This is a genomic window from Bordetella genomosp. 5 (assembly GCF_002261475.1).
Lineage (GTDB): Bacteria > Pseudomonadota > Gammaproteobacteria > Burkholderiales > Burkholderiaceae_B > Bordetella.
Window position 1 is genome coordinate 1 of the sequence record NZ_NEVN01000010.1, and the last position, 115,343, is coordinate 115,343.

91 protein-coding genes and 1 riboswitch (1 of these 92 running past the window's edge) are annotated in these 115,343 nt (G+C 67.7%); of the genes, 36 read left to right on the forward strand and 55 right to left on the reverse strand.

Annotated features, from left to right (window positions below):
• The 3 genes from CEK29_RS18655 to CEK29_RS18665 all read right to left on the reverse strand — a co-directional run.
• A partial coding sequence (locus CEK29_RS18655; protein WP_094858956.1) for an isochorismatase family protein occupies window positions 1-446 on the reverse strand: 446 nt, incomplete at its 3' end.
• A gap of 174 nt (window positions 447-620) precedes the next feature.
• Complete coding sequence (locus tag CEK29_RS18660) at window positions 621-935, reverse strand: Txe/YoeB family addiction module toxin (protein ID WP_255176200.1); 315 nt, start codon at window positions 933-935, stop codon at window positions 621-623.
• Window positions 886-1,185: a type II toxin-antitoxin system Phd/YefM family antitoxin gene (locus tag CEK29_RS18665; RefSeq protein WP_094858957.1), complete on the reverse strand. Its 300-nt coding sequence runs from the start codon at window positions 1,183-1,185 to the stop codon at window positions 886-888. Before CEK29_RS18665 ends, CEK29_RS18660 begins: the two co-directional genes overlap by 50 nt.
• A gap of 290 nt (window positions 1,186-1,475) precedes the next feature.
• Here CEK29_RS18665 and CEK29_RS18670 point away from each other — a divergent pair, with 290 nt between their 5' ends.
• Window positions 1,476-1,952 (forward strand): hypothetical protein, encoded by a 477-nt coding sequence (locus CEK29_RS18670; RefSeq protein WP_094801586.1) that lies wholly within the window; start codon window positions 1,476-1,478, stop codon window positions 1,950-1,952.
• Between the two features lie 118 nt (window positions 1,953-2,070).
• On the opposite strand, the gene CEK29_RS18675 is transcribed toward CEK29_RS18670, so the two are convergent.
• Genes CEK29_RS18675 through CEK29_RS18695 form a run of 5 tightly spaced genes read right to left on the reverse strand, consistent with a single transcriptional unit; the run spans window position 2,071 to window position 6,586 of the window.
• Window positions 2,071-2,928: an isocitrate lyase/PEP mutase family protein gene (locus tag CEK29_RS18675; RefSeq protein WP_094858958.1), complete on the reverse strand. Its 858-nt coding sequence runs from the start codon at window positions 2,926-2,928 to the stop codon at window positions 2,071-2,073.
• On the reverse strand, window positions 2,928-3,449 hold the full coding sequence (locus CEK29_RS18680) for a LeuD/DmdB family oxidoreductase small subunit (protein WP_094858959.1): 522 nt from the start codon (window positions 3,447-3,449) through the stop codon (window positions 2,928-2,930). Before CEK29_RS18680 ends, CEK29_RS18675 begins: the two co-directional genes overlap by 1 nt.
• Window positions 3,446-4,717, reverse strand: coding sequence for a 3-isopropylmalate dehydratase large subunit (locus tag CEK29_RS18685; protein WP_094858960.1), 1,272 nt, complete (start codon window positions 4,715-4,717; stop codon window positions 3,446-3,448). The genes CEK29_RS18680 and CEK29_RS18685 overlap by 4 nt, the downstream gene beginning before the upstream one ends.
• 21 nt (window positions 4,718-4,738) lie before the next feature.
• Window positions 4,739-5,593, reverse strand: a complete 855-nt coding sequence (locus CEK29_RS18690) for a GntR family transcriptional regulator (RefSeq protein WP_094801578.1) — start codon at window positions 5,591-5,593, stop codon at window positions 4,739-4,741.
• A 33-nt stretch (window positions 5,594-5,626) separates the two neighbouring features.
• A complete protein-coding gene (locus CEK29_RS18695) occupies window positions 5,627-6,586 on the reverse strand; it encodes a tripartite tricarboxylate transporter substrate binding protein (protein ID WP_255176201.1) in 960 nt (319 codons plus the stop codon).
• 416 nt (window positions 6,587-7,002) lie between these two features.
• On the opposite strand from CEK29_RS18695, the gene CEK29_RS18700 reads away from it, so the two are divergent.
• On the forward strand, window positions 7,003-8,724 hold the full coding sequence (locus CEK29_RS18700) for a retron Ec67 family RNA-directed DNA polymerase/endonuclease (RefSeq protein ID WP_094858961.1): 1,722 nt from the start codon (window positions 7,003-7,005) through the stop codon (window positions 8,722-8,724).
• Window positions 8,725-8,811: 87 nt separating this feature from the next.
• Here the strand turns inward: CEK29_RS18700 and CEK29_RS18705 are convergent, their stop codons facing one another.
• From CEK29_RS18705 to CEK29_RS18720, 4 genes are all read right to left on the reverse strand, one after another.
• Window positions 8,812-9,789, reverse strand: coding sequence for a Bug family tripartite tricarboxylate transporter substrate binding protein (locus CEK29_RS18705; RefSeq protein ID WP_094858962.1), 978 nt, complete (start codon window positions 9,787-9,789; stop codon window positions 8,812-8,814).
• A gap of 217 nt (window positions 9,790-10,006) precedes the next feature.
• Window positions 10,007-10,771: an SDR family oxidoreductase gene (locus CEK29_RS18710; RefSeq protein ID WP_094858963.1), complete on the reverse strand. Its 765-nt coding sequence runs from the start codon at window positions 10,769-10,771 to the stop codon at window positions 10,007-10,009.
• Between the two features lie 54 nt (window positions 10,772-10,825).
• Window positions 10,826-11,530, reverse strand: a complete 705-nt coding sequence (locus CEK29_RS18715) for a fumarylacetoacetate hydrolase family protein (RefSeq protein ID WP_094858964.1) — start codon at window positions 11,528-11,530, stop codon at window positions 10,826-10,828.
• 10 nt (window positions 11,531-11,540) lie between these two features.
• A complete protein-coding gene (locus CEK29_RS18720; protein ID WP_094859071.1) occupies window positions 11,541-12,494 on the reverse strand; it encodes a 2-hydroxyacid dehydrogenase in 954 nt (317 codons plus the stop codon).
• 140 nt (window positions 12,495-12,634) lie between these two features.
• Here CEK29_RS18720 and CEK29_RS18725 point away from each other — a divergent pair, with 140 nt between their 5' ends.
• Window positions 12,635-13,795 (forward strand): citrate/2-methylcitrate synthase, encoded by a 1,161-nt coding sequence (locus CEK29_RS18725; protein ID WP_094801571.1) that lies wholly within the window; start codon window positions 12,635-12,637, stop codon window positions 13,793-13,795.
• 213 nt (window positions 13,796-14,008) lie between these two features.
• A complete protein-coding gene (locus CEK29_RS18730) occupies window positions 14,009-14,992 on the forward strand; it encodes a LysR substrate-binding domain-containing protein (protein WP_094801569.1) in 984 nt (327 codons plus the stop codon).
• Window positions 14,993-15,007: 15 nt separating this feature from the next.
• On the opposite strand, the gene CEK29_RS18735 is transcribed toward CEK29_RS18730, so the two are convergent.
• The 3 genes from CEK29_RS18735 to CEK29_RS18745 all read right to left on the reverse strand — a co-directional run bounded on the left by CEK29_RS18735 (window position 15,008) and on the right by CEK29_RS18745 (window position 20,269).
• A complete protein-coding gene (locus CEK29_RS18735) occupies window positions 15,008-16,420 on the reverse strand; it encodes an MFS transporter (protein WP_094801567.1) in 1,413 nt (470 codons plus the stop codon).
• 71 nt (window positions 16,421-16,491) lie between these two features.
• On the reverse strand, window positions 16,492-18,156 hold the full coding sequence (locus CEK29_RS18740; protein WP_094858965.1) for a hydantoinase B/oxoprolinase family protein: 1,665 nt from the start codon (window positions 18,154-18,156) through the stop codon (window positions 16,492-16,494).
• Between the two features lies 1 nt (window position 18,157).
• Complete coding sequence (locus CEK29_RS18745) at window positions 18,158-20,269, reverse strand: hydantoinase/oxoprolinase family protein (RefSeq protein WP_094858966.1); 2,112 nt, start codon at window positions 20,267-20,269, stop codon at window positions 18,158-18,160.
• A gap of 312 nt (window positions 20,270-20,581) precedes the next feature.
• On the opposite strand from CEK29_RS18745, the gene CEK29_RS18750 reads away from it, so the two are divergent.
• From CEK29_RS18750 to CEK29_RS18760, 3 genes are all read left to right on the forward strand, one after another.
• On the forward strand, window positions 20,582-21,109 hold the full coding sequence (locus CEK29_RS18750; protein ID WP_094801561.1) for a sigma-70 family RNA polymerase sigma factor: 528 nt from the start codon (window positions 20,582-20,584) through the stop codon (window positions 21,107-21,109).
• 17 nt (window positions 21,110-21,126) lie between these two features.
• Window positions 21,127-22,146: a FecR family protein gene (locus tag CEK29_RS18755; protein ID WP_094858967.1), complete on the forward strand. Its 1,020-nt coding sequence runs from the start codon at window positions 21,127-21,129 to the stop codon at window positions 22,144-22,146.
• Window positions 22,147-22,275: 129 nt separating this feature from the next.
• Complete coding sequence (locus tag CEK29_RS18760; RefSeq protein ID WP_094858968.1) at window positions 22,276-24,666, forward strand: TonB-dependent siderophore receptor; 2,391 nt, start codon at window positions 22,276-22,278, stop codon at window positions 24,664-24,666.
• Window positions 24,667-24,789: 123 nt separating this feature from the next.
• Here CEK29_RS18760 and CEK29_RS18765 read toward each other — a convergent pair whose 3' ends face one another.
• The 4 genes from CEK29_RS18765 to CEK29_RS18780 form a co-directional block, all read right to left on the reverse strand.
• Window positions 24,790-25,044: a hypothetical protein gene (locus CEK29_RS18765; RefSeq protein ID WP_141217940.1), complete on the reverse strand. Its 255-nt coding sequence runs from the start codon at window positions 25,042-25,044 to the stop codon at window positions 24,790-24,792.
• Between the two features lie 213 nt (window positions 25,045-25,257).
• Window positions 25,258-25,464, reverse strand: a complete 207-nt coding sequence (locus CEK29_RS18770) for a hypothetical protein (RefSeq protein ID WP_094801553.1) — start codon at window positions 25,462-25,464, stop codon at window positions 25,258-25,260.
• Between the two features lie 11 nt (window positions 25,465-25,475).
• The gene (locus tag CEK29_RS18775) at window positions 25,476-26,468 is read right to left on the reverse strand and encodes an SDR family oxidoreductase (protein WP_094858969.1); all 993 of its coding nucleotides are present in this window, start codon (window positions 26,466-26,468) and stop codon (window positions 25,476-25,478) included.
• 205 nt (window positions 26,469-26,673) lie between these two features.
• Window positions 26,674-27,519: a symmetrical bis(5'-nucleosyl)-tetraphosphatase gene (locus CEK29_RS18780; protein ID WP_094858970.1), complete on the reverse strand. Its 846-nt coding sequence runs from the start codon at window positions 27,517-27,519 to the stop codon at window positions 26,674-26,676.
• 358 nt (window positions 27,520-27,877) lie between these two features.
• On the opposite strand from CEK29_RS18780, the gene CEK29_RS18785 reads away from it, so the two are divergent.
• A complete protein-coding gene (locus CEK29_RS18785; protein ID WP_217903888.1) occupies window positions 27,878-29,947 on the forward strand; it encodes a TonB-dependent siderophore receptor in 2,070 nt (689 codons plus the stop codon).
• 60 nt (window positions 29,948-30,007) lie between these two features.
• On the opposite strand, the gene CEK29_RS18790 is transcribed toward CEK29_RS18785, so the two are convergent.
• A complete protein-coding gene (locus tag CEK29_RS18790; protein WP_094801546.1) occupies window positions 30,008-31,177 on the reverse strand; it encodes a zinc-dependent alcohol dehydrogenase in 1,170 nt (389 codons plus the stop codon).
• A gap of 178 nt (window positions 31,178-31,355) precedes the next feature.
• A complete protein-coding gene (locus CEK29_RS18795) occupies window positions 31,356-31,664 on the reverse strand; it encodes a hypothetical protein (RefSeq protein WP_094858972.1) in 309 nt (102 codons plus the stop codon).
• Window positions 31,665-31,883: 219 nt separating this feature from the next.
• Between CEK29_RS18795 and CEK29_RS18800 the strand changes: the two genes are divergently transcribed.
• From CEK29_RS18800 to CEK29_RS18815, 4 genes are all read left to right on the forward strand, one after another.
• The gene (locus CEK29_RS18800) at window positions 31,884-32,477 is read left to right on the forward strand and encodes a biliverdin-producing heme oxygenase (protein WP_094858973.1); all 594 of its coding nucleotides are present in this window, start codon (window positions 31,884-31,886) and stop codon (window positions 32,475-32,477) included.
• A gap of 161 nt (window positions 32,478-32,638) precedes the next feature.
• The gene (locus CEK29_RS18805) at window positions 32,639-33,871 is read left to right on the forward strand and encodes a putative DNA modification/repair radical SAM protein (protein WP_094858974.1); all 1,233 of its coding nucleotides are present in this window, start codon (window positions 32,639-32,641) and stop codon (window positions 33,869-33,871) included.
• The gene (locus CEK29_RS18810; RefSeq protein WP_094858975.1) at window positions 33,868-35,403 is read left to right on the forward strand and encodes a UdgX family uracil-DNA binding protein; all 1,536 of its coding nucleotides are present in this window, start codon (window positions 33,868-33,870) and stop codon (window positions 35,401-35,403) included. The genes CEK29_RS18805 and CEK29_RS18810 overlap by 4 nt, the downstream gene beginning before the upstream one ends.
• A 99-nt stretch (window positions 35,404-35,502) precedes the next feature.
• A complete protein-coding gene (locus CEK29_RS18815; RefSeq protein ID WP_094858976.1) occupies window positions 35,503-37,032 on the forward strand; it encodes an SLC13 family permease in 1,530 nt (509 codons plus the stop codon).
• A 98-nt stretch (window positions 37,033-37,130) separates the two neighbouring features.
• Here the strand turns inward: CEK29_RS18815 and phnE (CEK29_RS18820) are convergent, their stop codons facing one another.
• From phnE (CEK29_RS18820) to phnD, 4 genes are read right to left on the reverse strand one after another with little or no spacing between them, the layout of a single operon-like run.
• Window positions 37,131-37,934: a phosphonate ABC transporter, permease protein PhnE gene (gene phnE, locus CEK29_RS18820; protein ID WP_249279106.1), complete on the reverse strand. Its 804-nt coding sequence runs from the start codon at window positions 37,932-37,934 to the stop codon at window positions 37,131-37,133.
• Complete coding sequence (phnE, locus tag CEK29_RS18825) at window positions 37,931-38,725, reverse strand: phosphonate ABC transporter, permease protein PhnE (protein ID WP_094801534.1); 795 nt, start codon at window positions 38,723-38,725, stop codon at window positions 37,931-37,933. The genes phnE (CEK29_RS18820) and phnE (CEK29_RS18825) overlap by 4 nt, the downstream gene beginning before the upstream one ends.
• Entirely contained in the window at window positions 38,722-39,600 is an 879-nt protein-coding gene (gene phnC, locus CEK29_RS18830) for a phosphonate ABC transporter ATP-binding protein (protein ID WP_217903889.1), read from the reverse strand. The genes phnE (CEK29_RS18825) and phnC overlap by 4 nt, the downstream gene beginning before the upstream one ends.
• Complete coding sequence (gene phnD / locus CEK29_RS18835; protein WP_094858977.1) at window positions 39,597-40,568, reverse strand: phosphate/phosphite/phosphonate ABC transporter substrate-binding protein; 972 nt, start codon at window positions 40,566-40,568, stop codon at window positions 39,597-39,599. The genes phnC and phnD overlap by 4 nt, the downstream gene beginning before the upstream one ends.
• A gap of 103 nt (window positions 40,569-40,671) precedes the next feature.
• Between phnD and CEK29_RS18840 the strand changes: the two genes are divergently transcribed.
• The 3 genes from CEK29_RS18840 to CEK29_RS18850 all read left to right on the forward strand — a co-directional run bounded on the left by CEK29_RS18840 (window position 40,672) and on the right by CEK29_RS18850 (window position 43,145).
• Window positions 40,672-41,436, forward strand: a complete 765-nt coding sequence (locus CEK29_RS18840; RefSeq protein ID WP_094858978.1) for a hypothetical protein — start codon at window positions 40,672-40,674, stop codon at window positions 41,434-41,436.
• A gap of 144 nt (window positions 41,437-41,580) precedes the next feature.
• Window positions 41,581-42,780 carry an MFS transporter gene (locus tag CEK29_RS18845; protein ID WP_094801529.1) on the forward strand — a complete coding sequence of 400 codons (1,200 nt, stop codon included), beginning with the start codon at window positions 41,581-41,583 and terminating at the stop codon, window positions 42,778-42,780.
• A 101-nt stretch (window positions 42,781-42,881) separates the two neighbouring features.
• A complete protein-coding gene (locus CEK29_RS18850) occupies window positions 42,882-43,145 on the forward strand; it encodes a hypothetical protein (protein ID WP_094801515.1) in 264 nt (87 codons plus the stop codon).
• 12 nt (window positions 43,146-43,157) lie between these two features.
• Here the strand turns inward: CEK29_RS18850 and CEK29_RS18855 are convergent, their stop codons facing one another.
• The gene (locus CEK29_RS18855; protein ID WP_255176202.1) at window positions 43,158-43,910 is read right to left on the reverse strand and encodes a GntR family transcriptional regulator; all 753 of its coding nucleotides are present in this window, start codon (window positions 43,908-43,910) and stop codon (window positions 43,158-43,160) included.
• A gap of 107 nt (window positions 43,911-44,017) precedes the next feature.
• On the opposite strand from CEK29_RS18855, the gene CEK29_RS18860 reads away from it, so the two are divergent.
• The 3 genes from CEK29_RS18860 to CEK29_RS18870 are packed head-to-tail and all read left to right on the forward strand — an operon-like array spanning window position 44,018 to window position 47,931.
• A complete protein-coding gene (locus CEK29_RS18860) occupies window positions 44,018-45,379 on the forward strand; it encodes a class-II fumarase/aspartase family protein (RefSeq protein WP_094858980.1) in 1,362 nt (453 codons plus the stop codon).
• 44 nt (window positions 45,380-45,423) lie between these two features.
• On the forward strand, window positions 45,424-46,404 hold the full coding sequence (locus CEK29_RS18865; RefSeq protein ID WP_094858981.1) for a Bug family tripartite tricarboxylate transporter substrate binding protein: 981 nt from the start codon (window positions 45,424-45,426) through the stop codon (window positions 46,402-46,404).
• A gap of 9 nt (window positions 46,405-46,413) precedes the next feature.
• The gene (locus tag CEK29_RS18870) at window positions 46,414-47,931 is read left to right on the forward strand and encodes a fumarate hydratase (protein ID WP_094858982.1); all 1,518 of its coding nucleotides are present in this window, start codon (window positions 46,414-46,416) and stop codon (window positions 47,929-47,931) included.
• Window positions 47,932-48,043: 112 nt separating this feature from the next.
• Here CEK29_RS18870 and CEK29_RS18875 read toward each other — a convergent pair whose 3' ends face one another.
• From CEK29_RS18875 to CEK29_RS18900, 6 genes are read right to left on the reverse strand one after another with little or no spacing between them, the layout of a single operon-like run.
• The gene (locus CEK29_RS18875) at window positions 48,044-48,823 is read right to left on the reverse strand and encodes a 3-oxoacyl-ACP reductase (RefSeq protein ID WP_094858983.1); all 780 of its coding nucleotides are present in this window, start codon (window positions 48,821-48,823) and stop codon (window positions 48,044-48,046) included.
• Between the two features lies 1 nt (window position 48,824).
• A complete protein-coding gene (locus CEK29_RS18880) occupies window positions 48,825-49,865 on the reverse strand; it encodes an ABC transporter substrate-binding protein (protein ID WP_255176203.1) in 1,041 nt (346 codons plus the stop codon).
• Entirely contained in the window at window positions 49,862-50,641 is a 780-nt protein-coding gene (locus tag CEK29_RS18885; RefSeq protein WP_094858985.1) for an ABC transporter permease, read from the reverse strand. The genes CEK29_RS18880 and CEK29_RS18885 overlap by 4 nt, the downstream gene beginning before the upstream one ends.
• The gene (locus CEK29_RS18890) at window positions 50,638-51,414 is read right to left on the reverse strand and encodes an ABC transporter ATP-binding protein (RefSeq protein ID WP_094858986.1); all 777 of its coding nucleotides are present in this window, start codon (window positions 51,412-51,414) and stop codon (window positions 50,638-50,640) included. The genes CEK29_RS18885 and CEK29_RS18890 overlap by 4 nt, the downstream gene beginning before the upstream one ends.
• On the reverse strand, window positions 51,404-52,867 hold the full coding sequence (locus CEK29_RS18895; RefSeq protein WP_094858987.1) for an acyl-CoA reductase: 1,464 nt from the start codon (window positions 52,865-52,867) through the stop codon (window positions 51,404-51,406). The genes CEK29_RS18890 and CEK29_RS18895 overlap by 11 nt, the downstream gene beginning before the upstream one ends.
• Window positions 52,864-53,946 (reverse strand): LuxE/PaaK family acyltransferase, encoded by a 1,083-nt coding sequence (locus CEK29_RS18900; protein WP_094858988.1) that lies wholly within the window; start codon window positions 53,944-53,946, stop codon window positions 52,864-52,866. Before CEK29_RS18900 ends, CEK29_RS18895 begins: the two co-directional genes overlap by 4 nt.
• A 62-nt stretch (window positions 53,947-54,008) precedes the next feature.
• A riboswitch (TPP riboswitch) is annotated at window positions 54,009-54,100 on the reverse strand.
• A 188-nt stretch (window positions 54,101-54,288) separates the two neighbouring features.
• On the opposite strand from CEK29_RS18900, the gene CEK29_RS18905 reads away from it, so the two are divergent.
• Entirely contained in the window at window positions 54,289-55,173 is an 885-nt protein-coding gene (locus tag CEK29_RS18905; RefSeq protein WP_094801500.1) for a formate/nitrite transporter family protein, read from the forward strand.
• A gap of 108 nt (window positions 55,174-55,281) precedes the next feature.
• Here CEK29_RS18905 and CEK29_RS18910 read toward each other — a convergent pair whose 3' ends face one another.
• On the reverse strand, window positions 55,282-57,387 hold the full coding sequence (locus tag CEK29_RS18910) for a DUF4344 domain-containing metallopeptidase (protein ID WP_094801499.1): 2,106 nt from the start codon (window positions 57,385-57,387) through the stop codon (window positions 55,282-55,284).
• A gap of 379 nt (window positions 57,388-57,766) precedes the next feature.
• Between CEK29_RS18910 and CEK29_RS18915 the strand changes: the two genes are divergently transcribed.
• Window positions 57,767-59,206 carry a GAD-like domain-containing protein gene (locus CEK29_RS18915; protein WP_094858989.1) on the forward strand — a complete coding sequence of 480 codons (1,440 nt, stop codon included), beginning with the start codon at window positions 57,767-57,769 and terminating at the stop codon, window positions 59,204-59,206.
• Window positions 59,207-59,256: 50 nt separating this feature from the next.
• Here the strand turns inward: CEK29_RS18915 and CEK29_RS18920 are convergent, their stop codons facing one another.
• The 13 genes from CEK29_RS18920 to CEK29_RS18980 all read right to left on the reverse strand — a co-directional run bounded on the left by CEK29_RS18920 (window position 59,257) and on the right by CEK29_RS18980 (window position 78,054).
• Window positions 59,257-60,906 carry a methyl-accepting chemotaxis protein gene (locus CEK29_RS18920; protein ID WP_170948507.1) on the reverse strand — a complete coding sequence of 550 codons (1,650 nt, stop codon included), beginning with the start codon at window positions 60,904-60,906 and terminating at the stop codon, window positions 59,257-59,259.
• Window positions 60,907-61,159: 253 nt separating this feature from the next.
• On the reverse strand, window positions 61,160-61,762 hold the full coding sequence (locus tag CEK29_RS18925) for a hypothetical protein (RefSeq protein ID WP_094858990.1): 603 nt from the start codon (window positions 61,760-61,762) through the stop codon (window positions 61,160-61,162).
• 12 nt (window positions 61,763-61,774) lie between these two features.
• A complete protein-coding gene (locus CEK29_RS18930; protein ID WP_094801492.1) occupies window positions 61,775-64,948 on the reverse strand; it encodes a T6SS effector BTH_I2691 family protein in 3,174 nt (1,057 codons plus the stop codon).
• Window positions 64,945-65,871 (reverse strand): hypothetical protein, encoded by a 927-nt coding sequence (locus tag CEK29_RS18935; RefSeq protein ID WP_255176204.1) that lies wholly within the window; start codon window positions 65,869-65,871, stop codon window positions 64,945-64,947. Before CEK29_RS18935 ends, CEK29_RS18930 begins: the two co-directional genes overlap by 4 nt.
• Entirely contained in the window at window positions 65,868-68,549 is a 2,682-nt protein-coding gene (locus CEK29_RS18940) for a type VI secretion system Vgr family protein (protein ID WP_094858991.1), read from the reverse strand. The genes CEK29_RS18935 and CEK29_RS18940 overlap by 4 nt, the downstream gene beginning before the upstream one ends.
• 17 nt (window positions 68,550-68,566) lie before the next feature.
• Entirely contained in the window at window positions 68,567-71,260 is a 2,694-nt protein-coding gene (gene tssH / locus CEK29_RS18945; RefSeq protein ID WP_094858992.1) for a type VI secretion system ATPase TssH, read from the reverse strand.
• A 19-nt stretch (window positions 71,261-71,279) separates the two neighbouring features.
• Complete coding sequence (gene tssG / locus CEK29_RS18950; protein WP_432759242.1) at window positions 71,280-72,371, reverse strand: type VI secretion system baseplate subunit TssG; 1,092 nt, start codon at window positions 72,369-72,371, stop codon at window positions 71,280-71,282.
• Window positions 72,335-74,173, reverse strand: coding sequence for a type VI secretion system baseplate subunit TssF (tssF, locus tag CEK29_RS18955; protein WP_094801484.1), 1,839 nt, complete (start codon window positions 74,171-74,173; stop codon window positions 72,335-72,337). Before tssF ends, tssG begins: the two co-directional genes overlap by 37 nt.
• Window positions 74,174-74,223: 50 nt before the next feature.
• Window positions 74,224-74,709 carry a type VI secretion system baseplate subunit TssE gene (tssE, locus tag CEK29_RS18960; RefSeq protein ID WP_094801482.1) on the reverse strand — a complete coding sequence of 162 codons (486 nt, stop codon included), beginning with the start codon at window positions 74,707-74,709 and terminating at the stop codon, window positions 74,224-74,226.
• 66 nt (window positions 74,710-74,775) lie between these two features.
• Window positions 74,776-75,279 carry an Hcp family type VI secretion system effector gene (locus tag CEK29_RS18965; protein WP_094801480.1) on the reverse strand — a complete coding sequence of 168 codons (504 nt, stop codon included), beginning with the start codon at window positions 75,277-75,279 and terminating at the stop codon, window positions 74,776-74,778.
• Window positions 75,280-75,323: 44 nt separating this feature from the next.
• Window positions 75,324-76,814, reverse strand: a complete 1,491-nt coding sequence (gene tssC / locus CEK29_RS18970) for a type VI secretion system contractile sheath large subunit (RefSeq protein ID WP_094801478.1) — start codon at window positions 76,812-76,814, stop codon at window positions 75,324-75,326.
• Window positions 76,807-77,322 (reverse strand): type VI secretion system contractile sheath small subunit, encoded by a 516-nt coding sequence (tssB, locus tag CEK29_RS18975; RefSeq protein ID WP_094801476.1) that lies wholly within the window; start codon window positions 77,320-77,322, stop codon window positions 76,807-76,809. Before tssB ends, tssC begins: the two co-directional genes overlap by 8 nt.
• A gap of 66 nt (window positions 77,323-77,388) precedes the next feature.
• On the reverse strand, window positions 77,389-78,054 hold the full coding sequence (locus CEK29_RS18980; RefSeq protein ID WP_094858993.1) for a tetratricopeptide repeat protein: 666 nt from the start codon (window positions 78,052-78,054) through the stop codon (window positions 77,389-77,391).
• Window positions 78,055-78,255: 201 nt separating this feature from the next.
• Here CEK29_RS18980 and tssJ point away from each other — a divergent pair, with 201 nt between their 5' ends.
• The 5 genes from tssJ to CEK29_RS19005 all read left to right on the forward strand — a co-directional run bounded on the left by tssJ (window position 78,256) and on the right by CEK29_RS19005 (window position 90,223).
• Entirely contained in the window at window positions 78,256-78,873 is a 618-nt protein-coding gene (gene tssJ / locus CEK29_RS18985) for a type VI secretion system lipoprotein TssJ (RefSeq protein WP_094858994.1), read from the forward strand.
• 73 nt (window positions 78,874-78,946) lie between these two features.
• A complete protein-coding gene (gene tssK, locus CEK29_RS18990; RefSeq protein ID WP_094801470.1) occupies window positions 78,947-80,293 on the forward strand; it encodes a type VI secretion system baseplate subunit TssK in 1,347 nt (448 codons plus the stop codon).
• A 39-nt stretch (window positions 80,294-80,332) separates the two neighbouring features.
• On the forward strand, window positions 80,333-81,115 hold the full coding sequence (gene icmH / locus CEK29_RS18995) for a type IVB secretion system protein IcmH/DotU (RefSeq protein ID WP_094801468.1): 783 nt from the start codon (window positions 80,333-80,335) through the stop codon (window positions 81,113-81,115).
• Between the two features lie 93 nt (window positions 81,116-81,208).
• The gene (gene tssI, locus CEK29_RS19000; RefSeq protein ID WP_094858995.1) at window positions 81,209-89,719 is read left to right on the forward strand and encodes a type VI secretion system tip protein TssI/VgrG; all 8,511 of its coding nucleotides are present in this window, start codon (window positions 81,209-81,211) and stop codon (window positions 89,717-89,719) included.
• 15 nt (window positions 89,720-89,734) lie between these two features.
• On the forward strand, window positions 89,735-90,223 hold the full coding sequence (locus tag CEK29_RS19005) for a hypothetical protein (RefSeq protein ID WP_094801464.1): 489 nt from the start codon (window positions 89,735-89,737) through the stop codon (window positions 90,221-90,223).
• 100 nt (window positions 90,224-90,323) lie between these two features.
• Here CEK29_RS19005 and CEK29_RS19010 read toward each other — a convergent pair whose 3' ends face one another.
• The 6 genes from CEK29_RS19010 to CEK29_RS23960 all read right to left on the reverse strand — a co-directional run bounded on the left by CEK29_RS19010 (window position 90,324) and on the right by CEK29_RS23960 (window position 99,238).
• Window positions 90,324-92,633 carry a phospholipase effector Tle1 domain-containing protein gene (locus CEK29_RS19010; protein ID WP_094858996.1) on the reverse strand — a complete coding sequence of 770 codons (2,310 nt, stop codon included), beginning with the start codon at window positions 92,631-92,633 and terminating at the stop codon, window positions 90,324-90,326.
• Window positions 92,626-93,444, reverse strand: a complete 819-nt coding sequence (locus CEK29_RS19015; protein ID WP_255176205.1) for a DUF3304 domain-containing protein — start codon at window positions 93,442-93,444, stop codon at window positions 92,626-92,628. The genes CEK29_RS19010 and CEK29_RS19015 overlap by 8 nt, the downstream gene beginning before the upstream one ends.
• 33 nt (window positions 93,445-93,477) lie before the next feature.
• Window positions 93,478-94,257 (reverse strand): DUF3304 domain-containing protein, encoded by a 780-nt coding sequence (locus tag CEK29_RS19020; RefSeq protein ID WP_094858998.1) that lies wholly within the window; start codon window positions 94,255-94,257, stop codon window positions 93,478-93,480.
• Window positions 94,258-94,328: 71 nt separating this feature from the next.
• Complete coding sequence (locus tag CEK29_RS19025; protein WP_094858999.1) at window positions 94,329-95,324, reverse strand: DUF4123 domain-containing protein; 996 nt, start codon at window positions 95,322-95,324, stop codon at window positions 94,329-94,331.
• A gap of 11 nt (window positions 95,325-95,335) precedes the next feature.
• Window positions 95,336-98,191: a type VI secretion system Vgr family protein gene (locus CEK29_RS19030; RefSeq protein WP_094859000.1), complete on the reverse strand. Its 2,856-nt coding sequence runs from the start codon at window positions 98,189-98,191 to the stop codon at window positions 95,336-95,338.
• Between the two features lie 48 nt (window positions 98,192-98,239).
• On the reverse strand, window positions 98,240-99,238 hold the full coding sequence (locus CEK29_RS23960) for a hypothetical protein (RefSeq protein ID WP_094859001.1): 999 nt from the start codon (window positions 99,236-99,238) through the stop codon (window positions 98,240-98,242).
• Window positions 99,239-99,475: 237 nt separating this feature from the next.
• Here CEK29_RS23960 and CEK29_RS19040 point away from each other — a divergent pair, with 237 nt between their 5' ends.
• The 5 genes from CEK29_RS19040 to CEK29_RS19060 all read left to right on the forward strand — a co-directional run bounded on the left by CEK29_RS19040 (window position 99,476) and on the right by CEK29_RS19060 (window position 107,366).
• Entirely contained in the window at window positions 99,476-100,327 is an 852-nt protein-coding gene (locus tag CEK29_RS19040) for a M15 family metallopeptidase (RefSeq protein ID WP_094801450.1), read from the forward strand.
• A gap of 37 nt (window positions 100,328-100,364) precedes the next feature.
• The gene (locus CEK29_RS19045; protein WP_094859002.1) at window positions 100,365-101,762 is read left to right on the forward strand and encodes a hypothetical protein; all 1,398 of its coding nucleotides are present in this window, start codon (window positions 100,365-100,367) and stop codon (window positions 101,760-101,762) included.
• A 61-nt stretch (window positions 101,763-101,823) separates the two neighbouring features.
• Window positions 101,824-105,588 (forward strand): type VI secretion system membrane subunit TssM, encoded by a 3,765-nt coding sequence (tssM, locus tag CEK29_RS19050; RefSeq protein WP_249279109.1) that lies wholly within the window; start codon window positions 101,824-101,826, stop codon window positions 105,586-105,588.
• Complete coding sequence (tagF, locus tag CEK29_RS19055) at window positions 105,585-106,568, forward strand: type VI secretion system-associated protein TagF (protein ID WP_094801447.1); 984 nt, start codon at window positions 105,585-105,587, stop codon at window positions 106,566-106,568. Before tssM ends, tagF begins: the two co-directional genes overlap by 4 nt.
• 3 nt (window positions 106,569-106,571) lie before the next feature.
• On the forward strand, window positions 106,572-107,366 hold the full coding sequence (locus CEK29_RS19060) for an OmpA family protein (protein ID WP_094801445.1): 795 nt from the start codon (window positions 106,572-106,574) through the stop codon (window positions 107,364-107,366).
• A gap of 33 nt (window positions 107,367-107,399) precedes the next feature.
• On the opposite strand, the gene tssA is transcribed toward CEK29_RS19060, so the two are convergent.
• Window positions 107,400-108,533, reverse strand: a complete 1,134-nt coding sequence (gene tssA / locus CEK29_RS19065) for a type VI secretion system protein TssA (RefSeq protein ID WP_094801443.1) — start codon at window positions 108,531-108,533, stop codon at window positions 107,400-107,402.
• A gap of 159 nt (window positions 108,534-108,692) precedes the next feature.
• Between tssA and CEK29_RS19070 the strand changes: the two genes are divergently transcribed.
• The 3 genes from CEK29_RS19070 (at window position 108,693) to CEK29_RS19080 (ending at window position 109,882) form a co-directional block, all read left to right on the forward strand.
• Window positions 108,693-108,947, forward strand: a complete 255-nt coding sequence (locus CEK29_RS19070; protein ID WP_094801441.1) for a hypothetical protein — start codon at window positions 108,693-108,695, stop codon at window positions 108,945-108,947.
• A gap of 19 nt (window positions 108,948-108,966) precedes the next feature.
• Window positions 108,967-109,239, forward strand: a complete 273-nt coding sequence (locus tag CEK29_RS19075) for a PAAR domain-containing protein (protein WP_094801439.1) — start codon at window positions 108,967-108,969, stop codon at window positions 109,237-109,239.
• A gap of 220 nt (window positions 109,240-109,459) precedes the next feature.
• Window positions 109,460-109,882: a hypothetical protein gene (locus CEK29_RS19080; protein ID WP_094859003.1), complete on the forward strand. Its 423-nt coding sequence runs from the start codon at window positions 109,460-109,462 to the stop codon at window positions 109,880-109,882.
• A gap of 40 nt (window positions 109,883-109,922) precedes the next feature.
• Here CEK29_RS19080 and CEK29_RS19085 read toward each other — a convergent pair whose 3' ends face one another.
• A complete protein-coding gene (locus CEK29_RS19085; protein WP_094859004.1) occupies window positions 109,923-111,566 on the reverse strand; it encodes a 2-isopropylmalate synthase in 1,644 nt (547 codons plus the stop codon).
• A 229-nt stretch (window positions 111,567-111,795) separates the two neighbouring features.
• Between CEK29_RS19085 and CEK29_RS19090 the strand changes: the two genes are divergently transcribed.
• Together CEK29_RS19090 and CEK29_RS19095 are read left to right on the forward strand one after the other, a co-directional pair.
• A complete protein-coding gene (locus CEK29_RS19090; protein ID WP_094801433.1) occupies window positions 111,796-112,587 on the forward strand; it encodes an AraC family transcriptional regulator in 792 nt (263 codons plus the stop codon).
• Between the two features lie 55 nt (window positions 112,588-112,642).
• Window positions 112,643-113,179 carry a YcxB family protein gene (locus CEK29_RS19095; protein WP_094859005.1) on the forward strand — a complete coding sequence of 179 codons (537 nt, stop codon included), beginning with the start codon at window positions 112,643-112,645 and terminating at the stop codon, window positions 113,177-113,179.
• Window positions 113,180-113,248: 69 nt separating this feature from the next.
• Here CEK29_RS19095 and CEK29_RS19100 read toward each other — a convergent pair whose 3' ends face one another.
• Entirely contained in the window at window positions 113,249-114,853 is a 1,605-nt protein-coding gene (locus CEK29_RS19100; RefSeq protein WP_094859006.1) for an MFS transporter, read from the reverse strand.
• 426 nt (window positions 114,854-115,279) lie between these two features.
• On the opposite strand from CEK29_RS19100, the gene CEK29_RS19105 reads away from it, so the two are divergent.
• Window positions 115,280-115,343 carry the start of a hypothetical protein gene (locus CEK29_RS19105; protein ID WP_141218360.1) on the forward strand. The gene runs 1,712 nt beyond the window's last position, so only the first 64 of its 1,776 coding nucleotides appear in the window; it begins with the start codon at window positions 115,280-115,282; its stop codon lies beyond the right edge, outside the window.

Genomic DNA, 115,343 nt, shown 5'->3' on the forward strand with positions numbered 1-115,343 from the left:
TCGCGGCTGATTTCGTTGAAGGTGCCCGAGGCATCGGTCACGACGAACACTTCGAAGTCTTCGGCCAGGGCCGACAGCGCCGGGAAGGCCACGCACACTTCGGTCACGACACCGGCGATGATCAGCTGCTTCTTGCCGGTGGCCTTCACGGCCTTCACGAAGTCTTCGTTGTCCCAGGCGTTGATCTGGCCGGGGCGGGCGATGTAGGGCGCGTCGGGGAACTGGTCCTTGAGCTCTTGCACCAGCGGGCCGTTGGGGCCTTGCTCGAAGCTGGTGGTCAGGATGGTGGGCAGGTTGAAGTACTTGGCCAGGTCGGCCAGCGCCAGCACGTTGTTTTTGAATTGGTCGGGCTGGAAGTCACGCACCAGCGACAGCAGGCCTGCCTGGTGATCCACCAGCAGCACGGCGGCGTTGTTCTTGTCGAGCTTGGCGTAGGGCTTGGTCATGTCTGTTCTCCGGTTCGGTTGAGGGGCGCGGGGTTGAGTGGGGCGCCGTTTGCAGGTCTGCGTCGTTGCGTCGCTGCCATGAACAGAACTTTAAAGAACAGGACGAAAGCCCGGTAGATGGTGAAAATTCGCTTCAGTGTTCTATTTTAAGAACGATTAGGCCGAGTGCGAGGATCAAGGCGCCTGGTAGTGGTAGCAGCACTGCAGCACGATGATCCGGCCATCCTGCACGGTGTAGACGAGGCGATCCGTTTTGTTGATGCGGCGCGACCAGAAGCCGGTCAGGTCACCGCGCAGCGGTTCGGGTTTGCCAGTGCCCCGCAACGGATCGCGCGAGATCTCGCGGATCAGCGTATTGATTGCGCGCACAACCTGTACGTCGTGCGCGTACCAATGGCAGTAGTCTTCCCAGGCTTGGGAGGTCCAGGCCACCATCACGTCATCGCTTGCGGCGGCCTTGTTTCGCGCCTTTTTGCGTTGCTGGTTCATCGCCCAACAGACCTCGTTCGAGGGTCTTGCCAGACTTGTACTCGGCGAGCGAGCGGCGCAAGCGCTCGGCGTTCGCCGGAGACCCCAGGAGGTGCAGAGTCTCCTGCATGCTGTTGTAGTCGTCCAGGGAGAGCAGGACAACGTGATCACCCCGCTGACGCGTGATGATCGTGGGTTCGTGGTCGGTGCACACCGCGTCGAGCGTCTGCTTGAAGCTGGCTCGCGCCTCGCTGAAGGTGAGAACGTTCATGATCAGCTCCTGTTGGGCCCCGGGGTCGCGCAGATGCACCGCGCCTGCTTGCGCCGCGACTGTGCAGCTTGGCGACCGGCTCCGCGCGCTACGCGTCGGCGGCCGTAGCGAACATAGTACGAAAACCGGTACAAGCGCCGCAACGGGGGATTCGGGCGCCGCGCCTCGCCTGTAGTGCTGCCCCCGAAGGCTCCCTCCTGGCGATACCGGCGCCCTGCCCCACGCCGTTTGGCGAATCCGGCAGCGCGCGCGAGAATTCGGCTTTCCCATTCCCTGCTCTCCCCACGGACATGCCGCTGCAACCGCCCGAGCCTTACCTGCCCCGACGCATCGCCCCGCTGGGCCTGTGGAAAGATGAAACACGCACGCTCAAGGCGTACGCCATCCAGCGCGATCCGGACGCTGCCGTGCCGATGCTCGCAGACGAGGTCGCCACGGCCGCCTGCGCGGCCTCGCTGAACGTGCTGCGCGAGCAGGCCGGCCCACGCGATCACGATCTGGGCTACGCCATCGTGCACGTGGGCGAAGAGGCCGTGTGGCTGCTGGTGGACTGGTGGATCTCGGGCGGCATCGTGTGCCAGCGCATGCTGTCGGCGCCGCTGGCCCGGCCCACGCAGTTCGAACCGGTCACCGCGCCCGCGCTCGCCTGCGTCTGGGAACTCGCGGTGATCGCACACGAACGCGACGCCTGGGTGCGTCACATGCTGCGCGACGCGCCGATGGCGTCGGGCTATCTGAACGATGTTCTGGAGACGGGGCGGTACTGACGCGATCGCTCAGTCGTGTTCCGCCATCTCGCGCTCCGCAGCGCGCTCTCAACGCCGATTTCGAGTCAGGTAGCTCGACTGCCCCCGGCTCGCTGCCGCGAGTTTAAGCGCTCCTTGCTCATTCGTACTTCTTTCCCACCGCCAGCAGCTCGGGCGTGCCGATCACGTCGTTGAGGCCGTCGAAGTCCAGCATGCGGTCGCGCCACGGGTTGGTGGTGCCGTGCTGGCGCAGGCTGCCGTAGTAGCCCTGCAGCATGTGCGCCACGGCGCGTGACGTGCCGCCCGGGAAAATCACGATGCGAAAGCCGCGCTCGGCCAGCGCCTGCGCGCTTTCCACGGGGGTCTGGCCACCTTCGACCATGTTGGCCAGCAGGGGCACGCGGTGCGCGAAGCGTGCGCAGGCGGTGTCGAGCTGTTCTTCGGTCCGCAGCGCTTCGACGAAGATCGCGTCGACACCGCATTCGAGGTAGCGCTCGGCACGTTCGAGGGCGGCATCCAGCCCTTCGACGGCCAGCGCATCGGTGCGCGCCAGGATCAAGGTGTTGTCGCGGGCATCGAGCGCCGCGCGCAGCTTGCCGCACATCTCGGCCACCGGCACGACCGTCTTGCCGGCCAGATGGCCGCAGCGCTTCGGAAAGCCCTGGTCCTCGATCTGGATCATCGCCGCGCCTGCACGCTCGAAGCCGCGCACGGTGCGCTGCACATTGAGCGCGTTGCCAAAGCCCGTGTCGCCATCCACGATGACCGGCACGCTCACGCGCTCGGTGATGCGCGCCAGGGTGTCGGCCACCTCGGAGTAGGTCGTCAGGCCGACATCGGAGCGGCCCAGACGCGAGTAGGCGATCGATGCGCCCGACAGATACAGCGCCTCGAATCCCGCCTGCTCCGCGATCAACGCGGACAGCGCGTCATAGACGCCAGGGGCCAGCACGCTCTGCCCGGCGTCGAGCCGGGACTTCAACAACGATACGGTCATCATGCCCTCAAGGGATGGCGCGCCAGGCTGCCTTCGGCGAGCCGGCGCTGCAATAGGTTCATCAAGCCGCCGGCACGCACCATGTCGAGCAGAAAGCCCGGCACCTCGGCGCACGGCAGCGCGTCGCCATTGGCCCGCAGCACGCGCCGGCCCGGCAGGTCGAGCGTGACGGACTCGCCCTCTTCGATCTCGGTGGCGCGCTCGCAGGTCACGAGCAGCAGGCCCACATTGAACGCGTTGCGGAAATACAGACCATTGAAATTCGGCGCGATCACCGCCGCCACGCCCAGATGGACCAGGGCCGCGGCGGCCTGCTCGCGCGAGGAGCCGATGCCGAAATTGCGGCCCGCGACCAGCACGTCGCCCGGCGCCACGCCCGCCGCGAACTCCGGGCGCACGCCCTGCAGGCAATGGCGCGCGATCTCGTCGATGCCGAATTTCATGTAGGCGCCGGGCGCCAACTGGTCGGTGTCGACATCGTCGCCCACGCGCCAGGCACGGTGTGATGGGTCGTGCGTCATGCCAGCACCTCGCGCGGATCGGTGATGCGGGCGGTCAGGGCCGCGGCCGCCACGGAATACGGCGACGCGAGAAACACCCGCGCCGTCTCGGCGCCCATGCGCCCCTTGAAGTTGCGGGCCGTGGTCGACATGACGTTGGCGCCCTCGGGGATCGAGCCGCCATAGCCCGAACAGGCTCCGCAGGAATTCGGCAGTACCTGGGCGCCGGCCTGCACCAGCACATCCATCACGCCCTCTTCCTGCGCCCGCTGCTGATCGCGCGCGCTGGCCGGGGCCACCATGAGGCTCACGCCCGCGGCCACGCGGCGGCCGCGCAGCACCTCAGCGGCGGCACGCAGGTCTTCGAGCTTGGCACCGGTACACGCGCCGATATAGGCGGCCTGGATCGGCGTGGCGGGGTAGTCGCCCACCGGCGCGGCGTTGGCCGGGCTGTGCGGTGCGGCCACTTGCGGCGCCAGCGCGCCGGCGTCGAACACGTGACGCTCGAGCGGCGCACCGGCGTCGGTCTGCCACCGCGCCACGTCGATCTCGAGTGCGCCCGGCACACCCGCGGCATGCAGATAATCCAGCGTGACCTGGTCGGGCGCGATCAGCCCGACCTGCGAGCCCAGTTCGGCCGACATGTTCGACAGCGTCATGCGCTCCTGCATCGACAGCGCGCGCACGGCCTCGCCACAGAACTCCACGGCCTGATAGCGGCCGCCGTTCATGCCGAAGCGGCCGATCATGGCGAGCGCCATGTCCTTGGCCGTCACGCCGTGCGCCAGACGGCCGTTCCATTGCATGGCGAGCGTCTGCGGCACCTGCACCCAGATCTCGCCGCTCACCACCACGCCCAGCATCTCGGTGCTGCCCACGCCGAACATATACGCGCCGAACGCGCCGCCGGTGGGCGAATGCGAATCGCCGCCCACGCAGAACATGCCGGGCCGGATATGGCCGTGTTCGGGCACCACCACATGACAGATGCCGACGGAGTCGTACACATGCGGCAGCGCCTGCTCGCGCGCCCAATCGCGTGCGATGCGCACGATGCGGCGCGACTCGTCGTCCGCCTCGGGCACATAGTGGTCCATCACGAGCACCACCTTGTCGCGGTCCCACAGGCCCGTGCCCAGCGACTCGAGCATGGGCTTGAGCCGGCGCGGACCACTGGAATCATGGAACATCGCCAGGTCGACCTGGCAGGTAATGATCTCGCCCACTGACACCGCGTCGCGGCCGCTCGCCGCGGCCAGCAGCTTCTGGGCCAGGGTTGATTCAGGCATGGTTTGCCTCTCTCTGTTTTGTCAGGACCGCGCCGTGCGCGTCGCGGCCTTCGCCGTGCGCGGCCGGGCAGACGCGCGCGAGGGCAAGGGCACCGCGCCCGGCGCGCTCACGCCGGCGGGCAGCCAGTTGGGCTCGCCCTGCGTCTCGTGTGCCTGCATGTCCATCCGGTATTCGTAGCGATCGGGGCGGTAACGAGCGAGCAGCCACTCCACCGGCCGGCCCGCGTCGTCGCGCACCAGGCGCCGCAGCGTCAGCAGCGCCGAGCCCACCGGCACCTCGAGCGCCGCCGCCAGCTGCGGATCGGCCAGCTCGGCCGAAATCGATTGCTCCGCGCGCGCCACGCGCACGCCCAGTTCGCGGAAGATCGCAAGCAGCGGCCGGCTGTTCAGGTCGGCCTTGCGGATACGCGCGCCGATATCGCCGGGAACGTAGGTCTCGAGGTGCGAGAACGGCACACCCTCGTAGCTGCGCACCCGCACCGAATGCTGCACCGATGCGCCCGGCGCGAGCTCCATCGCGGCGGCCACCGCCGCGGGCGCCGGCATCACCGCCAGCGACACCAGCTTCACCTGGGTCTGCATGCCCATGTTCGACAGGTGTTGCATCAGTGCGTCCATGCCCGCCCCGGCCTGCGGCGCGTCGACCCAGCCCTTGCGGTCGGCGGCGAAGGTGCCCCGGCCCTGGCGGCGCTCGATGAGGCCATCGGCCTCGAGCGCATCCAGCGAACGGCGGATCGTCAGGCGCGACACACCGTATTCCGCCGCCAGCGCGTTCTCGCCCGGCATCGGCGCCTCGCCCGCGAATCCGCCGCCCGCCAATCGTTGCTTGAGCAACAGATAGACCTGGTGATAGAGGGGAAGCGGATTCTTGGACAAGGGTGTACTCCGGATAGGGCGGACCGACGCCGTTCAGTCGATGGTCGCGCCGGTGAACTTGACGATTTCAGCGTAACGCGCGATGTCTTGGCGCACGAAGGCGTCGAGCTCTTCGGGCGTGCTGCTCACCGCCGTGGCGGCTTCGCCTTCGAGCAGCTTGCGGAACTCGGGCGTGTCGACGGCCTTGCGCGCGGCGGCGTTCAGGCTCTTCACCGTGTCGGGCGAGAGGCCCGCCGGGCCGAACATCGCGAACCATGCATTGGACTCGAAACCCTTGATCGTGTCACCGATGGGCGGCACGTTGGGGAATTGCGCCAGCGCCTTGGGGCTCGTGACGCCCAGCGGCTTGAGCGCACCGGTCTTCATGTGCGGCAGTGCGTTGAGCGAGCTCGCGATCATCATGTCGACCTGACCACCCAGCAGATCGGTGATGGCGGGCGCCGTGCCCTTGTACGGCACATTCAGGATGTCCAGACCGGCCATCATCTTCATGCGCTCGCCGGCCATATGCAGCGACGAGCCCAGCGCGCCGATCGCCATCGTGTACTTGCCGGGATGCGCCTTCACTTCCTTCACGAACGACGGCATGTCGTTCGCAGGGAAATCCTTGCGCGTCACCAGCACGCTCGGCACGTTGGCGAGCATGCTGATCGGCTTGAAGTCCTTGACCGGATCGAACGGCAGATTGCGGTAGAGCGAGGCGTTGATCGAGAAGCTGGTGAACGTGACGAGCAGCGTGTTGCCGTCGGACTTGGCCTTCGCCACGTAGTCGGCGGCGATGTTGCCACCGGCACCGGGGCGGTTTTCGATCAGCACCGTGCGCTTGAGCTCCTTCGCCATGTGCTGCCCGATGCTGCGGGCCACCGTGTCGGTCGTGCCGCCCGGCGGCGCGCCGACGACGAGCCGGATCGGCGCTTCCTGCGCGGCGGCGGGCAACGCGAAGGCGGCGGCGATCACGCAGCCGGATATGAGGTGACGCAGGGGATGGGGCACGGGTTGTCTCCTGATATGTTGTATTGATGTGAATACAAGTGTACTCAGAAGCAGAGAAGCGTTGCAAGGGCCCTACACGCCCTGCCTTTGAAAAAATGGTCTATAGGCGTTAGGGCTTAACAGTCCGGTGTAACGCTCACGGCAGAGCGCCATAATTACCCCCGCGAGCGATTACCCCCGCGAGCGATATTCATACTCCCAGTGGTCCCGAATCAAGTCAGTAAGTTGCATTTTGACACGTGTTTTGTTACCCTAGTAATGGGCCTACAGACAGATTTTTTGCCATCGTTTCGTGGCACGTGACACCAAAGGCAGGTGCATTGCTACTATCCATGTGCCTGCCACAGTAAATCCATGAGTAAAATGGAATGTTCTCAGCATTCGCATAGGAGTGTCTGTAGGCCCCCCTACAATTTATGACGCCCATTCAGGCACTACAGCGTGCAACGACGCTACACGACTTGGCAACGATCTTAAGCTTCCAGCCTAAGACCTTGTCCTACTTGTTATACGTCGCTAGTGACACGCAAAAATATAGGTCGTTCGAACTGCCAAAGAAGACCGGGGGCACTCGGACCATTAGCGCTCCAACTGACAAGTTAAAACGCCTTCAGTCCAACCTGGCGGACCTCTTGCAGCGTTGCCTAGACGACCTAAAAATTTCTGCCGAATACAGCGATAGCGCCTCGCATGGATTCCAGCGGGGAAAAAGTATAATAAGCAACGCCGCTCAGCACCGAGCTAAACGCTATGTATTCAACATAGACATCGCCAATTTTTTCGGAGCGATTAATTTCGGCCGAATACGCGGTTTCTTGATCAAAGACACTCGATTCGCGCTTCATCCTACTATAGCTACAATAATCGCCCAAATAGCATGCCGCGAGAATTCGCTTCCGCAAGGAAGTCCCTGCTCACCCATAATCGCGAACCTGGTGGGCAACATCCTCGATCGGCGATTGATAGCTTTAGCTGCAAAATATGGTTGCACCTACACTCGCTACGCAGACGACCTGACATTTTCTACAAATAAAAAAGTTTTTCCGCCGCGCATTGCCTCTCGAACGACGGATCACACGTGGGCAGCTGGCGAAGAGCTACTAGCGGTCCTACAGGCGTCTCGCTTCTCCCCGAACCCGCAGAAGACGAGAATGCAATACAAGACGTCTCGGCAGGAGGTGACCGGCCTGATCGCAAACAAGAAAGTAAACGTCCGAAGCGACTATCGGAAGCGCGTAAGAGCGATGGTTCATCGCCTGTTTAGCACCGGCAGCTTTAACCTGCCCGAAAATCCGACGCCAGGGGCAGGGCGTACGCGCGATGCTGAGCCCGGGACACTCAATCAACTGCATGGCATGCTCAGCTTTATAGATAGCGTCGATCAATACAACATTCAGCGAAGCAAATTAAAGCTCGACCAGCTGTCACAGAAAGAAAAGACCTACAGAAAATTTTTACTCTACAAGGACTTCTACCTAGCGGAGCAAGCGATAATTCTTTGCGAGGGCAAAACAGACAATATCTACCTCCGAAATGCAATAAAAGGACTTCCTAACGACTTTCCGCTTCTGGGATCAAATGACTCACCCGATCAGTTCAAAATAAACGTTCGATTCTATCGGTACGCGGAATCTTCCACTGGTCGAATCCTCGGACTCAGCGGCGGAACCGGCGATTTTCCAAACTTTATCAACGCCTACTTAACCGCCCTGGCCCAGTTTCCAGCATTAAAGATACGGCATCCGGTCATTATATTGATCGACAATGATTCCGGGGCTAGACCGCTGTACAGCTCTCTTGCGCAAAGGCTACACCGCAAGATAGATCCGCGCGAGTCGTTCATACACGTGGAAAGCAATCTGTATGTGGTGGCCACTCCGATCATTGAACCAGCAAGTGAATCAATGATCGAAGATTTCTTCGACGAGACTACGAAAAAACTCGTTGTCAAGAACCGTCATTTCGATCCGAGAGACGATGCCGATCAGAGATACTTCTATGGAAAGAATACTTTTGCCACAGAGGTCGTAGAGCGCTTCTCCGACTCAATCGACTTCTCCGGATTCTCAGAGCTGCTTTGTCGGATAGAGATGGCAATTCGACACTTTCACAGCGCTCACAGTCCTGCAAACTCTTGAACAACAGGGGCGAGGGACGGTCGGCCTCGACTTGAATGATTAGAACGTCCTCGCATTTACCGGAGATGGGAAACTAACCCCGCTCTCTCAATCCGCCTTGATCCCCGCCTCCTTCACGACCTTGCCCCACTTCTGCAGATCTGACGCGATCAGGGCCTTGTAGTCGTCCGGAGTGCCGCCCTGAACCTCGATGCCGGCGGCTTCGAGTTTGGCGCGCACGTCGGGCTGTTTGAGGGCGGCGTTGATGGCGGTATTGAGCTTGGCCACGATTTCCTTGGGCGTGCCGGCCGGGGCGAGGAAGCCGCCGTTGGTGTTGGCGTTGTAGCCCTTGAAGCCTTGCTCTTCGGCGGTGGGCACATCGGGCAGGGCCTTGGCGCGATGCGAGGTGGAGACGGCGAGCGCGCGGACGTTGCCGGAGCGGACCTGTTCCTGGATGGCGCTCAAGGTGTCGATGTAGAGCGCGGTGCGGCCGGCCAAGAGGTCGGGATGCGCGGCGGACGAGCCCTTGTACGGCACCAGCAGCATCGGCGCGCCGCTCACCATCTTGAACATTTCCGCGGCCATTTCCTGGGCGCTGCCGCGACCGGAGGTGGCGAGCTTGGCCTCGTCGGGGTTGGCCTTCAGCCACGCGACGAACTCGGGCAGCGTCTTGGCCGGGATCTTCGGATAGACGGCAAAGACCAGCGGGATCTCGTGGGTGTAGACAATCGGCTCGAAGCTCTTCTGCGGATCCCAGCCCAGATTCTTGAAGAGGTACTTGTTGATGTTGTGGCTGCCGCCCACGATGCCGATGGTGTAGCCGTCGGGCTTGGCATTGGCGAGCAGTTCGGTGCCGAGATTGTTGGACGCGCCCGGGCGGTTGTCCACGATCACGGGCTGGCCCAGCGACGCGGTGAGCTTTTCGCCGACGACGCGTGCGATCAGGTCGATGCCACCGCCCGGCGGCGCGGGCACGATGATCTTGACGGGATGATTCGGATAAGCGGCCTGCGCGAACGCGTGGCTGGGCGCGAGGGTCCAGGCGGCGGCGACGGCGAGGGTCTGGATAAGCGTGTTCAGTTTCATGCATGTCTCCGTTGGGGAGGCCGGCTCCTGCGCCGACTCTTGTGGATACCGTCAGCCACCAGGGCCACGGGTTGTGAGGTCCGCCGGCGCGGGTTGCGGCCGGCGGCGTGTATCGCTGCCACATCGCGGCGCCGCGTCGCTCTCGGCGCGGTGCCGTACTGCCTACGACTTCACTTCAATCCCTGATGCACGGCCGGCGTGCAGCCCTGCGACCGCGTCAGCCGCGGCCCACGAACGGCATCCCGCTCGCCATGACCGTCATCGTCAATACATTGGCGTCCAGCGGCAGGCTGGCCATGTAGCGGACCGCGCTGGCGACGTGCTTCGCGTCCATCATGGGTTCGGCCGCGACGGTGCCGTTGGCCTGCAACACGCCACGCGTCATGCGCTCGGACAGCTCGGTGAGCGCGTTGCCGATATCGACCTGGCTGGCGACGATGTTGAACGCACGGCCATCGAGCGCGAGCGCCTTGGTGAGGCCCGTGACGGCGTGCTTGCTGGCGGTGTACGGCGCCGTGAAGGGCCGCGGCGTGTGCGCCGAGATCGAGCCGTTGTTGATGATCCGGCCACCCTGCGGGGATTGACGCCGCATCAGCGCGAAGGCCGCGCGGGCGCACAGAAACACACCCGTCACGTTGGTGTTGATCACGCTGAACCACTTCTCGAGCGGCAGCTCGTCCATCGGCACGGCGGGCGCATTGACGCCCGCGTTGTTGAACACCAGGTCGAGCCGGCCATAACGGGACTCGATGGCATCGAACAGCGCCTGAACGCTCGCGGGATCGGTCACGTCGGTCGGTATCGCGCAGGCCGTCTGGCCACGGGCGGCGGCCTCTTCCTGCAGGATGTTCAGGGGCTCGGCACGGCGGCCGGCGAGCACGACCGTCCAGCCGTCGTCGAGCAGGGCCAGCGCGGTGACGCGGCCGACGCCGCTGCCGGCGCCGGTCACGAGGGCAATACGAGGGGTGGTGCTTGCGTTCAAGATACGACTCCAGGAAGCGGTGAGGTCAGGATCGAATTCAAACCATGCGGAGGGTCAGGCGGTGCCAGCCGGCGCGGCGCCGACCACGAGCGACAGCTCGCCCAGGCCGGCGATGCCCGCGCGAACGACATCTTCCGGCACAAGTGGCGCCACGCCCGCGGGCGTGCCGGTAAAAATCAGATCGCCGGCCGCAAGCCGGACCGAGCGCGACAACATCGCCACCAGCTGCGGCACGGACCACAGCAGATCGCCGATATCGGCACGCTGGCGTTCGACGCCGTTGACGGTCAGCCAGATGGCGCCCGTCCTGGCATGCCCCGAGGCAGCGGCGGGCACCACCGCCGAGCACGGCGCGGAATGATCGAAGGCCTTGGCGGGCTCCCACGGGCCGCCCGCGCGCTTGGCCGCGTGCTGGAGGTCGCGCCGCGTGAGGTCCAGCCCGGCGGCATAGCCCCAGACGTGGTGCGCGAGCACCCGCGCCGGATCCAGATCCCGGCCGCCCTGCCCTAACGCCACGACCAACTCGATCTCATGGCAGAAGTCGGTGGTGCCGGGCGGATACGGCAACGTGCCGTCGGCGGGGGCCAATGCGCTCGCGGGCTTCATGAACCAGGCCGGCATGGCCGTGGGCGCGGGCTCGCCGGCTTGCCAGCGATAGTTGCGCCCGATGCAGAACACGCGGGCGACCGGAAAGCGTTGCGCGCTGCCCGCGATGGGCAGGCTGACGGGCGCGGGTGGCGCGAAGACGAAGTCGCTCACGGTGGGCGCCTCAGGTCGTCAGGCTCTGGCTCGGCCGCTCGCCGGCCAGGGCCTGCGCAATGCCGGCCAGCACCATTTCGCCCATGGCGTGGCGGGTCTCCCAGGTGGCGCTGGCGCGGTGCGCCTGCAGCGTCGTGCGGTCGGATGCGCGCAGCGCCTGCGGCACGCGTGGCTCGTCGACGAAGACGTCCAGGCCCGCGCCCGCGATGCGGCCCGCTTCGATGGCGGCGGCGAGATCGGCCTCGTTGACCAGCCGGCCACGCGCCACGTTGATGAGATACCCCTGCGCGCCCAACGCGTCGAGCACGGTGGCGTTCACGATGCCTTCGGCCTTGTCGGCCGCCGCGCACAGGATCAGCGCATCGGAATCGCGCGCGAGCGCCACCAGATCGCCCACGAAGCCATACGGCACATCGTCCATGGCACGCAGATCGGTGTAGCGGATCGGGCAGCCGAACGCCGCGACGCGGGTCGCGACGGCACGGCCCACGCGGCCCATGCCCACGATGCCGACGCGCATGCCGCTGAATCGGCGCGCGAGCGGGATGGCGCTGGGCGAAGGAAATTTCTCCCACTGGCCTTCGCGCACGAAGCGGTCGCCCGCCACGATATTGCGACACGCCGCGATCAGCAGACCCACGGCCAGATCGGCCACGTCTTCGGTCAGGGCGCCGAGCGTGGCGGTGACAGGCAGACCGCGCTCGCGGCAGTACGCCAGATCCACGGCGTCGGTGCCCACACCGTTGACGGCAACGATCTTGAGCGCGGGCAATTGCTCGAGCATGGCGCGGCTGATGCCGGTATGCCCGCCCGTGATCACCGCGTCGATCCGCGCGCCATGCTCGCGCAGCCATTCCTGGGGTTGCGCCATCTCGAAATGCTTGTGCACCTCGTAGCGCTCTGCCAGCGCGTCGTTGATGGCGGGGATGAGAATGGGATTGAGCTGGAGGACCTGTGGCTTCATATCGGTGCGCTTCACGTTGCGTTGACTGCCCGGCGGTCCTTCCACAAACCACCGTCTGCAGGAATGGCTCCATGGTATTTATACGTTGATTGCCATGGCAATCTTGATCTATAAAATCAACATACAAACTAGGGAAGACCATGGGTTCCTGGATGACGATGGCGCAGGCCTGCGAGCAGCTCGGCGTGCGACCGCAAACCGTGTACGCCTATGTGAGCCGCGGCAAGCTCGAAGTGATGGCCGATCCGTCCGACACGCGCCGCAGCCTGTACCGCGCCGAAGACGTGGCCGGCCTCGCGCGGCGCAAGCAGGCGGGGCGCAAGCACGAGACGCTCGCGGCAAACACCCTATTTGGCGCCGAGCCCAGCATTCCCACGGCGCTGTCGTCCTTCCATCGGCAGCACCTGTACTACCGCGGCCGCGACGCCATCGTGCTGGCCCGCGAGGCCAGCCTCGAAGAAACGGCCCGCCTGCTGTGGGACGCCGAACAGCCCGTGGCTTTCTCGTCCGCGGGCCTCGCGCGCGTGGCCAGGCCGGGCCGCGCGGCGGCCTTCGGCGCGCTTGCCGCCCTTACCGCCACGGGTCATTCCACCCATGGCCGGCACCGCCGGGTCCTGCACGCCGAAGCGCAGGCCTTGATCGGACAGCTTGCGCACGCCTTCGGCGCGCAAGCCGGCGACGAGCCCCTGCATCAACGCTTCGCGGCGGGCTGGAAGCTGCCCGCCAGCGTGGGCAAGCGCCTGCGCACGGCGCTCGTGCTGCTGGCCGACCATGAGCTCACGAGCTCGGCCTTCGCGGCCCGCATCACGGCTTCTACCGGTGCTTCGCTGCCGGCCTGTCTGCTGTCGGGCCTCACGACCTTGTCGGGGCCGCTGCACGGCGATGCGTCGGGCCGCGTGCAGGCGCTGTTTGCCGATGTGGAGCGGCAAGGTGAAGACCAGGTGATCGCGCATCACTTGTCCACGGGCCTGCCGCTGGCCGGCTTCGGCCATCACCTCTATCCCGACGGCGATCCCCGCGCCACCGCGCTGCTCGCGCTGTTCGAGCCCCCCAAGGTCATCGCGCGCTTCATCGAAAAAGGGGTGGCGCTCACCGGCCAGCAACCCAACATCGACGTGGCGCTCGCCGCCCTGGCGGCCCATCACCGGCTGCCGGCGGACGCGGCTTTCGGCCTGTTCGCCACCGCGCGCAGCGTGGGCCTGATGGCGCACAGCCTGGAGCAGCTGGGAGAAGCGCAGGTGATCCGCCCACGCGGGCGCTACGTGGGGCCCGCGCCCGAAGGCGCGATCGCGCCGCGATAAGCAAGGGCCCGCGCGCGCCGCGGCTGCGCCGGGCCGCTCTCGGGCCGGTGGCGTCGTCCCTGTCGTGGGGCATGCCGGCACCGCCGCCGTGCACGACGCGGTGCGGAGTTGTCGCAATCTGCAACGGCCTCGCGCCCGGCCCGGCACGGCCCCGGGAAAGGATTACTATCGAAACCCGCACGACTCCCTGTGCGGTCAAGGCACGCGGCACTCATGCGGTATCGACTTCCTCCCCTGAACTCCCTGCGCATCTTCGAAGCCGTGATGCGCCACGGCTCCATACGCCAGGCGGCCGGCGAGCTCTGCCTCACGCCTCAGGCCGTGAGCCAGCAACTCAAGCACCTCGAAGCGCATCTCGATCTGCAGCTGTTCCAGCGCGACGTGCGCAGCCTCAAGCCCACGCCCGCCGCCCAGACCTTCTATCTGCATGTGCGCGATGGGCTGGACCGTTTCGCCGATGGCGTGCAGGCGGTGCAGGTGGCGCCGGCGCGGCCCCAGCTTTCGCTCTATGTCAGCCCGTATTTCGCGACGGAATTTCTGGTGCCGCGGCTCGGTCAGTTCACCTCGACCGTGCCCGACCTCGATCTGCGCATGGCGGTGGGCGTGGAGCCGGTGCAGCTCGATGCGCAATCGCTCGACGCCGCCATTCACTGGCATTACCAGGCACCGCCGGGCTTTGCCGAAACGCCGCTGATCGACGATCTCAAGGTGCTGGTCGCCACGCCCAGCCTGCTGCAGCGGCTGCCGGTCAACGAGCCGCGCGATCTGCTGGCGCACAGTGTGATCTCGTCGCTCGTGACCAACACGCTGTGGGAAGACACGCTTACCCTGCTGGGCGTGCACGAGCGGCCGGCGCAGCCGGTGATGCGCTTGCACACCCATGCGGCCATGATGGAGGCCGTGCTGGCCGGGCTGGGAGTGGGCTTCATCTCGTGGGCCGACGCTGTGCGCGGCGTGCAGTCGGGCCGGCTGGTGGCGCCGTTCGGCATGGATCTGCTCAAACAGTTGCCACCGCAACAGATGCCGCGCTTCAGCCTGCTGGTGCGGCCAGACCAGGCCTACTCGCCCGTGCTGCGCCAGTTCACGCGCTGGCTGCTCGAAGAGGTCTGCACCGAAGCGGTGAGCGGCTTTGTGTCGACGTGCCGTCAGGCTCCCGACGAGGAGTCCGACGGCACGGCCCTGCTGCGGCAGGGCTGACGTGTTCAGGCCGCGTCAGTCGGGGCTGGGCGCGTCGCCCGGCATCGGTTCGCCGGTGCGATCGCGGCTGTAGAGCAGCGCTACGATCCCCACCACCGCGGCAAACATCAGGTAGTAGGCCGGCACCATGTAATTGCCCGTGCGCTGGATCATCCAGGCATTGAGCATGGGCGCGGTACCGGCAAACAGCGCGACCGCCACGTTGTAGCTGATGGCCATGCCGGAGAACCGCACCTTGGTGTCGAACAGCGCCGGCACCGCCGCGAAGATGCAGCCCAGCAGCGCGGCCAGGCACAGGTTCAGGATCAGCAGCGACGCCACCTTCACCGCATAGGTCCCTTCGGCCAGCAGGTGGAAGCAGGGAATCGCCAGCAGCAGAATGCCCACGCTGCCGAGCAGCATCGTGGTCTTGCGCGAAATGCGATCCGCCAGGATACCCATCACCGGAATCATCGCGATCAGGAAGAGCTGAGGCCCGAGCGAGAGCAGAAAGCTCGTGTTGGCCTGCATCTTGAGCGTGTTGTTCAGATACGTGGGGATGTAGGTCGTGACCGTGTACAGCGTGACGTTGGTCACGATGATGAAGCCGCACGATTGCAGCAGCTCGGCGCGATGCGTGGAGAACAGATGCTTCCAGCTGGACTTCGGATGCGACTCGCGATTCTCGCGCACCGCTTCGAACGCGGGCGTTTCTTCGAGCCGGTTGCGGATGTACAGACCGATCGCGCCCAGCGGCAAGGCCAGCAGGAACGGCACGCGCCAGGCCCATTCGAGGATCTGCTCGGTCGAGAAGAACACGGTGAGCACCGTGGTAATGGTGGCGCCGAACGCAAAGCCACTGATGCAGCCGACCTCGATCCAGCTGGTGACGGCGGTGCGGCGCTTGTCGGAGCAGTACTCCGCCACGAAGATCGCGGCGCCGCTCCCCTCGCCGCCCGCCGAGATGCCTTGCAGCAGGCGCAGCAGCACCAGCAGGATGGGCGCGGCGATGCCGATCGTCTGGTACGACGGCACGAGGCCGATCGCGAACGTGGCCACCGCCATCATCAGGATGGTGACGGTCAGGACATGCTTGCGGCCGAAGCGGTCGCCGATCGGACCGAAGATGAAGCCGCCGAACGGCCGGGCGAAGAACGCGACCGCGAACGCCGCCAGCGACGCGATGAGCTGGACGCCCGGCTCGCTGCTCGGAAAGAACACCTGCCCCAGCACCGCGGCCAGATAGCCGTACACCGAAAACTCGAACCACTCGACGAAGCTGCCCACCACGGAGGCCAGCACCACGCGATTCAGCTCCTGCTTGCCGACCTTGCGCGGCGTGGGCGGACCGCCCGCCTGCGCGGTGCCGGCCCCATTGGTCTGACCCGTGCCGGCGCCCGCGACCGGGCGGTCCAGCGCCGCGGTCGCGTTGATTACGTTGCTACTCATCGTTATTCCCCTGGTTATCGGGGCACGGCCGCGGCATGGTGCCGCGCCGTGCCCGGGTCCGCGCCCGCGAATCAATCGAAGGCGTGCGGATAGTCGCGGCGGGCCTGGTCTTCCGACAGGTAGCCATAGTCGACGTCGCGCCGCACCAGCTCGGCGGGGCGCTCGCCCGGCGCGCCGTAGCCGCCGCCGCCCGGCAGGTCGAGCACCAGTCGGCGGCCTGCCCCGATGTGCTGGGTGCCCTTGGCCTTCATGACCGTGCCGTCGTCCATGCCGACCTTGCCGGCCGCGCCGCTGCCGCCACCGCGATGTCCGCGTGCCGGGAAGGCCACGCGATCGAACATCGCATTGAGCGAAAACTCGTAGCCCTCGTGCGCACCGATCTCGATACGCTGGCCCAGTCCGCCGCGCCAGCGCCCGGCGCCGCCGGAGTCCGGCCGCAGCTCCTTGCGCCAGACCACGATGGGCCCGATGCTCTCGGTGACCTCGGCCGACATGGTGTGCACCCCGCTCGGAAACGCCGTGGCGCTCAGGCCATCGCTGGCGGGGCGCGCACCGGTGCCGCCGGTGTTGAAGATCAGCATCTCGTGGCGCGACTGACGGTTGTCGTCCCGCGCCCCCTGAAAGCGCATCTGCAGGTTCCACAGCGCGCTCGCGCCTTCCGCCGGGATCAGGTCAGGGCGGAAACGTTGCAACGCGCCCAGCACCACGTCGGGAATCAGATGTCCCAGCACGTGCCGCACGGCCACCGGCGCGGGCCGCGGTGCGTTCAGGATGCACCCTTCGGGCGCGCTGATCTCGAACGGCAGCAGCGACGCCCAGTTATTCGGAATATCCGGTGCAATGGCGCACTTCAGCGCGTAGCAGGCATAGGCCTTGGTGTAGGTGAGGGGCACGTTGATGCCGTAGCGGCTCGGGCCCGACGTCCCCGTGAAGTCCGCGTACAGCGTGCCCTCGCGTGCCTGCACGCTCACGCGCAGGTCGATCGGCTGCTCGTAGCCGTCCACCCGCATCTCGTACGACTCGCGCTCGGCATCGAGCGCCGCGATGCGCTCGCGCGTTGCGCGTTCGCTGTGGTCGAAGATGAAGCCGGCGAGCTCCTGCAGATCGGCCAGACCGAACTCGTCCATCATCGCCTCGAGACGGCGGCGGCCGGTGTCGTTGCAGGCCACCAGCGAATGAAAGTCGCCGATCACCTGGTCCTGTTCACGTACATTGGTGCGCAGGATGTCGATCAGGTCTTCGTTGAGCACGCCGGCCTTGTAGAACTTCATCAGCGGGATGCAGATGCCCTCCTCGTACACCTCGCCCGCATCCGGCCCGAAGCCGCGGCCACCGATGTCGACCACGTGGGCGGTCGACGCGAAGTAGGCGATCAGGCGCGGCGCGCTGCCTCCGGTGGCGCGGAACACCGGCGTGACCATGGTGATGTCGTGCAGGTGGCCGGTGCCCATCCACGGGTCATTGGTGACGAGCACGTCGCCGGGTTCGAGGCGATCCCCGAACTTCCGCACGAAGTGGCCGACCGATTCGGCCATCGAATTGACGTGTCCAGGGGTGCCGGTCACGGCCTGCGCGATCATGCGGCCCTGGGCGTCGAACACGCCGGCCGAGAGGTCGCCCGCTTCCCGCACGCTGGTGCAGAAGGCGGTGCGGATCAGCGTCACGGCCTGCTCTTCGACAACCGCGATGAGCCGGTTCCACATGATCTGTTCGCGTACGCGTATGGTCTGGCTCATTTCAGGCCCCTTTGCCTTGTCGGCGTTGAATCAGCAGGCAGCCGTCCGCCTGCAGCACCAGGCCGAAATCCGGGCTGACGTAGGTGGAGGTTTCTTTCTCGGTGACGATCAGCGGACCGTCGAGGCAGGTGTCGCGCGGCAGACTGGCGCGATCGTAGATGGCGCAATCGAGGAACGCGCCGGTCTTGGCGTCGAACACCTGGCGGCTGTCGATCGGCGGGCACTCGGCCCGCGTGGCGCTCGCCGCGCCGGCGCTGGCCTGCACGCGCTCGGGTGCGACGGCCTCGCTGCGCAGGGACAGCGCCCAGCTGACGACCTCCACGTCGAGCCCCGCGACCTCATGGCCGAAGAGCTGCGTGTAGGCCTCGACGAAGTTCACGCGCAGACGCTCGAGCGTCGCGCCGTCGAGCTCGCCGTCGGGCGCCTCGACCGGAATCTCCCAGCCCTGGCCCGCATAGCGCATATAGGCGCGCAGCTCGCGCACCGTCTGGCCGCGATGGCCGGTCTCGGCCAGGAAACGCGACACCTCTTCGTTCATCTCGCCGATCATGCGGTTGACGACGCCGGTATCGAAGCGCGACAGGCGCATGACTGCGCTGCGCAGCGATTCGTAGCCGAACGGCGCGCGCAGGAAGCCGATCGCCGAGCCCACGCCCGCCCCCGGCGGCACCACCAGACTATCCATGCCGAGCTTCTCGCACAGGCGGGCGGCATGCAGCGGCGCCGCGCCGCCGTAGGCGATCATGGTGAACTCGCTCAGGTCGCGCCCGCTTTCCACCGCGTGCATCCGCGCCGCGTTGGACATGTTCTCGTCGACCATCTCGGCCACCGCATAGGCGCCCTGCACGGTCTCGCCTTGCAGCGGATCCGCCACGTGCACGCGCACGGCCGTCTGCGCCGCATCGGTGTCGAGCGTGATGGAGCCCCCGGCAAAGCGTTTGGCGTCGAGCTTGGCCAGCACCAGGTCGGCATCCGTGACCGTGGGGCGCTCGCCACCGCGGCCATAGCAGGCCGGCCCGGGTTCGGAGCCCGCGCTCTCCGGGCCCACGCGCACCTGCTTCAGGTCATCCACATGGGCGATCGAGCCGCCGCCTGCACCGATCTCCACCATCTCGATCACCGGGATCGAGATCGGCATCCCGCTGCCCTTCTTGAAACGATAGGTGCGCGCGACCTCGAACGTGCGCGCCGTCTTGGGATGCAGGTCTTCGATCAGGCAGATCTTGGCCGTGGTGCCGCCCATGTCGAACGACAGCACGCGTTCCATGCCGTAGCGCGCGGCCACGTGGCTGGCGTAGATGGCGCCCCCCGCGGGACCGGACTCCAGCAGCCGCACCGGAAACTCGGCCGCGCTTTCGAGCGACATCAGGCCGCCGCCCGAGTGAATCATGTACAGCGGACAACGCATGCCCTCGGCCTCGAGCGCCTGGGCCAGGCGGCCGAGGTACGAGGACATCAAGGGCTTGACGTAGGCGTTGGCGCACACCGTGTTGAAGCGTTCGAATTCGCGGATCTGCGGCGACACCTCGCACGAGATCGACACCGACACATCGGGCAGCGCGCGCCGCAGCCGGTCGCGCACCTGACGTTCGTGCGCGCCGTTGCGGTAGCTGTGCATCAGGCCGACCGCCACGCTGGTGTAGCCGGCGGCGCGGATCGATTCGATGATGCGGTCCAGGCCGGCTTCGTCCAGCGGCACCAGCTCCTTGCCGCTCGCATCGAGACGGCCGGCCAGCGGAAAGCGGTCGCAGCGGGGGATCAGCGGCGCGGGCAACTGGATCGACAGATCGTATTGCTCGAAGCGGCCTTCGTTGCGCATCTCGATGACGTCACGAAAGCCCTCGCTGGTGATGAAGGCGGTGCGCGCGCCGCGGCGCTCGATGAGTGCGTTGGTGGCCAGAGTCGTGCCGTGCACCACCGATTGGATGGTGGCGGGCGCAATCCCGGCCTCTTCGGCGGCGAGCGTGAGGCCGCGCACGATGGCGCGCTCGGGCTTCTCGTAGTCCGTGAGCACTTTGGCGGTGTAGAGGCGTCCTTCGTGCTCGAGCGCGACATCGGTGAACGTGCCGCCGATGTCGACGCCGGCCCTGCATGCTGCGTGTGGTTCTGTCATGGTCTGCCGTCTTCGGTGAGTCTGGGTGGACGATGCGCGATCGCTCGTCCACGGGCGGCACCATCATGTGCCTCGTCACCGAACGCTGACAAACAAGTAATTGCGGGGGCAGGACAAGCCAGGCTAGCCCAGCAAATACCCGGACAGGGTTAACCCGGAATCGCAGGCCGTGGCCCCCGTGGCCGCGCGGGATGTGCCGCACGGGAGACGCCCCCTGCCCACCCGTCGGCCGGCGCACATTGCACGGCGGGCGCTTTTGCTTTACATTCGCAAACCATTCTCATTTAGATTAAAAGACGTCTGCGGAGAGGCATGTCGGTCACCGACTCGGGGGTGCAGCAGCAGGTTCATGCGCTGTACCGCGATCATCATTCCTGGTTGTTTGGCTGGCTGCGCCGCCGCCTCGGTTGTTCGCACCACGCGGCCGACCTGGCGCACGACACCTTCGAACGTCTGCTCGTCTCGCGCGATGCGCTGCTCGGGCCGCGGCCGACCCTGGCCGAACCGCGCGCCTGGCTCACCACCACCGCGCGCCATCTGCTGATCGACCGCGCGCGCCGCGAGGTCCTCGAGCGCACCTATCTGGCCGAACTCGCGGCCTTGTCCACCGAGCTGCCGCATCATCCATCGCCAGAACAGTTGCTGGTGGCCGTACAGGCGCTGGACGAGATCTGTCAGGTACTTGCCGGTGTGGCGCCCAAGGCTCGTACGGCATTCCTGCTGCATTATCTCGAGGGCGAGACCCATGCGCGGGTGGCCGAACAACTCGGCGTGTCGGTCCGCATGGTGCAGAAGTATCTGGTGCAGGTACTCCTGCACTGCCATCAACGCCTGGCCTGAAGCCCGGCGTCCGCTCCATGGCCCTGCATCCCGACCCGACCGCCTCGCTCGACGCGCAAGCCGCGCACTGGCTCGTGCAACTCAGCGGCGACGATGCCGCACAGCGCGAAGAAGCCGCCCGCCTGTTCGAGACCTGGAAAGCGGCCGACCCGCGTCACGCCGCGGCCGCCACCGCCATGGAACGCCTGCTGGGCCACGTGCAAGACGTGCGCCAGACGGGCGGCGGCGCCGGCCGCGCGGCCGTGACCGCTGCGCTCGGCCACGCCCGGGCGGGACGAGGCCGCCGGCTCGGCGCGACGCTGGCGTTGGCCTGCGTGCTGGCCGTGCCGGGCTGGATGGCCTGGCAGGCCTATCCGCCCTCCTATCTGCTCGCCGACGTGCGCGCCAGCACCGGTCAATGGAAGACCGAAGTCCTGCCCGATGGCACACGCATCACGCTCAACAGCGGCAGTGCCGTCAATCTGCGCTACGACGCCAGCCGGCGTGCGCTCGAACTGCTGCGCGGGGAAGTGTTCATCGATGTGTCGAAGGATCCGCACCGCCCCTTCGTGGTCGAGACCCCCGACGGCAGCATGCGGGCAGTGGGCACGCGTTTCGTGGTGAACAGGTCGGCCGACTCCACGCTCCTCACCGTGATCGAGTCCCGCGTCGCCGTGCAGGCGGCCCGCCGCCCTTCCGCTCAATGGGTGATCGAAGCGGGCCAGGCGGTGCGGCTGCGGCCAGACGGCCTCGGGCCGATCATCGCCGTGGAACCCGGCCGCATCGAGGACGCCTGGCACACGCACCGTCTCTTTGCGGATGACCGGCCGCTGAATGAAGTGCTGGACACGCTCGCGCGCCATCGCCCCGGCGTGATGCGCTTCGACGCCGCCGCGCTGAGCCAGGTGCGCGTCTCCGCCGTGCTGCCGCTGGACGACACCGACCGCGCGCTGCAACTGCTGGCGGCAAGCCTTCCTGGTTTGCGCGTCCGCAGCTACACGCCGTACTTCCTCAGCGTGGACCTCGATCCCGCGCAGGCCGCGTCTCACCAAAAATAATGTCGCGGCCGGGTTCCGGTTCGGGCGGCTCGTCCGTCAAACCCATAGAACCCACGAACAGGAAGCCGCTTCATGGCCTCAGCCCACACTCTCCGCGGTGCCGCCCGCACCCCTGCCCGCCTCGCTCCGATGCTTGCCCGTCCACTGCCGCTCGTGCTGGCGCTGGTCTGCACCACGCTCGTCGGCCCCGGCGCCTTGGCCCAGCCTGTGGGCGCGAGCAGCGCCGCCACCGCCGCGCAGTACGACATTCCACCCGGACCCCTCGCACCCGCGCTCAGCCGCTATGCGCAGCTCTCCGGTGCGGACATCGTCATCGACGTGCGCCGTCTGCAAGGCCTGAGCACGCCGGGTCTGCGCGGCCGCTATGGCGTGGCCGACGGATTCGTGGCGCTGCTGCGCGGCACCGGCTATCGCGCCAGCGCGACGGCCGCGGGCTACGTGCTGGTACCGGACCCCGCCAACCGCGACGCCGCCGTGACACTGGACGCCGTGCGCGTGGACGGCGTGGGCCTGGGCGCCACGACCGACGGCCTGGACTCCTATGCCGCGCGCGCCGTCACGATCACCAAAGACGGCCAGTCGCTGCGCGAGATCCCGCAGTCGGTCTCGGTCATGACGCGCCAGCAGATGGATGACCAGGGGCTCGTCACCGTTGCCGAGGCCATGCGCTATGTGACGGGCCTGACGCCTTCCGACTACGAAGGCACCGAGCGCTTCAATGCGCGCGGATTCTCGACCAGCGCGCAGTACGACGGCCTGCCGCAGCAGGACTACAGCCCGCACATGGATCTGGCCATCTACGACCGCGTGGAAGTCCTGCGGGGCCCCTCCGGCCTGCTCACCGGAACGGGCGAGCCCGGCGGCGCGATCAACTACGTGCGCAAGCGCCCGCGCGACGTGGCGCACTTCGAGGGCGCGGCCACGGTGGGCTCCTGGGACACGCGCCGGCTGGAACTCGATGGCGGCGGTCCGTTGAACACGTCGGGAACCTTGCGCGGACGGATCGTTGGCGCCGTGCAGGAAGAGGACAAGTTCTACGATCTCGGGTACTCGCAGCCGAGCACGCTCTATGGTGTGCTGGAGTATGACCTCACGCCCGACACGACCGTGGGCCTGACCGCCGCCTACAACAAGCGGCGCTTCCGCAACTTCAATGGCCTGCCGCTGTACGACGACGGCTCCGAGCCCGATCGCGACAGCTATGTCGGACCGTCCAGGGTGTCCAACTTCGACACCTACGACGTGGGTGCCGACCTGACGCACCGCTTCGCCAACGACTGGAAATTCAAGGCAGCCTATCTGCATCGCGATTCGCGCTACCGGGGCTACTCGGGCTTCACCAGCGGTCCCATTCCCCGGGATACGGGCCGGGTCGGCATGTCGGTCGGCCGCATTGCCAACGATTTCGCGTGGGACCAGGCCGACGTTCATGTCACCGGACCGGTGCCCTTCCTGGGCCGCGAGCACACGCTGACGCTGGGCTATAACCTCGCGCGCTACGACTCCATCACGGGCAGCCGCTTCAGCGTGCTGCCCGACGTCGCGCCCCTCGACGATCATGACTTCGACAGCTATTACGAGCTGCCGGTCGTCAACCGCAGCAACACCCGCACCGAGCAATCCGGCATCTACACGGCGGGCCGCTTCAAGCTGGCCGACCCACTGACCTTGATCGTGGGCGGCCGCTGGACCGACTACCGCGAAAAAAGCCGCACCTACGCGCCAGAGCGTTCGGACTGGACCCGCAGCAATGCGAACGTGAACAACGAGTTCACGCCCTACGGCGGCATGGTGTGGGACCTGAACGATCAGGTGTCGCTGTATGCGAGCTATGCCGACATCTTCGTACCGCAGACGGCGCAGGATATCAGCGGCAACACGCTCAAGCCGCGCGTGGGCTGGCAATCGGAGGCCGGCGTGAAGGGCGAGTTCTTCGATGGCCGCATGAATGCGTCGCTGGCGTTCTTCCGCATCCGCGACAAGAACCGCGCCGTGACCGACACCGAGAACATCGGTTGCGGCGGCACGCCGACCGGCACCTGCAGCCGCGCGGCCGGCCTGGTGCAGAGCCAGGGTTGGGAGGCCGAAGTGAGCGGCAGCCCGACGCCGGGCTGGGACATCGTGGCGGGCTATACCTACACCAACGCCAAATACTTGCGCGACTCGGATCCGGCCAACGTGGGTGAGCGTTTCGGCGCCGACGTGCTGCCCAAGCACCTGTTCAAGCTCTGGACCCAGTACCGCTTCAATCGCGACGACTTCGGCGGCGCGCTGGTGGGGTGGCGCGTGGGGATGGGCATGCAGGCGCAGAGCAACGTACAGACCGCGTCGGTGTATCAGGGTGGCTACGCGACGGTGTCCGCGCGTGTGGGCTACCAGATCAACAAGAACTGGGACGCGGCGCTGTCGGTGAACAACCTGTTCAATCGCGAGTATCTGCGCACGCCGGGCTACGGCATCTTCTACAACCTGTACGGCGATCCCCGCAACGCCATGCTGACGCTGCGCTATCGGATGTAAAGGCAGCGCCCGCCACGTGAGGGGCGTGCCCGAAAACAGAAGAGGCCGCGCGGATCGCAATCCGCGCGGCCTCTGTCATGTGGCATGCCGCGAAAAACGCGGCGCTCCGTGATACGGCGGTTGTCAGGCCTTGCGGCCCGCCACGGGCGCTGCCGCCTCGCGGGCAGCGCGCTTCCTGGCGCGGCTGCGTTGATAGAGCATGATGGCCGGCGCCAGCACGGGCGGGATGCACAGGCCCGAAATCGCCATCGTCTTCAGCACTTCGTTGACCTGCGCCGGCGACAGCGGGGCCACGGTCACGTAGATGGCGACGCACACGAACATCAGGGCGACAACGCCGATCGACATCAACACGGGCATCATCTTGTTATCAAGCACTTCGAGCTCCTGGCTTACACGCGGCCGTGCGCAGATCGACGGCCAGGCGATATTGTAGCCACCTGGCCGAGGGCGCTGACGGCGACCGGCTAGAAGCGCCCGCTCAGCAATCGGCGCCCGCCTCGGGCCCGGATCCCAAGCCGCATCCAGCGCGCAGCACTCGAGCACAGAATCGAAAAGGCCGCCCCTTGCACGGGGCGGCCTTCCCTGTCGTCACGAGCGGTTGTCCACCGGTGGCGCGTCGGGCGTCGCGTTGCCCGGGTCGCGCGCATCGTCGGGGTGGATGCCGGGCGGAAACTGCCGGCCCGCGCCCGTGCGGTTGGGATCGGCGGGCCGGTCGCTCAAGGTCCGCTCGCCCGGCACGACCGGCTTGCGGTCGGCGTCGGCGGGATCGTCCTGGTGAGAATGGGGTTTGCTCATGACGCACTCCTTTAACGGCGCCGCAATGCCCACAACGCCGCGCCGCCCACCAGCAGAACGCCGGTGACGATCGAGGCGCCGCGATGCATGGCGAGCTGGGTATAGGCGCTCTTGCGCCCTTCCTGCAACGGATCGACGGGATGTTCACCGCCGGCTTCGAACAGCGAATCCGAGCCGCCGCCGGCCGGCATCTTGCCGCGCTGATTGCGGAACAGCCACCCGGCCATGCGGTCGGACAGGCCCGGCATGGTGCGGCCCAGCGCCGAGATCGCGCGCGCCGCGCCGCCCACGAACATGTCGCGCACGGGCTGCTCGGCGGCATGCAGGATCGCCTGGGCCACCTGGTCGGCCGCATAGACCGGCGGCGGCAGCTGCGGCTGCACGTCCATGTAGTTGCGCGCATGCGCCGTGTAGCCCGTCGCGACCGCGGCAGGCTTGATCAGCGTGACCGAAATCGGCGCGCCCTCTTCCTGCAACTCCATGCGCAGCGCATCGGTGTAGCCCTTCACGGCGTGCTTGGTCGCCGAGTAGGCGCCCTGCAGCGGGATGGCGCGATCCGAGACCTCGCTGCCGATATTGATCAGCGCGCCGCCACCCTGGCTCTTGAGATGACGCACGGCGGTCAGCGAGCCGTACACGACGCCCCAGTAGTTGGTGTCGAACAGCTTGCGCTGATCGGCCAGCGGCACCTGCTCGAGCGTACCGAAGATCGACACGCCGGCGTTGTTGACCCAGGTGTCGACGCGGCCGAACGCGGCCATCGCCTGCTCGAGAATGCGCTCGTGATCCTGCTCCACGCCCACGTCTGCGGTCACGACGAGCGCCTTGCCGCCCTGCGCCTCGATCTCATGGGCCACCGCGTTGAGCGCGTCTTCGCCGCGCCCCGCCAGCACCACGCGTGCGCCCCGCGACGCCGCCAGGCGCGCGGTTGCCGCACCGATGCCGCTACCGGCACCCGTGATCACCACCACCTGTTCCTTGAGAGGTTTCAGTCGAATCTTCATATCGCGGCCTCCTGTCGCATTGCTTGGGTCGAACCCGTATTCGCAGCAACTGCTGTTCCTGCTTCATGCCCGGAAGGCGGGCGCCGGGGCGTCGCACGCCGCCGGAAAAATATGCCGACGAGGGCTCCGGCCACGGTAAATCAGGCCACTTCTTGATCGCGGAGCGGCCCTCGCGCGATACGCCAATCGCCGCGGCAGCCGCCCCTCACGCCGCCGCCAACACCCCGCGCGCGCTGTCGATGCGGCGCACCTGCACCAGCTTGCGATCCGACAGACGCAATGCACTCAGCATGCCGCCGCTCACGCACGCGGTGTCGACGCAGACGGCGTCGTCGCGCAGCATCAGGCCCAGCGTGGCCCAATGGCCGAAGACGGTCGTGACCGCGGGCTCAACGGTACGCCGCGGGATATCGAACCAGGGCCGCGCGTGCGGCGGCCAGAGTCCCGGCGTGGCGCTTGCCTTGAACAACAGTCCGCCGTCCGGGCCGCACAGCCGCATGCGGGTGAGCGCATTGGCGATGAACGCCACGCGCCGGCGCCCGTGACGATGCCGGAACCAGGTGCCGGGCGTGCGCTGCAGCAGCGCGCTCATGCTGCCGCGCCATCGCGCATCGCGCAGTACCGTCTCCACTTCCTGGGCCAGCAGCGGCACCGACGCGGCATCCCAGCGCGGATACAGGCCCGCATGGGTCAGCAGATACGGGCCCTCGGCGTGCGCCAGCGGCCGCTGACGCAGCCAATCGAGCAGCTCTAGCGCGTCCGGCGCATCGAGCAAATCTTCGAGGGTGTCCTGCGCGCCTGGCGCCACCGCCCGGCAGGCCAACGCGAGCGCGCGCAGGTCGTGATTGCCCAGTACCACAACGGCACGCTCGCCCAACGCGCGCACGGTGCGCAAGGTGGCCGCGGATGCCGGCCCGCGATTGACCAGATCGCCGGTGAACCAGAGCCTTGCCCCGGCGTCGCCCGCGAGTTCGGGATGGGCGAGCAGTGCCTGCAGCGTGGCATGACAGCCATGGACGTCACCGATCACCCAGGCGTGCGGCGCCGTCATGGGCAGGCCTCCGTGGCTGCTATGCGGCGTGTCGAATCGCTCATCGGCGTCCCCTGTTGTTCGACCCCGGATCAGACCAAGCCCCGGATCGGATATGTCCCCTTGACCGGGCAATTGGCGTGCCCGAGCCACGGCAGCGCGGCTTGGCGCGCACGGAAATTCAGCCAGAATTCAGAATGAAATCAGCGGCTTGCCCAGCCCTATGTGGGGAAAACCCGACAGTCGAACGCCGACACAATTCCGCTAATGCGAATCGATAGCATTCCCAGTAAGCTTCGGCCCGCTTTTGTGAAAATTCTCGGATCCTGGAATGCGGCGCGTCCTTCTTTCTGCTTGTCTCCTCAACTCGGCACTCCCGTTGGCCTACGCCAACGAAGCGCCCCCCGCCAACCCCGTCGAGCTGGAGACCGTCAACGTGTATGGCGTGTCCGAGCGCGCCGACGGCCCGGTCCTCGGCTACCGTGCCACCCGGTCGATGAGCGCCACGCGCACCGACACCGCCCTGCACGAAGTCCCGCAATCGATCACGGTCGTGCCGCGCGACGTGGTCGACGACACCGACGCGACCCGCCTGCACGAGGTGCTGGACTACGCGGGCGGCGTGGGCCGGGCGAACAATTTCGGCGGCCAGGGCCTCACCACCTTCACGGTGCGCGGGTTCACGACGGGCGAGTTCTACCGCAACGGCTTTCCGATCAACCGCGGTTATCCCAACGCCCCCGATTCGTACACGATCGAGCGCGTGGAAGTGATTCGCGGCCCCGCCAGCAGCCTGTACGGACGCGGCGATCCCGGCGGCACCTTCAATGTGGTCACCAAGCAGCCCGAGGCGGAATCGCGCGTGACGGTCGGCACGCAGTTCGACAATCACGGCATGCGCCGCGCCACGCTCGACTCGACCGGCGCGCTCAACGAGGACGGCAGCCTCACCTATCGCATCAACGGCCTGGCCGAAGGCGGCGACAGCTTCCGTGACGACGTCAGCACCGAGCGCTATGGCATCTCGCCGGTATTGCGCTGGCAGCCCAGCCGCGCCACGCGCATCACGCTCGAAGCCGATTTCATGCGCAACAATCATCCGCTGGATCGCGGCCTCACCGCGTACGCCAACCAGAGCGGCCGCGCCTCGCGCGACACCAACGTCTGGGAAACGGGCACCGACAACAAGCTGCACAACGACAACAACATGGTGCAGCTGCGTTTCGAGCACGACCTGAACGACGACTGGAAGCTCGGCGGCGGTGCGCAGTGGCTCGACGGCACGCTGCAAGGCAATGCGGTGGAGGCCAATGCCCTGCAGGCGAACGGCCGCACGCTGGGCCGCAACTTCAACTGGCGCAAGCTCGACTGGACCGATCGCGATCTGCAGCTCAACCTCACCGGCAACTTCAGCACCGGCGCGTTGCGTCACACGCTGCTGACCGGCGTGGAGTACGAAGACTACGATTACCGCTCGATCATCCGGCGCTCCGCGGCGGGCGCAAATGCCTATCCGATCGACCTGTTCGATCCGATCCTCGGCCAGCCCCGCCCGGCGCTCACCCGCACCACCACGCACGACAAGGAAAACCTCAAGACCTGGGCCGCCTTCGTGCAGGATCAGGTGGCGATCACCGAGCGGTTCAAGGTGCTGGCCGGGCTGCGCCTGGAGCGCTTCGAGCACACCTACCATGACCGCCTGCCGGGCGGCCGCAACTGGCGCAGCACCGACACCGCCGTCACGCCGCGTCTGGGCGTGACCTACGACCTGACCGACACCGTGGCCGTGTATGCGAACACGGCGCGCTCCTACAAGCCGAACACCGGCGCGGACCGTCAGGGCACCGGCTTCAGCCCCGAAAAGGGCAAGTCGTACGAAGTGGGTGCGAAGTGGGAAGCGCTGGATCGTCAGCTCAGCATCGACGCGTCGATCTATCAGATCGACAAGAAGAACGTGCTCACCGTCGACCCCGTGGACTCGAACTATCGTGTAGCGGCCGGCCAGGTGCGCAGCCGCGGCTTCGACCTGAACGTCGCCGGCAACATCACGCCGCAATGGCGGGTGATCGGTGGCTACTCGTTCGTCGACGCCCGTGTCACGCGCGACAATACGCTGCCCAAGGGCACGCGCCTGGCCAACATTCCGCGCAACACGTTGAGCCTGCTCAACATGTACGAGTTCCACGAAGGTCCGGCACGCGGTCTAGGTCTGGGCGTGGGCGTGCGCTATGTAGACGAGCGCAAGGGCCAGACCGCCGCCACCTCCTACGACATGGGCTCGTACGTGGCCGTGGACCTCTTCAGCTTCTATCAGGTCAACAAGAACCTGCGCGTGAACCTGGACATCACCAACCTGTTCAACCGCAACTACGACGAAGGCGCCTTCAACACCTACGTCTACCCGGGCGCGCCGCGCACGGCGCAACTGGGCATCAGCTACAGCTATTGAGCGGTCACGGAACAGAAAGCGGTGGCACGTGTGCTCACCGCTTTCTGCACGCAGGCGTCGCTACGGCTTCAGCACGACCTTCACGCAGCCATCGTGTTTATCGCGGAAGGTCTTGTACAGCTCCGGCCCCTCGGCGAGCGGCGCGGTGTGCGTGATGATGAACGACGGATCGATCTCGCCCTCGACGATGCGCGCGAGCAGATCGTCCGTCCAGCGCCGCACGTGCGTCTGGCCCATGCGCCAGGTGAGCCCCTTGTTCATCGACGCGCCGAACGGAATCTTGTCGACCACGCCGCCATAGACGCCCGGAATCGACAACACACCCCCGGGCCGGCACACGTAGATCATTTCCCGCAGCACGTGAGGCCGGTCCGTTTCCGCGCCGACCGCCTGTTTGGCACGATCGTAGATTGCATCGAACGAGCCGGCGGCGTGCGCTTCGAGGCCCACCGCGTCGATGCATTTTTCCGGGCCCTTGCCCTGGGTCATTTCGTTGAGACACTCGACCACGCTCTGCTCGTCGAAGTTGATCGTGAGCGCGCCCGCCTGGGCGGCCATCGCGAGCCGCTCCGGCACGCGGTCGATGCAGATCACCTGGCGGGCGCCCTGCAGGATCGCGCTCAGCACGGTCATGAGGCCGACCGGACCGGCGCCCCAGATGGCCACCGTGTCGGTGGGCTTGATCTCGCACTGCGCCGCGGCCTGCCAGCCGGTGGGCAGAATGTCGCCCAGGAACAGCACCTGTTCGTCGGATACGCCGTCGGGCACCTTGATGTGGGTCGTGTCCGCGAACGGCACGCGCACATACTCGGCCTGCCCGCCGGCATAGCCGCCGGTCAGATGGGTATAGCCGAAGAGGCCTGCCGTCGTATGGCCGAACATCTTGGCGGCCATGCTGGCGTTGCGGTTGGTGCGCTCGCACACGGAAAAATTACCGACGCGGCACTGATCGCACTCGCCGCAGGTGATGGTGAACGGCACGACGACGCGGTCGCCGACCTTGAGCGCGGTGTTGTCGCGGCCCACCTCCACCACCTCTCCCATGAACTCGTGGCCAAGGATGTCGCCCTTGTGCATCTCGGGCATGAAGCCGTCGAACAAGTGCAGGTCGGAACCGCAGATCGCGCAGGCGCTGACGCGCACGATGGCATCGCGGCCGTGCTCGATCGTGGGGTCGGGAACCGTGTCGTATTGAACGTCGTGCTTGCCCTGCCAGCAGAGTGCTTTCATCGTGATCTCCGGATGGGTTGGCCGCGTGGCGGCCAGTGCGTATCGGGTGGCGCCGCCCGAAAGCGGCGCGGTGATCACAGGGCTGCAACTGCCGTGCCTGTTCACACATTGGCAGGGGGAATGGTGACGACGCGAGCGCGGCGGCGATCGACGCCGCCGCGCTCGTCGCCATGCGGCGTCAAGGCGCCATGGTGCGATCCGACGGAATCTTCTCCGCCTGATCCTGCTCGGCATCGCGCGGGCGATCGTACGCATCGCGGCCCGGCGGGTTACGATGCCCCCCCGCGGGATAACCGGAATTGCTGTCGGGATCGCGGTTGGGCCGACCTTCCGTTGCCTCGTCCGGCGCCGGATCGGCCGACGGATCCACCGGAATCTCTCGCGAGGTGCTGCCGTCGGGTGCGGTGGTCGGGACCTTGCCCTCGGCTTCGAGCTCCTGAATCTTGGCGCCGAGATGTTCGCGTTGTCCTTCGGGTTGGTGTGCCATGGTGGTCTCCTGGAAAGCCTCGCATCCAGCAAATGGCGCGCCCGGCACCGGCGGGACACCGCCCCGGTCCCGTCGTGCCCCCTCCCCGTCACCCGTGCCGCTGGCGCGAACGCCCGTTCTTCAGTAACTTTGACGTGCCATTCCCTGCAGCCAGGAAAGAATGACGCACGTTCCCGTCGATTCACACCGGCGGCCCGCATTACCCGGATACCGAACATCATGACCACCGAAATTCTCGATCGCCCGCGGCTGTCGCAACGCCTGAAGGTCGAGACGAACGACCAGCACGAGCGCATGCATCGCCTGATGGAGCGCGCCGCGCCGTTCTCGAGCCGCGAATCGTACGCTCGCTTCGTCGCCGCTCAATACCTGTTCCAGCTCGACGTCGAACACCTGTTCCAGAACGCCGAGGTCCAGGCCGCGGTGCCCGACCTCGACGCGCGCGGCCGCGCATCCGCCTCGCTGGCCGACCTGCGCGACCTGAATGCCGACTTGCCGGTCGACCGTGTCGCCAGCACGGACGTGGCCATGCCCGAAGCGCTGGGCTGGCTGTATGTGTCCGAGGGTTCGACGCTGGGTGCCGCGTTTCTCTTCAAAGAGGCGCAGGCCAACCTGGGGCTGTCGGCCGAATTCGGCGCGCGCAACCTGGCGGCCTACCCCGAAGGCCGCGCTGTCGTGTGGCGCCGGTTCGTCGCCTCGCTCGACGACGAGGCGCTCGACCCGCGCGCGCACGACGCCGTGATCGCGGGCGCCAACGCGGCCTACGATCGCTTCGGCGAGCTGCTCGAGCGACATTTCGCGCTGAGCCGCTGAGCCGCTGAGGTCGCGGGCCACGCATCGAGGCCGCGCCGGCCGACACCGCCGGCGCGCCGCAGCGCCCTGCTGAACCGTCCCCTAAAGTGCCGTGCAGGCCCATCGGACAAGTCCGATAGAGCGCGTACAATACTGGATATATATCCAGCTATTGAACCGCCATGGAACTGCTCACCAAGCTCGAGATCCTGGCCGACGCGGCGAAGTACGACGCCTCGTGCGCCAGCAGCGGCGCGCCCAAGCGCGACTCGCGCGGCCGCGAAGGCCTGGGCGCCAGCACCGGCGCAGGCATCTGTCACAGCTACACGCCCGACGGCCGCTGCGTGTCGCTGCTCAAGATCCTGCTGACGAACTTCTGCCAGTACGACTGCCACTATTGCGTCAACCGGCGCACGAGCAACGTACCGCGCGCGCGATTCCAGCCGAGCGAAGTGGTGGATCTCACGCTCGACTTCTATCGCCGTAACTACATCGACGGGCTGTTCCTGAGCTCGGGCATCATTCGCAATGCCGACTACACCATGGAACAACTGGTGCGCGTGGCGCAGTCGCTGCGCGAGGAACACGCGTTCCGCGGTTATATCCACCTCAAGACCATTCCGGATGCGTCGCCCGAGCTCATCACGCTGGCGGGTGTGTATGCCGACCGCCTGAGCGTGAACATCGAGCTGCCCACCGAGGGCGGGCTGCAGCGGCTCGCGCCCGAAAAGAGCGCGCACACCATCAAGCGGGCCATGGGGTCGATCCGCCTGGCCCAGGAAGAAGCCGAGCACGAGACGCCGGCGAAACCGCGCGCCTCCGAGGCCGCACGCAAAGCGCCGGCCGGCCAAAGCACCCAGATGATCGTGGGCGCCGACGAGGCCGACGACCACACCATTCTGCAGACCGCGCAGACCCTCTATGGCGCCTACAAGCTCAAGCGCGTCTACTACTCGGCCTTCAGCCCCATTCCCGACAGCCCGGCATCCGTGCCGCTGCAACCGCCCCCGCTGCAACGCGAGCATCGGCTCTATCAGGCCGATTTCCTGATGCGCGGCTACGGCTTCCAGGCCGAAGAGCTGCTGCAGGCGGGCGGCAATCTGCCGCTGGACATCGATCCCAAGCTCGCGTGGGCGCTGTCGCATCGCGAGTCTTTTCCGGTGGACCTCAATCGCGCGCCGCAGCGGATGATCGCGCGCGTGCCCGGCATCGGCATGCGCAATGCCGAGCGTCTGGTCGAGTTGCGCCGCATGCGCGCGATCCGCTACCAGGACGTGGCGCGGCTGCGCTGCGCGATGGACAAGGTCAAGCCCTTCATCGTGGTGCAGGATTACAAGCCGCCATTGGCCGAACCTTCGTCGGCGCAACTGCGGCGCGCGCTGGCGCCACCGCCCGAACAGCTGGCGCTGCTATGACCGCACGGCTGCCGGCCACCATACGCGTCGAGGGCGGCTACCCCGGCTGGCGCGCGCTCGCGCTGCAGGCGCTGGCCGAGCGCCGCGCGCCCGAGAGCCTGTCCTGGGACGAGCGCATCGCCGGCGCCGAGCAGATGCAGATGGCCCTGGACGACGCTCCTAACGCGGACGCGAGCGCCGCCCACCCTGCGCCGTCGCCGTCCACCGTGCGCATCTCCCGCTCCCTGGCCACGCTGCTCCAGGAGGCCGCGCACTATCGCTCGCCCGATCGCTGGGGTCTGCTCTATCGCGTGCTGTGGCGCTGGTGCGAAGGAGACCGCTCGGCCGAGTCGGCCGCCGACCCCGATGGCGCGCGGCTGCACGCCATGGCCAAGTCGGTGAGGCGCGCCCACCACGACATGATCGCGTACGTGCGCTTTCATCGGCGTGAAGATCCGAACGCGCTCGGCCCCGACGCCTCCACGCCGGCGCTCGCGATGCCCGAGGCACTGCCCTTGCCGCGCTATCTCGCCTGGTACGAGCCCGAGCACGACGTGCTGCATGCCGTGGCCGATCACTTCGCGCGGCGCATGGGCCGCGAAAGCTGGTGGATCGGCACGCCGCAGGGCGCCGCGTTGTGGGACGGACGGACCATGCATTTCAGCGATGCTCCGGCCGACGCCAGCATCGTGCCCATCGGCACCGACCGGATCGAACCGCTCTGGCTGGCCTACTACCAGAGCATATTCAATCCCGCGCGCCTGAACGAAACCGCGTTGCACCAGCACATGCCGGCGCGCTTCTGGAAAGGCCTGCCCGAAGGCCGGCTGATTCCGGGCATGATCGCCGACGCCCGCGCGGGCGCGCGCCGCGTGGGTCAGGCGCAGACGGTGAGCGCGATGCCGGGCAAGGTCGTGGCCGTCGACGCGCAACGCGCCCTGCCCGAGCGTGCCCTGCCCACGACGCTGGATCAATGCCGCCGCTGCGAGCTCTGGCGCCACGCCACGCAGCCCGTGCCGGGTCGGGGTCCCGAGACCGCGCGCGTGATGCTGGTGGGCGAGCAGCCGGGCGACCAGGAGGATCTCGCCGGCCGCGCCTTCGTCGGTCCGGCCGGACAGGTGCTGGCCGAGGCCATGCGCCGAGCCGGCGCCGAGCCCGACAGCCTCTACCTCACCAATGCGGTAAAACATTTCAAATGGACGGCACGCGGCAAGCGCCGCATGCACAAGACGCCGGCGCAACAGGAGGTGGATGCCTGTCTGCACTGGCTCGAAGAAGAGCGGGCGCGCGTCCGCCCCGACGTGATCGTGACACTCGGCGCCACCGCGCTGCATGCGATCCTCGGCCGTCACGCGGCGCTGCAGGAGCACCTGCACACGCCGGTGTGGCTGGGCGACGCGTGGCTGCTACCCACCTGGCACCCCTCCTATGCGTTGCGCGCCACTGGCGAGAACGCGCGCGAGGAAATCACCGCCGCCATCGCGCAGGCCATTGCACGGGCGCAGGCCATGGTGGGCAGCGGCCCGCCCGCACGGGGCCCGGCGTCCGCGTAACCGTGGCACCCCGCCAAGCTTCGTTACACCCTGCCGCAACTCCATCGCCATGAGGTTATACAAACCTTACATACCCCTTAAACCCAGAATGGAGACCGCATGGCCGACGCAGCACGCCACCCCTCACCCCCACAAACGGCCGCGCCGAGTCCCCAGGAAAAACCCCGCGTCAAACCGATTCCGGTCGCCGTGGGCGCCGCGCTGTGCGGCATCTTGTTGATGCTGCCGGCGCCGGAAGGCATGTCACCCGAGGCGTGGCGTCTGTTGGCGGTGGCCGTGCTGATGATCGCGTGGTGGATCACCGAGGCCGTGCCCGTCGCGGTCACGGCTCTGCTGCCGGTGGCGCTGTTCCCGCTGGTGGGCGCCACCACGGCGCGCGAGGCGACCACCCCCTACGGCGACCCCATCATCTTTCTGTTCATGGGCGGCTTCTTCCTCGCGATGGCGATGGAGCGCTGGAACCTGCATCGCCGCATCGCGCTCAATATCGTGTCGCGCACCGGCTCGCAGCAGCATCGCATCGTGGGCGGCTTCATGCTGGCCACCGCGTTCTGTGGCCTGTGGGTGTCGAACACCGCCACCGCCGTGATGATGCTGCCCGTCGCGCTCTCCGTCGCGGGCCTCATCAGCCAGAAGGGCGGATCGTCGAAATTTCCGCTGGCGCTGATGCTGTCGGTGGCCTATGCCGCGTCGATCGGCGGCATCGGCACCCTGATCGGCACGCCGCCGAATGCGCTGCTGGCCGGCGCGCTCAGCCGCACCTATGGCTACGACATCGGCTTTGCGCAGTGGATGATTTTCGGCATGCCCATCATGCTCGTGATGCTGTTCGGCGCCTGGCTGCTGCTCACGCGCGTGTCGATCCGCCTGGACCGCAAGACACTCGAAGGCGCCGACGAACTGTTCCGCTCGCAGCTGGATGAGCTCGGCACCTGGTCCAAGGCCGAACGCCGCGTGGCCGGCGTCTTCATCGTGACGGCCACGGCGTGGATCTTCCGCAGCGTGCTCGATCAGTACATCCCCGGCCTGTCGGACGCCTCGATCGCGGTGCTGGCCGCCATCGCGCTGTTCGTGATTCCGTCGGGCGAGAAAGATGGCGGCGCACTCGTGAACTGGGCGATGACCAAAAACCTGCCGTGGGGCATCCTCGTGCTGTTCGGCGGCGGCCTGAGCCTGTCGGCCGCGGTGGTCGGCACCGGCCTCGACGAATGGATCGGTGGCCAGCTCGGCGGTTACGCCAGTGCCCTGCCCACGTTCGGCGTGGTCATTCTGGTGGCGCTCGTCGTGCTCGTCATGACCGAGTTCATGTCCAACACCGCCACCGCCGCCACGTTCCTTCCGATCGTGGCGGGTCTGGCGATGAACCTCGGCGAAAACCCGCTGCTGCTGATGGTGCCCGCCACGCTGGCCGCCTCGATGACCTTCATGCTGCCGGTGGCCACGCCGCCGAATGCGCTGGTGTTCAGCTCGGGCTACATCACCATCCCGCAGATGGCGAAGCACGGCTTCCTGATGAATGTGCTGTCGCTGCTCGTGATCACGGGCCTGGGTTACTGGCTGTTGATCACGTTCTTCGGTGCCGTGGCCGGAGAGATGCCCGACTGGGCGAGCAACGCCGCGCCGCAGTAAGCGAGCCCCGGCGACACGGCCTGGACGAAACGGGCCCCTGCATACCGGATCGGCATCCGGCTCGCAGGGGCCCATTCACATCCTGCGCCCGCGGCGCCTCAGATCAGCGCCTCGCGCACCTTGCGCGATACCCATTCCGCGATGAACACCGTGCCCAGAATGGCCGCGAAGATCACGGTCACCTGCGGCCAGGCCAGCGTGTCGACGGACGCCGCGAGCGGCAGGCCGATCCCGCCCGCCCCCACGATGCCCAGCACGGTGGACTCGCGGATGTTGATGTCCCAGCGATAGACCGTGGTGCTCACCAGCGAAGGCAATACCTGCGGCACCACGCCGTATACCAGCACCTGCGGCGCGGTGGCGCCGGTGGCGGAGATGGCCTCCACCTGCTTGGCGTCGATTTCTTCGATGGCCTCGTACAGCAGCTTGCCGATGAAACCCACCGAGCGCAGCGCGATTGCGATGATGCCGGCCAGCACGCCCGGGCCCACCACCGTGACCAGCAACATGGCCCAGATCAACGAGTTGATCGAGCGCGACGCCACGATGATGCCCAGAGCCAGCGGACGCAGCAGCGCGCGGCTGGGCGTGGTGTTGCGCGCCGCCAGAAAGGCGACCGGCACGGCGATCACGGTGCCGATGGCGGTGCCCAGCGTGGCGATGTTGAGCGTGTCCCAGAGCGGCTGCAGCAGCTGGGGCACATAGCTCCAGCGCGGCGGCCACATGCGCGACACCAGATCCCAGCCCGCCGCCGGCGCATCCGCCGCGAAGGCCCAGATCGTGTTGTCGGACATCTGTTTCCAGCTGACCATGAACACCAGCGCGCCGAACATCCAGAGCAGCCAGTTCCAGCGCTGCGATCCCGGCGCGTGACGCCGCCAGAGCGGCGGCGCGGCGTTCACAGGAACCTCCTGCGCACGTGACCGGACAGGTATTCGCACATCATCACGATCGCGATCACCAGCAGCAGAATCGCGGCGGCCGTCTCGAACTCATAGCGGTCGAACGCGGTGTTCAGCGTGGCGCCGATACCGCCGGCGCCCACGATGCCGATGATGGCCGCCTCGCGGAAGTTGATGTCCAGGCGATAGATCGACAGGCCGATCAGACGCGGCATCACCTGCGGCTGCACGGCGTAGACGATCCATTGCGGCCAGGCGGCGCCGGTGGCGCGCACGGCCTCGAGCTGCGAGCGGTCGGCCGTCTCGATCTCTTCGGCGAGCAGCTTGCCCAGAAATCCCATGGAGGCGATGGTCAGCGTAATCATGCCGGCCAGCGGCCCGAAGCCGAACATCTTGACCAGCAGGATGGCGATGATGAGCTCCGGAAACGCCCGCGAGATCGCGATGAAGCCCCGGCACAGCGCATAGATCGGCGCAGGGCTGATATTGCGCGCGGCGCCCAGGCCCACCGGAATGCTCAGCACGATGCCGAGCGCGGTGGCGACCACCGTCATGGCCAGGCTCTCGATCAGCCCTTCGCTGATTTCGCGCCAGCGGCTCACGAAATCCGGCTGGGCGAACGCGGCGACGAAGCGCCAGCCTCGCACCAGCCCTTCGGCCACGCGGTTCCAGTCGACCGCGACCGAGTTGAGCGCGGCATACAGATACAGGCCCGCGAGCAGCCAGAGCAGCGCACGCGTGCGGGCCGAGCGGATGAAAGGCGGCTTGCGCCATTGCAGGGCCGTGCTCATGCGGCGGCCTGTGCAACGCGCAAGGTGTCCACGCGTGGCGGATGGGCCGCGGCGGGCTCGGCCTGCGCCGGCTCGTCCGTGGCACCGGCGTCGTGATGCCAGTCTTCCATGCCGTAGATCTCGGTCAGCACCTGCGGCACCAGCCCGGCGGGCGCGCCGTCATAGACCAGCTGACCCTTGCGCAGTCCGACGATGCGGTCGGCGAACTGCGTGGCGAGCGCCACGTCATGGATGTTGATGATGGCCGAGAGACCGCGCTCGCGGCAGATCTCGCAGAGCAGACGCATGATCTGGCGCGAGGTCTTGGGATCGAGACTGGCGGTGGGCTCGTCGACCAGCAGCAGTTGCGGATCCTGCATCAGGGCGCGGGCAATGCCCACGCGCTGGCGCTGCCCGCCCGACAGCGCGTCGGCGCGCTTGTTCTCGAAGCCCGCCAGACCGACGCGGTCCAGCAGATAGAACGCCTGCTGCACGTCGGCGGCGGGATAGCGGCGCGCCCAGCTGCGCCAGAAACCCGTATAGCCGAGCCGGCCCGACAGCACGTTCTCCATGACCGTCAGCCGTTCGACCAGCGCGTATTCCTGGAAGATCATGCCGAGCTGACGCCGCGTGCGGCGCAACTCGCGCGCCGACTGCGTGGGCAGGCTCTGACCATTCAGGCGCACGTCACCGCCCGAGGGCTCCACGAGGCGGTTGATACAGCGGATCAAGGTGCTCTTGCCGGCCCCGGACGGGCCGATCAGCGCGAGCACCTGACCGCGCGGCACGCTCAGATCCACGTGGTCGAGCGCGAGATCCCCCGTGGGATAGCGCTTGACCAACTTCTGCAGACTGAGCAGGGGGGCATCGCCCCCCGCGTCGCGCGCGCCGCTCATTGGCAGGTATAGGCCACCTTCATGGCCTGATCGATCTCACGCACCACCGCCCAGTGTTCTTTGTAGGTGATGGGGATGAAGGCTTCCTGCGCCGGCTCGGCCTTGCCGAATTCCTTCAGCAGCTGCGTGCCTTCCCAGTTGAAGGTGAAGAAGGCCTGACGCACCTTCTCGGCCAGCTCGGGCTTGAGGTTGTAGACGTAGCCATAGCCCGTGGTCGGGAACGACTGCGACTTGTAGATGCTGCGGATCTTGCTGTCGTCCACCGCCTTGCGCGCGATCATGCGGTTCATTACCGAGTTGGCCACGGCCGCGGCGTCGTAGTCTTTATTGGCCACGCCGATCACGGAGTTGTCGTGCTTGCCCGAGAACGCGGTCTTGTAGTCCTTGTCGGCCTGCATGCCATAGGCGCTGGCCAGCAGCGCCGAGGGGGCCTTGTAGCCGGAGTTCGACGTTTGCGACGTGAAGGCGATGGTCTTGCCCTTCAGGTCTTCGATCTTCTTCGCGCTGCTGTCGGCCGGCACGATGATTTCCATCTCGTAGCCGTAGGCGCCCTGCTTGCTCGCCATCATCGTGAACGGCACGAAGCCGGCGCAGTTGACGGCTAGCGGATTGCTGCCGGTATTGAAGCCGGCCACGTGCAGACGGCCGGCGCGCATGGCTTCGAGCTGGGCGGCGTTGGACTGCACCGGGAAGAACTGCACCTTCTTGCCCGTGGTCTTTTCCATATGGCGCAGGAACTCATCCCACACGCCGCGGTAGACCTCCGGATCTTCGACCGGCGTGTAGGCGAAGATCAGCGTCGCCGGATCGATCCATTGCTTGGGATCGGTGGGCGCATCGGCGACCATGTCGCCGTTGGCATCGCAGAATTTCTTGTCGAGCGTGCCGCGCTCGCAGTCGGCGGCGCTGGCCGAGGTGGCGGCCAACGAGGCCATGCCGATGAGGGTGAGGCTGAGCAGTTTCTTCATGATCCCCGCGCTTCCTTTTTTGGATAATCCGTGGGATTCTGCGGGGGTTTCGTGACACGTCCATGACGCTACGTCACCGTATCGGCATCCTGTTTCTGTTCCCATGACCGCTCTCCCTCCCGCTCGTGAAGGCTATTGGTACGACGCGACCGACCCGCGCACCGAGCTCGTGCGCGAGGGCGCACGCGTGCGCCGCGCCGCCTCGGGCCCGCCCTGGATCGTGGTCGACCAGCACATCGCCTCCATCACCATCGGCAGCCACTGGCCGGGCCGATTGTGGCGCGTGCGCGTGACCGTGCTGGGCGATATGTCGGGCCTGGTCGCCGAGCCCGGTTATTGGCGCGCAAGCGAGATCGAGCTCATCGACGCGCTGCCGCTGTCGGCGCTGTTCGGCCCGCACGGCGACGCGGTGCTCGACGTGCTCGCCCGCATCGAAAGCCTGTCTGTCGCGCAGGCAACGGCGCTGTCGAACGCGAACGCGCTCGCGCCCGACGCCGAGGCGGCATATGGCCGCGCCTGGGCTCACTGGTCGGAGGGCACGCCCGCATCCGCCGCCACGCCTGCGCAGGATTGGGCTGGCACGCTCGCCGCGTCGTCCCGCGGCGGCGCTGCGCGTTCGCCCGTGCACGGCGGTTTCATGCTCATTCACGGCCAGCTCTGGAAGCGGGCGCAGGCCATCGGCGGCGCGGATGCGATCCTGCGCACCGAAGACGAAGACGGCGAGATCGAAGAGACGCTCGCCGCCCCCTGGGACGGCGCCTGCTCGGCGCTGCTGCACGCGGCCATGGCGCGCGGCGCGCCCGGTTTGGTCCCGGCGGCCGACAGCACTACACTCACGCGGGCCTTCGATACCGTCTTCGGCGGCTGACAGTCTGCTGACTGCAGCCGCACGGAGAGGGCGCTACGCGCCGCGGGATCGTGTGCCTTGCGCCGCCTGCCGTGGGCGCGCATGCCTTGATGCAGCCTCGGGCGCTTCTGCTTCGGCGCCTCGAGTTCGACCCGCAGCCCCGACATGTCGCAACCAGACACCTTCAATCTGAAGAAGATCGCCGTTCCGGCGTTCGGCCCTTCCCTGCTTTACGGCATCAGCAACGGCGCCATCCTGCCGGTGGTGGCGCTCACCGCGCACAACGAGGGCGCCTCGGTCGCCGTGGCCGGTCTCATCACCGCGCTGATCGGCGTCGGCTCGCTCTTCTCCAATATCCCCTCCGCGCTGCTCACGCAGCGCTACGGCGAGAAGCGCGCGATGGCGGGCGCCGCGCTGCTGAGCGTGACCGGGCTGCTGCTGGTGATCTTCGTGCCGCTGCTGTGGGTGCTCGCGCTGGCGATGCTGATGCAGGGCGTCGCCCAATCGGTGTTCCAGCTGGCGCGCCAGAGCTACCTGATCGAGCTCGTGCCGTTCTCGTTCCGCGCCCGTGCGCTGTCGACGCTGGGCGGCACGACACGTATCGGCACGTTCATCGGCCCGTTCGCCGGCGCGGCGCTGATCCACCTGATCGGGCTGGACGGCGCGTACTGGATCGCGATCGCCGCGATGCTCGGTGCGGGCGGCATCGCGCTCGCCGCCCCCGACCTGGACGTGCGGCCGACGGCCGGCGCCGCCACGCCCGCGCTCGGCATGGCGCAGATCGCCCGCGATCATCGCAAGGTCTACGCCACGCTGGGCGTCGGCATCATGCTGATCAGCGCCCTGCGCGCCTCACGTCAGGTGGTGATCCCCCTCTGGGCCGCCAGCCTCGGCCTCGACGCCGCCACCACATCGCTCATCTACGGGCTCGTGGCAGCGGTGGACATGTCGGTGTTCTATCCGGCGGGCCGCGTCATGGACCGCTACGGCCGCCTGTGGGTCGCGCTGCCCTGCTCGCTCATCATGGGCCTCAGCCTGATGGCGATTCCGCTCACGACCGGGGTGGTGAGCTTCGTGGTGGTGTCGCTGCTGCTGGGCTTTGGCAACGGGATCGGATCCGGCATCGTGATGACCCTGGGCGCCGACGCCGCGCCGGCCGGCGCGCGCACCAAGTTCCTGGGCATCTGGCGCCTGATGGCCGACCTGGGCACCAGCGGCGGCCCGGTGGTGCTCTCCGGACTGGCCGCCCTCATTTCGCTGGGCGCGGGCTCGGTCGGCGTGGGCCTGCTGGGCCTGATCGCGGCCTCGGTCTTCTGGCGCTGGCTGCCGCCCGGGGCGCACGGCCCCGAGACGGGCAAGCATTGAAGCTCAGCGCATCTGCGGCGCGCGCCACGATACCAGCGCACGGCCGCGGGCGCGAGGCTTGCTATAACTATGCCTGCAGCAACTCTTTCGGGGCGCAGTCCATGTCTGTCTTCACGTCGAGCCGCTATGCCGCGGTGATTCTTCTCGCGGCCCTGGCCGGCTGTTCGAGCAAGCCCAGCGCGCCCGACGGGCACGGCCAGACACGCGCCGAGGATGGCCGCGTCGCCAACGACTGCGGCTGGTTCCGCAGCCGCTGCATGTTCGAAGGCTCTTATGAATCCGGCGAACGCGCCTACGCCGAGCAGGAAGCGCGCCGGCTCAACCAGGCCGAACTCGAACGGCTGCGCCGCGCCAGCAGCCGCTGACGCCCGCGCCGCTCAGTGTTCCCGGATCAGCGTGGTCGTGAATTCGTAGCGGCCCGCCGGGTGATACGACAGCGACGCCTCCACGATCTGCCCTGCCTGATCCTTGTACTGACGCCGAATGAACAGGCCCGGTGATTCCGCGGCCACCGCGAGCTCGCGCGCCACCGTTGCGGGCAGCGCGCAGGCCGAGATCGTCTGCGCCACGGAGGCGATGCGGCGTCCGTAGTGCGCTTCGATCAGGTCCGACACCAGGCGGTCGGGATGCTCGCGGGCCAGCTTGCGCACGCCCTTGTAATGGGCATCGACGTATAGCTCGGTCCAGACCAGCGGCGGCTGGCCTTCGGCGCCACGTGTGGACGAAAACTTCAACCAGCGCGTGCCCGGGCCCACGCCCAATTGCAGCGCGAGACCGACATCCACCACCACTTCCTGGGTCTGATGAATGGTGCGCGGCGTCTCGGCGGCCAGCTGCACCAGGTCTTCGAGCGAGCCGAGCGACTGGCTGAAGCCTGTCCTGGGCCGCGCGGCGATCACCTCCGTGCCGCTGCCCCGGCGGCGCGCGATCAGGCCCAGGTCCTGCAGCTGGCGCAGCGCGGCGCGCACGGTATGGCGGCTGGCGTCGAATTCCTCGGCCAGGGCATGCTCGGCGGGCAGCAGCGTGCCCACGGGATACACCTCGCTCGCGATCCGTCGCGCCAGTTCTTCCGAGATGCGGGTGTACAGCGTGATGGACATGGCAGACGGGAAATGGGAGACGGACTCCATTCTATCTGCTGCTCCGACCGGCTCCTCCGCTACGGGTAATCCCCGGCGTTGACGCCGGACCAAGCGCCTGCTTAAATGTACGTACAACTTATTACGAGCGTACATTTATGCCCATCTCAGTCCTCGAATCGGCCCTGTTCAAAGATATGTTCGGCACCGCCGCGATGCGCGCCGTGTTCGACGATGAGGCCACCGTGCGGCGCTATGTGGACACCGAAGTGGCGCTGGCCCGCGTGCAGGGCCGCCTCGGCGTCATCCCCGCCGCGGCCGCGGCCGCCATCGAAGCGCGCGCCGACGCGGCCGCGATCGACATGGCACGGCTGCGCGACGAGACGGAGATCGTGGGCTATCCCATCCTGCCGCTCGTGCACCAGCTCGCGCACCAGTGCGGCGCCGAAGGCGAATACCTGCACTGGGGCGCCACCACGCAGGACATCATGGATACGGCCACGGTGCTGCAGGTGCGCGAAGCGCTGGCCATCATCGACGACGACCTCGCCGCGCTCGACGGCATTCTCGATGCGCTGGCGCTGCGCTATCGCGACGCACCCATGGCCGGCCGCACCCATCTGCAGCACGCCCTGCCCATCACCTTCGGCTACAAGGCGGCCGTCTGGCTGCTGATGGTGCGACGCCATCGCGAGCGCCTCGAACAACTGCGGCCTCGCGTGCTGATCGGCCAGTTCGGCGGCGCGGCGGGCACCCTTGCGTCGCTGGGCGACGAGGGCCTGGCCGTGCACGCGGCACTCATGCAGGAGCTGGACCTCGGCGCCACGCCGGTCACCTGGCACGTGGCGCGCGACGGCCTGGCCGAAACGGTGCAATTCCTGGCCCTGGTGGCGGGCTCGCTGGGCAAGATCGCCGTGGACATCATGCTGATGATGACCAACGAATTCGCCGAGGCGTTCGAGCCCTTCGTGAAAGGCCGCGGCGCATCCAGCACCATGCCGCAGAAGCGCAATCCGATCTCGTGCGAACTGATGTGGAGCGCCTCCAAGACCGTGCGCCAGCACGCCGGACTGGCGCTCGACGCCATGCTGCAGGACTTCGAGCGCGCCACCGGTCCCTGGCATGTCGAGTGGACCGCGGTGCCCGAGGCCTTCGTGCTGACCGCGGGCGCATTGCGCCAGGCGCGTTTCATGTTGGGCGGGCTCGAAGTGGACACCGCCCGCATGAGCCGCAATCTCGACCTCTCGGGCGGCCTCATCGTGGCCGAGGCCGTCATGATGGGCCTCGCGCCGCACATCGGCCGCCAGACCGCGCACGACGTCGTCTATGACGCCTGCCGCGCCGCGGCCACCGCGCGCCGCCGCCTGGCCGACGTGCTGCGCGAGGATCCGCGCGTCACGCAGCGCCTGGACGGCGATGCCATCGAACGCCTGTGCGACCCCGCCAACTATCTCGGCGCGGCCCCCGCCATGGTCGACCGCATGCGCGACCACGCCTACGTTCCCCATTCGCCGGCCTGACCGGCGCCCACCCCACACAGCACAAGAACACACGGAGACAAACCATGAAGAACTGGATGGCGGCACTGACCGTCGCGGGCGCGTTCGCCCTGCCGCTGGGCGCGCAAGCGCAAGACAGCTACCCCTCGCGGGCCATCACCTGGATCGTGCCGTTCGCAGCCGGCGGCCCCACGGACGCGATGGCGCGCAACGTGGCCAACCGGGTCGCGCAGGAGCTCAAGCAGACCATCCTGATCGAGAACGTCGGCGGCGCGGGCGGCACCATCGGCGCGGCCAAGGCCGCGAAGTCCACGCCCGACGGCTACACCTTCCTGGTCGGCCATATCGGCTATATGGCCGCCGCGCCTTCGCTGTATGCCCGCCTGCCGTACGACCCGGCGCGCGACTTCCAGGCGGTGTTCCGCTTCCCCGATACGCCGCTGGTGCTGCTGGTCGGCGAAAAATCGCCCTATAAATCCGTGTCCGACCTCATCGCGTTCGGCAAGCAGAACCCCGGCAAGCTCAACTTCAGCAACGCGGGCGTGGGCTCGACCTCGCATCTGGTGGCGGCCATGTTCGCCAGCCAGGCCGGCATGGAGATCACGCCCATCGCCTACAAGGGCGCGGGCCCGGCGCTCAACGACCTGATGGGCAATCAGGTGGACGCCATGTTCGACCAGACCAACACCGCCCTGCCGCAGACCCAGGGCGGCAAGGTGCGCGCGCTCGGTCTCACGTCGAGCGAGCGCATGCCGCAGTTCCCCGAGGTCCCCACGATGGGCGAGAAGGCCATCCCCGGGTTCCAGGTCTCGACCTGGTACGGCCTCTACGCGCCCAAGGGCACGCCCGACGCGGTGGTGCAGACGATGTACCAGGCCTGGCAGAAAGCGCTGCAGGATCAGGCCTTCACGGGGCGCATGAGCGAGCAGGGCATTCAGCTGCTGCAGCCCGCGCAATACGCGCCGGCGGCCTTCCAGCAATTCACGGCCGAAGAGATCCAGCGCTGGGCGCAGGTGATCAAGCAGGCCGGCATCACGCTGCAATAGGATCCCGTCATGCGCGTCGTGCAAGCCGCGGACATCGAGACCAGCATCGCCAGCGCGCTGCAATCGATCAGCCACACCCACCCGGCGGATTTCGTGCAGGCGCTGAAAGCCGCGCATGCACGCGAAACCCGCGACGCGGCGCGCCAGGCCCTGCTGCAGCTGCTGGTCAACAGCAAACTGGCCGCGGCGGCGCGCCGGCCCGTCTGCCAGGACACCGGCGTGGTGCACGTGTATGTGCGCATGGGTATGGACGTGCGCGTCATGCACGATGACGCGGGGCCCACGCCCAGCCTGCAGACGCTGGCCAACCGGGCGGTCGCGCGCGCCTATACCTGTTCCACCAATCCGCTGCGGGCCTCCATCATTCGCCACCCGCTCGGCGCGCGGCGCAACACGCGCGACAACACGCCGGCCATCGTGCAGGTCGAGCTCGTCGAGGGTGAAGACCTGCGGCTCACCGTCGTGGCCAAGGGCGGCGGCGGCGACGTCAAGGCGCGCTATGCCATGCTCAACCCCAGCGACAGCGTGGCGGACTGGGTCGTGGCGCAACTGCCGGGCATGGGTGCGGGCTGGTGCCCGCCCGGCGTGCTGGGTCTGGGCGTGGGCGGCTCGCCCGAGCAGGCCATGGCGCTCGCCAAACGCGCACTGTTCGCACCGATCGACATGCCGGCTCTGCTCGCGCGCGGCGCCGCCACGCCCGAAGAGGCCTTGCGCGTCGAGGTGCACGACCGGGTCAACGCGCTGGGCATCGGTGCGCAGGGCCTGGGCGGCGACACCACCCTGCTCGACGTCAAGGTGGCCACCGCGCCGTCGCATGCCGCGCTGCTGCCGGTGGCGCTCGTGCCCAACTGCGCGGCCACCCGTCATGTCACATTCGACATGCCGCTGGCGGGTCCGGCGCATCTGCCCGAGACCGATCCCGCCGTGTGGGACGGCATCCCCGATGCGCTGCCCGACCGATCGGGCCGGCGCGTGGATCTCGACACGCTCACGCGCGACGACGTCGCGAGCTGGCAGGCCGGCGAAACCCTGTTGTTGTCGGGCAAGCTGCTCACGGGCCGGGATGCCGCGCACAAGCGCATGGCCGACCTGCTCGATCAGGGCCAGCCCTTGCCCGTGCCGCTGCAGGGCCGCGCGCTCTACTACGTCGGCCCCGTGGATCCCATCGACGGCGAGGCGGTGGGCCCGGCCGGCCCCACCACGGCGACCCGCATGGACAAGTTCATGCCGCAGCTGCTCGCGCGCACCGGTCTGCTGCTGACCATCGGCAAGGCCGAGCGGGGCGCCGAAGCGCGCGCCGCCATCCGCGCGCATGGCGCGCCGTACCTGATCGCCGTGGGCGGCGCGGCCTATCTGGTGGCGCGCAGCGTGCAGGCCGCGCGCGTGGTGGCGTTCGCCGATCTGGGCATGGAAGCGATCTACGAATTCGTGGTGCGGGACATGCCGGTGACCGTGGCGGTGGACGCAGGCGGCCGCTCGCTGCATGCGGTGTTCGAGCTCGTGCCCGAACCTGGCCGCACCGCTTGAGCTGGCGCGCCGCGCGCCACCCGACACACGCCGCACCTGCCGCGCGGTACTCGACACACGCCGCGCGGTACTCGAGACAAACGGCGAGCGGCGTTGCCGCTCTGCCCATGTGTCAGCGCATCACCAGACCGCCGTCCACGAACAGCACCTGGCCCGTCATGAAGCCGCTCCAGTCGGACGCCAGAAACAGCACCGGACCAGCCACGTCTTCGGGGCGGGCGATGCGGCGCAGCGGCGTGGCGGCAATCAACGTTTCGCGGAACGCGGCCTGCGTCTCGCCGCTGGCCTGGGTCGGATAGACGAGGCCGGGCGCCACGCAATTGACGCGGACCCCGTGCGGACCGAGCTCGGCGGCGAGATTACGGCTGAAGGCCACCAGCGCGGCCTTGGCCGTCGTGTAGTCGTGGTACGGCACCACCGGATGCTCGACCAGATTGCTCGCGATGTTCACGATGCAGCCCTGCGCGCGCCGCTTGAAATGCGGCACGGCCGCCTGGCATACGTTGAACGCGGCGCCGACCGCGCCATCGAACTGCGATTGATAGTCCTGCCAGGACAGCGCATCGAACGCGGTGCGGCGGCGCGGATCGAAGGCGTAATGACGCAGCGCGTTGTTGACCAGCACGTCCAGCCGCCCCGTTTCCTGCACGATGCTGTCCACCATGGCCTGCACCGCTGGCGCCGAGCCCACGTCGGCCTGCACGGCCCACGCATCGCCGCCCAACGCCTGGCATTGCTCGGCCACGGCCTGCGCGGCGCTGGCGTTGCTGAGATAGTTCACGACCACCGTGGCGCCCTCGCGCGCGAAAGCGCGTGCGATCTCGGCGCCGATGCCCCGGCTGGCGCCGGTCACGAGCACGACTTTCCCGGCAAACTTGCGATCCGCGCTCATGTCAGGCTCCCGGCAACAGGCTGGCGTCCACCACGCTGGCCACGTCGATGGGACGCTTGATCAACCCGAGCGCGCGGTAGGCGTCGGCGGCGCGCTGCAGCGCGTCGACATCGAAGGTGCCCAGCGGCCGCGCTACGCCGCCCGCGCCCGGCGAGGCCAGGCTCGAGGCATTGCGCAGCTTGATCACTTCGAGGTTGATGGCGCGATCGGTACCGTCGATGGCGCGCTTGCCGGCCAGCGTGGCGGCTTCCTCGGGGTTCGCGATCATCCAGGCGGCGCTGTCGCGATAGCCTTTCAGGAACGCGCGCAGCAACGCGGCGCGCTCCTTCAGCACCGACTCGCGCACGACGAACAGATCGCTCGAGACGTTGATCACGTCGCGCACTTCCATCACATCGACCTCGCCCAATCCGCGGCGCCGGCCCACCGCGAGGCCGGTGTCCGTGGCGGCGGTCGCGCCGACCTGGCCCTGCAGGAGCGGCGCGAAATTCAGCACGCCGGTCACCACGATCTCGACATCGGCTTCGGTCAGCCCCGCCTGATGCAACATCACGAGCAGATTCTGGCGCGTCCCGCTGGCCAGGCTGTACACGCCGATGCGCTTGCCCTTGAGGTCGGCCGGCCGCCGGATGTTGGCGGACTTGAGCGACACTACGTTGAAGACGTTCTGCGGATAGATGTCATAGATGGCGCGCAGCGGCTCGCCCTTGTCGAGCGCGGCGAACAGCGAGCCCGGGTCGGTGAAGGCCACATCCGCCTGCCCGCTGAGGATGTTGCGGATGGCGTCGCCCCCGCCCGCGCCGGGCAGGTAGACGAGCTCCACGCCCTGCGCCTTGAAGAAGCCCTTGTCGGGCTCGGCGAGCAGGTTGGTGATCTCCGCGATCGGCTTGCTCCAGCCAGCCAGCGTGATCCTGCCGGTGGCGGCGCCCTGCGCGCGCGCCAGCGGACCGAAGGCGGCGAGCCCGGCCAGGCCGGCGGCGGCGCCCAGCAGGGCACGGCGTTGAAGAGACGGCAGCATGGTGAGCGTCCTGGTTGATGTCATGGTTGATCGGTATAGGGGCGCAGCAGGCGGCGTTCGAGCCACAGCGTGGCCTGATAGCAAACCAGGCCGATGACGGCGATGGCGGTGAGCGCGGCGAACATGAGCGGCGTGTCCATCATGCCCTGCGCGGCGATGATCACCGCGCCCAGGCCGCGGCTCGCGCCGATGAACTCGCCGACCACCGCCCCCACCAGCGCGAGCACCACGGCCACGCGCAGCCCGGCCAGAATGCCGGGCAGCCCGGCGGGCAGCTTCAGGCGCAGCAGTGTCTGGGTGCGCGACGCGCCCAGCATGCCAAAGAGCTGCAAGCGATTGGGATCGACCTGACGCAGACTGGTCAGGGTGTTTTCCATCAGCGGAAAGAAGCAGATCAGCGCGGTCATCACCACGGTGGGAGCCATGCCGAACCCGAACCACAGCACGAAGAGCGGCGCGAGCGCCAGCTTGGGCACCACCTGACTCACGATCACATAGGGCTTGAGCACGCGGTCGAGCAACGCCGACTCGGCCAGCGCGACGCCGATCGCCAACCCGGCCGCACCGCCGAGCGCAAGGCCGAGCAACATCTCGGCCACGGTCGTGCCGATATGCGGCCAGAGGTAGCCCGAGGCCAGCGTGTTCCAGAGCGTGGCCGCCACGGCCGACGGCGCGGGCAGCACCAGGGCCGACATGCCGGTCTGCCGCACCACGGCCTCCCAGATGCCAACGAGCGCGACGAGCAGCGCGAGCGACATCAGGCGCGCGCTGGCGCGGCGGCCACGTAACAAGCGGCTCATGCCGTACCTCCGGTCATGGCGTCGTAGACGCGCGCGCAGCAGGCATTGAAGGGCGCGCCATGCCGCATCGACGGGTGGCGCGGCGAGTGCAGGTCGACGCCGATGTCGGCGACCAGCCTGCCGCGATGCATCACGCCGACGCGATCGCCGAGGTAAACCGCCTCGCCGATATCGTGGGTGACGAACAGCACCGTCGTGCTGCGCAGCCGGCACATGCGCAGCAGGTCATCCTGCAGCTCGCCGCGCGTGATGGCATCCAGGGCCGCGAAGGGTTCGTCGAGCAACAGCAGCGCCGGCTCGAGAATCAGCGCGCGCGCGAGCGCCACGCGGCTCTGCTGGCCGCCGGAAAGCTGGCGCGGATAGCGTTGTGCATGGTCGGCCAGACCCAGCATCGCGAGCAGCTCCTGCGCGCGCGAGAGGTCGTCGGCGCCGGGTCGGCGCTGCAGCGATACCGGCAGCAGCACGTTATCGATCACGCGATGCCAGTCCAGCAAGGTGGGCGCCTGGAACACATACCCCAGTTGCGGCCCCGGCGCGGCGGCGCTGCCGTCGGCCTGCACGACGCGGCCGCGCTGCGGCGCGAGTAGGCCGGCGGCCAGCTTGAGCAGCGTGGTCTTGCCGCAGCCGCTGCGGCCCACCAGGGTGTGAAAGCCGCCCTCCTCCAGCCGCCAGTCCACGCCGTCGACGATGGCCGGACTGCCCGGGTAGGCATAGACGGCCTGCCGGATATCCAGAAAGGGCGGCGGCGCCGGGTGTGCGGGTTCAGGGTTCATACGAAGCGTAGGGCTCGGCGGCGGCTTCGGCGGACGATTCGATCTCCGTCATGCGCACCAGGTCCAGCAGGTTGAAGCGTCCGTCGTGATGCCAGCCCGCCTCCGGCACGCTCATGGCGCCGAGCGCGCTGATGCGGGTGACGCCCGCGGCGCCGAGCCGCTCGGCCAATGCGTACAGCTCGTGCGGCGCGGCGGCGACGCCGGCGGTCTGCAGATATCGGGCCAGGCCCGCGACGGCGTCCACCGCCTGATTCAGCGTATCGATCGCGGCGACCACGATCGTGCGTTGCAGGGCGGTCGGCGCCAGCGCCGGCGCGCGATCGGTGTAGGCCACGTTCCAGGCCGCGCCGGGGTCGCCGATCAGTCCGTCGTCCGCCCCCGCGCGCGCGGGCTGCCATTCGATCGCCTGACGCCACTTGGCCACGCCCGCCGACTCGTCCAGATCGAGCGCGCGCCGCGGAAAGCGGCGCTGCAGATTGGCCAGCTCGGCGGCCACATAGGCCGCGAAATCGCGCGGCGACACTTCGCCGCCCCGCTGAACATAGAACACATGCGGCGAGTAGCAGCCCTGCTGGTCGTAGCGCATCACATCCCACGCGGCCCGGCGCGCGAGCGCGGGCGCCTGCAAGGCATCGAGCGCCTGCGCGCTGACCACGCCGAAGCCCAGCTTGTGGCCGTGCGCCAGAAAGCGCGTGGTCACGGGCAGGCGTTGCTGGATGGCCTGCAGCGCGGCGTTGCCGCCATAGGCCACCACCGTGTCGGCCTGCGCGTAGAGTGCTTCGGCATCTTCGCCGCCCGCGCCGCGCCACCACACCACCGCGAGGCAGTCGGCCAGCGGCGGATGCACCTCGGCCAGCGCGCGCGCGAACCAGCCGGCGAAGAGCGGCTCGGCGGTGGGCAGCTTGCCGACGTTGCCGGCCTTCACGAGCAGGCCGCACACCAGGCTCCAGAGCGCCAGCGCCGGCACGTTGCCCGCCCAGCTGTGCACCAGCAGATCGGGCCCGTAGGCCCGCACGGCGCCGCCCTTGGCCGCCGGCTGAAAGCCGTCGAGCACCTTGGGGTTGGCGAAATCCTCGGCCACGAACCGGTGCAGCTGCGGGGCGCGAAACGTCCTGAGAAAGCCGGTCAGGCCCAGACGCACCATTTTGGCGTCGTAGCCACTCACCCGCGGCAACAGCGCATCGGCGTCGCGCCGGACAGGATCGTGCGGGTCGAGCAGGCGCGCGACCGCGCGATCGATCACGGCGATGATGTCGGACACGCTCATCGTCTTGAGGTGGCGCGCGGCCGCCGCGCGCACGCGCGCCGCCAGCGCGGTCATCTGCGCGGCCGTGAGCATCGGCACCGCCACCTCGACGCGATCCTCGCCTTCGCCGAACGGCAGGATCTGCCATTGGACGTCGGCGGCCGCCAGGCCGGGCAGGTAGCCCGCCTCGATCCGACGCGGCGTCATGGCGCGGCCGAGCGGATGAATTCTTCGACCGCGAGCGAGCAGCCCTTGGCCTGCGCCCCTTCGGCGCGGCCCAGCAACAGGAAGCCGCCGTCGGCCGGCTCGCCCACGTCTTCGGTCAGGATCGTGCTCACCGAATTGAAGTTGCCCAGGTCGCAATGCGCCAGGATGCCGCGCTCGCCGGCGGGCACGGTCTGGCCCGTGGCCGGATCGACCAGACGCGAGCGGATCCAGTGCGGGCCGGATTTCACCGAGGGCACCGTGGCATTGCCGTTGTCGTAGAACTGCGTGCTGAGCTCGGTCATGCCATACATGTTGATGCAGCGCGCACGCGGCACCCCGAGCAGCTCCGACAGCGCCGCATAGAACGCATCCAGCGGCAGCTCGCGCGACTGGCCCTTGTAGCCGCCCGTGTCGAAGAGCAGGCTGCCCGGCGGCAGGCGGAACGAGCGGCCCTCGCTGCGCAGCGCGTCGATCACGTGCACGAAGCTATAGCTGGCGCCCAGCAGGGCGTAAGGCTCGCCCTCGCGCTCGGCCTGCTCGAGGCGCTGCCACAGGCCGGCCAGGTCGATCCCTTGCGGCGACATGAAATAGCGGCTGTCGGGCGTGCCGAATTCGGATTTGGCCAGCGCCAGATAATGCGCCAGCGACGAGTTCGGCATGGCGATCTCATCGGGAAACAGAATGCCCATGGGCAGGCGCGGCACGCCCTGCATCACGCGCACGGCAAAGTTGCGCGTCATCGACAGGTCGTACACATCGAGCCGCGGATGAAAATGCTTGCCCCGGGTGTCTGCGCGGGTGGTACCGCTCGTCATGAAGACACGCTCGCCGGGCACGGGCGGCTCGCAGCGCAGCTCCATGGCCTTGAAGGCGTCGATCGGCACGGCGGGAATGTCGCTCCAGGTCTTGACCGTGCGCACCGTGGCGCCGCGACGCTGGCAGAAGCTGCGGTAGGCGGGGTTGGCGCCGTACTGATACGCGAACAGGCGCAGCGCGAGCGCGTCGAACTGGGCGTCGGTGCAGCCGTCCTGGGCAATGAATTCGAGGATGTCCGCCTCGGGCGGTGCGATCGGGCTCATGGGCTTTCGTGTTCCTGTGAAAGCTCCGAAGCCCGCCCCTGGCGGCCCGCTGCGGCGCGGCCTGTTGAGGTCGATGCTCTTCTTACGCCGGTATGAGCCGGTTCAAGTTCGCGGGTCTGAATCTCAGCACTGGCGTGCACCCCGGAGCAACAGCCAGTTTACCCCGTCGGCGCGCCCGGCATCGCCTGCTTACGGATGATGCAGAACGGCGGGCCGCCGTAGCGGGATTTACGTCTGCTTGCCTTGGACACCAATCGGCCCCTTTTTCTTCCCGCCCGCCTGACATATGGTTGAAATCACCTGCCACAGGGGCAGACCCGATACCGCCCTCCGGAGCGCACCATGGCCGAAAACGCCGCCTCGAACGACAAAAAAGAATCCGCGGAAGAACTGACCGAGAAGCTGCCGTCCAAGGCCGCCGCGGTCCACGAGATCATCCGCAAAGAAGGCGAGAAGGAGATGCGGCGCGACTTCTTCGCCCTGTTCTGGTCCGCCATCGCCGGCGGCCTGATCATGAGCACCTCGATGCTGGGCCGCGGCGTGCTGCAGGCTTACCTGCCCGACGCGCCCTGGGCGATTCTGATCGAGGCGATGGGCTACACCCTGGGCTTCATCTTCGTGATCACGGCGGGTCAGCAGCTCTTCACCGAGAACACCATCACGCCGGTGCTGCCCTTCATGTCGCAGCCGACCTGGCTCAAGCTCATCAAGCTGCTGCGGCTGTGGGGCACGGTGATGCTGGGCAATTTCGTGGGCGGCCTGATCGCCGCTGCGGTGTTCGCCTACCTGCCGATGTTCTCGCCCGAGGTCGACAAGGAGTTTCTGGCGATGGGCCACCACCTGCTCGAGGTGCCCAATGACAAGTCCTTCGCGACCGCCGTGCTGGCGGGCTGGCTGATCGCCTTGCTGGTGTGGATGATCCACGCGGTCGAGACCGGCCGCGTGCTGCTCATCTTCCTGATCACCTACCTGATGGGCATCTCCGACGTGGCCCACGTGGTGGTCGGCACGATCGAGGTCACGTATCTGGTGCTGCTGGGCGAAGCCACGATTTCGGAAAGCCTGTCGCGCTTCGTGCTGCCCACCCTGCTCGGCAACATCGTGGGCGGCACCTTCATCTTCGCCCTCATCAGCCACGCCCAGGTGCGCGCCGACGTCGGCTTGGACGTGCCGCCGACGGACGACGAGCCCAAGGCGATCGAGCGCGCGGGGAAGCTGGTCGATTGACCGGCCGGGGCGGCAGGTCCGCCCCCGGGGCGAAACGCGAGCGCGCCGCAACGGGACGGCCGCGCGGCGAGTGGGCGGCGGACGCTCAGGCGCGCCGCCCTGCCCCGATCACTGTTGGGGCTTCTGCTGCATCGGCTTGACCGACACCGTGCGCAGGCCGTTGGCCTTCCAGGCTTCGATACCGCCGCGATACCAGTAGGTAGGCCAGCCCAGCGTAGCGGCGCGCAGCGCCGCGTTGTAGCTGGTGCGGTCGTTCATGCCCGCGCCGAAGAACACCAGCGTGGCGTTGCGGTCGCCGCCGCTCTGCTTGGTCAGCCAACCGTCGAGCGCGCTCTGCAGGGAGTCACGCACGCTGCCGTCCGAGCCCGCGTCGATCAACGAATAAGACTGCGGAATCGTCTCGAGCAGGCCGCTCGTGTCCACCATGATGAGCTTGCGGTCGTTCTGGATCATGTCCGCCACCTCGGAGGTGCGCACGACCTTGGCGTTGTAATGCTTGTTCGGCGTCGGCCCCTTGTACGGCGAGGTGAACAGCAGCGCGCTGGGCGGCACGCCGCGATCCTCGAGCTCGTTGAAGGCATTGGCGGGCGGGTTGCCCGGCGCAGTGCTGCCCTGACGCGGCGCCGGCGGGGCGGAGGTCTGCTGGCGGCCCGGCGCGGCGCCGGTCCGGTCCACCACCTCGCCGTTCACGGTGCCCATCTCGATGTCCGAAATCATGACGGCCAGGTGCTCGATCAGCTCGTAGCACATGGTGATCGAGCCTTCGCGCGGGCTGTACCAGGCGTTGAGCTTGCCGCAGTCCTTGAACGTGACATTGATCGGGCGCGGCAGCACATAGGTCTTGCCGAGGTTCTGGATGTTGTCGGTCAGCGCCTTGGCGAGCGTGCCGCCATAGAAGTTGCCGATCTTGCGCGACGAGGGCTCGAACGTCACGTTCACCGGCGCGCCGGGCGCGTTGGCCGGCTGCTGGCCGTCGGGTTCCCAGGTGCCGACGCGGGTGTGCGGCGCCAGGATCCGGCGCCAGGCGCGGTTCTGTTTGTTGAACTCGTCGATGCAGCGCGCCTTGGTGCGATCCTCGAATTTCACGCTCTGCGCGAGCGATTCGAAGGCCTCGGGATTGCCGCCATACATGATGCAGAACATGTTGCGGAAGCGCTTGAGGTCGCCCGTATGCTCGTCCTGCCAGGGCGAGGTCGAGCCCTTGGCCTCGCCGATCTTGCCGCTGTAATACCACTGCAGGGCGGCATACGTGGCCGAACCGCGCGCGATCTCGTCGAGCTCGCGATCGCCGGACGGGTACATGCTGGGCTCGACGATGCGCAGGGCCGAATAGATATCCACGGCGTCTTCTTCGGCGCCGGTCGCCGGCAGCTCGAGCTCGCCGATCAGCGCGTGGCCGAATTCGTGCATGAAGATGCTGCGCATCAGGCCCAGATACACCGAGACCACGCGCACCGTATCGCCACCGAAGCGGGGGTAAGGGCCCTCGCCCGGCAGCACGTTGTCGCTGTCGGGCGAACGTCGGCGCGGTGGCTCGGCGGCCGGCTGCTGCCGGGGCGCCTGCTGCGCGCCGCCCCCACGCGAAGGCTGGCCCTGGGGCTGCGCGTCGGCGGGCCGGTCGAGCACGTTGTTGGCAATGCCGAAGTCCGCGATGCCGAACGTGCCCACGTCGTAGGCCATGATGCCCAGCTCCGAGTTCATCGCCGGCTCGTCGGCAATGTCGCCCACCTTCTGGCCATTCAGGATGAAACGGGCAGCGCCATCAGCCTCGATCAGGCGGATGCGATCGGAGCCGTCGAGCTTGGCGAGGTTGGGCACGGTGGCGATGTTCTTGCGCGACTGACCGTTCACACAGAACAGATGGGTGTTCTTGTCGGCCGTGATCTCGAGCAGGCAGATCGCCTTGTTGGCGCGGTTGGTGAGCGCCAGGCCGATGGCGGCCTTCGGGCTCTGCGAGCGCACCACGACGTTCACGTCGGTGATGCGTCCGCCGCTGGGCGCGGGCCCCGCCTGCAGGTAGAGCGTCTGTTCGCTGCCGGACTTGTTGGCGTTGTAGAGCGTGAACCAGCCGTCCTGCACGCTGGCGGTCCAGCCTTGCGTCATTTGCTGGCGCACGGCCCCGGCCAGCGGACCGAGTTGCTGTTCAAACTCGGCATGCGCGGGAAACGCGCAGACTCCGAGGGCCAGAAGCAGGGCGACGCCACGTAAATGCATCCGAATTCTCTTTTTAGGCTGTGTAGCTCGATACAAACATGTCGACATGAAGCGCGGGCTTCAGCGGTACTGGCGGGCGCCTGCCCGGGCTGACTCGCCGGACGGCGCGCGGGCCGGGACATGGAAGGGTGAAATATATCCGTCCGAAAGTCAGGCAAATGCTTCAAATGTTAATAATCCATACCAAAACAACAAGCGGCTTGACGCCACGCCAAAACGCCCCGGTTGCGCGTGCAACCGCCGGGTTCCGGCGCGGGATTCCGCGTGTCGGAACGCCTTTTCGAATTCGCACATGCCCGGTGACAGACTGCAAAGGTCGAGACGCCGAAGCCACCTATGATGCGGCGGACCCGGACACTCCACCTCGAAGGAACACGGCATGGTCTTTTTTCGTCGCCTCGCGCTCGAGCCCTTCATCAAGGCGCATCCGCCGCACCGGTCCAATCGACCGGCGCCGGCCGATCTGCTGGCCGCCTACGAAGGCAGACTGCCCGCCAGCCTGCTCGAGCTGTGGCGCAAGAAGGGATTGGGGTTCTACGGCGAATGGCAGCTGGCCCTGATCGATCCGCGGATCTGGCAGCCGGTGCTCGACCGCTGGCTGGTGTCGCCGCGCCCCACGCTCGAACGCATTCCGATCGGGCTGACGCCCCTGGGCGTGCTGCTCTATTACCGCAAGCTCACCGAGACCGACGAGGACGTGGCCTATATCGACCCGGTCTCCAAGGAAAGCGGCGATCTGGTCTGGAGCCTGGACGTGTTCTTCAATAAATTCCTGCTCGACGCGGAGGATCTGGATCTGCTGATCGAAGCGGACATGGTACGCACGGCGCGGCAAGAATGCGGGCCGCTCGCGCCCGGCGAGGTCTACGAGATCGACCAGATGCATCTCACGATGCAGATGTTCCGCGCCGAGAAGACCGACGCGCTCGAGCTGCATCGGCGGCTGCGCGACGCCGTCGACCCGCCTCAGCCCAAGGACACGCCGCCAGAAACGGTCCAGGACGCCGTGCCGGTGGCGCATCGCGCCGAGTTCGCCGCCGATGCGGCCGCCGCGCCGGATCGGAACGACGGCGTGACCGGCCTGTACATGTCGACCTACATCGACTGGCATCGCATGCTGTCGCTCACCCCCGAGGGCCGTTATCGCCTGCTGTTCTGGCGCATCCACCACAAGACCTTCGAGCGCGGCGACATCCGTGTCTATCAAGGCAGCTACACCGCTAAGCGCGCCGAGGACGGCGCCGAAACGGTGTCGCTGGACATCCGGCTGCGGCGTGACTCGCACGGCAGCGATGCCAACGACAGCGATCTCACCTTCATGCGGTCGGGCGACCAGGCCCTGTTGCTGCGCGACGACGAGTTCGGCGACATGGCGGAAGCCATCACCAATCGCGGCCTGATGGGCCGCAGCGAGTACTACTTCCGGCGTGTGCGGCTCGATCAGCCCTTCGAGAAGGAGCCCAGCGACGGCCGCGAGGCGTTTCCGGTCAATGACCTGCCGCCGGCGCTGCGCAAGCGCGTGCAGGCCGAGCCGCTCGTGACCCGCATCGTGCACGTGGCGGACATCAATCCGGACGAAGAAGACGACGGCTGCGGCACCGTGATGTGCACGCTGGACCTGGGCCAGGACGACGGGCTGCGCATGAACATGCCGCTGTTTTCGCCCGAGGGCAGCGGGCGGGGGCTGCATGGCTGGGTCTGGACGATGCGTCCGAAGGCGTGCGAAGCGGGCATCAAGTACCGCCGTGGCGCGGACGGCGCGATCGAACACGGCCCGGTCGCGGGCGATGTGCTGACCTCGCGCGCGCCGGGCCGCTGACACGGCGTCGCCCCGCAGGTGTTCCTCGGGGCGACGTGCGTCCGCCTACATCAGGCCGGCATCATCACCAGCGTGTTGCTCGCGTCGGGTTGCAGCACCCACTTCTGCGCCGTGCCGGCCTGGCCCGGCGCGGGGGTGGTCCGAAACACCGAGACCGCCTGACGCAGCTGTGCGGCATGACCGGCCAGCTCTTCGGTCGCGGCAGCCGACTCTTCGACCAATGCCGCGTTCTGCTGACTGATCGCGTCCATCTGCGTCACCGCGACGTTGACCTGCTCGATGCCCAGCGTCTGCTCTTGCGACGCGATGGCCACGCCGTTGGAAATGGCGGCCACCTCGGCCACGGAGTCCACCACGCGCTGCATTCCCAGGCCGGCCTGCTCGACCAGCGCGCTGCCATGGCTCACGACCTCGGCCGACTCGCTGATCACCTGCCTGATCTCCTTGCCCGCCTGGGCACTGCGGTGTGCCAGCGTCCGCACTTCGGCGGCGACCACCGCGAAGCCGCGACCATGTTCCCCGGCGCGCGCCGCTTCGACCGCGGCGTTGAGGGCCAGCAGATTGGTCTGGAACGACACATGTTCGACGATGGAAACGGCTTGCGCCACGGTGGCGAAGCAGGCTTCGATCTTGCCCATGGCCTCGACCACCTGCGCCACGGACACGCCGGCTTCCCGGGCCGTGTCGGCACACACCCGCGCGAGCTCGCTGCCGACGCGCGAACTATCGTTGTTCTGGCGCACGGTGGCGGTCAGTTGCTCCATGCTGGCGGCCGACTCTTCGAGCGAGGCGGCCTGTTCTTCCGTGCGCCGCGAGAGGTCGACATTGCCTTCGGCGATCTGGCTGGCCGAGTCGGCGATCGAAATCGCCGAGCCCTGGATGGTGGTCACTATGCCGACCAGCTGCCGGCGCATCGCCTCCAGCGACGCCATCAGGCTGTCGGGATTGCGGCCATCGCTCTGCAACGTGTGCGTGAGGTCGCCGGCGGCGATCATGCGTGCAAACGTCTGCGCCTGAACGGGCTCGCCGCCAAGCTGGCGCAGGATGCTGCGGGCGATCAGAAACGACGCCGCCACGCCCAGGCACAACGCGGCCACGGACACCGACAGGATCATGGCGCGCAGCGTCGACGAGAGGCTTTGCGCCTCCGCGATCACCACCTCGTTGAGCTGCGTTTCGAGGTTGGCCAATTCGGTGAGCCGCGGAATCCAGACGTCCTGCATCGGCTTGAGCTCGCTCAGCAAGGTCGGATGCGCGCGCGCCGGGTCGCCGGACATCAGATCGTGCATCAACTCATCCAGCCGCGGCCCGATCGCCTTCTGATCGGCGATCACCTCGCGCAACAGCGCGCGCTCGGGCTCGGTAGTGGAGGCGTAACGGCGGAACTCATCGCTCAGCCGGTCGCGCAGCGTATCGTAGAGCAGGCCGTCCTCCACGAAAGCCGCCTGCGCCGCCTTGCGTTCGGCGGGATCGCGGCTGATGGCGACACTGCGCACCGCGATGGCGCGACGCAGTGTCGCGGCGCGCATCGCGAGCGCGAGCTGCTGCTGCGTGTTGTTGACGACGGTGATCTCGTGCAGGCTGCCGGTCAGTGCGGAGATGGCGTAGAGCCCGCCACCCGCGATGGCCAGCATGGCCGCGATCAAAAATCCAAATCCCACCGCCAGACGGGTGGACACCTTCCTGTTTTCCAGCTTCATGCGCAGACTCCTTGTTGGTCTTAGACAAGGTCCGGACATGCAGGATAGGAACGGCGAGATCGACAGCGCGATCGAGCGCCTGCTATGCAGTGTTCTACTACAACTCCGGGCCACGGTTACAAATTAATTCGAGGCCCAAGGTCTGTTATGTAGAAGAACTTCTAATTCAACGAGCGCAGGAGGCCGCGCTTGCGTAATCGCAGCCAGACAGGCAGACACCTGACGCAAAGGCGAGACGGCGCCCTGCTGACGCTCAGCGCCGCTTGCCCAGCAGCATTGCCACGCCGAACAGACCGCCCAGCGCGCCGACGGCCGCCAGCATCACGCTGGGCTCCGCCAGCCGCAGCGCCATCGTCATCACCGCGCCACCGAGCGCGATGATCAGCAGGCCCACCAGCCTGCCGCGCCAAGAACCGTAGAAGTAGGTCTGGCGTGCGCCGTGACCGGCGCCGGGCTGGCGCGTCTGCCAGGCCGCCAGGCCCGCCTGAAACTCGCGCAACAGGCGCTCTCTGTTGGGCGCGTCGATGGCGCCGACCAGCAGCGTGGGCTTGCCCGGCCGGGCGAGCTTGAGATAGTCCTCGGCGCTCCAGCTGCCGATTTCCGAAAACAGCACCGGGCCACGGCGCGAGAAGCTCAGGCCCTCGGCGTCGATGCGGGCTTCGTTGCTGGTCGGAAATCCCTGGAATGCCACGACCGGCGGCACGATCAAACAAACGATCGCCACGCCGATCGCCCACAGCGGTTGCTGCAGGCCGAACAGCAGGCCGAGGAACGCCGCCGATGCGATCAACAGCCCGATCGGCACCGACCACTGGTGCCAGCGCGTATAGGCCTTGACCTTGATACCCTGCATCATCGCGTACGTTCCTCAGTCCTTGGCGGTAATGAAATTGGCGCCGCCCCCACCGGTGGGCACCGACACGACTTCCGGCATCCGCTCCGCGTCGGGCCAATACTCAACCTTGAGCACCGCGCCGTTGAACACGTCATCGTCCACCAGCAACTCGGCCTTCAGCACGGCATAGCCCTCATTCTCCGTGAAGTCCACGGCGGGGTCGAAGGGCTCGGTCACGAACTCGACGGGCGCGCTGCGGTCTTCGCGCAGCCACTGCCAGCCGCGCGCCCAGCCGGGTTTCTCACCCATGCCCCTGACGTAATCGTCGATCTTGTCCAGCACGCCGTCGCGCGCCGGTGCGGCCGAGACCGTCTGCTGCGACGGAGGCCTGGGCTGCAGGTCGGGATCCTGCGACAGGCGCGAGGCCCGGCTGGCCACCACTTCGGATCGCCCGGGGCCGGTGAACTTCAAGCTGTAGGCATAATCGCTGCCCTTGCCATAGCCCGGCAGCACGAGCTCGAGCACGACGCGATCGCGGCCCACGAATTCGCCCTGCATGAAGCCGCGCCATTCAAGATTGGCCTTCACGCCGAACACGGCCATGTTGAACGACTCGATCTCGTGCTCGCGCGATTCGAACACCGGACGATCCTCGTCGGCCTCCTGATACTTGGCGCTGCGAAAACGCGAGCGCGTGTACCAGATCTCCAGATCGGTTTCTTTGGCCGAGTCGCCCCAGAACTTGAAGTACAGGCCGATGGCGAGCGCGGCGAGACCGATCACGATCCAGCCCCACACGGGAATGCCCAGCAGCACGGTGCCCGCCTGCGTGAGCGCGACCAGCGTACCCGCCGCGCCGGAGCCGGCCACCACGCCCGCCGCCGTGAGCGCGCCACCCACGCCGATTACCGCGGCCGCCACGCCCGACAGGCCCGACAGCGTCAGGAAGAACGACGAGGCCAGATAGGCGTTGCCCGCCTCGTAATTCTTGACGTCGTACTGGTCGATCGCATCGAGCGCGCTGTTCACGCCGTCGGTGAGCGTGGCGGCGGCCGCGAAGGCCGCGCCCGCGGTACGCAGCGCCGCCAGCCGCATGCTCAGGCGCAGATTCATGGTGAGAAGCGAGTTCTGCGTGACGCGCGCGCCCACCCCGCCCGCGATCACCTCGCTGACCAGCGCGCCCACGCCCAGCACGCCCGACACGATGCCGAAGATGGCCTTGCGCTGCTCGGTGTTGTCTTTCTTCTCCAGCGATTTGTTCAGGTCATTGACCGAGGAGTTGAGCGCAAGCAGCGTCAGCACGCCGCCCGCGGCGGAGCTTGCTCCGTCAAGGCTCTTGGCCCAACGCACCAGACCGCCCAGCGGCGAGGGCGTGTGCACGCTCGGCACCGGCAACGATCCCGGCAGCGCAGTGCCAGGCGGCCGGTGGACCAGCGGACCGCCGGGCGGCGAGGCGCCGGCGGGCGAGCTCGACGGCGCGGCTGCGGGCCCCGGGCGAGCCGCGATCTGCTCGGGAACGAGATACGTGAACTGCACCTCGCTCGTCGTCTCGATGTGCGATCCCATCCAACTCGCCGTCATCGGATTCGACGCGAAGTAACCCTCTGTGGGCGGCGCTATCGAGATCGAGTAGTTCAAGGTTCCGAAGGTGATCTGGTGCATCTCGGAAATGAACCGTGGCACCGTGGTCGAGTGCGTCTGCACCGACAGCACGATGTCCAGCCGATACGCCATGGTGGCCGCGACCCGCGTGTAGATGCGCCCGTTGAGCGGCCGCGTCGCGGTCGTGGTGTAGCGCAACAGTTGCGTGGACACGAACCGGCCAACGATGGCCGTGGTTGGCCGCACCGTGGCGGTGGCCGCAGCCGCGGCCCCGCTGCCGCGACGGTCCTGCATCCACTGCTTGAACGAGGAGCAGAAGTTGCGGATGTCATTGGCGCGGTCCAGCACGAATTTCGTCGTGACCTCCTTCTTGAGGAACTCCAGCAGCTTGTCGTCGTTGTTCGCCAGCGCGCGCCACATGGCGCGGTACTTGCCGTAGACGTTTTCTTCCTTGAGCACGGCGTCGATCGCGCCATGCTCCACCGTCACCGCGCCGGCGCCATCCACGCTCAGCGCAAAATCCTCTTCGAGGCGTGCGCCGGTCTGCGAGTCGACCGGGCTATAGGTATCGAGCGCGAGCCAGAAACGGTCGCGGCCGAACCACCAGCCCCAATCGTCGGCCGCGCCCTCGATGGGCTGACGGAATTTTTCGATCTCGGCCTTGTTCTTGGTGAGCACGTCGGTGACACGGCTGAGATCGAGGCGATCCGACATGCGCCGGTACTCGTCCGTGCCGGGGCGCGTCTGCTTGCGCACGCCGTCGATCAGCTCGGCGGAGCTGACGTCCCACATGCGCTCCGGGTCGAGGTGATAGGCCGCGAGTTCGGCCATGTTCTTGTTGCGCCAGGTGGAGATGTCGGCCAGGATGCCCACCGGATCCGGCAGCGCCAGCATGATGCCGCCCTTGGGCGAGAGCGCATGCATCTTGGCCGCCATCTCGGCCGCGCGCCCGCCGAAACCCATCGCACCCGGCGTGAGCGTGTTCTCGAACAACTTGCGCGCCGTCGCGGCGTCACGAAACTCGATGGAATGATCCTGCAGCTGCTTGCCGTCTTCGTTCACGCGGCAGCCCGTTTCGCGATCGGGATGGCCACCGCCATGGACCGCCTTCGCGTCCACGGCCACCATCACCTTCTCGCGCCAGGCCTTGTCGCGCGCCAGCTCCTTGCGGATGTCTTCGGTCCACCAAACGCGCGAGTAGCCCACCCACACCGGCCGATTCGCTCGCTCCGGCCGTGCGATGTTGATCAGCGCGGCTTCCAGGCCATGGCCTTCGCGCGTGCAGGTGAACGTGGGCTCTTCCGACGGACGCGCGGCGTCGTCCACCTCCACTTCCTTGAACTGACCGCCCGCGGTGGCGGCGAATGCGCGCCAGCCATAGGTGCGCCGCGGATCCCAGACGAACACATAGCCCGCGGTGATGGCGCGCAGCATGTAGGCGCCGCCCCGCATCGTCTTGTGATAGAGCTCGGGCGACATGTACACGCCGTCGGGCAGATCGTTGCGCCCCTCGGGCACGTAGCTCACGCGCATCGGCAGAATGGGCAGGCCGGGCCGGCCGCAGAACTTGCCCTTGCAGGGCAGGTTTTCGTACTCGTTGCTCATGCTCGCAATCCCTCCGGCATGCGCGCCTCCTGCGCGAATGCCTGCCAATCCTCGTCATCCATGTCGCGCGCGGCGTGACGCAGCCGTCCGCCCTCCTCGCGCACTTCCTCGATCAGCGCAAGCAGCGACGGCGCGCGTTCGATCGGCGCATCCAGCACCACCCGCCATGCGGCGAACAGACTCAGGTCTTCGTCGTCGGCCAGCGCCAATGCCGCGCCCCGGTCGAGCGCCTGGCGCACCGGCTCGAGCACCTCGGGCACGCAGCGCAGGCCCTCGGTATTGAGTCGTTGCAGCACCGCGTTGATACAGCCCAGGCGGTTCAGGCGGGCCCAGTCCGGCAGCGCCTCCTGCATCGGGCCCACGCTGTCCGGCAGCGCGTGCCAATGGGCGAAGGCATCCACATACATCCATACCGTTCCGGCGATCCAGCTCGCCGGCGTGGCGCCGGCATACAGCTCGCGCTGGAACTGCGTGCTGCGCGGATCCCAGTAACGAAACATCCGCACCCGGCCCTGCGCGTCGCGCAGCCGGCCGCGCAGCACCATCCGCCGCGCCGCTTCGGCGAGCGGCAGATCGGTGGCGAGCCACGCGGCCATGCTGCGCGGACGGCGGCTCGCGGGCGCCGCGCGCATCGCCTCGGCGATCGCCAGGCGCACGCTGGCGTTGACCACACGCTCGTGGCGCTCTTCATCGGGCACCTCCACGAGCGACAGCGGAGCGCGTGACGCGCCCTGCGAAATGAGTTCGACCTGGCGCCGCGTGAGGCCCTCGGCCTCGAAGTAGTCGCCGAGCGGGTCGTCGAGCGTGGTGTCGCACAGCAGCAGCAGGCGCCGGCTGCCGCGCCTGTCCAGCACGGCACGCATGCCCGCGATGGCGGCCTCGAGGCGCGCTTCGGCCGAAGGAAACGCGTGCGCCGCGCTCATGCTGCCAACGCGCCGCTGCCGGCCGCGTCCTCGAGCGCCGCGCCGCAGCCCTCCAGCGCGCCCTGGGGCGGAGCCTCGGGGCCCGCGCCGCTTTGCGGCCCGACCCAGCTATGCACGCCCGCGCGCAGCTCCACTTTGCCCGGCGCGTGCAGCTGGATGCCTCCGCCTTCGATGCGCATGTAGGCGCCCGCCGCCGTCGCCAGCACGCTCTTGGACGCGGTGGCTTCCACGCTGGCCTGCGCCGATGCGATCGTCACGGCCTTCTCGGCGATCAGGCGCATGCGCGCCTTCTGGCTTTGCAGCCGCAATGCGCCGCCGGCCGCGTGCAGGCGAATACCCTTTTCGGGCACCGCGCCGCCGCTGCCGCCCAGGCCCATCGTGAAGAGCAACACGCCCTGAGCGACGGACACGGCCATGTTGGCGCCCGCGGCCCAGTTCACGTCGGGCGCGATCTGCGTCAGGGTGGCCCCGGCGACCGCGTAGGCGTTCTTGGGGGTGTACTGGCCGATGCCCTTGGGCGCGCTCACTTGAATGTGGGGCGTGGTGTAGGCGGCCACCGACGTGCCGTCTTCCGTCTGCGTGCCTTCGGCCACCTGCCGCACGGCCTCCAGCTCTTTCAGGGCGCGCGGCTTGGCGCTGTCGTCCTGCAGAATGGCTTCCTGGCGCACGGCATTCTCGGCCAGCTCGGCAGCCTGCGTCGACGCGGCTTCCATCTGCCGGATCGCTTCCGCGCTATCGAGGAAACTGCCCGCGGCGCCCTCGCGCCGGTCGGCGCTGATCAACAGACCCGCGCCACCGCGCAAGGCCACCGCCTCCTGCGTGGCCAGCTCCGCGCCATGGCCCAGATCCGACAGGCGCTCGTTATCGCGCTGCTGCTTCAGGTGGCCCAGGCTCAAACGCGTGTCGGCCTGCGTGGTGGCCGCGCTCAGGCGCGACTGACCGGGCGAATCATCCTGCACCAGCTGGTTATAGCCGCCCATGCCCTGGCCGCTGTCGGCCAGCGCCTGGGTCTTGAAGCCGGACAGCACCGCGTTGTGCGCGTGCGCCTCTTCGCTGCCGGCGAACCAGGCCGGCGCGTTGCCGGTGGCGTTCGCCGCGCCGCCCTGCACCTGATTGTTGGCCGCATTCTCCGCGCCGGCGCCGTTGTAGAGCGCTCCGACCACGACGGGCCGGTCGATGTCGCCATGCAGGAATTGCACCAGCACCTCCTGGCCGACGCGCGGCACGAAGTGCCCGCCCCAGTCCGCACCCGCGACCGGCTCGGCCACGCGCACCCAGGTGCCCAGCTTGTCGCCGGCGGGCGCGTTGTCGTCTCCCGCGGGATGCTTCTGGCGATTGCTCGACGCGCTGCCGCGCTGCCAATGGAACTGCACCTTGATGCGGTGATCGCGATCGGTGTGCACGGGGTCGTTCGAGCCGACCACGAGCGCCGTCTGCGCACCGTGCACGGTGGGACGCGGATGCAGCCGCGCGCCGTGACCGTCGTGCGTGCTCGGCCGATACTCCACCTTGGAAGCGATGGCCTCGAAGCGATTGCGATAGAACTCGGCGTCGGTCAGCGCGGACTCGCCCGCGGCGCCCAGCGCCTGCTCGACGGCGAGGCCGAGGGACTCGTCGAAGTTGTTGCGGGCCTCGTGCTGGATCGACAGCACGACAAACTCGCTGCCCTCACCCTGCGAGGGCGAAAAATGATCGACCAGCGTGAAGCGCTGGCCGGCCGCCAGCGACCGGACCGTGCCCTCGCCTTGATAGACGGAACGGCCCACGCGTTGCGCGGCCAGCGCATTGTGGGCCAGGCGATCGCCCTGGTCGCTGTCCTCGTACATGTACTGGCCGGGGTAGTCCACATCGGCCAGATCGATGCTGTTGGGCAGTTTGTCCTCGGCCTGGGCGCTCACCTTGCGCGCCACCATGGCCCGATAGTCCCAGCTCGCGAGCTCCACCGCATTGGTGCGCCATGCGCGCGCCTGGCGCCACGATTGAATCGTGTCTTCCGTTTCGGTGGCGTCGGCGCGCTGAAACTTCACCGACTCCTGCGGTCCGGCCACGAAGGCGCCGTTGTGATCCGCGATCACCACGGTGTGCGTGCCCGGCGCGTCTTCCGCGGGCTCGTGCTCCACCCAGTAATACAGGCCTTCTTCGGCCAGCAGCCGCTCCACGAACGCGAAGTCGGTCTCGCGATACTGGATGGTGAGGCTGCGCTTGCCGTAGACCGCCCTGTCCTTGACCTCCCAACGCCATTGGGGCGCGACGGCGCCCTTCCCGTTGTAGTCGCCGAACACGCTGTCGATGATCTCGATCACCGACACGTCCTGGAACACGAAGCTGTCACGGCGCTGGCGCAGCAGCGCCAGCCACGGCTCGATGCGCAGCCGGTAGCGCGCGAAGCCGCCATTGGCGCCTTCGAAGCGCGCCTGCGACACCAGCCCGCACCATGCCCGTTTGTCGTCCTTGCCCAGGGCGGTTTGCAGCAGGACCTGGGCCGGCTGACCCAGCAGCGATTTCAACGGAACGTGCGCGTCGTCCGACAGCGCCGTGACCTCGATCGCGAAGCCTCCGCCCGAAAGCCGCTCCGAGCCGCGCAGGCGCTCGGCCAGCAGCGTATCGCGGCCCAGCGGGGTCGACAGGGTGAGCAGGCGGTCGGCCTGGGTGTAGCCGGCCGAGAGTTCGATAGCCATGACGGCGTCTCCTGGCGTCAGGTCATGCGGTAGCGGAACTCACCGTTCTTGCCGGCGCTCACGCGGATCTTCGCGATGGCCTCGCCCTGCGCCATGCGGCCCAGCACGTGCTCGGCAATTTCCGGGAGCAGCGTTCCGTTGAGAATATGGTCGACGTTGCGTGCGCCGGTATCGACCTCGGTGCAACGCGCCAGCACGGCCTCGACCAGGGCATCGTCCCACTCGAACGCCGCGCGGTGCGTGGTCTCGACGCGGCGCGCGATGCGGCCGAGCTTGAGCGCGATGATCCGCACCAGCGCGTCGTCGTCCACCGGGTAGTAGGCGATCGTCTTCATGCGGCCCAGGAAGGCGGGCTTGAACGCCTTGTACAGCTGCGGCAGCAGCAGCTCGGCCAGCTGATCCGGCGTGGGCCGCTCCTCGGCGGGCTTGTTGAGGCAGGCCTGCATGATGGCCGACGAGCCCACGTTCGAGGTCAGGATGATGAGCGTGTTGCGGAAATCGATCTCGCGGCCCTCGGCGTCGTCCATCACGCCCTTGTCGAAGACCTGGAAGAACAGCTCCAGCACGTCGGGGTGGGCCTTCTCGATCTCGTCGAGCAGCACCACGCTGTATGGTTGACGGCGCACGGCCTCGGTGAGCACACCGCCCTCGCCATAGCCGACGTATCCGGGCGGCGATCCCTTGAGTCCCGAGATGCTATGGGCCTCCTGGTACTCGCTCATGTTGATGGTGACCAGCTTGCGCTCGCCGCCGTACAGAATGTCGGCCAGCGCCAGCGCGGTCTCGGTCTTGCCCACGCCGGACGGGCCGACGAAGAGGAACACGCCCTTGGGTCTGTCCGGATCTTCCAGGCCCGCGCGTGCGGTGCGCACACGCTGCGCGATCGCGTGCAGCGCGTGGTCCTGACCGATCACGCGTTCGGCGAGCATGGGCTGCAATTCCAGCACGGTCCGAATCTCGTCGTTCACCATGCGGCCCAGCGGGATGCCGGTCCAGGCGGACACGATCTCGGCCACCACCTGCGCATCGACGCAGGCCGGCACCAGCGGATTCTCGCCCTGCAACGCGCGCAGTTCGTCCTGCAGGCCGGCCAGGCGCTGCTGCTCGGGCGTGAGGACCGGCGGCGCGGCCTTGCGCTTGCTCGTCGGGGCCGGTGCGGCGGCGCCCTCGCCCGTGGCGGCCGCGTCGCCCGCCTCGAGTTCGGTGCGCAGCGCGTGAATGCGCGTCACCAGATCGCTTTCGGCGGCATGCCGCGCCTCGGCCTCGGCCAGCGACGCTTCGACCGCGCTGATCTCCTGGACGAGCTCGCCGAGACGTGCGGCAGGTGCGCCGGCGGCGGCTTCACGCTGCAAGGCGGACTGCTCCGCGCGCAGACGCGTGAGGCGGTGACGCGCATCGTCGATGAGCGCCGGCGTCGCGCTGCGGCCGAGCGCCACGCGGGCGCACGCCGTGTCGAGCACGCTGACGGCCTTGTCCGGCAGTTGGCGTCCGGTGATGTAGCGGTGCGACAGACGGGCCGCGGCCTGGATCGCCTCGTCGAGCACGCGCACACCGAAGTGTTGTTCCATCAGGGGCGCCATGCCGCGCAGCATCGCGGCGGCCAGCACCTCGTCGGGCTCCTCGACCTTCACGACCTGGAAGCGGCGCGCCAGCGCGGCGTCTTTCTCGAAGTACTTCTTGTACTCGCTCCAGGTGGTGGCGGCGATGGTGCGCAACTCGCCACGGGCCAGCGCCGGCTTGAGCAGATTGGCGGCGTCGTTCTGCCCCGCCTGGCCACCCGCGCCGATCATCGTATGCGCTTCATCGATGAACAGAATGATCGGCGTCGGGCTCTTCTTCACCTCGTCGATCACGTTCTTCAGGCGGTTCTCGAACTCACCCTTCACGCTCGCGCCGGCCTGCAGCAGGCCCATGTCGAGCACGCGCAGCGTCACGCCGGCCAGCGCGGGCGGCACGTCTTCGGCCACGATGCGCAGCGCCAGGCCTTCGACCACCGCCGTCTTGCCCACGCCGGCCTCGCCCGTCAGGATGGGATTGTTCTGGCGGCGCCGCGTCAGGATGTCGATCATCTGGCGGATCTCGGCATCACGGCCGATCACCGGATCGATCTTGCCTTCGCGGGCGCGCTCGGTGAGGTTGGTGGTGTACTGATCCAGCGCGGGCGTCTGCGACAGCCCCGGGGCGGGCACGCCATCGGCGGGTGCGGCCGCGTCGGCCAGGCCCACGCTCTGGCCCGCTTCTTCCGAGCCTTCGGTCATCGCCGCGAAATCCCGCTTGAGCTCGTCGAGCCGGAACGACTCGAACAGCGTCGAGCCGCGCTTCGCGAGCTGGGCCAGATCGGGCTCCACCAGCAGCGCGAGCAGCAGATGTCCCGACCGGATGCGCGTGGTCTGCGTATCCAGCGAGGCGATCAGCCAGGCCTGCTCGAACAGCGTGGGCAGATGCGGCGAGAAAACCGGCGTGCGCGTGTTGCCGTTCTTGAAGCGGCCGATCTCGGCCTTCAGATCCGCTTCCAGCGTATCGGTCGGAATCCGGCAACGCCGCGCGATGACGGCCACGTCGCTCGCCGGCTGCTCGAGCAGCGCGACGAACAGGTGTTCGAGATCGACCTCGTAGTTGCCCTGAGCCATACACAGGCTGGCGGCGCGTTCGGCCGCCTTGCGGCAGGTCTGGTTCAGCTTTCCGATCAGGGTTTTCAGCGGGGTTGCCATGAATCTTCAGGGTCTCGGATCAATGAATGGTATGCAGCTCGTAGCTGGCGTCGTCGCGGTCTTCGGTGGCCGGCTCGGTGGCGAGGAACGAGTTCCAGCCCAGGCGCACCTCGGCGCCTTCGCCCAGCGTGCTCGGTCCCACGGCCTCGCGCGCCAGGATCAGGCGCACCTCGTACTCGAAGGTGAGGCCGCCGAACATCGTCAGCAGCTTCTCGAGCGCCTGCGCGCGGGCGCCGCCGGGCAGAAAATCGGTATAGGCCTGACGCGACAGCGGGCCGATCCACAGGCGGATACGCAGGTCGCGCTGCCAGATGCGGTCGCCCGCCAGCGCCGACACGCCGAGCACGGCGCCCGGCTGGCCGAGATAGGTGCGGTTCTGCGGCGGCACGTTGTACCAGCGGCCCACGAACTGCTCGACCCGCAGCGGCACGCCGAAGTAGTCGCTCAGCACCCGCTGCAGATAGGGCGCCGACACGGGCCGCTGGCGCGCGGCCGCGGCGTAGTGCGCGATCGATTCGTCGTGCACGACGCCCGCGCCGCTGCGCAGCCGGTCGCGCAGCGCCGGGTGGCCCATGCCGCCCAGTGCCAGCAGAAGCGGCAGGTAATGGTGATCGGCGTCGGTCTCGTGCCGCACCGGCATGCGGTACTTCTTCCACGCCTCGTAGAACAGCGCGGCGGCGCGGTTCGAGAAGATATCGAAAAACGCGCGCGCGCCGCGGTCCCGCCGCACGCTCTCGCGCATCGCGAGCATTTCCGAATAGTGCAGCGGCAGCGCGCCCTGCCCGCCCAGCAGGCCGAAGAACGCCGGGGTGATGTCCACCCGCGAAAGCTTGCCGTCGGCCACCGCGGCCTCGCGCGCCGCCGGGTCGGTCAGCGGCTCGCCCTCGTGGTCGTAGGCCATGGCCTCGACGATCTCGCTCGGCGGGAAGCCCAGGCCGGGCGAGTTCGGAAAGCGCATGCGCGCCGGCACGGTGTTGCGCGACGGGTTGCCCTGCTGCCGCACGAACCAGCGTTCGAGCAACCGCACGGCCTGGAAGAATTCGAAGCGCTGCGGCTCGGCCAGCAGCGCATTCATCACGCTAGGATGGCGTCGCCGTTGCATGGAGGGCACCGTAGAAGTTCTTCCGCGCCGCGGCGCGACAACACGACCAGCTGCACGAAGCTGTTGGCGTGCACGTAGAGTCCGAAGAATCGGTTGATCACCGCCACGAAGGTGTGCAGGCTCGTGCCCACGAAGTGCTCTTCGTTGACCGTCAGGCGGATCTCGATGCCGCGCACGAAGGTCGCGAACGGCTCGCCGGCCATCCAGTGCGTGGCGGGCTTGTAATCCAGGCCCACCAGGCCCTCGATCTGCCGCGCCGCCACCGGCGAGTTCGACAGGTCGTACAGGCGCAGCGTTTCCTTCAACGCGGGCAGGCCGCTCTGCACCAGCGAAAGATGATTGAGCGCCAGATGCGAAATCAGGCGCCAATGCGCCGCGCGGCCCTGCTGGAAGCGCTGGCTGTGCGTGGGCCGGCGCAGCATGCGGATCGCCCGCGCCACGGTGCCGCCCTCCATGAACAGATCTCCGCCGCCCTGCCCCACGGCCAGTTGTGCCGGCAGATCGCGGTTGGTGCAGGTCAGGTCCAGGCTGAGGGTCTCGGTCTGCGGCACGGCCGGATCGAAATCGATGTCGATGATCGATATCTCGGTTTCGTAGCCAGGGCTGCGCTGCGCCACCGCCGCGTCGCGGCGCATGGTCCAGTAATGGCTGGCATTCTCGGGCGATTCGCCGTGATGCAGCGAATAGAACGGCCGGAACGCCACGACGGACTCACCCTGCGCGTTCTGCCGCACCTGGCGGACGCGGTCGATCGAATAGACCTCGTAGCCAAAGGCGCGGCGCGCATCGGCCACCACCGGATACGACGCGGCGGCGTGGGTCACGCGGATCGGATCGGCGCGCTGATTGAACAGGTTCACGACCGGCGTGCAGCCCAGCCGGATGTTGTCGGCGCTCATCGATTCGAGCAGGCGCGCGGTATTCGAATCGGCGCGCAGCCCGGTCACGGGCAGATGCAGCGTGAACTGGCGCGCCGTGCCCAGATACGGCCGCAGCGCCGCGAGGTCCACGTCGACGAAATTGAATTTTTCCGAGAACACGAAGTACTCGGCCAGCAGACGGTAGGCCGGATGCGAGCTGGCCGGGAAATCGATCAGCGCATCCTCTTCGGCCAGGCCCACCTGCCCCAGCGGAATGGCCGGCAGCCGGTCCCAGCGGCCGGGCTGCAGCTCGACGTAGGCAGCCGCGGCACGCAGGAAGAGCGCGTCGCGCAGGGCCGCCACGAACGAGGGCTCGCCGTGCAGATAGATGCGCAGGCGATCGACGTTGAGCATGCCGAAGTGCTGATTCTCGCCCTGGCACGCGAACTGGATCGAGAAGCGGCCAGTCACGCCGGTCGGCAGCTTGGCCGTGGCGGGCGCGTTGGCGGTGGACACGAAGGCGGCGTGCGGCACTTCGAGCGGCGCGAGCGTTACGTCGTAGGCCGTGCGGAAGCGGCAGGCCACGCCACGGACCGGATGCGATTTGAGCTCGGTGCCGCGCGCGATGCGCACGGGCGCCGTGAGCTGCGCGCCCGCGCCGCCCAGGTCGAACTGCGCCACGCTGCAAGACGGAAACGGCCGCAGATAATGCGGATACATCACCTCGAACAGCGCCTCGGTGAACTCCGGATAGTCGTCGTCGAGCTTTTTGTTGATGCGGGCGCCCAGCAACGCGAACGACTCGATCATGCGCTCGACGTGCGGATCCTCACAGGTCTCGCCGGACAGCCCCAGGCGCGCGGCGATCTTCGGATAGCGTTCCGCGAAATCGCGCGACGAGCTGCGCAGAAAGCCCAGCTCACGCTCGTAATAGGGCAGCAATTCTTCCATCGTTGTCTTCCTGGACGGCGAGTCCACCCGCGGGCTCGCCGTTGTTCTTCTCAGACCATGGCCGGCGTCTTGGCCCAACCCTTGGTCACGGAGTACTGCAGGGTCGACGGCTGCAAGGTCGCGTCGAATGTGACGGGCTCGTGGGCCGGGCCCACATCGAGCATCGCCGTGATCGCGAAATACAGCACCGACGTCGCCCGGCTGTCGACCTGCAGCACGACCCGCACATGGGTCAGCCGCGGTTCGTGCCGCGCGATGGCTTGCTCGAGCGACCGGCAGATGAATTCCCGGTCGTAATGACTGGCCAGGCTGCGGCCCGAAAAGTCGGACAGACCATAGGTCAGCACCGAGCGTTGGCAATTCGGATAACGCTTGAGACCCTCTTCGGTGAACACCATGCGGGTGTTCAACAGGGCCTCGATGTCACGTGCCACCGTCTCTTTCATCTCTTCGATGGACAGACGGCGCAGCGCGTAGGGCGATTGGCTCTCGCCCTCGAAGAGCTTGTCGAACAGACTCGGCTCGAACCCTTTCATCGGAACTCCGAATCAAAAAAGACTGCGACCCGGCTCGGGCCGCAGTCCTTCAACCAGCGTTCGCGATCAGACCGAGTAGGTCTTGTCGTTCTTGGTCAGGCTCCAGGCGCCCTGCGAGTTACCGCCCTGGTTGCCGCCCACCTTCTGCTGCGTGTACTTCCACTGCACCGCGGCGTACTTCAGCGAGAAGATTTCGTGCGGCAGGCCTTCGCTCACGACTTCCGGCGCCACGCGGGCGATGATCACGTACTTCAGCTTGATCTCGAGGTACTTGACGCGGTTGCCGTCGCCGTCGGCGCGCAGGAAATCAATCGTCACTTCATCGAAGGTCGTGCCGCCCGACGCGTGCTGATACAGCAGCGGGCTGACCACGTCGAGATCCTTGGTGAAGATCATCTCGCCATGTTCGGTGCGTTCGGCGGTATGGCCACCCGAGGTCGAGGCCGTGGCCGAGCGCGGCTGGATGATCTCGTGGCGCCAGGAGCTCACTTCGATCCAGTCCGGGTGATCCTTGTCCTGGGATTCCCCCTTGAGCGCGGGGTTGCCGAACTTGACGTAAATGTCCTTCATTGTTGATGACCTCTTTTAATGGATGAGTTTCAGCGCAATGACGATCAGGATTTCTGTGCCTGTGCCGGGAGTTCGGCGACCAAACGCAACGAAATCGAGAGTTCGTCGAGCTGGAAGTGCGGCCGCAGAAACGCCACGGCCCGGAAGACGCCAGGACGTCCAGGGACCTCGGCGACCTGAACCGAGGCTTCGCGCAGCGGAAACTGCGCTTTCTGCTCCTGCGTCGCGTTGTCGTCGAGCAGTACATACTGCGACACCCAGCGATTCAGGAAACTCTCAACGGACTGCGCCGACGCGAAGCTGCCGATCTTGTCGCGCATCATCGCCTTCAGGTAGTGCGCCACGCGCGATACCGAGAAGATGTACTGCAGCTGCGCCGACAACACCGCGTTCGCGTTCGCGCTGTCCGTGTTGTATTTCTTGGCCTTCTGCACCGACTGGGCGCCGAAGAAAGCCGCGTAGTCGGAGTTCTTGCAATGCACCAGCGGAATCAGGCCCAGGTCGCTGAGCTCTTTTTCGCGGCGGTCGGTGATCGCGATTTCAGTCGGGCACTTGAGCGCGATCTCGCCGTCGTCGGTCTTGAAGGTATGCGTCGGCAGGTTCTCGACCAGGCCACCGCCTTCCACGCCGCGGATGGCGGCGCACCAGCCGAAGTCGGAGAACGCCGCGGTCAGGCGGGCGCCGAAGGCCCAGGCCGCGTTGCACCAGAGGTACTTCGAGTGATCGGTGCCGTCCACGTCTTCGACGAAGTTGAAGCCCTCGACCGACGTGCCTTCGACCGGGTCGTACGGCAGGCGGCCCAGGAAGCGGGGCATGGTGAGGCCCACGTAGCGCGAGTCTTCCGAATCGCGGAAGCTGCGCCACTTGGTGTATTCCACGGTGTCGAACACCTTGGCCAGATCGCGCGGACGGCCGAGATCGGCGAAGCTGTCCAGGCCCAGCAGCTCGGGCGAGGCCGAGGCGATGAACGGCGCGTGCGCCGCCGCCGCCACGTGCGACATCTGCTCGATGAAGTACATGTCTTCGGGCTGACGCGTGATCTCGAAATTGCCCAGCAGCGTGCCGAACGGCGAGCCACCGAAGGTGCCGAATTCTTCTTCGTAGACCTTCTTGAACATCAGGCTCTGGTCAAAGTCGATCGCGGTCTGGAAATCGCGCACCAGGTCACGCTTGGTGGCGTTCAGCACCTTGATCTTGAGCATCGGGCTCGTGTCGGTTTCCTGGCAGAGATAGTGCAGGCCACGCCAGGTGCTCTCGAGCTTCTGGAACTCGGGCGCGTGCATCACTTCGCTCAGCTGCGCGGAGATGAGGCGATCGAGCTCGGCGACGCGCGCGTCGAGCATGGCCGACAGGTTGTCGGACACGACGACGGTGCCCTTCATCACTTCACGCACGAGTTCGCCGATGATGTCCTTGGCGCGGTCGTGCTCGGCGCTCGACTTGGCGACGCGGCTCTGATCGACGATCTGGTCCAGCAGGCCGGGCGCGTCGGTGACGGCGGCGGCGCTATTGCTCGCGGCGGCGGTATTACTCATTGCGGCCTCCCTTGTCGGTCTCGCTGGTCAGTTGCTGCAGCTTCTCGGTGCTGGTGAGCACTTCGCCCAGCAGGTCTTCGAGCTTGTCGTTGCCGGCCAGCTTGTTGCGCAGGTCGGCCAGCTTGGTGCGGATGTCCAGCAGCTCGCGCAGCGGATCCACCTGCTGCACGACGGCTTCGGGACGGAAGTCTTCGATCGAGCGGAACTTCAGATCCACACCGAACGAGCCCTGCTCTTCGGTCAGCTGATTCTTCACGCGGTACGCGGCGCGCGGCTCGAGGCCTCGCATCACGTCGTCGAAATTGTCGACGTCGATGTTTACAAACTTGCGATCCTTCAGACGCGGCAGCTCCACTTCGGATTGCGCGCTGAAGTCACCCACCACGCCCACGACGAAGGGCAGTTCCTTCTGTTCGATGGCGTCGCCCTTCTCCACGTCATACGTCAACTGGACGCGCGGCGGACGGACTTTCTGCAGTCGTTTCTGAACGCTTTCTTTCTTGGCCATGAACGGCTCCGTGCAAAGGTCGTGTCTGTCGGGGTCGGCGCGATGCGGGACATCGCGCCGTACAGGTCACTTGTTGAGCAGATCGCCGAAGGGGTTCGGCGTGCGGTTCTGTTGGCCGGCAGGCGGCTGCGCGGCCGGCGTGTTGGCCGCGGGTTGCGACGCGGCGGGTTGAGCTGCGGGCGTGCGGCTGCCGGACGGCGCGGCGGTACCAGCGGAAGGAACGGCGGCCGGCGTACCGGCGGCCGGCGCGCCTGCCGGCGGATTGGCCGGCGGCGGATTCACGCGCGGCGGACGCGGTCCCCGCGGCGGCGGACGGCGGCCCTCGGGGAACAACACATCCTGACCCAGCGTCTCGCGCATGGCGGCGGCCAGCGCGACGGCGTCGGCGCGGGCGTTGCCAGCGAGCAGCGTGTCGGCGCGCAGGTCCGCGAGCGATTGCATCGCAACGCGCAGGCCGCCGACGGCACGCACCGTCTTGGCGACGAAGTCCTGCGGATCGCGGTTCAACGTCTCGTCGGCGGCGACGATCGCCTCACCGTATTTCTGCTGGTCGAATCGAATCTTTGCGATGTAGGACCAGGGCTCACCCTTCGAAGGATTGCGAACGGCAATCTCCTCGAACTGGGCCACCGCCTGGTCCGCCCCCTTCTGCTCGAGCGTCTTCTCGGCGGCGGCGATCGACTTGCGATAGTCGTCATCCGACTGGGGTTGAACGGTGGCGCAACCGGCCATCACAACGACTATGCCGGCGCATACGAGGAGTCGGGACAGAGACATTTTCTGAGCACGTAGCAGGGTTGTAACTAGGGGGCGTATTTCATCAACCTTTTGTTAGTACAGCGCTACAGTGCATTACCCCATGTTACTTGCGTCTATCTTGCACGCATCGTGCTGCGATCTGTATTGCTAAACGCAGTTCCGGTATAAAGGGCCATGTCCAAACATATCCATTTATCTCGCTTCCTCGCAGTTACGTTGTGCCTCGCGGGAACCAGCGTCGTTACGGGGTGTGCGGCCGTTTCGGCGGTCGGTGCCGTGGCCGGGATGGCGGGTAACGCGCTTGAGATGGCGGGCATGAAAAAGCCCGAAAACGCGCCGATCGAAGTGAAATTGGCCATTCACGCCGGAGAAAATTTGAATGCCAGCAGTGGGCAGGCGATGGCCGCGGTTACAAAAATATACTATCTGAAGAGTCCCGAGGCATTCCAGCGTGCGCCGCTTACGCAATTGATAGACACTGCGCAGGAGAAAGCCGCGCTCGGAGAAACCGTGCTGGGTGCGCGCGAGCTGACGCTCACGCCGGGGCAGCGTTACGAGGTCGTCGAGAAGGTCCCCAAGACCGCCGACTACATCGGTATCGCAGGGCTTTTCTATGCGCCGGCGCCGATGCGATGGAAGTACGTGTTCAAGGTCAAGGACGCCGAAGACACCGGCATCGTGCTGGGTGCGCATGCCTGCGCCCTCACGGTGACCACGGGCAAGCCCACGCTGCCGCCCGGCATCCCTGCCTATGATCCGGCGCGCCTGTCAGGCGTGCAGTGCCCGAGCTGATCGCCTTCGCGCGACCACGCGATCAAGTCCAATAAAAGCAGGCAACACAAGAGAAACCAATAAGAGCGCCATCGTGAGTTACTCAGCCAAAATCCTCTGGGGCGAGGGTCTGTTGCTCCGCCCGCAACACTTCCAGCGTCAAGACGCTTATCACGAAGACCGGCTCGCGGAGATGGCGCGCGCGCTGCATCCATATGCCTGGGGCCTGCGCTCGATCCGCTTCGATGCGGCCGCGCTGTCCAACGGCATGCTGCGTGCCACGGAGCTCTCCGCGGTGTTCCCCGATGGCGAGCTGTACAACGCGCCGCATGGCGATGCGCTGCCTCCGCCCGTGGCCCTCACCGCCCTCGATGGCGTGACCGAGGCCGTGTTCTATCTGGCGCTGCACCCGCTCAAGGAAACGGGCGGCAACTATCGCGACGGCCAGGCCGCCGAGGTGTTCGACGCACGCTACACCCATGGCAACCAGCCCGCGCCCGATCTCTATACCGCCGCCACGACCGCAGAGCTTGCCTACCTGCGCAAGAACGTGCGGCTGATCTCCGAATTCGAACCGCGCGACGAGCTTCTCGCGATCCCGGTGGCGCGCGTGCGCCGCACGGCCAGCGCGGGCTACGAGATCGACAATATGTTTGTCGGCCCGAGCCTGTCGGTGGCGGCGTCCGGCGCGCTGCACGAGCAGCTGCGCCGCCTGCTCGACGCGCTGCAGGCCAAGGTCAATGCGCTCTACGGCTTTCATCGCGAGCCGAGCAAGAACATCATCGAGTTCCGCTCGGGCGACGTGGCATCGTTCTGGCTGCTGCATACGGCGAACGAGGCCTACGCGGCGCTGTCGCATCTGTTCCATCATCCGCAGCTACACCCGGAGCGCCTGTTCCAGGAGATGGCGCGCCTGGCCGGTGCGTTGATGACCTTCTCGAAAGAGCACACGCTGGCCGACCTGCCGGTGTACCGCCACGATGCGCCGGGCCCCGCGTTCGCGCGTCTCGACGAGATCCTGCGCGACCTGCTCGAGACCGTGATCTCCACGCGCTATTTCTCGATCGTGCTCGACGAGGTCCGCCCGTCGTTCCATGTGGGCCGGCTCGATTCGGACAAGCTCGACGAGACCACCTCGCTGTATCTCGCTGTGCAGGCCGCGCTGCCCGCCAGCGAAGTCTCCGAACAGGTCCCGATGCGTTTCAAGGTGGGCGCCCCCGACGACGTCGAAAAGCTGGTGCTCTCGGCCATGCCGGGCGTGCAGCTCACCTACACGCCCCAGGTGCCGCCGGCGGTGCCCGTCAAACCGGGCGCCGTCTACTTCACGCTGCAGACGCGCGGCTCGCTGTACGACCGCATGCTGCAGGCACGCAGCATCGCCATCTATGCGCCCGCCGGCATCCCCGAGCTCAAGCTGGACCTGATCGCCGTGACCCGCTGAACGCCCGCGAGCTGACTCACTGAACCGACACAGACTGCCATGACCGCCGATACACCTTCCCTGCTGTCCGGTACCGCCCTGCCCCCGGGGCGTGCTGCCGACTTCTACGCCAGCCGGCCCGCCAAATCCCTGCTGGATCTGCTCTACGACGGCTTCCTGATGCTGTTCCTGCTCAAGAGCGGGCAGGAGCCCACCGATCCCGCGGCCTTCTCGGCGCGCGTGCAGCAGTTCCTCGCGGACTACGAGCGCACCGCCAAGAAGATGGACATCCCGGCGGAAGACATCTACGCGACCAAATACGCGTTCTGCGCCGCGGTCGACGAGTCGGTGCTGAACTCGCGCTTTGCGATCCGCGACGCCTGGATGCTGCAGCCCCTGCAGCTCACCTTGTTCGGCGAGCAGCTCGCGGGCGAAAACTTCTTCGCCCGGCTCGAAGACCTGCGTGCCCAGGGCGCGCAGCGGCTGCAGTCGCTCGAGGTCTATTACATGTGCCTGCTGCTGGGCTTCCAGGGCAAGTATCTGATCGAAGGCCAGGAAAAGCTTGGCTATCTCACCGCCCGTCTGGGCGACGAGATCGCGCTGCTGCGCGGCAAGCGCACCGGCTTTGCCCCGCACTGGGCGCTGCCCGACAAGGTCGCGCACACGCTCAAGCGCGACGTGCCGCTGTGGTCGATCATGGCCGTGTTCTCGTTGCTGGGCCTGCTGGCCTACCTCGGCCTGGGCCATTTTCTCAATGGCGAAATGCAGACCGCGATGGCGCCGTATCACGACATCGTGAAGCTCGGCCCGCGCGCCGCGCATCTGACCATCTCGCTACCGTAGCGGCATCCCAGAATTTCCGCGGCAGGCGCCCGACCTGCCTCCGCCTCCGGCGCCCCCGCGCCCGGCATCGCAGCCCGAACATCGTCCCGCACCATGAACGCCCTGCCCTCGAACGCCCCGGCCTATTCCTCGCTCAACATCGCCACGCTGTCGCAACAGGCGCGGCTCCTGCGGGTGAGCACGCCGCTGGACGCCGAGCTGGTGCCGGAGCACATGACACTGCGCGAGGGAGTCTCGACTCTGTTCGCCCTGACGCTGGACTGCCTGGCCGGCAGCGCCGAGCTCGACGTGGCAGCGCTGCTGGGCAAGGAAATCTCCGTCAGCCTGCTGCAGGCCGACGGCGCGCTGCGGCGCTGGCACGCGGTGGTGGAAGGCGTGGATGCGCTCGGCGCCGACGGCGGCCTGGCACGCTACCGCCTGCATGCCGCGCCCTGGCTGGCCGCGCTCGGCATGCGCCGCGACAGTTTCATTTATCAGGACCTCACGGTGCAGGACATCGTGAGCGAAGTGCTGGCCGACTATCCCCTCGCGTCGTTCTCGTTCAACCTGAGCGAGACGCTCAAGCCGCGCGCGGTGTGCACGCAGTACCGCGAATCGGATCTGGCGTTCGTCACGCGCATCCTGGCCGAGGCGGGCCTGAGCTGGCGCTTCGACCACCAGCAGGATGACGGCGCGGCCTCCGGCGGTGCCCGCCATCGCCTGGTGATCTTCGACGCGGGCGCGGCACGGCCCGACCTGCAGCCCGCCACGTTGCGCTTTCATCGCAGCGATGCCACCGAAACCGAAGACAGCATCACGCACTTCGGTTCGCGCCAGACGGTGCGCGCCAACTCGGTGGCCCGCGCCGCCTGGAACGAACGCACGCTCACGGCACACGCGGCACACGCCAGCTCGCAAACGCAGGTGGAGTCGCTGCCCGATCTGGAAGACTACGATTACGCCGGCCATGGCCGCTATCCGGACGACGAGGCCGCGGAGCAAGGCGCCACGCGCGCGCTGCGTGCCCTCGAGGCCACCTTCGTGCGCTTCGAGGGCGCCGGCACCGCGCGCGCTCTCGCGCCCGGTCATGTGTTCGCCTTGAGCCAGCACGAGCGCTACGCCCAGGGCGGCGGCGGCGCCGGCATCGACGAGCTCGGCGGCAACCGCTACGCGCTGCTCGACGTGGTGCACGAGGCCACCAACAATCTCGGCGCGCAAGCCGCCCAGGTGCTCGACACGCCCGACATGGAGCGCGGCACCTACCGCAACCGCTTCACCGCGCTGCCCGAGGCGGCCGCGTTCATGCCGGCCTGGATGCCGCGCCCCACGGCGCCCGAGGGCCTGGCCGCCGTGGTCGTGAGCGCGAGCGACGCGCCCATCACCACCGACCGCGACCTGCGCGTCAAGGTGCAGTTCCCGTGGCAACGCGGCGAGCGCCCGCTGCAGGGCGGCCTGCCCCATCGCGCCCACGGCGACAGCGAGGGCAATGCCACGGGCGACGAGCGCTCGGGCACCTGGCTGCGCGTGGCCGGTGCGCAGGCCGGCCCCAACTGGGGCGCCAATCATCTGCCGCGCAGCGGCACCGAGGTGGTCGTCGAGTTCATCGATGGCGACATCGACCAGCCGGTGGTGGCCGGCCAGCTTTACAACGACGCGGACCTGCCGCCCTGGACCGCCGGCGAGAACGCCGACAGCAATCACGCCGGCGTATTGAGCGGCTGGCACAGCCAGGGGCTGGACGGCGACGGACGCAACCAGTGGCTGTTCGACGATACGCAGGGCAAGCTGCGCACGCGCCTGGCCAGCTCCACGGCGGCCAGTCAGCTGGGGCTGGGCTATCTGATCGAACAGGGACTCGACGACGCCAGCCGCGGCGCATGGCGCGGCAACGGCTTCGAATTGCGCTCGGACGCCTGGACCGTGGTGCGCTCGGGCCAGGGCATGCTGATCTCCGCGACGGCCCGCGCACAGGCGGCCTCGACGCAGGCCGACGCGCGCGAAGCGCTGCTGCTGCTGCGCGGCGCGCAGGATGCCTCGCGCCGTCTGAACGACAGTGCCACGCAGCACAAGGCACGCACCCTCGAAGCCGCGGCCGGTTACGAAGACCTGCTCAAGGCGCTGGACCCCGAGCAGGAGGGCCGCTACGACGCCAGCGTGAATGGCCAGCAGGCCGGCAAGGCGGCCAATGGCCAGCGCACCGACGACAGCGCCGTGGAGCGCATCGGTGGGCCGCACCTGCTGGTGGACGCCCCCAACTCGCTCAACCTCGCCACGCCGGCCAGCGCCGTGCTGCACGCGGGCGAGCATCTGCACGCCACGGCGCAATCCGATGCGCACATCGCGGCCAACAAAACCTATTCGGCGGTGGCCGCGGTGTCGGCCAGCCTCTTCGCCCAGTCGGGCCCGCTGCGCGCGATCTCCGCGCAGGCGCCGGTGTCGCTGCACGCGCATACCGACATTCTCGAAGCGCTGGCCGGACAGGACATCACCGTGACCTCGTCCGTCGAGGGCATCGAGATCCTCGGCCAGCAGCGCGTAACGTTGCAGGCCGCGGGCGGCGCCGTCGTGCTCGATGGCGCGGACATCATCTTCAAGGGTCCGGGCCTGTTCTCGGTGAAGGGCGCCACGCACAACTTCGTGGGCCCGGCGAGCGACAACGCGGCACTGCCGATGCTGCCGAGCACCAACGTCGATGACCCGCTGATCGTCAACGCGGAACTGGTGCACAAGGACGGCAAGATGGCCGCCATGGCCAAGCGTGCCGCGACCGCGCTGGCCGCGGGCCCGGGCGGCGGCGCCGCCGCCAGCGGCATGGCCGACACCCTGGGTGGCATCGGCGATGCCGCCAAGAGTGCGGCGGGCCAGTTGTCGCAGCTGGCCGGCAAAGCCAACCAGCTTGCCGCGCTCGCCAAGGATCCGATGAGCGCGCTGTCGTCCGCGCCCAGCCTGCTGGGCGGCATGAGTCCCGCGGCGGGCGGCTTGATGGACAAGGCCAAGGGCGCCATGAGCATGGCCAAGAACGCGATGGGCATGGCGCAACAGGCGCAGGCCATGATCGCCAACCCAATGTCCGCGTTGCCTACCGCAACCAAAGTGCTGGGCTCGGTCGCGCCCGGCGCCGGGGCGATGGTGGGCAAGGCCACCGCGCTGGCCGGCACGGCGCAGCAGGCGGCGGCCCTCATCAAGAATCCGATCGCGGCCCTGCCGGCGGCCACCGACATGCTCGGCAAGGCACTCCCCGACAGCGCGGCGCCGATGGTGGGCAAGCTCAGCAGCGGCATGACCGCGGGCGCCAACGCCGTCATGGGCGGCGGCCTGGGCAACACCGCAACTCCCGGCGCGACGCCCGGCTTCGCGCCCACCGCGGGCGGCGGGCTGTTCGGCGGATCCTCGGGTGGCGCGGGCGCCGTGGCAGGCGGAAGCACCGCCGCCACGAGCGGCGCTGCTACTGCGGGCGCGGGCACTGCTTCTGCCGGTGCGGGCGCTGCTACTGCCGGTGCGGGCGCTGCTTCTGCCGGTGCTGGCGCTGCTACTGGCGGTGCGGGCGCTGCTTCTGCCGGTGCGGGCGCTGCTTCTGCTGATGCGGGCGCTGCTTCTGCTGATGCGGGCGCTGCTTCTGCGGGTGCCGGCACTGCTTCTGCCGGTGCAGGCGCTGCTACTACTGATGCGGGCGCTGCTACTGCTGATGCGGGCGCTGCTACTGCTGATGCGGGCGCTGCTACTGCTGATGCGGGCGCTGCTTCTGCCGGCGCGGGCGCTGCCTCTGCCGGTGCGGGCGCTGCTTCTGCGGGTGCCGGCGCTGCTGTCGCACCGGGCGGCTCGGACGTCGCCGCGAGTGGTGGTGCGCCTGCGGCAACTGCCGCGCCTGCAGCCACCCCGGCCTCCGCCAGCGCCGCCTCGGCCCAGGCGCCAGCTTCGACGACGACGGGCGCGGCCGCTGATGCCACGTCGGCCTCGGGCGCGACGCCGGCGTCGTCCGCCAACACGATCAACACCGCTGGCGCCGCGCCTTCCTCCGCGCCGGCAGGCGCCGCGGGCGGCACGATGGCGCCGAGCGGCGTTGCCGCCTCCGGTACGGCGGCGGCATCGCCGGAAGGCATGGCGTCCGCATCCAACGCGAACACGATGCAGGCATCGGCGGCGGCACCGGCAGGCGTCGCGACGCCCGGCGTATCGACGCCCGGCGTAGCGACGCCCGGCGTGGGTGCCGCGGCAGCCAGCACCGGCCTTGGTGCCGCGGGTGCCGGGGCGCTCGCCTCGGGCTCGCCCGTGGCCGCCGTGCCTGGCATCGGCGCGGGCATGCAGGCCAACGTGCCCGGCGCGCCGCCGCTGGCCAGTGCCACTGGCGGCATGCCCGGCCTGGACACGTCGATCCCTCAGACCTCCGGCATCGGCATCGCCGCCACACCCGCCTTTGCGGGAAGCGGTGTCGCGCTGCCGACGCAAGCACCGGCCGCGGCCGACATCACGGCCTCGGCATTCGCATCGGGCGAGGGCCTGGCCGCGTTGGGGCAGCATGCCGCCGTCACCGGCGCGGCGGACCTCTCCGGGACGACCTTCGCCGCGACCACCGCGCAGGCTTCGGTCTCCGTGCCCATCGACGCCGCCGGTCACGCAGCCGCGTCCTCATCGATGGCTGCACTGGACCCGTCGGCCGCGTTCGCTCCGGACAGCGGCCCGTTCCATGCCGCCCCTGCGAGCGCAGCTGCGGCCCTCGACTCCACGAGCGGCGCCGCGCAGGCGACCGCGGCACTCGGCGCCATCGCGCATGTGGCCCAGCGCACGGTGAACGCCGGGTCACGCGCCGGGTCGCGGACCCTCGACGCTGATAACGGCGCCGACACCGCCGCGCGGCATCCCGTCCATCCCGCCTGGGGCTCGGCCACCGACGCCAAGCTTCACGACGGCACGACGACCGCCCTGCCGAAGGCCTCCGATGCAGCGGCCCCCGATACGACGCCTCCCGATGCGACGCACACCATCGCCCGCAGCGCGAGCGCCGCCCTTTATGCCGGCGCCCTCGCCGCCTCCGCGCAGAACAGCGCGCGCGCCGCGGCGCCGCGCATTCTCGATACGCTCGCGGCATCGGCCATGACCGGCGATACGACACGCGCCTCCGACCACGCGCCCGCGCGCAACACCGAGCTTGAAGCCGGCCACGGCGCGCCGCCGCGAGACCTGCACACGACGCCCGCCGCGGGCGACGCGCGGTCTGCCACCCGGCCGCTCAACGCAGAAGCCGAAGCCACCCCCTACGCCCGACGGGCCGACACCACCTCGCCCGCACATAACGACGCCGCCAAGGACTCGCAGACGCGTGACCATCGCGAGACCCTCGATACCGCCGCGCAGCTGGCGGCGCTGGCTGCCGGCGCGGGCGCCGTCCTGCATGCCGCGAGCGCCGCGGCCAGCGATGCCTCGCAAAGCGCGGAGCAGGCCGCGCGCGCCCGCGACGCGCTGAACGGCGCCGGCGAGGCACTGGATCGCACCGGCACGGCGAGCGCAGGCCTGGACAACGCGTCGTCGCACGCCTCGACCTCGGCCGATGCCGCTGCGACCGCGCAGGCCGCGAGCCAGGCGGCCTCCGCAGCCGGTCCCGCGGTGAATCCTGCGAACGCCACCGAACTGCTGCGAGCAGACACGTCCTCCCCCGCCGGCCTGGAAGGCGCGGCAGGCGGCACCTGGTCGGAAGGCATCGGCGCGACGGCAAACTCGCCCGCGACATCCCTTCCAGAAGGCGGTGACATCGCAACGGGTGGGCTCGATGTCGCATCGTCCTCGGTCGGAACGCCCCCGCTCACTTCGCCCGGCGTTCTGTCGGGCTCGAATTCGACGCTGCCCCAGGGCGGCGCACTGCCTGGCGTCGATACCGCTGGCATCGACCCGTCAGGCAGCACGATCCCCGGCGGCGTCGGCGAAGCGGCCGGCGGCATCGGCGGCGTGATCGGCGCCGGCACCGCGACCGCGGCAGGCTCGAGCGCGGGCACGACGGCGGCAGGAGGCGCGGCCGGCGCTGCTGCCACCGGCGCCACCTCCGGCGCGGGCGTGGCTGCCGGCGCAGGCACGGTTGCAGGCAGCGCCGGTAGCGCGGCTGCTGGCGCCCCAACCACCACCACGGCAGGCGCGGCGACAGGCGCCGCCGGCGCACCGGCGGCTGCCGGGTCCGCGCCGGCTTCCACCACGGCCAACGGCGCAAACGACGGCGCGGCCGCATCCCGCAGCGCCGACGCCGCGCGCGACACATCGGCCTCGAGCACCGGCAATGCGTCGGCACCGAACGCGGGCGCTTCGGCGGACGCCTCCGCAGGTGCGCCCTCGGGTGCGAACGGAGCGGCGGCAGGCGCGCCCGCGCAGGCGGGTACTGCGCAGTCGGGTACCGCGCACGCGGGCACGGCACCGGCAGGCACTGCGCCGACAGACACCGCATCGGCGGGCACTGCGCCGCCCGCCGCCGCATCCACCAGCACCGCCTCCACCAACCCCTCGTCCACCAGCAGCGCGCCATCCGGCGCCGCGACACCGGCGACCGCCACCACGGGCCTCGGCAACGGCGGCACGCCGCCCATTGCCCCGGGTGCCACGACCGCACCGGGTTCTCCCGACACCGTGCTGGGCGGCGAAACCGCGCGCGCGGCGGGCGTTGCCGGCAGCACGCCGGCCACCAGCGCCACCGATCTATCCGCCGTCACCGCGGCCAGCAGTGCGGGCGCGGCAGCGGGCGCGTCCGGTGGCGGCGGCCTCGCCGCCATCGCATCGCACGCGAGCACGGCATCGAATGTGCTGGGCGGCGTGTCCACCCTGGCCACCACCGGCATCAGTGCCAGCGTGGCGGCCGCGATTCCGCCGGTGATGAACCAGGCGCTGGCCGCCGTCGGCAACCAGGCCGGCGCACTCGGCAATGCGGTGAACACGCTGTTCTCGCTGCCCGATGTCAACCAGAACAACATCCCCGCCGTAGCGGGCGCCATCCTGGGCATGTCCGGCCTGTCGAGCGCGTCCGTGCCCAAGGTGCTGACGGCGATTCTGAACTCGCCCACCATCAGTACCGAAGTGCTGCCTCGGGTGGCCGATGTGTTGATGAAAATCCCCGGCGTGGCCGACTCGCCGCTGCCGCAGATCACGCGCGACGTGCTCGGCACGCTGGGCATCGGCACCAGCGCGCGCGTCCCCGGCGAAGGTGGCACGGGCGACGCCACGCGCAGCGGCGCGGGCGGCGTGCCCAGCGTATCGACCTACCAGGGCCGCATGTCGGGCGCAAAGCTGCAGTACGTGAACCTCGAAGAGGTCGACGACAAATGGAACGACGGCGTCGCGCTCACGACCACCGAGCGCCAATCGCGCAAGCCGCGCATCCACGTCGAGTTCAATCGCCCCGGCGCGCACCGCTTCACGATCACCGTCAAACCCGATCCCGGCAACATCGCCTATACCGGCCGCGAACGCGGCCGCCGGCCGAGCTACCAGGACCCGCATACCAATCCCCGGCCCTACACCACGAAGGCCGACGGCACGTTCATCGTGGACGATATCGAGTTGCCGGCTGCCGGCCGCAACGTCTATCTGTTCGAGGTGCGCGACGAACGCGGGCAGCTCATCAAGACCGAGCGCGTCGAGACGGCGCGCCGGCTCTACGTGCAGGAGATCATGTGCCTGAGCCGCAACCCGGCGCCGCACCTGCATGACGTCACGCCGGTCACCGCGGAGTTCGCCATCCATGGCGTCGACATGGTCCAGCTGGCGCGCCGCTCGTTCCGGGGCCGCAGCTCCGTGGACGCCGCGGATTCGGTGGAAGGGCAGCAGGCCATCATGCGGCAGATCAACACCGTGTACAGCGCCTCCGAAGGGCGGGAGCGCGAGCCCTACACGCTGGTGGTCTGCCACGTCGATCGGCTCGCCGTGCCGGGCCTGAGCGGCGACATGCGCATGCCGGTGCCCGCCGGCCCGGGCGGACGCAACATGGACGTGCCGGTGCTCAACGACGACCGTACCTGGGCACGCCTGTGGCTCGACTACGAAGAGGGCGAAGACTGGCTGATCCATGCGCGCTACATCTATACGGATGCATCGGGCGTGGAGCGGACCGTCAACATCCCGCGCGAACTCATGACCCCGATCCGCGATACGGTGCCGGGCGACTGCTCCGCCGTGAAGGTCGACCTCACGCGCCTCTTCCCCACGCCGGTGCGCGGCACGCTGAACATCCAGTTCCGCGTCGTCGCCGCCAGCTATGCCGGCCTCGCGCTCAACGACACCAACCTGCTGTTCGTGAGCACGCTCGACGGCTTCGAGCCCAATACACAAGCCTACCTCACCGAAACGCTGGCCCACGAAATGGGTCACTTGCTCGGCATGGTGCCCAGCGGTCCGACCTGGCCGGGCCTTGCCAACGAAGATCCCACGGCCGACATGTCGAAGCTGGATCCGCCGCCGCACTTCTATTACAAGCACGGCGGCCACTGCTATTACGGCCTGCCCAACCGCAACGGCGAGTACAGCTCGGAGATCGGCCAGTGCGTGATGTACGGCATCACCTGCGCCAACATCCACTTCTGCCCCGGCTGCGCCAAAGCCATGCGCAAGGTGGATTGCTCCGAAGGCTGGCCTTCTTTCACGACACTTCTCTGATAGCTGGATCGCGCGATGAACGCTGACTGGATCGAACCCGCCGACTTTGCCTCGGTACCGCTGCATTCCACGGCCGAGCACGTCTGCATGCCGCCCCTGCAGGGCTATGACGCGCAGTTGCGCATTGCCGCGCCCGCCAAGGTGCGGATCCGCGCCGACCATCCGCTCGCCATCCCCGTCTGCGCCCGCGGCATCCTGCCGGCCGTCGAAGACCCGCAGAAGCCCGGCTTCGTCGCCAAGGATGTGCAAAGCGGCAAGGTCTATCGCGGCATTGCGTTCGACTACTCGCGCCCGCCGCTCGACAACGTCGAGGTCGACCCCTCGGAGCCGCGCCCCTTCAAGAAGGTCCCGCTTCCGCCCGGCCTGACCGTCGAGACGCGTTTCTCTACCGACATGGTGCGCACGCTCAACCTGCCCACGCGTCCGGCCAATTACGAGGTCTACATCGAGGTGGACGGGATCCGTTCGAATCAGGTGAACATCGAGGTCGAAGAAGCGAAGTAGGAATCGTCCCACGCACTCCGCAATGCAAAGCGCCTGGTTTTCACCAGGCGCTTTTCGTTTGCGAGACGCAGAGGAGGGAACGGCGGCTAGCGCGTGCCCATCAGGGCGCGCTCGCCATCGGGCGTGGTTGCGTCAACTGTTCCTGGCGCTTCATGAGATCGTCGACACGCTGCGCATCCTGCATATCCTGCCCCCGCTGCTGCATCTCCTTCTTGAAATCCGTCTTGCCGAAGATGTCCTTGTCGCGCAGGCGGAAATACAACGTCGTGCTGGCCAACAAGTGATCGGGCCAACTGCTGAGCATGGCGTCGTGTACGAGCCAATCGAACAGTGTCATGACCTTGGGCGGCAGCGGATTGGCACCCGTAGCGGCCTCGCGCCAAACATTGAGCAACTTGTGTTGCAGCTTTCGCTCGGCCAACATTTCGGAGAACGGATCGCTCTGAGGCGCGGGGCGATCCTCGACCGGAATATGGGCATTGCGCGCATCCTCTCTACGCTGCATCTCCGCTTGACCCTGAAGGATGCGCTCCACCGCCTCAGGCCGATTCTGGATCATCCATTCTTTGTGCGTCTCGATGCCTTGCACGAATTTCTCGGATTTTTCGAGCGTTTCAATTTCTTCTTCGAGCCGCTGCCAAAGCGGCTTGAACCGCTGCGGCGGCGCCTCGCCCCGGCTCATCACCGCCCGATCCCAACGCTCCTCGTGCAGCGCCTGCAACTCCCTGATTTTCTGCAGTTGGGCAGGCCGCGCCGGATCATCGTCATCCATCATGGTGATGTCCCGCACGGCCTCGTCCAGCTCCTGCTTTACCGTATGGTGGTCGCGATCCTTGATCCATTCCTCCGCGGCATCGCCCAACTCCGTCTTGAAAACGGGATCTTGATACCGCACCGCGAGCCAGCGTAGAAAGACCTCCATGTGCGGCATCAGGTCAGCACCCGGTTTGTACGGCACGACCTCCCGATAGGCTTCGACAAGCTCCTGGATTTGGAAGCTCTCGCCGTCCGCCTGCATCGGCGCGCCCAACATAAACTGCAAAAAGACTGACTCGCGCTTGGCCTTCAGACCTTCGACGCTGTAGAAAGCAGCACCATTGCTCAATGCCTGGTTCAGCATATCGCGCAGCGCCACGCGCGACAGCTCTCCGCGAATACCCAGCGCCCCCTCCGGGCTGACGCCTGTCACATCGCCGCTCGATCCTGGATACAGGTATTGCTCACCCCGTGTCTTCTCGAGGCTGTCCATACGCTGATTTCGCCGCAACTCGTGAGCGGCCGCGAAATGAACGCAGCGTTCCACTGCGGCCGGAATAGTTAGCGTGCGGTCCTTGTGAGTTTGCTTGAGCAAATCGGTGAATGGCAAGAAACCGAGGAAAGTGTTCTCGTCCATGATGGACGCAACAGAATCGAACAGCCCCATGAATCGAATGGCAATCGGCGTATTTGGCCGATTGATGGTCGGATCGCCCACGACGGCGAGATCGACTTCGCTGCGTCCCTTGAACTTCTTCACGAGATCGTTCACAAACTGCTTGGCAACGACACCCCCGCGATCGCCGCCAAACACGGTAACTTCGATCCGGACAACGTGACCTTCTGCATTCACGGCCTCATAGGCAGCCCTGAATTGCCGGATTGCCGCGTCCACGCGGACATCTACACCGGTGCCCATCAGATAGGCGATGGTCTCGTTGTCGCGGATGACCGGGACCCCCTCCATTATCGTGGCCTTCGCGGTCTCTTTCACACCTGTCCAAGCCACCTTGAGAGGGTTCTTCTTGAAACTCGACCACGCGCCCCGCAAAACACCGCGAACCCGGTTGCTCAGCCGCTCGCCGTCCATCACGTTCCAGATGCGCACGGCCTTTTGAGGCAGCGTCTTCACATCTTTCACGACGTCCTTATATGCTTTTACAAGCGGCTGGTAGGAGCCTTCCTTCACGGCCTTTTGCGTTGCGCTGCGCAAGCGCTTCATCAGGTCATGCTCCGGCACTTCATCGAGCCGCATTACATCTTTTCCGGCCCCAATCGCGCGCTTCCCTGCCTCGCTGGCGAGCTTAGCGCCAGCCGTGGTGGCCGCGTAGATGAGATCGTCGTTCTTGGCGTCCTCGTTGAGCTCGGTGCCCAGACCCGAGTAATAAAAGCGGAACCAGTGCTGATGCTTCGGCCTGTCGAAATCGTCTTCGGCAAAGTGCGCCTCCCAAAGACGGCTGATATTGGAGAAAAACGTCGGATGCGGGCGGTCGACATCCCGATGCCTGCCGAAGCCATCGAAGAAAAAACCCATGCGGATAACGGCGCCGCACTCGCGGCAATCGTCCTTGGGATACGCAGCCTCATTTTGCGCCATGGCCTTCAAAACAGAAGCAGGCGTACGGTCCGCAGCACCAGCGCTCTGATCAGCCATTCTTCTCTCCCGGTGGCAACCCAGTTCTCTTTAACTCCGTCAGCCGCTCCGCGGACAGGGTCTCCATGGCACTTGCGAACTCTCCTGGCTGCCTATCCTTCTTGTTAAGAACCGCTGCGATCGCCGGGTCTTTGTCGAAGTCCGAGGCTACCGTGAAGTACATCTTCATGTACTGACGCATGTCTTCCCCGTCCTCGATCCGGTATTTACCCCAGGAGGTTTTAGTGACACGCGCGATGACACGGGTCAGCTCAACCCCATCGCGGAAATCCTGCAGCGCAGGCCGATGCTCGCGCCACAGCCAACGCGCAGTGTCCACAATCGGAAGTCGGCCATTCATCAGCTTCCGGCTCAACGCGATCTCAACGTGTTCATCGGGATAGACGTGCATTTCAAGATACAGCGGCCCATCTCCCTCTGGCGGCACCGTGGCTGGAAAGCTGACATCCCTTTTCCTGACAAAGAAGTGCTTATCAACATCTTTGTCATACAGGTGATTACGCAACACCTCGGAATCCACCGCACGCCACTCTGCTTTCAAATCCGTACCGCGGAGCGTGTAGCAGCAGCTCACCGAGCCACCTCCCGCGCCGACGCTCACCTGGCTCGTCGCCGCACGCCCCCCGTCACTATCGGAAAGCCTCACCCAGTCGATGTCATACTGTGTGTAGTTGTAGGCGATAAAGCTAACACCGCGATAAACGGGTTCGCTCTCGCATCCTGCCAGCAGCCCGAAAGACATCAGGACCGCCATCAATACTCTGCGCATACTCGCTCCAAATGAGATCGCGTTGTCGCGATCGCGGCGCATTGCCATCCTCCGCTGCACCGTGTTCTCTTAACACTAGACATTCTTGTCTCCCGGTGGCGTGCCCGATGCCTTCAACTCAGCGATGCGCTGCGCCGACAGCGCCTCGACCGCCCGGGCGAACTCGCCGGGCTTTCTATCGGACTTTTCCAGCACCGCCTTGATGCCGGGGTCTTTGTCGAAATCGGAAGCCACGGTGAAGTACAGACGCATGTACTGCTGCATGTCGCCCTGCTCCTCGATGCGATACTTGCCCCATGAAGTTTTCGTCACCCGCCCCATCACGCGCAGCAGCTCGTACACGTCCCGATACTGTGACAGCGCGTCTCGGTGATTGGCCCACAGCCAGCGCGTCGCCTCGACGATGTCGATTCGAGTCTGCCCTAACAGCTTGCGCGTAAGCGCAAGCTCGACATGCTCGTCCGGGTAGATATGCATCTCCAGGTACAACGGCCCGTCGCCGGTTGGCACCTCCGAGGGCGGAAACGAGACGGACTTCTCGCGAGCAAAGAAGAACCGCTCGGTATTTCCCTTGTCCAGATTGGCGTGAAGTACCTCGCCGTCCACGGCGCGCCATTGTGCGTTGAACTCGGTCCCTTGCAGGGTGTAGCAGCACGATACCGATCCCTCACCGCCACCTACGCTGACCTGCATGGTGACGGCGCGCTGACCCGATGCGTCAGTCAAGGAGACACTGTCCAGGTCATATTGCGTGTAGTTGTAGGCAATGAACCCCACACCCTTGTAAACCGGCTCGCCGTTGCAGCCCGCCAGCAGAGCGATCCACATCAAGCCGGCCATGCGAACCATGCGCATGACTCGTTCCGGATGCGATCGATAAGCGATATGGTGTGGAGCTCGGCGCGCGGCGTACATCCCTGGCGCCCTCAATTGACGCTCAAACGCGGGGCGCGCTCCGCCTCGTCGCGCCCGGCGTCCGTCCGCGGCAACGTGTCCCACACCGAGTCGGGCACATGCGCCAGCGCGGCCGACAGGCCGCCTTCGAGGCCGGGGCGGTAGCTCCGCAGCCCGGCCTGGATCAGCGGGTGCTCGTCGAACACCGGCGAGATCGACACGCCGCAGGCCACATAATCGAACGTATCCTGATCGCCGCGCACGCCATACGCACGGGCCCGCTCCAGTTGCGTCTGGACCCGCGGAACCAGTGCATCCTGGTCGGGGTTGCCGGGCAGCAGACCCGGATACAGCCGCCGCAACTGCACGGCGAGCTTGTCCGGATAATCCAGATCGAAAAACAGCTGATGCTGCTCCGGCGTCAGACGCTGGATTTCCTCGTGCGCGGCAGGCCTGCGCGCGCCGCCTGGCAGGCGCGCCACCGTGCCATCGCGCAGGGGATATTGCAACGCGATCATGGGCGCCAGAAAATCCCCGCGCTGCGACGCGTCCCACACCTGCAGCGCGCGGTGCAGGATGCGGCTGTCGTACCAGTGGAGGAAAAATTCCTGGCCATCGGGCAGTGCGTAATCGCAGAAGTGCCCGAAGTGGCCGATCAGCGCCTCCAGCGGCGAGGTCGACACGAAGCCCGTCATCGCATAACGGCCGCCCGCGCGCTCGTGCAGCGCTTCCAGCACCCGCACCAGCACCGTACTGAAGTCGTCATAGCGGGGGCCGCGAAGCACGCCCTGCGAGGCGCCATCCACCTCGATCAGCATGGGCGCCACGTCGCCGTAGATATCCAGCCCCGTCCGGGCCCAGACCGAGCCGAAGCTCAGGTCCTCGGCGCGGGACAGTTGGGCGAGCAGATCCGGATGGCCACGAAAATCCACCACCACGAAGGCGCGGGCCGCCTCGCCATATGGGCCGCGATGATGCGGCAGCTGGTCGAACAGTTCGATAAGCCCGGCCTGCCAGGATGCTGTCATGGCGCGCCCCCTCAAGCCTTGTCGGTGATCGACTGCACCGACTCCTGGGCGTCGAGCACGCAGGTCTTGCAGACGGTGAATTGCGGAAACGGATACGGCATCTGCGTGGGCCCGGCGAACTGCTTGTTGCCGGTCTTCACGTCGATGCGGCCCGGCGCGGTGACCGTGATGTTGCCGCCCTCGATCACGATGCTCGCACCTGCCGCGTTGGCGATGCGGATGCGCGTGGGCGAGGCGTATTCGATACCGGCGTTGGCGCTGACCATGCGCAGATCCTGCTGCGCCTGCACCGTGAGAATGTCATGTTGCGAGATCACGTCGACCTCGCCGCTGCCCGCGATCAGATCCAGGCCCGACTCAGCGCCGCCCTTCTGCACGCCGGCCACCACGCCCAGCGCCTGGCCGGTATGCATGCGCAGCGATCCGACCACGGCCAGGTTCTGGTCCTTGCCGGCCGACCAGTGCACGAGCTCGCCCGCATTGACCTGCAGATTGCGTCCGGCCGCCTGCGTGAGACCGGCACGGCCCGCCATCAGCACCAGGGGATCCGTGAAGTGCGGCACCTTGCCTTCGGCGGCCTCGGTGTGTTTGACCGACGCGTCTTCGCGGGCGCCGCCGAGCGCCTCGCCCGACACGGTGCCCTTGATTGCATGTTCCATGGCGGCCAACGGCGCGCGCTCGCTGTCGAGGCGGCTCGCCCCTTCGGACGCGGTGCCGCGTGCGCTCGCCAGCCGCACGCCCTGGTGCGCCCCCACCACGCCGTCGAACGACGCGGCCATGATGCCGGCCTGGCCGGCCAGCGCGAGCTGCGCGGTGGCGTCGCCGGCCGGGTCGGCGCCCTGGGCGGCGTAGGTGGTCAGCAACACGCCATTGCCGCCGCGCACCGCGCCGTAGGCGTCGGTGCGCAACTCCGCGCCCACGCCGCGCACGTTGCCTCGGAAATTGCCGCTCTGGTGGATCAGGTGGCCCAGGTTCAGCTCGGTATCCGCCAGGCTCGATTTGATCTGCATGCGCAACTGGCTATCCGTGTCGTCGAAGACGATCTGGTTGTAGCCGTTGCCGCCGAATTCCTTGCTCTTGAAGCCGCTGAGCGCGGCCGCGTTGCGATGCTGGGCATCGCCACCGCCCGCGCCATGCCACGCCGGCGCGTTGCCGCTCGCGAGATTGGCCTGCGCGCTGGGCTTGCCATCGGCAGCCGCGGCGTAGACGTCATCTTCGGTCTGCGCGCCGCCCTTGCCGCCCGGCGTGGCCGGAATCCCGCCCTCGCCCCGGCCGTTGTAGAGTGCGCCGACAACGAGCGGCTGATCGACGTCTTCGTCGAGGAACCGCACCAGCACTTCCTGGCCGATGCGCGGCACGAAGCTCATGCCCATGCCGGCGCCGGCCTGCCGCTGCGCCACCCGGGCCCAGCGGCTCGTGGCGAGGCCTTCGCCCGCTGCCTGCCAATGAAAGCGCACGCGCACGTCGCCGCGCGCATTGCGATAGATCTCGCTGCCGTCGCTGGCCTCGATGCCGCCGTCGGCGCTGGTGACGATGGCGGTGTGCACCCCCACCGCCGACGCGCCGCCGCTCAGGCGCGCGCCCCGCGCGTCCGCCGGCGCGGCGCGCCACGGTCGATCGCAGCGCACGGCGCGAAAGCGATTCGCATAGCCCACCTCGTGCGCGCGCGTCAGCAGCGCGGGCTCGGGCCGTCCCGGCTCACCGGCGGCATCGGGCTGATCGTCGAACGGCTCATCGTCATCGAAATCGAGGAAATCGTCGAGCGCGCCCAGCCGCTGCGACAGAGCGGCGTCTTCGTTGCCGGGCAGGTTGTTGATGCCCACATGCTCGAGACGGTCGAGCGCGAACTTCGGTTCGAAGCCGGCTTCGCCCGCCGGGCCGAGCGGCGACATCTCCTGCAGCGTGAAACGCGTACCGGACCGGAACGTACGCACGTTGCCGCGCCCCAGAAACGTCTCCGCGCGGGCCTGCACGGCTTCCATCATCAGATTGGCCTGAAACTGCGCGTGGGCCTCGTTCACGAAACCGCCGTGGCCCAGCGGCTCGAACCATTCCAGGCCGGCGTCATTGCCCGAGGGCGTCGCGAGCGCTTCGCCGGTGACGGCATGCTTGCCGCTCTCGTGCCATCCGAGCACGGTCACGCGGTCCACGCCGCGCCGACGGCGCCGTGCGATGGCCTGCACCCCATCGCGGGTCTCGGTGGCATGCGCGCGCTGAAAGCGCACGCCCGCGCCCGCCGACTCGAGGTCTTCGGGTAGCGCGCGGCTGTCGGCGAAGATCAGCACGGCGTGCCGGGCCGGCGCTTCATCGTCTTCCACGGAGGTCCAGCCCAACCCCGCCTCGACGAACAGACGCGACAGGAACGCATAATCGGTTTCGCGGTACTGCGTGGTGTAGGGGCGCACCGGCAGATCCGCCAGATGCGCGCTGACATCGTCGGCCAGCTTGTAGGCGTAGCCCTCGTAGCTGTCGAGGACGTGGCGCACGATGTCCAGCACCGACTGATTTTCATAGATGCGGCTGTTGCGCCGCTGCGTGGCGAGCCAGAGCCAGGGCGCAAGCGTGACCCGATAACGCGCCATGCCGGCATTGCCGCCCAGCATCTCGGCCGCGCGCACCACCCCGCTGCGACCCACTTCGCTGCCATCGGCGCGTACCGCCCACAACGTGGCCGGCCGCGACACCATGTCGTCGAGATCGAGCGCGGCATCTTCGGCCAGCGCCACCACGCGCAGCTGCGACAGCGCGGACAGGCCCTCGCGCGCGACCCAGCCTTCCACGCGCAACGACGACAGCGCGCCCTCGCCCTCCAGCCGGTAAAGGCGGGACTCGGTGTTGGAACTGCCGGCGTTTGCGTTGACGGCCATAAAACAGAAACCTCGCGACGGACAGGGGAGAACGGGACGACGGGCGGATCAGGGCTCGATATTGGCCTGCGGCGTGGGGCATTCGGGCGCGGTGCCCCAATGGCCCGCGCATGTCCTCAGGCGGCATTGCTCGCCTTCGAGAAAACTCAGCTTGCGGCACTCGCTCAGGCGATCGGCCAACGGCGAGCCGGGCATCACCCGCATGAACATGCCGTCGGTCTTGTACACGCGCGTGCCGGGCGGCGAAGCCGGCGGCAGGCCGTAATCCATCAGGGCGGACAGCAGCGCGGCATCGCTATCGGCGGGCTTGCGCGACGGCGAGGCCTTGGCCGGCTTGGTCTGACGCGCGCCGTTATCGGCCTGCTTGCGTTGCTGCTCGGCGGCCTGACGCGTCGGCCCCGGCGCGACGGGCCGGGCGGCCACCGGGCCGGGCGTCGATGCGCCGGGCGTCGATGCGCCGGGCGTCGATGCGCCGGGCGTCGATGCGCCGGGCGTCGATGCGCCGGGCGTCGACACGCCGGGCGCCGCTGCGCCGGGCGTCGACACGCCGGGCGCCGATGCGCCGGGCGTCGATACGCCGGGCGCCGGAGCAGTCATCGCGAGCACCGACAGCGGATTCGTGGGCTCGCCGTCCGGCTCGCGATCGCCTCGTCCCAGATTCGGATCCGCGGCGGGCGGCGTCTCATCCACGATCGCCGCCGTCGCGGGCGCCGACGCGGCGTCGGCCGCCGGCGCCGCGGGCGCACGGGCGATCAGATCGGGATTGGTTGCGGGCGCAACTTGATTGGCGGCCGCGCCGCCCGGTGCCTGCGGGTCGGACGCAGGCGCTTGCGCCATGAGTGGCACGGCGCCGTCTTCGACCACCAGCCAGGTCGCCGCACCGGCGAACAGGGCCAACAGCAATGCCAGCACGACCCAGCGCACGGGGCGCGCGCGGCGCTTGTTCGGAAGATGCTTGGCTTCGGCATCGGGCGCACGGCCTTCTAGCGCGGCCAGGATGCGCGGGGCGCCCGCCTCGCCGCGAGAGGCCGAGGAAGGACTGAGCAAGCTTGGCGCGGAGGTCGTAGGGCGGGCTTTTTCTTTGTCTTCTGCCATGCGTAATCCCGTGTCAGCAGGAGGCGAGCAGCCCCCCTGTAACCAAGGCGACCGAGAATAACGCATACATATATCTCGAACATTGCGCCTTGTTACGATTTCTAAGGGTCAGACGCTGTTTGCAACCCCGGATGACTTGCCTCAGGCGCGAATAGAACAAAAGATTACGCCTTCACCTGAGGGACTGAATTGTTACTACTACTGCCCCTGTATTTTTTACTGGCGGTGGGCGTCTCCGCGCTGCTGTTTTTTCCGGGTCTGCGCCAGGGCGCGGTCCGGGGTCTGCGCGCGTGTGCACAAGGCATTTCCAGAGGGGCCGCGCGCGGTGCGACGCACGCGGGCGGGGCAGTGGGCGGTACCGCGGGTGCGTTGCGGCATGGCGCAAGACAGTCGGCAGGCTGGGTGGCGCGGCATCGGTGGCAAGTTGCAATCGGTCTTGCCGTGGTGCTGCTGCCGTCGATTTTCGCTTTCCTGATGCGACACAATCACACATTTTTTTACGATGCACGAACCACCGGTCCGGACCGTCGAATTCATGCCCTGCTCGAAGGCGAACGCCTCGTGCCGCCGCCTGCGCTGCCGCCCGAAGCGTTCACCACACGCGAGGTGGAATTGGTGCGGCCCAAGCTCGGTGGCGCCAGCCGCAACTGGGATCTGCTCGATGCCGATTTCCGTCAGCGTCTGCTGCTGGCCTACCAGATCATGCGCGATCAGCACGGTTACGAGATGGCGCTCATCGAGGGCTATCGCAGCCCCGAGCGTCAGGCCGAGCTCGCGGCGATGGGCTCGCACGTCACGAACGCCGGCGCGTTCCAGAGCTGGCACCAGTACGGGCTCGCGGCCGACAGCGCGTTCTATCGCGACGGCAAGCTCGTGATCTCGGAAAAGGATCCCTGGGCCATGCGCGGTTATGAGCTCTTCGGCGAAACCGCCGAGCTCGTCGGCCTGACCTGGGGCGGCCGCTGGAAGATGATGGACTTCGGTCACGTGGAGCTGCGCAAGCCCGGCGTCATGCGGCGCAACGGCGCTGCCGCGCAATGACGCAAGGCGATACGAACAAGATGACACCTCGAGACCCATGGCGCGATTTCTGAAGAAAGGACTGCTCGTTCTGGCCGTGTTCGGCATCGTGTGGCTCGCCATCATCATCTGGTGGCAGGAGTCGCGCACGCTGCCGACCGGCGTGGACATCGCGCTGTACCTCTTCGCCCTGCCCCTCGCGCTGTTGGGCACGCTCTGGCTGGGCACGAAGCTCGTGCGCGCGGCGCGTGCGCCCAAGCCCGAAGCCGAGCCCGGCGATACGGCGCCGGCCGAGGCCGTGGCAGCGCCCCAGGGCCCCGCCCGTCTCGACATCGTGGCCGTGGCGGCCCAGGCCTGGGCCGGCAGCGACAGCGCCTCGTTGCTGGCCGCGGCCATCGAGCAGAAACGGCCCGAGCTGGACCCCGGCCTGAAATCCGGCAGCGGCTACCCCGTGTTCGCGGCCCGCGCGCCGCACCTCGACGATGACGAGCTCGGCGCCATCGCGCGTGAACGCGGTCTGGACGAAAGCGTGCGCGCGCCGGGCCTCTTGCGCGCACTGCGGCTGCTGGTGGACACCGCGCGTCCGCTCGTCGGCGAGGCGCATCGTCACGTCACCGCGCTCGACATCCCGGCGCGCGATGCCGACTGGCCCACTCTGGCCCTCATGCTGCTGCTGCCCGACGATTGGAGCGAGGCCGCGCGCGAACACGCGCGCGGCGAAATTCTCGGCGCTGCCGGCGTGTGGCCCGACGAGCGGGTGAGCGTGACCGTGCACCCCGTGCATGATGCGACGGCCGCCGACAGCCTGTTGCGCGAGATCGCGGCCCTGCGTGCGCCCACGGCCCCTCGGCCGGGCGCGGATCAGCCGGGCGCCAACGCGGTGTGGCGCATCGTGCTCGCGGCCGACGGCTACGTCGACGCTACACGCGTGGCGCAATGGGACGCAGAGTCCCGATTGCTCACGCCCACCAATCCGCAAGGCCGCGTGCCGGGCGAAGCCGCGGCGGGCCTGCTGATCGGACCCGACTCCGCGCAGGCGCAGGTGCGCGTCGCGTTCTCTCCGTTCGTGCGCCGCGCCAAGCCCGCCGATGCCCGCGGCGCGTTGGCCGAGCCCGCGCTGGCCGACAGCATCGCGACCCTGCTCGAGGCCGAGACGCTCGAGACCACCGCCGTCGGTGGCATCCTCAGCGACGCCGACCATCGCGGCAGCCGCCCGCTCGAGCCCGTGGACCTCGCGGCACGGATGTTTCCGCACCTCGATCCCGCCACCGACTGTACGGCGCTCGGCGTGGCCTGTGGCCACACCGGTGCGGCCAGCACCTTATTGACGCTCGCCCTGGCCAGCGAAGCATGCGTGCAGTTCGCGCATCCGATCCTGGCCTTGTCACTGCAAGACCCCGCATTGCGCTGCGCGGCGCTGGTCACTCAGCCAGCCGCCGCCAGCGTCACCGCCTGAACCACAATAACAGCGACACACCATGCGTAGCCCTTCCGGTTTCCTCTCCAGCCTGTCCAGCATGCTCAGCGACCTCCGTCACTGGGGATCGCGAATCCTGGCCAATCCGCGCACCTTCATGGTGATCGGCCTGATCGCGCTCATCGTGTTCCTGTTCCTCTTCGCGGACACGCTGCAGATCGCCTTCGTCTGGGCTGGCCTGCTGCTGGGTGTGCTGCTGTTTCTGTGGCTGTGCGTCTACCTCTGGCGCCGCCGGCGCACGCGTCGCGCCAACCAGAAGCTGGGCGACATGCTCGAGCAGCAGGTGCAGACCGGCGCGGCCGCGAGCGCCTCGGCGCATCGCACCGAGGTCGAGGCACTGCGTACCCGCCTGACGCAGGCCGTACGCACGATCAAGACATCCAAGATCGGTCAGATGTCGGGCAACGAGGCGCTCTACGAGCTGCCCTGGTACATCGTCATCGGCAACCCCGCCGCCGGCAAGAGCAGCGCGGTCATCAACTCGGGGCTGCAGTTTCCGTTCGCCGACAAGAACGGCGCGGCGGTGCGCGGCGTGGGCGGCACGCGCAACTGCGACTGGTTCTTCACGACCGAGGGCATTCTGCTGGACACCGCGGGCCGCTATTCGGTGCACGAGGAAGACCGCAACGAATGGATGGGCTTTCTCGACCTGCTGAAGCGCCATCGGCCCAAGGCGCCGATCAACGGCATCATCGTGGCAGCCAGCATCAGCGAGCTCACCGATTCGGGCCCCGAGTTCGCCATCAATCTCGCCAAGAATCTGCGCCAGCGCGTGCAGGAGCTCACCGACCGCCTCGAAGTGTTCGCGCCGGTGTACGTGATTTTCACCAAGGCCGACCTCATCGCCGGCTTCGCGGAATTCTTCGCCGACTCCGATGCGCACGAGCGCAACCGGGTGTGGGGCGCGTCCCTGCCCTACGGCGTCGAAGAAGGCCGCGATGTGCTGTCGTTGTTCGACGAGCGCTTCGACGAGCTCTATGAAGGCCTGAAGGAGATGGGCACCGCGCAGATCTCGCTGCGCCGCCAGGGGCCCCTGCCTCCGGGGCTGCTCACCTTCCCGCTGGAGTTCGCCGCGATCAAGCCCGCGCTGCGCACCTTCCTGTCGACGCTGTTCGAGACCAATCCGTTCCAGTACAAGCCGGTCTTCCGGGGCTTTTACTTCACCAGCGCGCTGCAGGAAGGCGCGTCGCGCAGCGCCTCGACCGAGAAGCTGGCCGAGCGTTTCAGCCTCAAGCCGGCCTCGCGCGAAACGGCGCGCAATGTGGCCTCGCACAACGGCTTCTTCCTGCGCGACCTGTTCTCGAACGTGATCTTCGCCGACAAGAAGCTCGTGCGGCAGCACGCCAGCCCGGCGAAGATCCGCATGCGCTACGCCACCTTCTTCGGCCTCGTGCTGGCGCTGGGCTTGCTGCTGGGCGGCTGGAGCTGGTCGTATCTGGGCAACCGCCAGCTCGCCAACAACGTGCAGGCCGACCTCGACAAGGTCGTGCGGCTGCAAAGCGAGCGCACCGATCTGCAGAGCCGCCTCGAGGCGATGGAGATCCTGCAGGACCGCATCGAACAGCTCGACCGCTACTCGTCGAGCCGGCCGCTGTCGCTGGGCATGGGCCTGTATCAGGGCGATGTGCTCAAACAGCGCCTGCTGGCCGAGTATTACAACGGCCTGAGCCAGTTCATGCTGACGCCCGTCAAGGCCAGCCTGGAAGACTATCTCGGCAAGGTCGACGTGAGCGCGTCCGGCGCGACCGGCACGGCGGCCCCCGCCGCCCCCACGCCGCCCTCCCGCGCGCAAGGCGACATGCTGTTCCAGGATGCCTCGCCCACCAGCGTGGACGATGCCTACAACGCGCTCAAGACCTATCTGATGATGGCGAACCGTCAGCACGTGGAGCCCACGCACCTGTCGGATCAGATCACGCGCTTCTGGCGCGGCTGGCTCGAGACCAACCGCGGCGCCATGCCGCGCGACCAGCTGATCCGCAGCGCCGAGCGCCTGATCTCTTTCTATGTTGCGCGCTCGGCCGATGCCGACTGGCCGGAGATCGAGACCAATCTCGCGACCGTGGAACGCACGCGCGGCAGCCTGCGTGCCGTGATGCAGGGCATGCCGGCGCGCGAGCGCGCCTACGCCACGCTCAAGGCGCGCGCCGCCACGCGCTACCCGGCCATGACCGTCGCCCGCATCGTAGGCGAGAACGACGCCGCCGTGGTGGCGGGCAGCTACGCCGTGCCCGGCACCTTCACGCGCGAGGCCTGGGAGCAGTACATCGAGCCCGCCATCGGCGAGGCCGCGCGCCGCGAAGTCCAGACCACCGACTGGGTGCTGGGCGTGAACGTGCGCGACGACCTCACGCTGGAAGGCAGCCCCGAGCAGATCCAGAAGAGCCTCGCCACGATGTACAAAACGGAGTACGCCGAAGAGTGGCAGAAGCTGCTGCGCGGCGTCACGATCAAGCCGTTCAACAACTTCGATCAGGCGGTGCAGGGCATGAACCGCCTGGGCGATCCGCAGAACTCGCCGCTCGCCAAGCTCATCAACACCACCTACGAGCAGACGTCCTGGGATAACCCGTCGCTGATCAACACCGGCATCTCGCAGGCGCAGACGGGCGTGGTGGCCTGGTTCAAGCGCAACATCCTGCGCCAGGAACCGCCCAAACCCACCGAAGCCGCGGCAGGCGCGAGCCAGGTGCCGATGGGCCCGGTCGGCCGCGAGTTCTCCGACGTGGCGCGCCTGGTCGTCACGCGCGAAAACCAATCGCTGCTGGGCAACTACATGAACGCGCTGTCGAAGATCCGCACGCGCTTCAATCAGATCAACAACCAGGGCGACCCCGGCCCCGGCGCGCTGGCGCTGATGCGTCAGACACTCGAAGGCAAGGAGTCGGAGCTCGCCGACGCACTGAAACTGGTCGACGAACAGATGCTGGCCGGTCTCACGCCGGCGCAACGCGAGACGCTGCGGCCGCTGCTGATCCGGCCGCTCATCCAGGCCTACGCCGTCACCATGCAGCCGGCCCAGCTCGAGCTCAACAAAGTTTGGAACGCCCAGGTCTACCAGCCCTTCAGCCAGACCCTGGCCGACAAGTATCCGTTCTCCACGCGAGCCGGCGTCGAGGCCAGCGGCGAGGAGATCGGCCAGGTCTTCGGTCCGCAGGGCAGCATTGCGCGCTACGTGAATGAGACCCTCGGACCGCTCACCGTGCGCCGGGGCGACATCCTCACCGCACGCACGTGGGGCGACATGGGCATCGATCTGCAGCCCTCGTTCACCGCCAACTTCGCACAGTGGGTGGCACCGCTCTCCGGTGGCGCCTCGGGCGCGGGCGGCGCGGCCCAGCCGCAGACGCTGTTCCAGATCCAGCCGCGTCCCGCGGGTGGGGTCACGGAATACACGATCGAGATCGATGGCCAGCAGCTGCGCTACCGCAACACGCCGGCGCAGTGGGTCAACTTCGTCTGGCCCAATGCGCAAGGCGCCCCTGGCGCGCGCATCACCGCCACCACCTTCGATGGCACCGTGGTCGAGATCGTCAACGAACCGGGCCGCTTCGGCCTGGAGCGCCTGATCTCCGGCGCACAGCGCAAGCCCGCGCCGGACGGCAGCTTCGAGATGAGCTGGACCAAGTCCAACGTCACCGTGCCCGTGAAGCTGCGGATCATCAGCAACGCCCAGGCCGCGGCCGCGGGCGGCGCCGAGCCCGGCAGCCAGGGCCTGCGCAATCTGCGCCTGCCGACTTCGGTCGTGGGCGCCTCCCCCAACCCACCCGCCGTCGCCTCGACGTCCGCTGGAGCGGCGCAATGAGCACCTTGCAGTCACCCATGTTCCGTACGGCTTACTTCGGCAAGATCCCGTCGCGTGGCGACTTCGTGAAGAACACCTCGCATCCGCAGCTCATGAGCACGCTGGATGACTGGGTGGCCAACACCATGGAAGCGTTGGCGCAGGATCCACACTGGAAAGCGCTTTACGACGAGGCCCAGCCCATCCAGTTCGCGATCCTGGGATCGCGTGGCAAGCTCGGCATCGCCGGGCACCTGCAACCGAGCCGGGATCTGTCGGGGCGGCGCTTCCCGTTCATCAGCGCCACCTCGATCGAAGTCGCGCGGCCGCTCGAATTCATCGCGCGCAGCCCGCTCGCCTTCAGCCGCATGTGGAACCGCATGGGCACGGCCGCGAGCCAGCTCATGCAGGACGGCGATCAGGCCGCCGCGCTGCAGGCGCTCAACGATCTGGGCGGCGAGATCCGCACGGCCGCCGACGATGGTTTCGACGCCTTCATCGACCTGCAGACGCTCGAGCGTGTCGAGGCCATGCTGCGCGGCAATCAGCACGCCGCCAACATGCACGACATCGTGCTGGCGCTCGGCATCCTGCTCGAACCCGTGATGTCCAGCGGCTCGTCGCAGCTCGACACCGGCCTCGCCCTGCCCCTGCCGGACGACCCGCTCTATATCAATCTGGTGGCGAGCTACTGGATGGCGCTGATCGCGCCGTTCCTCGCACGCGCCGACTTCGAGATCGCGCTCTTCATCGGCCGCATCGCCGGCACGCATCGGCTCGTCGTGGGCTTTCGCGGCGCATCGCCGCAGAGCCTCGCAAGCCTGCTTTCCACGCCGCAGACCCTGGCCCAGCACTACATCGTGCTCGAGGAAGCGCCGTGGGTGCGCGAGCACGTGCGCGCCAGCTACGGGCTGGCCAAGCTGTCGAGCTATCTGGATCAACCGCGGCTGTCCCTGCGCCAGGCGCAGGACACCTTCCGCGAAGTCTTCATCGGAGCCTGAAGCATGCGTATCCGACTCCTCGCCCTGGCAGCGGCCTTCTGCTGCTCGGCCTACGCGCAAGATGGCGCGACCGTGGTGCCCGCCAACGTGATTCCGCAGCCGGGCCAGGTCGTGGCCAGCGGTGCCGTGCCCGACGAGGCCACCAAGGCCGACGTGCTGGCGCGCCTGCAGAAGATCTATGGCGTGGGCAACGTCATCGACCGCATCGACGTAGGCGGCGTGGTCGCCCCCGCCAACTGGTCGGAGCACGTGGGCAAGCTGCTCGATACGCCGCTCAAGCAGATCAACCGGGGCCAACTCGAGATCGACGGCACCCAGATCCGCTTGCGCGGCGAGGTCGACAACGAGGCCTCGCGCCAGCAGATCGCCAGCACCTTCGCCACCTCGCTCAACCCGACCTACAAGATCATCAACGGCCTGCGTGTCTCGGCCGACAAGAACGAACAGGGCGTACTCGACAACCTGCTCAGCAATCGGGTGGTGGAGTTCGAGACGGGCAGCACGCGGCTGACCACGCGCGGCCGCGAGTTGCTGGATGAAGTGGCCGACGTGGTGCCCAAGCTGCGCGCCGACAAGATCCAGATCATCGGTCACACCGATAGCTCCGGCAGCCGCACCACCAATCTGGTGCTCAGCCAGGCGCGCGCCGATGCGGTGCGCGATTACCTGGTCGACAAGGGATTGCCCGCCTCGCGCTTCGAGGCCATGGGCGCGGGGCCCGACCAGCCGGTCGCGACCAACGGCACGGCCGAGGGCCGCGCCAAGAATCGTCGGATCGAGTTCCGCGCCGCGCGCTGAAGCACGACGCGACGCAGGCCGGCGGCCAACGGATCAACCGTTGTCGCCGGCCTTTTTGATGCCCAGCAGTTCTTCGAGGCCGGCCATGGTCTCGTCGTTCTTGACCACCGTGCGCAGCCACAGATGCAGCGACATCTCGCCCCAGCTCGCGGCCTTGTCGGCCAGATAGGCGACCGGGCTGTGCGGCTCGGTGCGGCGGAAGAAGTCGGCCACCTCGCGCAACTGCGCAAGGGCCTGGTCACGCGTCTGGATCGGGCCGCGCAGCGTGTGCGTCACGGCGCCAGCCGGCGCACCCTGGGGCATGGGATCGATGTCGGCAGCGGGCAAGGTGGGCTCCATGCGGACAGGTTGAGCGGAGGACGCGGACGACACCGGCGGCAGGCTGGTCGCGGCCAGATCCGCGCGCACCAGCAGGCCGGCATCGCGAGCGAAGCGATGCACCAGTTCGGTCACGTTCTTGAGCGCCTCGCGGACGCGGGAAAACGCCGGGCTTTCGCTGCCCAGCCGGGCGTCCAGGGTCTGCTCCAGGCGCGCGAGCGCCTGCACGCAGCCTTCGATCTGGACTTCGAGCTCGGAATAGAACGCGGGCGGCGTGTCGCGGCGCGCCGCGTCGAAACGGTCGAGCGTGAGCTTGCCGCGGGTGATCTCGTTGGCGTTGTCGGGCGAACGCTTCACCGCGTTGGCCAGCTGCGTGGCGGCCTCCCAGAGCACGGCGCCGTAGCGCGCGCCATCGGCCTGGGTCAGCGGAATCTCGCCCACGAGCTGTTGCGAGCGCGACAGCAGCCATGCCAGATTGCCCACGCGCTGCTGCACATCGCCATCTTCGGGCACCGGATGCAGGCCCTCCCAGAAGTCGCGGCAGAGACCGTCGATCAGCAGATAACCATCGCGCAGCCCGGCGAAACCGCGGGTTTTGGCCCAGGCTTCGGCCAGCCACGACGCCACGCGGATGTCTTTGCTGCGCTCGCGCAGCACGGTGGTGCAGATCTTGATGACTTCGGGCCAATCGGCCTCTTTGAGGTCGATGACCCAATCGCCCTGATCCAGCTGCGGATCATCGTGGCGGCGCGCTTCGCGGATGGCGTCGAATTCGGCCGAGAAAACCAGGTCGATCCCGCAGGGATCGTCACCGGGCACGGGCTGCAACAGGGCGTCGATATCGGTCATGAGGATGCGTAGAAAGCGGCGTCCCGCCCCCATGGCGGCGCACGAATCGCTGGGATGATCTCATACCCGCTTTCAAGGTACGTTCAAATATGACACCTCCTATTACAAAGCGCATCACGCGTGGCCGCTATCATGTCGCCACCTGAACAGGACTCGCTCATGACGACGAAAACGATCCGCATGTTGCCCAATGGTCATTTCATGGTGGGCGCCGCGCGCCGTGCGCCCGATGGCACCTACGTTAGCGGCACGGGCCCCATCACGCGCGCCCCCGACGGCACCTACGTGGCCGGCACGCCGCAACGCGCGCCCGATGGCTCGTACAAGGGCTCGGGCGGCCCGATCCGCATGGCGCCGGACGGCACGTTCGTGGTGGGCGAGCCCGCCATGGCGCCCGACGGCACCTACCTGTAATACCCCCAACGCCCACGCCATGAGCCAACGCGCCGTCATCCGCAAAGGCGATCGCACGTCGCACGGCGGCGTGGTCGTCACGGGCGACGAAACCGTGATCATCTTCGGCCAGCCCATGGCCCGGGTCGGTGATCGCGTCACCTGCCCGCAGTGCGGTGGCACCCACACCATCGTCGAGGGCCTGCCCGGCGTGAGCTCCGATCGCGAGGCCGCGCTCGAGGGCATGCGCACCTCTTGCGGGGCCACCCTCATCGCGAGTCAGGCCTTCTACAAGCTCGGCCTGGGCGAATAGACCCGGCGCGCGCGGCAGTCCGCTGCGCGCGTACACCGTGCATTGCAATCCGCAGGCCGGCGCATCGATCCGTGCGCTGCGCTTACCCGCGGCCCTTGCATTCCCGCAACCCCCCTCACACATTCGGACGAGACCTCGGCTCAGGCGACCATTGCCGAGGCTGCGGCGGCCATATCGACACTACACTGAGCGCCCATTTGAGAATGCAACGGAGGCGATCATGCAACTGGACGCGGCCCTGCACGACATCGTCGAAGCCTACTGCGTGCAAGGCGACGAACACTTCGAGCGCGAAGAATACGAACCCGCGCTCGAAGCCTATGAAACCGCCTGGGATCTTCTGCCCGAGCCCAAAGTCCGCTGGGACATCGCCACCTGGATCATGGTCGCGATCGGCGACACCTGCCACATGCTGGACGACTTCGAAGGCAGTGCGCAGGCCTATCGCGATGCGCAGTCGTGCCCCGGCGGCAAGGACAACCCGCTACTGCATCTGCGGCTGGGTCAGGTGGCCTACGACCAGGAGGCGTTCGACGTCGCCGGCGATGAGCTGTTGCTCGCCTATCGCGGCGCCGGCGAGAAAGTCTTCAAAGACGAAGATCCGATCTATCTCGAGTTCCTGAAACGCATGCGCGGCATCTGACGACGCCGCCGCACGACGCGCCGGGCCGCGCGGCCCGGCATCAGGTCAGCACGCGATTGTGCGCGCAGAGCAGCGCCAGGATCTCGGCCGTGGCCAGGTCCTCGTGCATGCCCACCCCGAACACGGGCCCCGAGCGTCCCGGCAGCGCCGCCTCGACCACGGCACGCGGCCGAGCCTGATCCCCCTGCCCCAGGCTGTGCTGCACGTAGTCCACCCGCATGCCCAGCGCGTCGGCGGCCGCGGCCAGCGGACCGCTGCCTCGCCCGCTACGCTCGCCGATCACGCCGGCATCCGACAGGCGCCAACGGATGCGCTGACCGCCCGGCACATCGTAGAGCTCATGCGAAAGATGGCGCAGACGGCCGGCCAGCAGCGGCGCCTCGTAGGTCTGCTGGAACAGCCGCCACACCTCGTCGGCATCGAGGTCGGCCTCGCTCGCGCTGCCCAGCCGCTGCACGACCGCGCCGAACTCGATGCGCATGCGGCGCGGCATGGCGATGCCGTGGTCACGCTCCAGCACATGGGCGATGCCGCCCTTGCCCGACGCGGCATTGACCCGGGCCATGCCGCCATACGACCTGCCCACATCGCGCGGATCGATCGCCAGGTACGGCACGCGCCAGGGCCCCTCGGGGTCCTGCGCGGCCAGGCCTTTGGCGATGGCCTCCTGATGCGTGCCCGAGAACGCCGTGAACACCAGATCGCCCGCATAAGGATGACGTGCCGGCACGCGCAGGCCGGTGTTCTCCTCGGCCACCCGCGCCACGGCATTGAGATCCGAGAAATCGAGGCCCGGCCAGATCCCCTGCGTGTAGAGGTTGAGCGCCAGCGTGACGAGGTCGAGATTGCCGCTGCGCTCGCCATTGCCGAACAGGCAGCCTTCGACACGCTGAGCGCCCGCCAGCAGGGCCTGCTCCGCGCAGGCCACGGCGGTGCCACGGTCGTTGTGCGGATGGACCGACAACACCAGATCGGCGCGCCGCGGCAGGTGGCGATGCATCCACTCCACCTGATCGGCGAAGACGTTCGGCATGGCGACTTCGACCGTGGCGGGCAGATTGACGATCATCGGCCGCCCCGGGCCCGCGTCCCACGCCTCGATGGCCGCCGCGCACACGGCCAGCGACACCTCGAGCTCGGCCTGGCAGAAGGTCTCGGGCGAATACTGCAAAGTCCATTCCGTGTCGGGCTGGGCGTCCGTGAGCTCGCGCAGGAGCTCCACCCCCTCCCGCACCGCGGTCACGATCTGTTCCACGCTCTGCTCCAGCACCAGCTCGCGCCAGGCGGGTGCCACCGGATTGAACAGATGCACGATGACGCGGCGCGCTCCCCGGGCCGACGCCACGGTCTGCCGGATCGCGGCCGGTTGCAGCGGTGTCAGCAAGGCCGGCGTCACGCCGCGCGGAATGAGATCGCGATCGATCAGATGACGCACCAGCTCATGATCCGTCTGCGAGACGGCCGGCGTGCCCAGCTCGATCTCGCGAAAGCCGATACGCACCAACTCGCGGAACAGGCGCAGCTTGCGCGGGCGGTCCATCGGTTCGAAGAGCGCCTGATTGCCATCGCTCAGGTCGGCGGACAGCCAGCACGGTGCATCGGAGAGGGTCTGGGAAGGCCATTGCCTGTCGCTCAGCGCGACGGGAGCGAGGGGACGATACTTGGTGTGAGGCTGGACGACCATCGGAGCGCGGGTGAATCACCGGCACCGGCGGCTGGCAACGGACGTAGCGTTGGCGGGCCGGTGTCGGCAGGCGGGCATGGCCGCTTGTGACGCCGCGGACGGGCCGAAGCGAGAAAGCGACGCAGGCACGCATATGACAAGGGTATGGCGTGTTATGAAGCGATCTTATGAAGCCGGCGCGCCGCCGTTTCTATAGAATGGGTCGACTTTTGTAGAGAAAGAGACAATCGTGCACGGCCAGGACGCCAAGCCCTACGACACCGCGACATCGATCCTGACCGGTGCGGCGGCCAATTTCACCGAAGGGCACGAGACGCCGTTCCACTGCCATGCCCGCTGCCAGCTTCTCTATGCCGTCGAGGGTCTCATGCGCGTGGACACGCCGGGAGGCCGCTGGCTCGTGCCGCCGGCGCGCGCGGTATGGATATCGCCGTGGGTCGAGCACCGCATGAGCGTGCGCGGCCCCGCGCGCATCCGCAGTCTCTTCGTCGACAGCCAGCGCGTGCTGGGGCTCCCCGCGACCGACGGCATGATTCCGGTGTCGCCGCTGCTGCGCGCGGTGATCGACGAACTCGCGTCGCTCGGCCTGCAGGCCATCGAGACGCGCCGCGGCCGCCTGATGGCGCATCTGCTGCGCGAGGAGCTCAGTGCCCCCATGGATCCGGCGTTCCATCTTCCGTGGCCGACCGACAAGCGCATCCGTCAGGTCTGCGAGGCGCTCTCGGTCGAGGGCGAGCGCCGCGACTGGGACGCCGCGCATTGGGCCGACGCCCTTGCCATGAGCGTCAAGACCTTCCAGCGGCACTTCCAGAAACAGACGAGCACGAGCTTCGGCCAGTGGCGGCTGCGCGCGCGATTGCTGTCGTCGCTGCAGGGGCTGATGGCCGGCGACAGCATTCTGCAGGTGGCGCTGGCGTGCGGCTACGCGAGCCAGAGCGCGTTCACGCTGGCCTTTCGGCGTCATTTCGGCATGGCGCCCAGCGCCTTCCAGGCGCAGAGCCACGCCGGCGTCCAGGCTTGAGCGCGGGCGCCTGCGCGGTGACAATGGCCGCTGTCCTTTTCCGAAAGCGAGCCCCATGACACCGCAGGCCACCTACACCCTGACGCCGGGCGACTACGCCGCCATGACCGTCGCGCTCACGCGCCGCTCCTGGACGCGGCGTATCCTGACGCTGGCGGTCTGGGTCGTCATCTTCTGGTTCGCACTCGCCTGCCTGACCTCGCTGTGGAATCCCGCCCTGCTGGCCCGGGTCCTGGTGGCCAGCGGCGGCGCGACCTGGGTCGGTGGCGCGCTGCTGTTCGCCTCGCTGCTCATGCTGTTCGGCCACTGGCTCTCGTGGGGCATCTCGTTTCTCTATTACCGCCAGCTCGCCTCGGCGGGCGCCACGATCACCATCGTGCTCACCGACGACGGCGTCGATCCCACCTCCAACGTCGCCGACACCCGCCTGCCCTGGGCCAGCGTGAAGCGCGTCATCGGCAATGCCCGCCACACGTTTCTCGCCATCTCGAAGCGCGAGGCCCTGATCCTGCCGCGCCGCGCCTTCGCGTCCGACGCCGACTTCGATGCCGCGCGCCGGTATGCCGAGGCGCGTCGGAAAGCGGCCGCCTAACACGCTCAAACGACAACGGGGAGGAGGCCTCGGCCCCTCCCCGTCGTCGTTGCACCCGATGCCCGGCGCTTACTGCTGGGGTGCGATGAAGTGCGACACCCGCGGCGGCTCGTCGCCGATGTGGAACGCGCGCACCTCTTCCTGCTGGTCCTGGTCGGCATGCGTGACGCGCTCATGCTGGCGCAGGTGTTCGAGCCACGAGCTCACCAGGAAGTACTCGAGATAGCGGCCAGGCTGGGCCGTGTCTTCGAAAATGCCCCAGGCGTAGGCACCATCGCGGTGGCGTTCGGCGCGCACATGATGCATGGCACGGACAAACTCGGAACCACGGGCGGGGTCGATCAGGTATTCCACGGTGATCATGACCGGACCACGATCATGCGTGACTTCCTTCTCGATCAGCGGCTCGGGCCAGTGCATGGACGGTGCCAGATCCAGGTCGGCGCCCATCTGCAGCTTGGCCTTGCGGGTCAGCAGCATGGCGATCACGGCACCCGCGGCGGCGGCCAGCAGCGCGGCGGGCACGCCCAGTTGCACGGCGGCCTGCCCCCAGATCATGCTGCCCGCGGTCATCGAACCGAAGAACACCGTCACGAAGATCGACAGGCCGCGAGCACGAACCCAGTCGGGCAAAGCCACTTGCGCGGAGACGTTGAGCGAGGTCAGCACCATGATCCACGACGCACCGGCCAGGAAGCTGAACACACCGGCGACGACGGGATGAGGCACCACCGCGAAGACCACCAGCGTGAGCACCGTGCCCAGCGTGCCGGCCATGACGCTGCGATCGGGACCGAGCTTCTTGCGCAGCGGCGGCAGCACCATCGCACCGATCACGGCGCCCGCGCCGACGCAGCCCAGGATGATGCCGTAGAGCATCGCGCCGCCTTGCAGCACCTGACGCACGATCACCGGCAGCAGCGCCCAATAGGCACTGGCGAACAGAAAGAACGCAACGGCACGCAGCAGGGTGGCCTTGAGCGGCGCGCTGTGCAGGGCGAACCGCACACCGGCACGCATGGCGGAGAACAGCTGCTCACGCGGCAGACGCTTGTCGGCGGCAACCGGCGGCTTCCACCAGAAGAGCGCGGCAACCACGACGATGAAGCTCAGCGCGTTGACGAAGAACGGAATCGCCACGCCCAGGCTCGTGATGATGATGCCGGCCAGGGCCGGGCCGATGGCGCGGCTCACGTTGATGCCCACACTGTTGGTGGCGATCGCCTGCTGCAGCGAAGCGCGCGGCACGAGGCTCGGCACGATCGCCTGCCAGGCCGGCGCCGACAGCGCCGTGCCCACCCCCATCAGCAGCGTGAAACCCAGCAGCACCCACGGCGTCGTCAGCCCTGCCCACACGATCAGGCCGAGTGCGAGCGCCACGATGCCCATCGCGATCTGCACGATCAGCAGCAGGCGGCGCCGATCCATCGTATCGGCCAGGGCCCCCGCCAGCAGCGACAGCAGAAACACCGGCAACGCGCCGGCCGTCTGCACCAGCGCCACGAAGAACGGCGACGGCGACAGCGAGGTCATCAGCCAGCCGGCGCCCACGTCGTGCATCCACGTGCCGATATTGGACAGCACGGTGGCGATCCAGATGACGGTGAACGCGGAGTAAGCGAAGGGCGAGGAAGGCGGCGGTTCGGCGGCGAGGCGGTGGGCGGCGGCGTTCATGGGAGGCTCCAGATCAGGGATGGCAGGGGTAGGGCGTGCAGCAGTGAGCTGCCATGACCGGAACTATATTCCTGCGAACAATCCGGCGATAGACTGCGCTTTTCGCCCTCATCGTTCTTTTTATAGGACTATGAAGGCGCATCAGGACGGTTAGCGGGCGCCTGCACGCCGTCGCGCTTGCGACTGCGCGCCGCGGTCCCTGCAAGATCGGATTGGTTGCGCTCACAACCAGGCGCCGCAGGAACAACGCCTATTACACGCAATTTCGCGCGCCCCCATGTCGATCCCCGCCGGTTTGCAACGGCTGGTTTCGACCGGGCGCGGGCCCGATGGCTGCGTAGTACATTCGGGGACACTTCGCAGGCCGGGGCGCGAGATGCGCCCCGGCGCCGCCACGGACGCTCACCGCTTGGAACGATGTACTCGATGAGACAGAAGGCACTCCCCCGCTCGCTCGCTCCCCTGTTGCTCGGCCTCGTGCTGGTCACCG

Coding starts and splice junctions, on each gene's coding strand:
- CEK29_RS19030 (WP_094859000.1), bottom strand. CDS start 98,191: ATGGCCGTCAACGCAAACGCCGGCAGTTCCAACACCGAGTCCCGCCTT.
- tssH (WP_094858992.1), bottom strand. CDS start 71,260: ATGGCAACCCCGCTGAAAACCCTGATCGGAAAGCTGAACCAGACCTGC.
- CEK29_RS18700 (WP_094858961.1), top strand. CDS start 7,003: ATGACGCCCATTCAGGCACTACAGCGTGCAACGACGCTACACGACTTG.
- CEK29_RS18935 (WP_255176204.1), bottom strand. CDS start 65,871: ATGAGCGCGGCGCACGCGTTTCCTTCGGCCGAAGCGCGCCTCGAGGCC.
- CEK29_RS18675 (WP_094858958.1), bottom strand. CDS start 2,928: ATGACCGTATCGTTGTTGAAGTCCCGGCTCGACGCCGGGCAGAGCGTG.
- CEK29_RS18980 (WP_094858993.1), bottom strand. CDS start 78,054: ATGGCCGGTTGCGCCACCGTTCAACCCCAGTCGGATGACGACTATCGC.
- tssI (WP_094858995.1), top strand. CDS start 81,209: ATGAACGCCCTGCCCTCGAACGCCCCGGCCTATTCCTCGCTCAACATC.
- CEK29_RS19060 (WP_094801445.1), top strand. CDS start 106,572: ATGCGTATCCGACTCCTCGCCCTGGCAGCGGCCTTCTGCTGCTCGGCC.
- CEK29_RS18735 (WP_094801567.1), bottom strand. CDS start 16,420: ATGAGTAGCAACGTAATCAACGCGACCGCGGCGCTGGACCGCCCGGTC.
- tssB (WP_094801476.1), bottom strand. CDS start 77,322: ATGGCCAAGAAAGAAAGCGTTCAGAAACGACTGCAGAAAGTCCGTCCG.
- tssM (WP_249279109.1), top strand. CDS start 101,824: ATGCTCAGCGACCTCCGTCACTGGGGATCGCGAATCCTGGCCAATCCG.
- tssA (WP_094801443.1), bottom strand. CDS start 108,533: ATGACCGATATCGACGCCCTGTTGCAGCCCGTGCCCGGTGACGATCCC.
- CEK29_RS18850 (WP_094801515.1), top strand. CDS start 42,882: ATGTCTGTCTTCACGTCGAGCCGCTATGCCGCGGTGATTCTTCTCGCG.
- phnC (WP_217903889.1), bottom strand. CDS start 39,600: ATGAGCGGCGCGCGCGACGCGGGGGGCGATGCCCCCCTGCTCAGTCTG.
- CEK29_RS18875 (WP_094858983.1), bottom strand. CDS start 48,823: ATGAGCGCGGATCGCAAGTTTGCCGGGAAAGTCGTGCTCGTGACCGGC.
- CEK29_RS18965 (WP_094801480.1), bottom strand. CDS start 75,279: ATGAAGGACATTTACGTCAAGTTCGGCAACCCCGCGCTCAAGGGGGAA.
- CEK29_RS18665 (WP_094858957.1), bottom strand. CDS start 1,185: ATGAACGTTCTCACCTTCAGCGAGGCGCGAGCCAGCTTCAAGCAGACG.
- CEK29_RS19075 (WP_094801439.1), top strand. CDS start 108,967: ATGAGCCAACGCGCCGTCATCCGCAAAGGCGATCGCACGTCGCACGGC.
- CEK29_RS18685 (WP_094858960.1), bottom strand. CDS start 4,717: ATGCCTGAATCAACCCTGGCCCAGAAGCTGCTGGCCGCGGCGAGCGGC.
- CEK29_RS19100 (WP_094859006.1), bottom strand. CDS start 114,853: ATGAACGCCGCCGCCCACCGCCTCGCCGCCGAACCGCCGCCTTCCTCG.
- CEK29_RS18930 (WP_094801492.1), bottom strand. CDS start 64,948: ATGAGCAACGAGTACGAAAACCTGCCCTGCAAGGGCAAGTTCTGCGGC.
- CEK29_RS18905 (WP_094801500.1), top strand. CDS start 54,289: ATGGCCGAAAACGCCGCCTCGAACGACAAAAAAGAATCCGCGGAAGAA.
- CEK29_RS19085 (WP_094859004.1), bottom strand. CDS start 111,566: ATGGTCGTCCAGCCTCACACCAAGTATCGTCCCCTCGCTCCCGTCGCG.
- CEK29_RS18915 (WP_094858989.1), top strand. CDS start 57,767: ATGGTCTTTTTTCGTCGCCTCGCGCTCGAGCCCTTCATCAAGGCGCAT.
- CEK29_RS18910 (WP_094801499.1), bottom strand. CDS start 57,387: ATGCATTTACGTGGCGTCGCCCTGCTTCTGGCCCTCGGAGTCTGCGCG.
- CEK29_RS18860 (WP_094858980.1), top strand. CDS start 44,018: ATGCCCATCTCAGTCCTCGAATCGGCCCTGTTCAAAGATATGTTCGGC.
- CEK29_RS18780 (WP_094858970.1), bottom strand. CDS start 27,519: ATGACGGCGCCGCACGCCTGGGTGATCGGTGACGTCCATGGCTGTCAT.
- phnD (WP_094858977.1), bottom strand. CDS start 40,568: ATGAAGAAACTGCTCAGCCTCACCCTCATCGGCATGGCCTCGTTGGCC.
- CEK29_RS18660 (WP_255176200.1), bottom strand. CDS start 935: ATGAACCAGCAACGCAAAAAGGCGCGAAACAAGGCCGCCGCAAGCGAT.
- CEK29_RS18815 (WP_094858976.1), top strand. CDS start 35,503: ATGGCCGACGCAGCACGCCACCCCTCACCCCCACAAACGGCCGCGCCG.
- CEK29_RS19080 (WP_094859003.1), top strand. CDS start 109,460: ATGCAACTGGACGCGGCCCTGCACGACATCGTCGAAGCCTACTGCGTG.
- CEK29_RS19020 (WP_094858998.1), bottom strand. CDS start 94,257: ATGCGCATGGTTCGCATGGCCGGCTTGATGTGGATCGCTCTGCTGGCG.
- CEK29_RS19070 (WP_094801441.1), top strand. CDS start 108,693: ATGACGACGAAAACGATCCGCATGTTGCCCAATGGTCATTTCATGGTG.
- CEK29_RS18775 (WP_094858969.1), bottom strand. CDS start 26,468: ATGAAGATTCGACTGAAACCTCTCAAGGAACAGGTGGTGGTGATCACG.
- tagF (WP_094801447.1), top strand. CDS start 105,585: ATGAGCACCTTGCAGTCACCCATGTTCCGTACGGCTTACTTCGGCAAG.
- CEK29_RS19095 (WP_094859005.1), top strand. CDS start 112,643: ATGACACCGCAGGCCACCTACACCCTGACGCCGGGCGACTACGCCGCC.
- CEK29_RS18720 (WP_094859071.1), bottom strand. CDS start 12,494: ATGAAGCCACAGGTCCTCCAGCTCAATCCCATTCTCATCCCCGCCATC.
- icmH (WP_094801468.1), top strand. CDS start 80,333: ATGACCGCCGATACACCTTCCCTGCTGTCCGGTACCGCCCTGCCCCCG.
- CEK29_RS18740 (WP_094858965.1), bottom strand. CDS start 18,156: ATGAGCCAGACCATACGCGTACGCGAACAGATCATGTGGAACCGGCTC.
- tssJ (WP_094858994.1), top strand. CDS start 78,256: ATGTCCAAACATATCCATTTATCTCGCTTCCTCGCAGTTACGTTGTGC.
- CEK29_RS18730 (WP_094801569.1), top strand. CDS start 14,009: ATGCGGTATCGACTTCCTCCCCTGAACTCCCTGCGCATCTTCGAAGCC.
- CEK29_RS18865 (WP_094858981.1), top strand. CDS start 45,424: ATGAAGAACTGGATGGCGGCACTGACCGTCGCGGGCGCGTTCGCCCTG.
- CEK29_RS18680 (WP_094858959.1), bottom strand. CDS start 3,449: ATGACGCACGACCCATCACACCGTGCCTGGCGCGTGGGCGACGATGTC.
- CEK29_RS18885 (WP_094858985.1), bottom strand. CDS start 50,641: ATGAGCCGCTTGTTACGTGGCCGCCGCGCCAGCGCGCGCCTGATGTCG.
- CEK29_RS18705 (WP_094858962.1), bottom strand. CDS start 9,789: ATGAAACTGAACACGCTTATCCAGACCCTCGCCGTCGCCGCCGCCTGG.
- CEK29_RS18895 (WP_094858987.1), bottom strand. CDS start 52,867: ATGACGCCGCGTCGGATCGAGGCGGGCTACCTGCCCGGCCTGGCGGCC.
- CEK29_RS18925 (WP_094858990.1), bottom strand. CDS start 61,762: ATGATGCAGGGTATCAAGGTCAAGGCCTATACGCGCTGGCACCAGTGG.
- CEK29_RS19005 (WP_094801464.1), top strand. CDS start 89,735: ATGAACGCTGACTGGATCGAACCCGCCGACTTTGCCTCGGTACCGCTG.
- CEK29_RS18855 (WP_255176202.1), bottom strand. CDS start 43,910: ATGGAGTCCGTCTCCCATTTCCCGTCTGCCATGTCCATCACGCTGTAC.
- CEK29_RS18755 (WP_094858967.1), top strand. CDS start 21,127: ATGGCCCTGCATCCCGACCCGACCGCCTCGCTCGACGCGCAAGCCGCG.
- CEK29_RS18940 (WP_094858991.1), bottom strand. CDS start 68,549: ATGGCTATCGAACTCTCGGCCGGCTACACCCAGGCCGACCGCCTGCTC.
- CEK29_RS18670 (WP_094801586.1), top strand. CDS start 1,476: ATGCCGCTGCAACCGCCCGAGCCTTACCTGCCCCGACGCATCGCCCCG.
- CEK29_RS18880 (WP_255176203.1), bottom strand. CDS start 49,865: ATGACATCAACCAGGACGCTCACCATGCTGCCGTCTCTTCAACGCCGT.
- phnE (WP_094801534.1), bottom strand. CDS start 38,725: ATGAGCACGGCCCTGCAATGGCGCAAGCCGCCTTTCATCCGCTCGGCC.
- CEK29_RS18745 (WP_094858966.1), bottom strand. CDS start 20,269: ATGACAGAACCACACGCAGCATGCAGGGCCGGCGTCGACATCGGCGGC.
- CEK29_RS18810 (WP_094858975.1), top strand. CDS start 33,868: ATGACCGCACGGCTGCCGGCCACCATACGCGTCGAGGGCGGCTACCCC.
- CEK29_RS18750 (WP_094801561.1), top strand. CDS start 20,582: ATGTCGGTCACCGACTCGGGGGTGCAGCAGCAGGTTCATGCGCTGTAC.
- CEK29_RS19010 (WP_094858996.1), bottom strand. CDS start 92,633: ATGGCTGATCAGAGCGCTGGTGCTGCGGACCGTACGCCTGCTTCTGTT.
- tssF (WP_094801484.1), bottom strand. CDS start 74,173: ATGGAAGAATTGCTGCCCTATTACGAGCGTGAGCTGGGCTTTCTGCGC.
- tssE (WP_094801482.1), bottom strand. CDS start 74,709: ATGAAAGGGTTCGAGCCGAGTCTGTTCGACAAGCTCTTCGAGGGCGAG.
- CEK29_RS18760 (WP_094858968.1), top strand. CDS start 22,276: ATGCTTGCCCGTCCACTGCCGCTCGTGCTGGCGCTGGTCTGCACCACG.
- CEK29_RS19045 (WP_094859002.1), top strand. CDS start 100,365: ATGGCGCGATTTCTGAAGAAAGGACTGCTCGTTCTGGCCGTGTTCGGC.
- CEK29_RS18900 (WP_094858988.1), bottom strand. CDS start 53,946: ATGAGCCCGATCGCACCGCCCGAGGCGGACATCCTCGAATTCATTGCC.
- CEK29_RS18725 (WP_094801571.1), top strand. CDS start 12,635: ATGGGTTCCTGGATGACGATGGCGCAGGCCTGCGAGCAGCTCGGCGTG.
- CEK29_RS18870 (WP_094858982.1), top strand. CDS start 46,414: ATGCGCGTCGTGCAAGCCGCGGACATCGAGACCAGCATCGCCAGCGCG.
- CEK29_RS19015 (WP_255176205.1), bottom strand. CDS start 93,444: ATGCGCCGCGATCGCGACAACGCGATCTCATTTGGAGCGAGTATGCGC.
- CEK29_RS19025 (WP_094858999.1), bottom strand. CDS start 95,324: ATGACAGCATCCTGGCAGGCCGGGCTTATCGAACTGTTCGACCAGCTG.
- CEK29_RS18840 (WP_094858978.1), top strand. CDS start 40,672: ATGACCGCTCTCCCTCCCGCTCGTGAAGGCTATTGGTACGACGCGACC.
- CEK29_RS18770 (WP_094801553.1), bottom strand. CDS start 25,464: ATGAGCAAACCCCATTCTCACCAGGACGATCCCGCCGACGCCGACCGC.
- CEK29_RS18795 (WP_094858972.1), bottom strand. CDS start 31,664: ATGGCACACCAACCCGAAGGACAACGCGAACATCTCGGCGCCAAGATT.
- CEK29_RS18890 (WP_094858986.1), bottom strand. CDS start 51,414: ATGAACCCTGAACCCGCACACCCGGCGCCGCCGCCCTTTCTGGATATC.
- CEK29_RS18800 (WP_094858973.1), top strand. CDS start 31,884: ATGACCACCGAAATTCTCGATCGCCCGCGGCTGTCGCAACGCCTGAAG.
- CEK29_RS18845 (WP_094801529.1), top strand. CDS start 41,581: ATGTCGCAACCAGACACCTTCAATCTGAAGAAGATCGCCGTTCCGGCG.
- CEK29_RS18805 (WP_094858974.1), top strand. CDS start 32,639: ATGGAACTGCTCACCAAGCTCGAGATCCTGGCCGACGCGGCGAAGTAC.
- tssC (WP_094801478.1), bottom strand. CDS start 76,814: ATGAGTAATACCGCCGCCGCGAGCAATAGCGCCGCCGCCGTCACCGAC.
- CEK29_RS18790 (WP_094801546.1), bottom strand. CDS start 31,177: ATGAAAGCACTCTGCTGGCAGGGCAAGCACGACGTTCAATACGACACG.
- CEK29_RS18920 (WP_170948507.1), bottom strand. CDS start 60,906: ATGAAGCTGGAAAACAGGAAGGTGTCCACCCGTCTGGCGGTGGGATTT.